We start from the raw sequence: 115,343 nt of genomic DNA on the forward strand, positions 1-115,343 counted from the left end.
GAATCCCCACCCCGACCGACGACTGACCATGACAACCAGCAAGGGGTCCACTTTCAACCGCCGCAAAGGGGTTCATTTTCACCCGTCGTTGACACGCAGCTGGCTGCGCGTTGTTGAGCGACGTTTCGCATCCTCTCGCACTGCTCTCGTTTCGCCCGTTCTCCGGCTCGCCCAGCCGTTGGGCTGCCACATGCAGCTGGACGGTGGAGGGCAGATATGAGCAGACCGCACCTTCTGATCGGAACGTTGGGCAACATCCGATCCCGTGGTGAGAGGAGAAGGTCGTCGGTCCGATTCCGAGAAGAGGATCCGCCAAACCTCCAGGTGAGGGCCCAGTTTCCTCGATGCCCGCGGTACCCCGTGCTTCCTCGCAGCATCCCAGATGTCTGGTCGGTCAAGTGCGCCTAGAAGACCATCGCCAACGCCGAGGCGGACCGGCGGCCCCCCGCGAGAGCAGAGGGTCGCCCGCCGTAGTCACAGGGCCTGGTAGTAGTCGTGGATGGTCGCCGCCATCAGCTTCCGACGCTCGACCAAGAACTCTTTGTAACTCCCGGCTGTGACCTGGGCCAGCTTGGCCGGGACGGCGTTCTCGGCGAGGTTCGCAGCCAAGTCATCAGGGTCTGTGATCTCTCCGAGGATTAGCTGGGCGGACTCGGTCTGGGTGGCGATCTCGGCCATGTACTGCATCGGCGGCTTGTTGCTGATGCTGATGTTGATCGCCGTCTCGGTGAGCGCGAAGTTCGCGACCTGGTTGTAGTCGCCGCGGTCCGGGTAGCCGTTCTTCTGCAGGTAGTCCTTGGGCACGATGTGGTGAATGTCGCCCGATTGTTGTTGCATGGCCGCGACGGTGATGCCCTTCGACAGAAATCCGCGAGAGTTGTTCGCCACCTGTGCGGCCAGGAACGTCTGGAAGAACGGGCTGACCGTGCTCGTCGTCTCGAGGGCAGCAGGGAGAGCGACTGCCCAGAAGGCATCTGACAGTTCGGATTCCTCGACCTGCTTGAGGTAGTTCGCGGGTCCTTGTTCGCCGATCCGGCGGATGTCTTGCTCCCAGGTCGACTCGAAGCTGCCGGAGTGGCGGCCGGTGAGCATCGACATCACGAACCAGCGCTTCACGATCCGCTTCCGCTCGCCTTCACTCATGCCCTTGTCCTCGCGCAGGCGCAGGTAGAGGGCGTAGGCGAAGTTGAGGGCATTCTTCGAGTTCACCATGCCCGGCGTGATGAAGCCCGCGGACTTGATGAGCATCAAGAAGTTGTCGAAGTGGTAGTTGTTCACGATCTGCAGCAGCGCGCGTTCGAGCTTGTCGTACGCGACAGGGATCCGCTCCTCGTCAACCCTCCGGGTCTCCGGATCGCGCCCTGACAGCTCGCTGACGATGCTTGACGCCTTGCCGCGGCTGAAGCCGACGAGGCCGGTGACTCGAATGATGTCGCTGTACTCGGGGTCATAGAGGTCCTCGGCCTCGTCCTTCAGCCAACTGATGGCCTTGAGGTATGGAGTGCCCGCGAATTCGTGGTCGTTCTCGTTGATGTCGGCGTAGGCGTGGGGTGCGACAGCGAGGTGGCAGAAGTAGTCGATGAGCTTGCGCAGGTTTCGGCCGCGATCGCCGTAGGTCGCGATCTTGCTCATGGCGAAGTCGGCGCTGCTGAGGGGGACGCCCTTGGAGTTGATCCGGATAAAGATCTCGGAGACGGTTTCGACGTCGAGGTCGTCGGCGAGCCCGATGATGCCGATCTGGGCGTTCTTGATGCCTTCGAGCCGGGCCAGATTCGTCTCGAACGTCTTGGCGTCGACGTCGGGGTTGCGCTCGAGGTACTCACGCGCGAAGGACAACGGCGAGTCGGCGTTAAAGTACTCGCTGATATCGGAGATCCACTGTGGGTTCTTGCCGATGACCGGGGTCAGGGTCGCGAACTCCTCGGTGATTGGGTTGAACGCGATGGTGATCCGAACGGCCTTGTACTTCTTGTTGATCACCTTGAGTCCGGCGACGGCGGCGCGGAGGGCGGTGATCCGCTGTTGCCCGTCGATGAGGATCTGCTGGTGGGCTGCGACCTGGCCGCCCTTGAGCTTGGCTCCGACCGACTGCCACGTGATGAGGTAGCCCACGGGGTAGCCCTTGTAGAGCGAGTCCATGAGGTCGCGGACTTTGATGCTGTCCCAGACGAACGGGCGCTGGAGCTCGGGGATGGCGATGTGGTCGCTCTTGACGTGAGCCAGCAGCTGCGTGACCGCTGACTGCGTTACCGAGTACTTCGCCATTCATCTCTCCTCTTCGTGCACAGGAAGGTTAGTGGGGACTTCCGACATCCGCACCGGCTAGGTGACCGACTTGGCGGTACTGACCAGGCAACTTGTAAAGCGGTGGCGAGGATTGGAGTTATCAGCCCCCTACTTGGCCGTTACCCGATGAGGCTGTAGGAGCCATCGGGATGACGAACGAAGTACTCCGTGTAGGCCCTCGGATTGCCCCGGCGGTGCTTGGGCAGGAAGACACCATATGTGCGATCGGCCCACTCCGGGCAAGTGCGACGCACGTCAGCCGGCCGAAAGCGCTCGGGTGAGTTGCTCGGCAAACGGTTGACGTCACCGCGCCCTGTGGGACGACCCGGAACTGCACTGCTCAGTGCAGGATCACCGGGACCGGTACGCGATGATGCTAGCGGGGTCGCGTCAGCTCTGGCGTTATACCTGCTCTGAAGTCCATCCCGTTGGCCAGTTCGCAGCCAGACGAGATCGGTCACGTCGTCAACATGATCGATGACCAGACGAACCGCCGTGGCCCCGGGTCTGCTCGTCGTCCTTGCTCGGCACGAATGCCACCTTCCCAACGAACGCGGTGTGTATTGAACCCGGAATGGCTGAGGATCCGGGCTACAGTCAGTCGCGTCTTGTAGACATTTGGCGCGTGCCAGTTAGCGGCAAAAGGGGGCCTCATTTTGAACCAAGAGTCGACAGATCGCACCGCGTCTACCACTGCAGGTGTCTTGGCGGTCATGCGGAAGCGGCAACAATGGTCCCAAGCCGTCGAGCGCCTTCGGAACCTCGCCGGTTCGCGCGGGGACGGGCCCCATAGGGCCGCTGAAGAGTACGGCGAGGTGTATCGCGGACGCCGCGGGGCGATGGTCTTCGATGTGGTGGTCTCCCGGCAGCGGAAGTATCACAGTGCGGTCTTGCCACGCGTCGAGAAGTGGGCCGCTGCAGGTGACCCCTCCTTGGCGAGGCTGGCGCAGAGCGAGGTGCAGGCCGAGCAGTTCGGGCTGCAGCGGACCGAGCCGGTAACGCTTCAGACGGTGGCGGCTAACCTCCTCGCCTTCTGTCGTGACCAAGCGGTTTCGGAGGATGAAGGCTGTCGAGCATGGGCCGACGGGGTTCAGGGTCTCGAGCACGCTCCGAAGTTGGACCCGATCGTTGGTGGGGTGTCGGGGATCGGCCCGGCACTGTTCGCATACATGCGTATGCGATGTGGATCCGACGCGTTGAAGCCGGATCTACGGGTCGCCGGTGCACTCCGCAAGCTAGGGTTCGACGTGCCGGGCGATGAACATTCCATCCTGGTTGTGGCACGGGCGGCGGCGGCCGAGCTTGGCGTCAGCCTGCTCGTCCTCGATCAGCTGCTGTGGGGCCGCGACGGTTGATTCTCAGTGCCCAGTCGCACATGTAACGAACCCTGGTGAGCTTGCGCGATTCCTCTGATGCACTGCAAGCCAGCATCTCCACTTTGCAGCTTCGGCGCAGGCAGTCCCACTCGTTGTTGAGCGACGTTTCGCATCCTCTCGCACTGCTCTCGTTTCGTCCGATCTCCGGCCCGCCCAGCCGTTGAGCTGCCACGTGCAGCTGGACTGTGGAGGGCTGAGATGAGCAGACCGCACCTTCCGATCGGAACGTGGGGCAACGTCCGATCCCGAGCCGAGAGGAAGGACGACAACGGCAAGGTGGTGGCCTGGCGCGCCGCCGCATACTTCCGTGACCACGACGGGCATACCCGTGAGGTCACCGCATCCGCCAGGACCAAGACCGCAGCCGTGCACCGCCTACTCACGAAGCTCCGAGACCGCGCAAAGCTCACACAGTCCGGCGAGCTGAGCCCAACGGACAAGATCAACCACCTCATCGACCTCTGGATCGAGAAGTTCGAGGAACGCATCGAAGACGGCCGTCGATCACCGACGACGCTGACGACGTACCGCACAGCCATCAAGAACCACGTGCGGCCCGCCCTTGGCGAACTCCTGATCGGCGAGGCAACCACACCACGCATCGACAGAGTCATCGGAACCATCAAGCGCAACGCCGGCCGGTCCACTGCGAAGACCTGCCGCGCGGTCATCTCCGGCATGATGCAACTCGCCGTCCGGTACGGCGCCCTGACCGTCAACCCGGTCCGCGAGGTCGAAGCGATCGAAGCCCGCCCGAAGGACCCGCCCCGAGCACTCACCAACGAAGAGATCGCTGGCCTACGCCAACTCCTGACCACCGACAAGACCGCCGTACGAGCCGACCTGCCGGACTTGGTCCTCTTCATGCTCGGCACAGGCGTCCGAATCGGCGAGTCACTCGCAGTCCTCTGGTCACAGGTCAACCTCGAGTCCGGCGCAGTCGAGATCACTCACACCATGGTGCGCGTCCCAGGCCAAGGCTTGATCCGCAAGGCCCCGAAGTCGAAGGCCGGCGAACGTGCCCTACCCCTCCCGGACTGGGCCGTCGCCATGCTCCGCAGACGCCACGCAGCCGGCATCTGCCTCGACGAACCCATCTTCGCCGACTCCCTCGGAAGCTTCCGAGACCCCTCCAACGTCCGCCGAGCCCTCCGCCGCGCGCTGTCCCCCGTAGCCAGCACCGCGCGCCGAGACCTCGGCCAAGTACTGCGATCCGCGCGACTTCAGGCTGGCCTGACTCGCAAACAGGTCGCCACGAAGCTCGGCTGGCCAAAGACCAGACTCGAGCTGATTGAGAGTGGCCGCATCAAGCTCGACCGCGAACTCGTAGCCACCCTCGTCAAGACCTACCGCATAAACCTCGACACATCCCCCACCCTCAGCGCCCAAGTCGACCAAGCAGCCCAACCCTCACCCTCAGACGCCCTCACCTGGATCCGCTCCCACACATTCCGCAAAACCACCGCCACCGCCCTGGACCGCCGAGGCCAATCCGCCCGCCAGATCGCCGACCACCTAGGCCAAGCGCAAGTCTCCATAACCCAAGACGTCTACATGGGCCGCCGAATCCACAACCCCTCCGCAGCAACCGCCCTGGACCAGGAGTTCGCGGATCTCGACCTCTGGTGAGCCCCGCTCGTGTTGATGTCCGGCAGGAGTGACGTGAGCCGTCTTAGACGGATGAAGTGGAGCGGGTCACACGAACCGGCCTAACATGGCGGGCTCAAGTCGGCATTCGTCGACCGATGTTCTGACTGATGCTTCACCGTATCGAGACGCAAGCGGCGCCCGTTCGAGCTGGCTGCCCGCTGAACCGCTGGGGGCTAGCAATGACCGAAACTCCAATTGACGTCGACGAATCCGAGGACGATGCTGCGCGGGCGGACGTCGAGCGAGACCGGGCCGAGCTGCGGGAGTTCATCAAGGGGCTGGACGCGGATGACGTCAAGTCGGGCGGCTGGTTCTCGAAGCTCGTCGCGCATGCGCTGAACTCGTACACCAGGAAGGTCGATTGGCAGTACTTCAAGGAGAAGTACGACGGCGTGCCGGCGGACGGCATCGTCGAGCAGCGGATCAGGATGGCATCGCGGTACGCCGCGCTCGAAGGCGGGCTCTCCGCGGGGGCGTACTCAGCGGCCGTTGTGACGACCATCGGCAGTCTGGGCAGTGCCTCACCGCTGACTGCCCCGGCTGCCGCGGTGACGTTCCTCGTCGACCTCGCCTACATCACACAGCTTCAGCTGCGCCTGGCCTACGACATCTCCGTGCTCTATCGGATCCCGCTGGATCTGGATGACCCGGACGACCTGTGGAAGCTCGTTCGCGTGGCGTTCACGATCAAGACTGGGGAACTGGCGCGGGAGGGCGTCACCAAGTCGGTACCGTTCATGGTACGCCCGTTGGTCAAGCAGTTCTACTCCAAGAACGTCCTGGCCACCGCAAAGACGCTCCCCGTCATCGGGAAGTATCTGTTGCAACGCAATGCCATCAAGGTTGGTATCCCCCTGGTCGGCATCCCCCTCGCCGTCGTGCTGAACCGCTACACGACGTTGGTCGCGGGCCGGCATGCGAGAGCCATCTTCCGTAACGAGGCGCGGGTGATCGAGTTGGCCGAGCGGCTGAGCAGCCCGTGCCAATACCCGCAGCTGATGCTGTGGGTTGCGTGGCTCGTCATCACGGCGGATAACAAGATCAGTGACGACGAGACGCTGCTGATGAAGCACCTGGTGAGGGTCGTCCGCGATCAGCATCAAGTAGTCGATGAGGAGCTTGCCAACCTCGTCAACATCGACCCCAACGATGTGTGGAAGCGTCTCGCCGCCGAGTCCGGGGACCTGACCGAACTCCTCGAGGTCGCCGACCGAGTGGCCACAGTGGACGGCGACATCACCGCGCGTGAGAAAGAGATCATCGCTGAGCTTCGTTCCCGCTGTCGCCGAATTTGAGGCAGCCACGAGCCGGCCGCGTTGTTGGTGGCCTGGCGCTTGAGCCGTCCGGGAGAGCCGATCCGGATCTTTACCCCCAGGTCCTGGCCCCGATGGGCGCGAAGCTGTCCAAGTCGCTGCCGCGAGCACGGCCGCGGTGCCCTTCCCGCCGGTGTCGAACGATGGACGTTCGACACCACTGCCTCACTGGAACGGTCGACAACAACGTCGACGCCTTGGTCTGGTTGGTGTCGCAGTTGCTTACGGACCCCAAGCATTTCTTCCGATCGCTCACCGTCAAGGAGCTACGCCGACTGATGACCGAACGCCCCACCGAACCACTGATCCGTGCCCACGAGATGGGCATCTACAAGCGCTACTTCGCCCTCATTGTCGCCGGCCGCAAAACTACCGAGATCCGGGTCAACGACTCCAGCCGCAAGAACATCAAACCCGGCTCCCTGATCCGGTTCCGCTGCCAAGGTGACGAAGTGCTGACCCGGGTAACGAGGGTCGCCCGTTACACCGACTTCGACGCAATGTTCGACTCCGAATCAGTCGCCGCCGTCAACCCCCTCGCCACGCGGGAGGAGCAGCTCGCCAACATCCGCCAGATCTACCCTCCCGAGCGCGAAGCTCTGGGTGTCGTCGCCATCGGCATCGAGTTGGTGAAGCCGTGATATGGGGGCGGTCCGTTACGGCCACCGGCCCAACGGACATGGGGAAGCCACGCTGGCGTTTGCGGACCGGACTGGCGAGCTGACCAGCGATGAGTAGCCCAGGCCAGCCAGACCAGCACCTCGCCGGGTACGACCGGCGAACCGACTCCGTGCTGTCAATGGCTGGCACCACGGCACGCGGAACCACGTCTGCTGCCAGACGGCAGGCCACCCCGTCCCGCACCAGTGCTCACACCGCGGAGCCACCATCGCCGCGGGCCGAGGCTGAGCTCAGGCTGAGCTCGGTCCGCTACTGTTGACAGGTGAGCCGTCCCACGTTCATCCGGCAGGTGACGTCGTCGACGACTTATCACCCGGACGGCAGCGTGGACACGACGAAGGACCCGGCCGTGTGGACGCTGGCTCATCGCGGCTACAGCGGATGCGGCAGGCTGGATGTGTGGGTCTATCCGACCAAGGCGATCGCGCTGCGCGAGGGAGCCGCTTTGGCGATGGCGTGCGGCCTCGACGAAGACGAGCAGGCCGTGAAGCTGTTTGAGGCAAAGCGCTACGACGAGGTCATGGAGCGGTATGAAGCCACGCACCCCGACACCCACCTGCTGCGTGTCCAGCCAGCCTTCCTCCAGTACCCCGACTGAGACTCCCGGAGGCTGGTCCCACAGTCCGACCGGTTGCGGCGGCCTGGTGGTGTCGCGCTGACAGCTACCTGACCGAGGAGATCAGCGGGGCGATCGAGGCCGCTGCGTTGATTGGGCTGTCACCTAGCTCGCGGTTGCCTTGGATCCTGTCGCGTAACGTCGGTAACAGGCTAAACCGGGCCAGCCGTGCGAATGACCAAGCCGGATCTGCGAAGGCCTGAACCACAGCCAACGCATTGTCCTCGCCCGTCAACTCATGAAGAGGCGCGCTGAGCCTGCGACGCGCAGTCTAGGAACCGCTCACCCACCTGCAAGAGGCACCCCAGCCATGCCGGAGCCACTCCAGTCCAGGCGCTCTTCACTCGGGCAACCCGCAATCTACGGGCCTCGTTCCTCGCACGTGTTCCCAGGTGTGCACGGCCTGACTTGTCGGTGGGATCACCGATAGTTGGCGCGTGAGTTCAATTCTCGTTGCGCTGGCATGGCAGCTGCTCGCGATTCCGCTGATGGCCTTGTTGTATTTCACGTCCATCGCATTTCACGCGACAGCCATCCTCAACGTTCGTTCACAGCTGCTCATGTCGGCCGGGCGCCAGCTGACTCCGCGCATCCTCGGGATGGCGTTCATCGCGAGCTCCGTGGCGGTCCAGGTGCTGGCGGTCGCGTCATTCGTCTCACCGGTCTCTCGGGCGACCCCAACCGGTGCGGCCATGCTCGTCATTGCCAGCGGCGTGGCACTGGGCCGGATCACGTGGCGGTCTTGGCGGGCGATTGCACCGGCGTATCGCGAATTGACCTGGCTGAAGCGGTATGGAGTCGGCGCCGAGGAGGTGATGTGTTTTGCGCGCCGGCAGGTGTACTCGGAGCTGGTGCTCGAGGCGTCGTTCCTGACGCCATTCCTGGGCGCCTTGGTGGGAATGGCATCTGCGGCGAACGTAGGACCGGAACACGCTGTTCCGGTATTCGTAGCGTCGGCAGGCGGCGGTATGTTCATCGCCTACCGCGCCTTCGACTTGCATGCAAGACACTACGCAAAGCTGATCTTCCTGCGCGGCGTTGCACGATTCTGGCCGTAGTACCAGGCCGTTCCGAACATCAGAAAGTGGTGGTGGGAGTGCTCCTGGCTTCCATCGGAGGGCACGCTCAGGGCGCGGAGGAGATCCAGTTCGACGGCGCAGGAGATCGTACGCTCTACCACTCACTCATTGCGGACAGCGTGTCTGCGGATCCGTGATGAAGTTCAGCCTGCCAATCGACAGGCGTACTTGGCGGCAATGGATCCCGTGATCTCCGCGTACAGCGCGCTTGAGGCGGCTGAGGGAGACATTAAGAAGGACCGAGCCGTGGAGCGGGCGATCCGCCTGATCGCGAAACAGGATCTGACTGTGCTCGAACCGTCGCGCGCCACCGTTGCAAGCATTTCCGACGACGATGCCTGGAGTAACACGCGCCCGAGGCGTTGGATACCAGCAGTGGCGGCCGTCTTGTCGCTCGCGACTGCGCTTTGGCCATTGGCCAAGGACATCGGACAGCTTGTAGGACACTGAGTAGCTTCGTCAGCTGGCTGACCAGCGGGCTCGCAGTACGCCGTCGGGATCGGGCAGGACTCCCTCAAGCAGCGGGTTGTACTCCTCCTCGATGAGGGAGATTGCGGCTGCTGCAACGGCCCCGTCCGGAAGGTCTTCGGCGTTGGGGTCGAAAAGGATCACGCTCTGAATGTCGCCGGCCTGGTCCTCCCAGACGTACTCGCAGACGCTGCCAGCTGTCGCCTGGACGGCTTCCACGTCCGGAGCGAGGTCCGGCCAGACGCTCAGCATGGCGCGCGGCGCGAGCTGGACGCCGTCAACTGTTCCTGGCGTGAGTCGATGCCATCGAGACATATTCCGAACCGGGGACTCGCGTAGCAGGATCGTGCCGTGTCGTCTCGTGAGGTCGGCGAGGTTCGCCCAGAACCCGGCATCGGCAGCGGGCCCAGGTGTTTCGTCGCTGTCCTCGTACGGCGACCGTTCCTGCCGGACCGGGAACAACCCGAGGTCGACGGCAGCGGCGAGTGCGCGTTCGCACGGGATATGACTTCCGATGTACATGTACTGGTCGAAGCCGACGTGAACGAGGAATTTCTCCTCGACCTCGAGCCGACACCATGCGCCGTTGTCCCGCAACATCGTCCGGACGAGCTCGATGGCGACGCTGACCGGCACGACGGCCCCGTCGTAGTAATCACTCAGATCCGGCGACAGGAGCCCGTCCAGTCCGTACCCGTCGATCGGTGCCTCTAGCCCGAAGTTCACCGGGCCGGCGAGTTCAGGCTCGCGGATGCTGACTTCGGCGACCTCGCTCTCTTCCGCGAACGCCAGCACCGCGGCGAGGTACGCGGCCTCCTTCGGGCCGTGATCGCTCGTTTCGACCTCAAGACCGACGTATCGGCCGTCTTCGTTCCAGTCGGTCGGGTCGTACTTCGTCACCTTGTACACGTACGGCAGCAGCACAGACTGATGATGGCAGCTTCGCCGCACGCACGTGTCGCGTCGAAGGAGGACCAGTCTGCAGACGGTCTGCGGTCAGCCCCAGAAGATGCTGCTGGGGTCGCGGTCGATCTCGGCCAGGAGGTCGTCGATGGTCCGCGACGGCGCCAGGTCAGCGTAGACGTGGAAGCGCTGGTGCCGGTCGCTCCAGTACAACCTCCAGCACTTGTCAGTGGCCGTGTAGCGCAGGCGGGCGATTGCAGAGCTGCTCCACACTGCGCCGAGATCCTCGTTCCATGGTGGGCGCCGTTCAACGATGGTTAGGTGTCGCGGAGCAGGTTCGCACTCGATGCGCAGTTGATCTCGAGCGTGCTCAGGAACCCGCCCGGCGCACCATCGCCGTACTCGTGCCACGTCCAGTTCGGGGAGAGCCATTCAGATCACCAGTCGTCGGAGTGGCGGCATCTTGATGGGTACGCGTGAGTGACCGCCATTCCTCAGACCATACCGACCGCGGTGGGTGGGTCTCGCAGATCACCTCGCTTGGCGAAACTCAGTCTGGCTGCGATGGTGCAACTGACAGTGTTGGCCCTTCGGAGAAGCCTGTTCTATCTGTCGATCGTTCGGCACCTCGTGGCGAGAAGTCGTTGAGCGTCTTCATGAGTTGGGAGTGTTCGCGGCGTCGTTCGACTGCGTTGGCCGGAGGGGCGTCGCCGAGGATGGAGTGGCCGTGGATCTGGTAACGCTCTCTGTAGGCGGCGACCTTGCGGGCGACTTCTTCGTGTTCCTGGTCTGATGCCGTGCGAGCGGTGCGACGCAGTTCCCGGTACCAGTCGGGCGGGCTGGTAAGTAGCTCGTTGGCGAGCCAGTTGGCTCGTTCGATGATCTGGGACTCGAGCTCGCGCAGTGGTGCTATCAGCGTGGGGTCGCTGACGTGGGTCGCTGGGGTGATGAGGCCGAGGATCTGTGCAGGGTGGTGGCCGGTCTTGTGTAGTGATCGGGCGGTCAGGCGGCGGACTCTGTGGTGGATGACGGCGGCCAGGTCGTTGGCAGTTGTGAGCTGTGATAGGCCGACGGCGCGGTGGAGTACGTCTGTGGCGTCGAGGCCGGCGTTTTCGGCGCGGCGGAGTTCGGCGATGAGTGGGCCGTAGGCGGGGGAGGCCTGGAGTGCTGCTTGGTCGGCTGGGTCGAGGCCGGAGGTGGTGATGGCGGGCCGGTAGCGGTTCTTGGCGTCGAGTTGGCAGAGGTGTTCGTGGATGGGGATCAGCCGGTCGAGGCGGGTGGCGTTGTCGAGTTCTTGGCGCATGACTTCGTGGGCGGATTGTTCGACGCCTGGGTCTTGGAGGACGGCTTCGAGAACGTCCTGCATGGTCTGTTCAGCGTGGGGTTCATGGAGATCCGTAGCGGTTTGGTGGGTGGCTACGTAGGCGTTGTTGGCGTCGCGGCCGCGGGTCATGCCGACGTACATCAGGGCCCGGGTGAGCCGCTCCGTCACGAGTAGATGGGCCGTGTCGACGGTGGCGCCCTGGGCCCGGTGGGCGGTCGTGGCGTAGGCGAGTTCGACGGATTCCTGGACGTAGGAGCTCGGGAGGGTGACGGTGTCGCGGTCGTGGTTTTGGACGGTGACGGAGCCGTCGGGCCAGCGGTGGATGACGGTCCAGTGGTCGCCGTTCTTCACGAACTGGCGGCTGCCGGTGCTGGTTCCGTAGGGGAGGCGGCGGTTGTTGAGGCGGGTGACGATGTGGTCGCCGAGGCCGACGTGGTTGCCGTTGTGGAGTTCGATGCCGTCGGGTTCGACTTCGCCGGTGGTGATGCGGTCGAGGCGGGCGCGGGCGTTGAGGCGGGCGACGGTGGTGTTGTCGGCGGCTATCAGCAGGCTGGTTTTGCCGTGGTGGGTGTCGGTGAGCCAGGCCTTGTAGGCGGCGTCTTCCATCGCCTCTGATGAGCCCGCGGTCAGCAGATGGTGGTTGTCGTATGCGTCGATGGCGTCGAGTCCGCCGCGGCGGAGGGCGAGGCTGGCGTCGCGTTCCCAGGGGTTGGTGAAGCGCCAGACGTCGGTGAGTTCGGCCGCCTCCGTGTCGCGCGCGATGAGCCGGAACGCGCCGCCGGTGTCGGCTGCGGAGAGTTGGGCGTCGTCGCCAACGAGGAGAAGTTTGGCGCCAGCGGTGTTGGCGGCGCGGGCGATTGTGGCGAGTTCCATGGTGCTGGCCATGGAGGCTTCGTCGACGATGACGAGCTGGTTCTTTTGGAAGCTCCATCGGTCCTGTTCGGCGTGTAGCGCGGCAAGCTGTGCAGCAAGCCGTTGCTGACGGCGGCGACGGCGCGACCGGTCTGCCAGGCGTACGGCGTACGACGTCTGCTGGATCTGCTCCCGGCGTTGTTCGGCGCCGAGGCCGGCGGACTCGTAGATCCACTTCGCGATGTTCTCGGTGGGGGTGCCGATCGCGTCGGACAAGATGGTGGAGGCGGCTGATGATGGCGCGAGGGCGATGATCGACCCGTCGCCGTACCTGGCTTCCCAGCTGGCGGTGAGTGCGGAGAGAAGGCTGGTTTTGCCGGTGCCGGCGGGTCCGATCAGGGCTTCGAGCTTCTGTCCGCTGGCCGCGATTCGGGCGAGCGCAGCGGCTTTGTCGGGGCTGAGGCCGGCGGTGCTGATGGTGGCTGGGGCGATGGTGGGCCCGGTGGTGTCGCGGGCGAGGTCGAGCAGAACTGCTTCGGCGCCGAGGATCACAGGTGAGGTGTAGATCTGGCCGTTGTGGATGGTGAACACGCCTTCGCCGCTGGCGCGGGTGACAGGGGTGGTGACTACGTCGGGTGCGGTGAGGGTGATCGAGTGCTGTTCGGCGCGTCCGACGATCGCCTGCAGCGCGGCGATCCGGTCGTTGGTGGTGACGAAACGGAGGAGCCGGGTTTGACGTGCGGCTTCGGCGAGGAGGTTCCAGCGGGTCCAGGTCGCGCGTTTGGTTTGCAGTGTCAGGACGGTCGCGGCGCCGTACGCGTCGAGTGTTTCCGGTTTCAGGTCTGCGGCTGCGAGGGGACGCTCGCCGGCCGCGTTGAGGGATCGTTGGATGGCGGCGACGGCGTCGTGTCCGATCGCTTGATCGGCGCGTTTTCGCCACTGCGCCATGAGCACGGCGAGGGGGTTGGGCGTGGTGCTTGGAGGGGCGGTTCATGAGGGTTGCTTGCTGCCGCAGGGCGTACATTTCGCGGCGGTCGGGTGGCCGGATCTGGTCGCCGTGGTCGTCGAGAAGTGCGCTGAGGTTGGCCTCGATCTGTGCCGTTCTGGCGGAGAACTCGCGGATCAGTTCGTCGGGAATCGCGTCGATTTCGAACGCCGGATTCCGCCGGGAACCGCGTTCGCGTAGCTCCCAACTCACCCCGAGACGGCGGGTGAGATGGTCGGCCAGAAGCACGTTGTGGATCTCCGACATTGCCACCGCGGCTCGGTACAGCACACGCCCGTCCAGGGTCCGCCAGGCGGCGTCCGGGCCCTGGACACGGTTGGCGACCACGACGTGAGTGTGCAGTTGCGGATCGCCGCTGCGGCTGTCCCAGTGATCGAACGCTGCCGCGATCACGCCGCGAGTATCCAGCTGCGCGATGCCGCCATCCCCGCTCCTGGTGAACGCCGCATGCTGCTCGATCAGTGACACCACGTCGGCGACAGCCGCGTGATGGGCCGCAACGATCTGCTCCTGGGTGCCCACATCGGCCGTCGCCCAGAGGGCCGAAACCGACTTCACCGGAGAGAACGTGAGGTCGAACCCAGCGACCGCCTGCCGCGACTTCTTCCGCATCTCTTCCCGCCGGATTTGCGCCACGGCGTGCTCACATTCGGGGTCCGGCAGCGCCGGGTCGAGTTCGCGGATCCGGTCACGGATGCGGTGCTCCGGACTCTTGAAAACGCGGTACGGCTCGCCGAGCGTCCGGCCGGTCAGCGGATCTTCTGCGCGTCCGAACAGCGCAGCCATCTGTGCCTCGGTCACCTCGCTGCCGGGCACCAACTCGCCGTCGCCCAAGCCGCTGAGGCCGTGGCCCATCCAGCGGCCAGGTGGGTATCCCGACGCGGTGTAGTACGCCGTCAACGGCGTCGCCATCCGCCGATCAACATCACCAGCCGCGACATGCCGAAGCAGATACAGATAACCTTCTCCGGCATTCATCCGGTGGATACTCAGCACAGTCGCCCGCCTGGAACTAGGCTGCTGCGTGGGTTCGTCAGATCGCTCATGCAAGCTCAACGGCTGAGCGCTCACAGGCTTGATCGTGACGGCTCTCGGAGGGTCGGGCCGAGCATGCAAGAGGTGTGCTCGGATCGAGGCTGTCGTTTCATGGCCAGCGACGCTCGTCGCCCACGGCAACGTTTGGCGCTTCGAGTCAGCGCCTTCACTCATTCCCTAAAGATCTGACGAATCATCGCGGCTCGGAGAGGACGAGCGGCGATGTCCGTGGGGCTGTTGGCGTCCTGGATGTCCTTGATCCGTGCCTGACGGTGGTGGTTGCTATGCGGGTCAGCATGTGTTGCTCGGTCAGCGTCGCCTCATTACGGCCAGCCGTATCTTGCATGGCGGATAACTTGATGGGGGCGGTGCAACTTCGTGGCGCCAGCCCGGCGGGCCGTCGGAGGGCAGGATTGGCTCATGCGACTTCTTATCCTTGGCGGCAGTTGGTTCCTGGGGCGAACGCTGATCGTGGACGCCTTGGCTCGGGGATGGGAAGTCACGGCTTTCTCCCGTGGCAAGAATGGTCTGCCGCCGGCTGGCGCGACACACGTTCTCGGCGATCGTCGGAACGAAGCGGACCTCCAGCGCTTGGCCGAGTCTGGCCCGTGGGACGCGCTCATCGACACCAGTGCCTATGAACCGTCGACGTCACTCGGGTGACGGCAGTGCTCGGACAGCACGTCGAGCAGTACGTGCTCATCTCGACCGTGAGTGCCTATCTCGATTGGCCGGCTGTTTCTGTCAGCGAGGATTCGGCGCTCTGGCCATCGTCGCCGACCTATACCGAAGATTCTCCCGAGCTGGCCGGTCTCACGATCGGCGGCCAGTACGGCACGCTGAAGGCGGGCTGCGAGGCAGCGGCGATGGAAGGGGGCATGCGCAGCTTGATTGTGCGCCCGGGAGTCATCCTGGGGCCGGGTGAGTACGTCGGCCGCGGACTCAAGCTGCTGGCACGAGCTTCGCGCGGTGGTCGATGGCTGCTCCCTGCGCCTCCTGAGCAGCCCATTCAGCCAGTCGACGTACGCGACGTGTCAACGTTCCTCCTCGACTCGGTCGAGGCGAAGCAGGACGGTGTCTTCAACCTCGTCGCCCCGATCGGCCACTCGACGTACGGCTCCATGATCGACGTCTGCCTGGCACTGACCGGACACCGTGCTCATCCGGTTTGGGTAGATCCCAGATGGCTGGATGAGCAGGCCGTCCGGCAGTGGACGGAGATCCCGCTATGGCGGGTACCTCGAGGCACCTGGCAAGTGGACGGCCGACGCGCCGCCGAGGAGGGATTCGTCTGCAGACCACTCCGCGACACGCTGCACGACTTCAAGGAGGCGCTGACCGCGACGGGCTCATCGACCACCCACGGCAAGGCCAGCTTGGGATGCGTCCCGAGCGGGAGGCCGAACTCCTCGACGCTTGGGATGACGCTCAGTCGCCAAGCGCTCGGTAGCACCTGCCGCGAGACCCGCCTCGGAGTTGAAGACCTCGATTTGATCGCGCAAGTCGCCGGCCTCTGCGGATTCGTGCCGATCGCGACTGGTGAGCCGACGAGATAGTTGTTCCAACCGTCCTCAGGCTCGCAGTCAGTTCGCGGTCAGCTGCCCATGAATGAGGACTGTCAGCGGTCGCGCCAGGCGAGTGGTGAGGTTTGAAGAGCTGCTTCGGCAAGGCGGCGACCGAAGTCGGTTTGGATTCGGGCGCGGGACGACTCGATCCAGCCGGTGACGCGCTTGTAGCCGGCTTCGCCGTACTCGACGGCCTGCATGAGGCATTCGAGACGATCGGCGTCTTTCGCGCAACGAGCCTCGATCGTCTCGACGGCCTCGTACTCGGTGACGGCTTCCCTGATGCTCTTGGCGGCCGCCTCCGGAAGGACGGCTACCTGGTCCTCGGTGATGCGTTCGTTGCTTGCGACATCCATGTACGGCTTGGCACTGTGCGGAATGTCGCCGATGCGGGTCTCCTGCGAGTCGTGCCACATGCCGAGGTACGCCGCCCGTGCCGGATCGCCGCCCTCCTCGCTGGCAATCAGCGCCGCAAGCTGCGCAACGCGCAGGCTGTGCTCTGCGACGGATTCGGGGTCGCGGACGCCGACATGCCACCATCCGGCCCGCCGGAGCCGCTTGAGTACGCCCATCTCGTAGGCGAAGGCAGCGACTCCTGCTGCGTCCCGGTCGGTAACGTCATCGGTCACGATTGCTCCGTTTCGATCGTCGGTCGGCCAGCAGCACAGCGCACCGGAGATTGTTCAACTCTACGGTGCGACTGCGAGCGGGCCTGTCGTCCGGCGCTGCTTCGAGCTGGTCGGCGGTGCGTTGTCGTAGCGCTCTGTCGTACTCGCACGCACTGGTTTGATCAAGCTCGTAGGTTCCGGTCTGGATCCAATGGATGAGGGGAGAGCTGCACCACGCTGTTGACGGTGGTGCGAGGCGTGGGCCGTCGATGGGCAGCCAAGGTGACTTGCCTGCGCCGTCGACATGGATCGAGATCCGCGAGAAGGCCGGAGTACAGGGCTGTCGACGCTTGGCTCTTGGTAGTCAGGGGGTGCAGGTCAGTTTCTGTCCGATGCCGCCGACTACGCAGCCCTGCACCCAGCTAGTCGCCTCTGTCTCGGTGTTGGGCCATTGGTGGCAAGGGACCACTCCAGGGTTCAGGAGGCGTTGCCCGGGAAACATGGTTCGGATCTCATCGAGGGTACGGAACCAGCCAGTTCCGAACGAGCTGTCAAGCAGATGCTTCTCGATGCGGCGCAACGTGCCGCTCGCGACATCCCCTGGGTCGAGGAAATGGGAGACCACCGTGCATGAGCCGGGTGCCGCGATGTCGACGTACGTCTGCATGATGCGAGCGACGTCGCTGGCTGAGCCCGAGCGATGGTGGAGGGTCGCGGTCTGGATGATCGCGACCGGCTCAGACCAGTCGATGAAGGTACTGACCTCTTTGGACTCCAGCAGGTCGTCGGGCGTAAAGATGTCGCCGTCCACAACGCGCACCTGCTTGTTTGCGGTAACGAATGAGTGGGCGTGCGCCAGCACCTCTGGGTCGTTGTCGACGTAAAGCACTTTCGTGGCGGGGTTGATCGCCTGAACGACTTCGTGGACGCGACGGCCTATCGGCAGTCCTGGACCACAGTCGATGAACTGGGCGATGCCGGTGGTGCCTGTGAGGTACTGGCAGGCGCGGAGCCGGAAACCCTCGCTGGCGACTGCTAGGTCGCCGAAGTTCGGGGCGATCTCCTTGACACCGTGCATGAGCATGCGATCGACCGCGAAGTGGTCCTTGCCGCCCTGCGCCAGGTTCCAGAACCTGGCGTCGCTCGCGTTGCTGAGGAGCTGCGCCACGAAGCTGTCGTGCGAGATCGGTTCGCAGTCCATCATCGTCGGCCCGGGCTCCTTTCGCTCCGAGGATGCTTGACAGGATTTGTGCCGGTGAGCGACGTGGCAGAACCAGTAGTCGCTCACCGGCCTTCTTGGAATCCCGGCTTCGGGCCGGTGTTGGATTCGATCTGCCCCACAGGGGAGAGCAGATCGCCCAAAGGACTCCAGATTGAAGACGGGCTCAACCGAGGCGTGCGGACGCGCCAGGATCGAACCGTGGGCGTTCAGCGCCCAACGCTGATCGCCTGTCGTACCGACAGCTAGAGGTCTTCGTCGCGCCAGCGGCGGAACCTGCTGTTGAGTCGCTCCAGGCACCGCTCAAGTCGGCGCTGCAGACCGCACCGCGAGGCCCGACGGTCGATGAGGCCGGCTCGTATCAACAGGTGCGCTGCCTGTCGAGCGTCGCCCGGATCAGCCGGTTGTGAGGGACGTATCAGTGCCGTCATTGGTTTCACCGCTCCATCACTCGTGGTGTCGAGTCACCAGTGAACCAGTGAACGTTCCATCATGCAACGTTTCACAACGGCGCGTTTCGTCGTACTCTGTCTTCAGGTCGGCGCGGATGGCGATCGGTCAACGGGGTCCGTTGTAGGGTTCTGGTCGCTGAGAAACGAGGTCAGATGACGCTGGAGTCAGCCACCGGTTCGGTGGTCCCGCGGTACCTGCTCGGTCGGCACCTGCGAGAGCTTCGTGAGGCGGCAGGTCTGTCTCTCCGTCAGGCCGGGTCAGAGCTGGAGATGTCGGCATCCACGGTCTCGCGACTGGAGAACGGCGAGTCTCCGGTGCGGAGCCTGGACGTCGAGCAGGCATGCAAGGTGTACGGCGTAGCCGACGCCGAATTGGTGCGCGCCTTGATGGATCTGGCGAAGGAGACCAGGGCGACCAAGGCGAAGAACTGGCTGAACTCGTACGCAGACCTGGTGTCGGACAACTTCGTCCTCTTCACCGGCTTGGAGGCATCCACGTCGTCCCTGGCCCTCTACGAGACAGACCTCATTCCCGGCCTGCTACAGACTCGTGACTACGCGAAAAGCATCATGGGCGATGAGCGCTTCACCCGCTCGGACATCGACCCCGATGTGCTCGAACGTCGGTTGGAGATCCGGCTCAACCGGCAACAGATCCTGGACCGGGAGTCGGGCGCGCCCACACTCGCCGTCGTACTGAGCGAAGCAGTGGTTAGCCGGCGTGTCGGTGGTGCCGAGACGATGGCCGGGCAATTGACCCACCTGCTGGATCTGGCTCAGCGCCCAGATGTAGCGATCAGGGTCATGCCGTTCGACGTTGAGGAACACGCCGGCATGACGACCGGGCCGTTCGCCCTGCTGGGCTTCCCGTCCCGCGGTCCGCTGGTCGAGTGGTCCGGTGCCTACGTGGACGGCTTCCTGGGCTTCTTCTGGTCGGACAAGCCCGACGAAGTCGGACTGCTTCAGAAGGCCTGGGCAAATCTGTGGCAAGCCGCCCTCGACGACGCGAAGTCGGCCGAATTCCTCAAGCACAGACTCAGCCAACTCCAACCGAACGCCTGACCCAAGCTGGGTCAGCGTTGGTCGGTGGGCGCGAAGTAGTTCGTGAGCATGTCCGTCGTCCAGGCCGGCTGGTGGGTCTCGCCCCGCGGGCCGAACTCGTCGAACCAGGGCTTGATGTCGATGACAGGTGTGCCGTCGACGGCGTCGAGATCCTCGACGTGCAGGTCGAGCCCATCGACCTTGACGAGTAGGCAGCGCGAGATGCCGAGCCAGTTGATCCTGCGCATGTTGCGGTGTCCGAACGCACCAACCTCGGGCCAGGCCGGATTGTCTCTGGGGCGGCGGGCGCCGAGGTTCAGATCGGTCTGGTCGGAGAGGTGGAAGAAGAACACGACCTCGAGATGAGAGAACGCGTCGAGGCCGGCGGTGGATCGTTCGTCGAACCGCTCGTTGTTGATGCGCAGGATTGAGCGCGTACCGCCCCAGTAGTCGTCGGTAGGTTCGCTACGGCCACCGATGACCTGGGCGACGGGTTCAACCGTGAGAGGACTCTGCGTCATAGGGAGGTCCTTGATCGGTGAGTGGTAAACAGGGCTGGTCACCTCGGCGCGGAGGCGAGGTAGCGCGCGGCACGATGATCGAGCGCCGCGGCGGCCGGGATGCCGCGGGCCCGGAAGGGGGACAGCGCCGATCGCATGTCGACGACAGTCTGACGCGTGCGACCGGAGTGGACGCCATCCATGGCGTCGAGAGCCGTCGACCAGGTTGAGCAGGCCTCGTCGATCGCACCCTGACGCGCCTGCACTGCGCCGAGATATCCCAGAGTCACGGCGTGCGTGCGGGCAAACGTTGCGGCCTTGCGCGTACGGACGCTGTGTCTGAACTGGGTGGTTGCCGCCGCCAGATCGCCGAGGTCGCGCAAGGTACACGCAGTTTCGTGGGCAAGGCTTGCCTCGCCGAAGAAGAAGACCCGGCCAGGCTCGTCGTCGCCAGCGCCAGCTGAGGTCAGGTTGTCTTCGGCGCGCAGGAGCGCCTTCGCAGCCGCACTGCCTCGGCCGTCGGCCGCGAGAGCCCTGGCATGGACGACCTCGAGCAGAGCGCGTTCCCTAGCACTGGCCAACTTCGATCGTGGCCCCGATAGCGACGCCTTGGCCAATTGCACTGCTTGTCGTGGGTGTCCGAGGTCCACGGCTTGGTGGGCCATCGCGCGCAGGACGTGGCCGGCCAGGGGTGGATCGTCGGCTTCGGCGGCGAGTTGGACGGCGACGATGAAGTACTTCTGCGCAGTCGCGTGCTCGGCGTTGTCGAACGCCATCCAGCCGCTGAGGTATGCGAGTTCGCCCGCGGTGGAGAACAGACCGCGGCGAATCTCGGCGCTCGAGTGGGCGGATCCCAGCGCACTGGCGACATCGGATGTCAGGTACTGAACGACGGCCGTACGTGCATGCCCGCCGCCGCGGCGCTGGTCGATGCGGCTGAACATCTGCGCCATCTCCCGGATCGCTTCCAGGTCACCGGCACCGATCAACCGGCCGCTGCGCGCAGAGCGCTCGGCCCCGCGGCGCGCCATGGTTTCCCACCAAGCCTGTGACGGAACCGCCAGTGCGGCCACGGAGTAGCCGGCGGCTCGCAGGACTGACCTGCGCTCGATGTCCACGTTGCCTCTTCCCAGATCGGCGAGCGTTGTCAGCGTATCGGCGGACCAATCCGGTGCCGCGGGTGCCCGCGGACCGGACAGGCCGATCTGGTCGAGGGTGACGACCCTGCCGAGGCGGCGCGAAAGTGCTTCCGCCAGGATCGCCGGCGCGTCACCTGACGGCGTCGACCCCGCGACCCAGTGGGAGACGTGGGACCTGCCCACCGAGACCAGGCGGTCGTTGCCGGATTCGGCAGCAACCCGGCCTATCGCCCGTGCGAGTTGGGCATGCGACCAGCCTGCCTCCGCGATCACCGCGGCGAGCTTGGAGTTGCGCCGCGGTCCGGCGCTCGACGTTCCCGTTCGCTCGTTCACCACTTTCACCACTCTCGGCCCCAGAACCGGTGTCCCACCCACGGTAGCTAGTGATTCGCTCATCGTATCCGCACAGAAGCAGCAGGAGGGCCCGAGAGTGCAGCTAGAGCACGTCGCGCGGCACGTCGTACGACCAGATCCGCAATGGTGGACCTCGGGCGTGCACGCGGGCCGGCTGCTCCGTGACTGCTTGGCCGAGCAGGACATTCGGACGCTGTTCTTGTTCCTGCGCGATCACGGCTACAGCAGGAGCGCGCTCGCTGCTGCGTCCGGTCTCGCGGAAACCCGGGTCCGGAGTATTTCCCAGGGCAAGCAGGTGGTGACGTCGTACGACGTACTGGTGCGTATCGCGGATGGGTTTGGTATCGATCGCGGTCTGCTGGGTGTGGGGTCTCATGTGCGGAGCGGTGAAGCCAAGAGCGATGACAGATTGCGCGACCCGGGCGCAGCACCAGGGTTCGTCGGATCCCTGGCGGCCTTGGCCGTTGGCCCAGTCCCGGCCGAGCTGAATGGGTACGTCGATTCCAGGCAATCCATCGCGACCAGCGTTCCATCGCGGGTGACTGCTGCCCACGTCGATCTGGTCCGCGTGGTTCGGGACGAGCACCGACAGATCGATGCCGCCCATGGCGGCGGGTCTTGCCGGGACTCCGCGGTCAGCTACCTCGCATGGGCGAACGGCATGCTGGCCAGCCGGTTCGACACGGAACGAACCGAGACAGACTTCAAGGCCGCACTGTCCGACATGTACCAGGTTGCCGGATGGGCAAGTCACGACCTTGGGGACCACGGAGCAGCCCGTCACTACCTAACTGCTGGGCTTGTCCTTGCGCGGGAGATCAACGAACTCGCTCTGATCGCTGGTGGTTTCTACCGCCTCGGTCGCGTCTCGATCCACCAAGGCCGGGCCCAGGAGGCGCTGCGGCTATGGCAGCTCGGGCAGATCGTGGCCCAAGACAGCGGAAATCTCACGGCAGTCGCTGTCCTGCACGCGAACGAAGCCTGGGCCTACGCCATGCTCGGCGCAGCGGACAGGGTTTCGGACTCACTTGCGCGTGCTCAAGACGAACTCGGGCGAATTGACGAAGACACGGTCCCGTCGTGGGCTCGATTCTTCCTTGCACCTGCAGACCTGGACGGCATCTCGGGGGTTATCTACGCCTGCCTGGCCTCCCACGCAGAGCATCGGACCCGGTTTGCGCCGCGCGCGATCGAACATGCAGAGCGCTCGTACGCGACCAGGGGCGCGGGGGAGGAGCGGAGCCGCACGTTTGACGCGATCAGCATCGCCACTGGCTACGTCCTCGATGCACAGCCAGACCGTGCGGCGGCTGCCGGGCATCGGGCGGTCGACATGACCATGGCCACTGACTCGGTTCGCGCCGCCGATCGGTTGCAGGCGATGGTGTCCTTGGCTCGTCCGTACACAACCCACGACGGGGTCAGCGGGGTCCTCGAGCGTGTTGGTGCATTGATCAGCAGCTAGCTTCTACGGCGTGACAACTCTCAGCAGCGGTGAACGGGACCGTCTGGACACTGCACTGCGCGACGTCGCCAGCGCGGCAGGGATCGACCCCGCAGGCGCCGTACTGCTCCGCTACACGATGAACGCCGTATACAAACTCCCCGCTGTCAATCTGGTGCTTCGCATCGCCCCGGTGGCCAATCGCCTCACCGTCCACCGCGTCACCAGGATCGCTCTTCGGCTGGCCGAGCTCGACCTGCCTACCGTCCGGCTGGCGCCCGGACTGCAAGAGCCGATCGAGACCTCAGGCTGGGCCGCCACCGCCTGGACATACCTCCCGGAGACCTCCGGGCAACGTCACCGGCAAGCCGAACTTGCCCGTCCGCTGCTGGCGTTCCATTCGCTCAACGATCTCGGATTCCCGCTCCCGCAGTGGGACCCCGTCGACCGCGCGCAGTCTCGCCTCGAGGCCGCCGTGGCAGTTCAGGACGGGGAACTCGACTACCTGAAGACATGGGCGGCCGACCAAGTCGGACTCGAGCTGAGCGACCTCGTCGGCTGGCTGAGAGATCGCGTCAGCTCGGTCCGGACCGCCGTGGCGTCCACCGAATGGCGGCTACCCACGTCCGTTATCCACGGTGATGCCCACGTCGGCAACCTGCTCACCGACGCTCGCGGCCAAGCTGTGCTTTGCGACCTGGACTCGGTGAGCATCGGCCCGCCTGAATGGGACCTCGTCCCGGCTGCCCACGGCGTGGAGCGGTTCGGGGATCCCTGTGAGCAGTACGACGAATTCCGTGCAGCGTACGGCTTCGATCTGCTCTCCTCGCCCACGTGGCCGACCCTGCGGTCGATCCGCGAGCTTCAGATTGTCACCAGCGTGATCGGCGGCCTGCCCGGCCGGCCCGACGTCGCTGAAGAGCTGGCTCATCGGCTACGCAGCCTGATCGCAGGCGATACCACTACTTGGCACCGCTACCAGTAGGGCGGCGGAGCGATGGGGGTACATCGTGGACCCCCACGCTGGGCTGAACAACTCCGCGTGTGCCAGTCGAAACTCGGTGATGCAGGCAACGACTCGCCTACATGGGCTGGGCTTCAGCCTCACTGCCCTCGCCAGAGACCCATTCGACTGAGAACGGGGATGTTCATGATCGGCTGTTGGCTCCTAACGCACGCGCACACGACGGCCCTGTACGGCATCATCGGCATCGCAGTGGCTGTGTACGCCGTAATGCTCCGCGACATCGCGCAGGAGGTCCGCGGGTGATGACAGTCACTGAGCCTTTGGCCGATCCCATGCCGCGACGTCGTGTGCGGGTTTGGTTCGGCGATCACGTGATCGCCGACTATCTGGTCGGGCCCGACTTGGCCGAGCGGTACGCCGCGGCATCCTCCAGGCGATTCGGTCTGCCGGTGACAGTCGACCTCGTGTCCGGGCCGATCCGGATCGAAGGCGGGCAGTGAGGTGACCGGCGCCGCCCGACCGGCCATGCTCGGCTATTTCGTCGAGACCTTCCTGATGACGCCGACCGAGCAGGACCGAGTTCGCAACCTGCTGCTCGGGTTCGCAGACCGCGCGGGGTCACAGATGACGGCGATTTACATAGAGACGCTCGACTCGCAGCCAGCGGCGATCGAGGCCTTGATCGAAGCAGCGCGCCGAGCAGAGGTCTCGGCGGTCGCAGTCACTGCCGCCGATTCAATCGCAGCCCAGTATCGCCGTGAACTCGAGGACGCCGGAGTCCGACTCCTCATCGCGCGCGACTCGCCTTGAGCAGGCGAGACCGAGGCTCCTCAATCCCTCCGCCCTGCGGCCGACCTCACGACCGCGGGTAGGCCTCGGCCTCGCCACTGTCCGGAGTTCCTCGGTCCCGGGATCCCAGCACGCCCCTGTGCCCAAGCGGGGACCGAGGCCTCCACGTTGAACCCGGCTGGCTCCCGTCGTGAATACGGCCTGCGGGAGCCAGCCGTTCCAATGCCTGCCGACCCCGAGCGAAAGGAAAGTAGATGACCGACCTCACCACTGCTGCCTGGCGGAAGGCCACCCGCAGCAACAACAGCAACAACTGCGTCGAGGTCGCGCTGATGCCGGATGGCGGAGCAGCCGTCCGCGACAGCAAGGAACGGGGCCGCGGCCAGATCCTGCGCTTCACCGCCGGCGAGTGGGCGGCATTCACAGAAGGCATGAAGGCGGGAGAGTTCGACGCTCGTGCCTGACCTCTCAACCGCTGGCTTGTCGATCCGCACCGGCGATCACAGACCCGTGTGGGCCTCGCGGCGGAAACTGTTCGTGATGGATCTGCTACTTCGGGTTTGCGTTGGTGTGGATAGGAGATGGCTGTGCCCGAGCTGAGAGGTCGTCGTGGCGGCGACGACCCGAGCACGGGCAACACGCCAGGCGATCATGCTGGCGAATTGGGCGTTCTGAGAACGAGGCGTCTCGGCAATCCGATGGCGGCGCACGTGATCAGCAGGCAAGCCATAGAGATGCTCCGACGCCGGAACGCCGCGACGCCACACATCATGAGAAGCCGCGTCCGTTGGCTGCTCCCGAGAAGTCCGAGCAGCGTGTTGATGAGGTCTCCTGGCCGGCCAACGCTCGCGGGGTATCGGTTGAGCAACGTGGTGACTCAACCGACCGGAACTCCGGCGCTGTTGTGCCCCGCGCGCCGGAAATCAGGCAGGAGGATTCGCGGGCGTCCGCGGGCCCTCGGCTGAGGGAAGTGCAGGCATCCGAGGCCGACTCAATTGACGATGACGAGACCGCGGACCGTCGATCCCCACAGCCACTGACTGCTCGCGAAAAGCTCGAGCAACGTCTCGATGAGATGTACTGGCCGGGGTACTCCAAGTGGTCGTCAGCCCAGCGGAGCGATGACGAGTCGACCGAGCGACGAACGGTCGATCCTCCCTCCGCCCCGGCGACGACGCCAGTCGATGATCGACCCAAACCGAAGGACCCGTTCGCCTCCTACTCACCAGAGCTTCGGGCCCACATGCGTCACGACGATACCTTGGCCCGCCTCCGGTACATCAGCCCGCCCGCTGAAGAAGCCGAGTCCACCTCCCACGCAGATCCTTCCAGTCTGGTTGAGTCGCCTGGTGCTGACGAGCGAACGTCAGAGGCAGAATTCCGTGACGACGTAGCGCGCGTCGGGTTGACGGCGGACGACAGCACCGCGTCGACGTCACGTCTAGCCAACGAAACCGGCGATGAGCCCGCTGCCAGCTCGCCTCGGCCTGACCAACTCCCCGTCGACCTCGAGGCCGCCGCAGCGAATCAGAAGCTCGCCGTCGATAGCGTTCCGGCTGGTCGCAGCGACTTGCTCGAAACCGATGACGTCGCTGCTGGCATCGATTCCGAACCAGGATTTGCTGCCGGCATCGACGAGGTCGCCGAGCTGGAGCACGAGTTCGTCGGCGATGCCTCCCCGGAGGAGATGGACCAGTACCGCCGAATCCGGGAAGCTGACGACGTCGACGCGCTCGCGGATCACAGCGGGATGCCGCGTGAGGTCATTGAGGAGGCAAAACAACACCTCTTCCAGCGCGAACACGACGTGGCAGTAGGCCCGGACGACGTCAGGCACGGCTACTTCACCCCGGACGCGTTGTACGGCGATCTTTGGGAGCGAGTTGCGTCCGGTGCGGAGTTGACTGACAAGAACCGAGTGGAGTTCTGGTCGCTGTTGGCGCACGAGTACGTCGAGTCAAGACTTATGGCTGCCGGACTGCCGTATCGGTCGCCAGATCCTGAAGCTTGGGACCAATCGGGGACGCCACTGGCCACCTCTGATTACCCGTCGGCGCACAACACGGCACCATTGAGTACGCGCTCATCGAGGATGGATCTACTGATTCTCTGGGACTCGTCGTTGGACATACCGAGGGGCGACCTTCGGGTCGCGGAGGACCTGTCGAATCTTGACGAGGTGGTACGCGTGGCGAAGGAAGGGCTGGGATTGTGATGGATATCGGAGCGTGCGAGCGGCTCTTGGCGCGTCTCGCGGCGGCGAGCTGGGACAACCATGAGGCCGAGGAGCGGCACTCCAGATCGCGAGGACTGCTTGCGCAGGAGTACTTGCGTCGGATGGCGATCTGGGCCGAGGCGCTTGGTGTGCCGAGGCGATGGCCGTTCTTCGAGTTGGCGGTGGTGTCCGATCCATCGGTCGAGACTGACGCAGGCTGGCTCCGGCGCCTGGAGGCCAAGGTTGGGCGCGAGCTCGGGACTCTGACGGAACAGGTGCTCACCGACATGTTCCGGTGGGCTTCTTTGGGCGATCGCCCGAAGGAACGGTTTCCTGATTTCGACGATCCGTACGAGCCGATGGTGCAGGTGTTCGAGCGCGGCGGCGAGATCTACCCCGGCCACGGATCGATCGAGCTCCTCGCAGCCTCGATTCCGTATCTCAGCATCACCGAACGGCTCGCTCAGCCGCCCTTCCCGATCGACGCCGCAACCTTGGACGAGGTGGACGAGAAGGAACGGGTCAGGGTCGAGGAGTCACGCGCACGCCGAGCGGCCAAACGTGCGGAGCAAGAGCCGATATAGCAAGCCGGCCAGGCCGAGCAACCGTGACTCGTGATCGACATGTGCGTGTGGTCCGGCCGCGCAGTCACCCGTGCGGAGGTCGGCGGGTGGTATCGGCGAAAGAGGAGGGATCGGCGCTTTGACCGACTTGGTCGCGTGTGAGCGACTTCTGGCGCGGCTGGCGGCGGCCAACTGGGACGCTGACGAGGCTGAGGATCGCCACGCATCGTCGCGGGGGTGGTTGGCGGTTGAGTACCTGCGGCGGATGGCGGTCTGGGCCGATGCGCTGGGTGTTCCCGGGCAATGGCCATTCTTCGATCTGGCTGTGGTGTTCGATCCCTCGGTCGAGAACGATCCGGTGTGGATGGAGCGTCTGGAGGCTGACAGCGGACACAAGCTGTGGACGAGGTCCAGGCAAGTCGTTGCTGATGCGTTCCGCTGGGCTGCTCTGGGCGATCGTCCAAAGGAACGGTTCCCGGAGTTCGACGACCCGTACGAGCCGATGATCCAGCTGTTTGAACGCGGTGGTGATATCTGGCCGGGCCACGGCTCGATCGAGTTCTACCTAGGCTCCGTGCCGTATCGCAACATTGCTGACCGGCTGTCCCAACCCCCTCTTCCGATCGATCCGGCCACCTTGGACGCCCTGGACGAGGACTATCGGATCAAGGCCGAGGAGTCCCTTGCGCAAGCAGCCGCACTACGCGCTCAGCGAGCGGCCCAGTCAGCAGAGCCACCGACACCAGAGACGCAATGACGAGGGCAGTCTGGCTGACCCCTTCCAACGCCTCAACTGGATGTTCTACGACTGGGCGATGCCGGACAGGAGGCAGGCTCCAGTGTGGCTGCCGCGGTCGCCGGCTACCGCCACGATCCCAGACTGTTGGGCTTGAGCGCGGACATCTCGACTCTGCCGTCCGTCGAGCGCTCGCCGCTGTAGGAACCTCCCGTCCTAAGGAGCAACGCTGTTGTCGAACGAACAGGGCCGCATCTTCCGCGAGGCGTGGATTGCAGGCGTGACGAAGCACTACCCCGGCGAACCAAAGCCCGGGTACGTCACACCGTGGGAAGAGACACCCGACTGGGAGCGGGAGAGCGCGGCAGCGGTCTACGAGCAGGTGCGGGCGTTCGTCGAGGTCTCTGAAGGAAACACGAGCAAGCTCAGCCGGGAGCAGAAGGGCCGGTTCGTGGCGCTGTGCTGGATCGCGCAGATCTACCGTCACATCCCCGACCCCAAACCCAGCTCCGTAGCCGACTGGGACGACCTGCCAGCCTGGCAGCGAGAAACTGACGCGGATATCTTTGAACGGATCGAACGCGATAGCTGACCCCGTTGCATCTGTCTGGCCCCTGCTGCCCACGAAGACGGTAGGCCTGCAACAAGGGGGTGCTGGCAACGACCCTGACGCACGAACGTGGGCTCGACGTCCTGTACACCTGGTTTGGACGTGGCGGACAAGGCCATGTCGGTGCAATCCGAGACGTGGAGCCACAAGCGGAAGATCCGCGGCTCGAATCTCGCGTGGTCCCGGGACTCAAGGGGTCGCTCGCTGTTCGAGAGATGACTGAGACCTGCCTCCAGCACGACTGGCGCCATGCTGACTGCGCGTCGCGGGGCCACTGCCGCCGATGCGGCATGGTCTACATCGGTGATGGGAGAGGACTCGCATGAACGACTTCTTGACGGCCTACTACGACGATGACGCGGCACAGCAGCGCATCGGCAGCCAGGCCGCGCTCGACGGGCTGCTTGACCGAGTCGCAAGTCTGCCCCGGCCGACCTGGATCGAACTGGTCAGTGCGGACGAGCTCGCCACGATGAACATTGGGCTCGGGGCGCCTTCAGTTCCTTGACGTTCTACGACGACGTCGATGGCTCCGCAAAGTACCGCTCAGCTGGCACTCTTAACGAGCCGCAGGAGGCTACCTTCGACTATGGCGGCGTGCCGACGACCATGGGCAAAGGCAGCGCGATCACAGTGAAGGAGGCGCGGGCGGTAGATGTCGCGTGGCCTGGGAGTTGGCAGTCGACTGAGCGCTCACATGGCGAGATGCCTGGCTACGAGCTCCGCCTGGCTTATCACTAGTCGCGTCGCCGACTCCTGGGCATCGGGTGGGTACCCATGCTTCGCGAGCAGGCGACGAACCGTACGTCTCATGTCGGCTCTGACCGTCTCGCGCTCTGTCCAGTCCAGAGAAGACTTAGCCCGTATGCGCTCAGTCAACTCGCGCGCTATCAGCCTAAGTGTGTCGTCTTCGATCACCTGCCGTGCAGACTCGTTATCGGCTAGAGCGTCATAGAAAGCCAACTCTTCTTCATTTAGTCCCGACTCTTTGCCGCTCTCTATAGTTTCTCGAACAAAGCGCGCTAAGGCAATCAGTTCTTCGATAATCTGCGCCGTTGATATCGCTCGATTGGTATATTGAGTGAGTACCGATTCCAACGACTCTCGGAAACCTTTGGCTTGGACGAGATTAACTCGTTCGCGGATGCGGATCTGGTCATTCAATAGCTTACGCAACGTTTCCAGCGCGAGATTTCTTTGAGGCATCATCGCAAGTTGATGCAAGAAGTCTTCCGACAGGACGGCAACATTTTGAGCGTCGAGTCCAGCGGCCTCAAATAGATCGATAACTCCTTCAGCGGCTATTGCGTCAGAGATGACTTGCCGCACGGCAGCTCTTGCATCTGGCACGCCACGGTCGACCGTGTCAGACAGCCGCTTGCGGATCGCGGCCCTCACTGATTGAAAGTACACCAGATCATCTCGGATGGCCTCGGCCTCCGGATGTGGAACGCACAAGGCGAAGGCTTTCGACAAGCTTGCTACGAGCTTCAAGAAGCGCCGTTGGCCTTCGGGTTGCGCGAAAACATGATCTGCTCCTGAAGCAACTGCGGTCAACTGTTCTTCGGAGGTCGCGCTCACAAAATCGGCATGATCGACGCCGTCAAAGAAATCTCGCAGGGATTCGAAATCTCGAAGCATCAAAGGAACTGCATCTTCCTGTATTCGTGCTACAGGGGTTCCCTGTCCACCGGCCTGGGTGTAAGTCTGCACGGCATCGCGCAACTCATCCGCCACGCCGAGGAAGTCGACAACCACTCCACCTGGTTTGTCGCCGAACACACGATTGACGCGCGCAATGGCCTGCATGAGGTTGTGACCGGCCAAGGGTTTGTCGAGATACATCGTGTGCAGAGGCGGGCAATCGAAACCTGTGAGCCACATGTCGCAGACGAGGACGAGACGTAGATCGTCTTCTGGATCCTTGAAGCGGGACGCCAACCTCTCGCGCCGGGCCTTTGTGCGCGCGTGCGCTGCAACCCGTTCACCTTCACTCGACGATCCAGTCATGACGACCTTGACAAAGCCCTCTGAATCCTCGTCAGAATGCCAATCAGGGCGAAGTTCAACTAGCTCATCGTACAGGTCCATTGCAATTTGACGACTCATGGTTACAGCTAAGGCTTTGCCTTCAATTGCTGTACGACGCTCCTCGAAGTGTTCGACAATCTCCGCAGCCACTGTTTTGAGCCGCATCTGCGAGCCGACCAACAACTCCAAGGGCACTGTGACGTCGGCAGGTGGCGACTTCCCTTCTCTGTTCGCTTCCGCGATCGCCGTGAGTTGCCTATCCGCCGCGGCCATTCCAGCTTCATTGGGCGCCAGCCGAATTAGCCGCATCTCGTAGTAGATCGGCACCGTTGCGTGGTCGTCGACCGCACGCCGAATGTCATATACGTCGACATCCGAGCCAAATACCGCCCTCGTACTGCGATCGTCTCGCTCGAGCGGTGTGCCTGTGAAGCCAACGTAGGTCGCATTCGGCAGCGCCTCACGCATCCAGCGAGCGCCGCCCTGTAGAAAGCCATACTGGCTTCGGTGAGCCTCGTCCGCCAGAACAACGATGTTCGTTCGCTCGCTCGCCGGAGTCGGGCGACTTTCAAACTTCTGGATGGTTGTGAAGACAACACCGCCGGAAGCTCTGTTCAGCTTCGCGGCCAGATCATCCCGGTCAATTGCCTGTTCCGGCGTCTGCCGCAATAGCGCTCGACCACTCGCAAAAGTGCCAAACAACTGGTCGTCGAGATCGTTGCGATCTGTAACGACGACGATGGTTGGGTTTTCGAGTGCCGGATCCGTAACAAGCGTGCCAGCCAACATGAGCATCGTCAGACTCTTGCCGGACCCCTGCGTGTGCCATACGACGCCACCCCGACCATCACCCGCCGGCCGCAGGGCCTCAGTGACCGATCTCCTTGCTTTCCGCACAGCTCTGAATTGATGATAACCAGCCACCTTCTTAGTGATGGAGCCACTTTGCTGGTCTTCCTCAAAAACGACACAATGCCTGAGATAATCGAGCAGCGCGGGCGGGTCGAAAAGTTCTGTGATCAATACCTCGAGGGCCGAGCCGCTTTCAGTGTTGGCCTCTAGCAATGAACGCCAAGGCGCATAACGGTCTCGACCAGATGTCACCGACCCCAGGCGGGTCAGAAGACCGTCGCTTATGACCATCAGTTCGTTGTAGAGAAATAGCTGCGGGATAGTGGCCTTGTAATCCTCCAGCTGGGCAAACGCCGTCCAAAGGTCGGCTCGCTCGTCGGTCGGGTCCTTCAGCTCAACACATGCGATTGGAAGCCCATTCAAGAAAGCGACCAGGTCGACTCGGCGCGACTGGTTCCCCGCCTTTACTGTAAACTGCTGAACTGTTACGAAATCATTGCGGGCGGGTTCGTCGAAGTCGACCAGCCAAGCCTTGTCGCCACGAACGTCTCCGTTCGGTGTTCGATACTCGACGTCAACTCCGTCCGCCAGGAGACGGTGGAACCACCGGTTGTTGCGTATTAAAGTCGGCTCAGGCGGGCGTGTCACGACTCGCATGGCGTCGTGTATCGCTTCATCTGGAAGATGGCTGTTAATGGCGACGAGAGCCGCTTCGAGCCGAGTCTCGAGCACAGTCTGCTCATAGCTTCCACGCAGGGGATCGTCGCCGCCAGGCGAAATCTCAGGTCCTCGAAACGTAGAAAAGCCTGCGCTCTCAAACCACCCGAGTGCAGCCTGCTCGACGGCAGCTTCACTCATCGCCCTCTCCTTCGGCTACCGGCTGCTCACCGTGCTCCGCTTCCTGCCTGAACTGAATCAATGCAGCGCGATAGGCCTCAAAATCCGTAGCGTATAGGGCCTCACTCGCAGACAGCCAAACGTCAAGGATCTCAAACGGCCCGTACCCAGCATCGATGAACTCGTCAAAGTCACCGTGCGTTCTGTATTCGAACCTGCTCAGTGGTTCAGCCTCGGCAAGTGCTAGGTGGCTCTTGAAAAGTAGACCGACTACGGCGTCGGTTGCGCGGGCGAGGATCTCCGCGTAACCCGAGTTCAATAGCGGGGAATAGGCGTCGGCCCCGTGCGCGGCAGATCCGTGAACGTTCCGGATCTGTACAATGCCTTGCACGATCTGGTTTAGGCCTCGCACCAGCGACTCCGTGCCTGTGCGCAATCGCGCGTCGTCTTGGCCGTCCTCGTTGCTGCCGAGCTTGAGATACTTCATACACTCGGAGACCAACTTCTGGCCTTCCCATGCTCCGTCGACCGCGGCGCCGCGGTCGGTCAGTATCGTCTTGCAGGTTGTCTCAATGATTGTCCTGCAGAAGGAGACAACGACGCCTGGACGAGCTGGCATCGCCTCTTCTAAAGCCTCGACTTGCTCGCGGATGCGCAGAGACTGTGGATGGCTTTCCAGAAGCTCCCGGCACGCCACGAGGCGAAAGACCTGAGGTTCGATTTCTGCGGTCACTTCGTTGCCCCATTTATGAAGCTGGGAATTTGAAGTTGGCCTGTTACGAGCTTAGGAAGCAGGGCATCCCGAACTGCCGCTAGAGATAAGCACGCCAGCTCATTGGATGCGATGAGTTGGAACATAGGAGCAACCATGTTCTCGAATGTCTTAAGCACCTGTGGGTCTGGACGTAGCGCAAGGATCGGATTGAAGTTGCGCCTGCTGATCTCAGCGAAGGTACTTCCGCCGGCCCTCGACTTGATCCGGTTCAAGTTGGCTTCAGTCCACAGCAGGATATATGTCGTCGGCAAGACGCGGGCCCTCATCGCGATGATACCTTGATTCACCGACACCGGCGTTTCGGCGATGGCTAAGTAGCCGATGGGTGCCCGCGACGACAGAAGTACTGTGCCGACGGGCAAGACCCCAGAGCTGATCTTATCGACCCCTGCCTGAGTCAACTTGCGTTCGGTCTCAATCAGCACCGGCGCGATCAGCCTTGACATGTCCTTCGGCGTGCAGAAGGAGAACTCTCCCGCTTCCCAATACAAGGGATTCTTCGTGCTCGGGGTGCCGCCCCCCACCACATGGACCAAGTCGCCGATTGGTTCATGGTTCCAGCCCTCAGGAGCGAGCCCTAGGTCTGTATCGACGAGACGCGACGGGAAGGACGCGAATAGCTCCGAAGGCATGCCGGGGCAGCCGGAGGCGCCGGCGGCCTTGGCTTTCACGGGATCGAAGTCCACGAACCAAGACTTATACAGTGCTCGAGCCGTAGCCTGCAGCGTCACGTTCATCGCGCGCCTCGATGCAATGCCAGCATCAAGACTGCCCAGCAGCTCTCCGATGGCGCGCTGCTCAGACACATCGGTCGGGAACCGGACGCGGGCGGTGTGTAGATGATTCCGATTAACTCCTGGAACACTGCTCTTATCTGAATAGGCGTGAAAATCGATCGTCTTGAGGAAATAGGACACAAAACGGGGATCATTGCCCTTAAAATCCTGAACATAGAGCGTTGTGTTCAGTGGCCAATAGTCCTCGTCGATGTAGTGCACCTCCCCCAACGTTCCATATCGCCCAGTTACCACGCCCGGCCCCTTCACCTTCGGCGCCGAGTGACGGCCAGTCAACCCTGACGAGGAGATCACGGGATATGTGCCATCCTGCCGCTCTCGTGCGGGAAGGTCATAACCACGCTTAAGTGTTAGGACGTCTCCGAGCGTCGTTTCGATCCAGTTAGGAGCCATAACCGAGATCCCGCAGGTTGTGGCTGATTATCTTGGATAGCCGATCTGTCTCATGCATGCGCTCCTGAAGCTCGCCGGCAAGGCTCTTCATCTTCTCCTGGAACGTGTCTTCATCATCTGGTGCAGCGAGCGCATCCACGTATCGGCTGGGCGTCAAGACAAACCCGTGAGCTTCGATCTCCGCGATGTCGACTGACTTGCAGAAGCCAGGAATATCGGCGTATGCCGGTGCTCCGGACTCGCCTCTCCAAGAGCGGTATGCCCCGACGATCCGGCCGATATCTGACTCAGGGCTGGCTGGATACCCATTGACGCCAGAAAACACGCGCAGGGTTCGCGTCTGCATGTGCCCGAGATGACGAGCGTCAACGAAAAGCGTTTCGCTGCGACGATCTCGGCCTCCTCCCCGAACATTCTTACCCTTCTTGTCTCGATTGAGGAACCAGAGGCAAACGGGGATCCCTGTTGTGAGAAAGAGTTGCGGCGGCATCGCAACGATGCAGTCCACCAGATCAGCCTCAATGATTTTCTGCCGAATTTCCCCTTCTCCGCCGGTATGTGACGAGAGCGAGCCGTTCGCCATGACGAACCCCGCGACCCCACCCCCGTGCGGTCCGGCTGGAGCCAGGTGGTGGATGAAATGCTGAATCCAGGCGTAGTTGGCATTACCTAATGGAGGCACGCCGAATTTCCACCGGACATCTCTGCGCAGCAAGTGTCCGGACCAGTCGGAAACATTGAAGGGCGGATTGGCCAGTATGTAATCAGCCTTGAGGTCTGGATGCAGGTCGTGAGCGAAACTGTCGGCAGGCTGTTCTCCCAGATTCGCTTCAATCCCCCGGATCGCCAGGTTCATGTGCGCAAGCCGCCAGGTCGTTGGATTCGACTCTTGACCAAAGATAGAGATGTTATTCCTGCTGCCCCCGTGGGCCTCCGCGAAGCTTTCTGACTGAACAAACATTCCGCCTGAGCCACAGCAAGGATCATAGACGCGGCCGTCGTAGGGTTCGATCATCTCCACTAGAAGTCGCACAACGGACCGCGGGGTAAAGAATTCGCCGCCAAGTTTCCCTTCTGCGGCGGCAAACTTGCCAAGGAAGTATTCGTATACGCGACCGAGAACGTCCTTCGCGCGCGCCTCATCACTGCCGATCGCAATTGAAGCGATCTGGTCGATTAGTGCCCCAAGTCTTTCCGCGGGAATTCCCCGGCGTGCGAAATCGCGCGACAACTTGCCCTTCAGCTTCGGGTTGTCGCGCTCAATCGCGAACATCGCATCATCGATGAGTTTCCCGATCTGTGGCTGCTTGCCTTGACCTTGGAGCTTGGCCCACCGTGCTTCAGGTGGCACCCAAAAAACATTTTCGGCGGTATACTCGTCTCGGCTCTCGAGGAGAGTGATTGCTCCCTGTCCCTCGATTCCATCGGCTTTGAGTTCTTCCCGCAACGCTTCGCGTCGGGCCTCGAAGGCGTCAGAGATGTATTTGAGGAAGATTAATCCTAAGACGACGTGTTTATACTCCGCAGCATCGAGCGAGCCTCGCAGCTTGTCCGCTGCTTGCCAGAGCTCTTCCGGGTCAACACCGAGCTCACTCGCGCTGAGGATGGGAGCCTCCACGGAGTTTGCGGTTGTCACCTGCAGCCATCTCCTCTAACTTGCTTGCCTTCCCAGCCGGGCGGAGGCATAGGCTCATAATCGTTGGCCGCAGGCTATCGCGACCTGTGGTGTCATCCCACAGGACACGGCATCGCCGCGCGGCACCCCGAGTATGCGTCGACCGCACAGACCATCTCTACCCCCACAGCTCTGCGGTTGGCGGGCCGCCAGCTCTGGCTAGGGTGCTGTTTGTGGGCCATGGCGTGGTTCGGGTGGTGCTTCGGCCTCGACATCGGGTATGGGGCCGAGATGGTGCAGTTGATCACGGAGGTCGTGTTCGCCGATGAGGTGCAGGCAGTTGTACAGGACCTTGAGCCCAGTGAGCCTGCTTTCGTCGGTGCCTGTGAGCCAGGCGACCAGGTCGCCGGCCGCCCGGTCCTGCGGTTTGTCGAGCTTGTGATTTGTAGCCATGCTGGCATCTTGGATGATCTGTTCGACCACTGCGCCTTGAGTCACGGTGATCAACTCTGGATACCGGATGAGCGCCCAGAGCCGCGCCGATGCAGCGTTCTGCAGACAGCCTTCTTGCAAGGAAGTGAGCAGTCCGGCTTCGGCCTCGTGCAGAAGTCGCCGCTCGCGATCGGCAGCGACGCGTTGGTCCTGCAGCTCTCGGCTACGCGCATCGACAGACAGTTGGAGGAATGCCGTTACCTCGACGAGGCGGCCCGACGAGGTCTTGCAGTTGGTGGTTGCAATCGTTAGCTGCACCTCGTCATTCGCCGCATCGCTGCGGTCAACGGAGTACCTGCGGGTGATCTCGGCAGCCTTGTCGCGAAGTGTGGTGCGGATCAGCGGTTCGATGCTGGTTCGTGTTCCTTCGCCGTGTTCCCAGCTGGTTTCGATGGTTGCCGTGAACAACGCGCCTGGAAGGTCGGAGGGCAACGAGGTGACGAAGCGGTGTCTGATGCGACGTCTTCCTCCCCAGAACCTGAACCTTCCGCTCATGAGCCAGCCGGAGGTCTGGAGTCAGAGAATCGATTCAAGACCAGTGCCATGACGAGGTCAGCATGCGTCCGTGAGCCTTCGCCATGGGTGATGAACTGCTTGAAGTCGTCCCCGGGCAAAGCCTGTCTAAGTATGGGAGCGAGCAGCTCGATGGCGAAGCCCGCGTCGAGTTTGTCCTCGTCCGCGCACGCCAGCCAGCGTCTCACGACGACCATCGCCGAGGCGCGTGTGTCGCTGTGCGCGATCATCGTGGACCAGGCCCGGTGCACCGTCGTTCGGAGTTCAGGCTCGGCGGCGAGCATGCCGAGCACTGGAACCGGAACAAGGTCATCGCCGGGATCGATGAGCGCGAGCAGGCCGAGCTGGCCCGCTGCCGGGTCCTGCCCGGTGAACCAATCCGCGACGGCGGCCATCACATGTGGCCTGACTTTGTCGTCGGTGGCCAGCGCTCGCAGAGCCTGAGACGCGGCATCGCGGACGACAGGCTGCTCATTGCTGAACAGCCATCTCAGCCTTGAAAGGGCGGCTGCGGGACTCTGCCGCCCGAGCTTGCCCGCGCAGACCTCCGCCACGCCGGTCAACAGTTGAACGTCGGCCTTTCCCCGTGCCCAGTCGTACAGTCGCCGTCGTACCACAGCACCGACTTCTGGACTCACAGCGAGTTGTTCCAGCACTGTGATCCCCAGTTGCCGGTGCCGAGATGATCCGATCATCCAGCGTTGCAGAATGTCGAGAACCTCGAGAGATCCAAGCTGCGTTGCGAGGTTTGCCAGTACGTCAGCGACCCGCCGCAGCTCGTTCGCAGCGGGGCCTTTTTCGGCGGTTATCCCTGCGAGCCATGTCCGAATCGGTGCACGCAGTCGCGGCCGCTCACGCCAGATCCTGCTCAGAACGGCCAGGTCCAGACCGGGATGGCGCCCGGTGATCGTAAGCGTGTCGCCTCTTCGCTCCGCCTCGATCCCCTGGATCAGGTCGCTCAGCTCGGGTCCGACCAGAATTTCACTGGGCTCGGGTGTGGCTCGAAGCAGCCTCAGGAGCTCCTCAGACGCATCCAGCACGGTCTCCGTCGGCGCGCCATCAAGTACGGCGACGGAGATGAGCAGCGCACGTGAACGGGCGGCGCCGACCTTCGCGGTCCTCGCCTGCACACCCTCGCCTGCCTTACTGGACTCGTGTTCGGACAGCTGCGCGGCCAGGTAGTCGCCCCAGTGGTGAAACTCGTCGCGAATCGCCTTCACGGCGGTCTCGTCGTGTGTGGTCTGTCGACGAACGATCGCCGCTAGTTCGGCCGCCCGTCCAGGCCGTGGATCGTTAGCCACGAGCTCGGCAACTGTCGCCTGCAACCTCTCATCCGCTGCGATCCAGGCGAGGTGATCTCGGGACGCAAGGAGATGTGCTGTCAGCACCTCGTCAGAAGCTGGCATGCCGAGGTCAACCGTGAGGCCCTGGGCGTGCGGTCTGCAAGCTCGCCAGAGCCGCTCGGTGACGAGGATGACCATCCTTGCTCCAAGGCGCGCCAAGTCAGCACCATGGCCCACCAGCGTGCGACCGAACTGCTCGGGAATGTCCGCAGGCTCGTCGGTGAGGTCGAGAAGGTAACGCCCGGCGGGTTCGCGGGGAAGCAGGTCGACCCGAGGGTTCGATTCCCAGTCCGTCAAGCATTCGCTGACCTGTTCGTCTGCGAGCAAGTTGAGGGCGCAGGTCCGTCGACCGGAGTTTCGTGGCCCGCACAGCGCCACGATGGGGAGGTCTGCACGAGTCAGACGCGCCAGGGCGTCGTCGTACTGGGGTGGAGGGGCGAAGCCGGCGCGCGCTCGCTCGACCTCCTCGTCGAGGGTGACCTGTGGGAGCCAACGCAGCTGCTGCGTAATCCAGTTGATGGTGTCGCCGGCCTGCAGAACTGTTCCGCCGTCAGTCGCATTCGCGTTCTGCTGGATCGGGAGTGGTGCCGCAGGCCAACGTGGCGCAGGCTCTCCATGCCGATTGTGGCCATCGCTCAGGTTCGGCGCGGAATACGTGTGACCTGGGACCGCAAGGCCGGTGGTGTCCTCGGGCAAGGGGCGGAAGATGTCGTCGTCCATGGCTCTCTCTCGGGACGGCTGGTGAGTTGCGTACGACTGAGGCGTTGTCGTCTAGGACCGTCGAGGCGAGACGCGGTTGACGTCGCGACCTGCTTGGATGACCGTGCCTCCGTGCGTGGCGAATCCCTGCTGCTGGACGGACGGCTGGTCCGGTTGTGGGAGCTGCTCCTGGATCTCCTCGAGCAGAACCTGGAATGCCGCGGCGAAGTCGGGATCGGTTCGCAGGCGATGGCGCAACTGTCCACGCAGCTCGGCCTCCGCAACGAGCGCACCACGCTCATCTGAACCTGGCCCGCGCACAAGGCTCAACGTTCGTTCGAGTTCCGCCGCCACGTCCTCTTGGTCCTGGTCCTTGCCACGACCGAATAGCCGTACGACGCGCTCCTTGATCTGCTCCCATGCCCCGGTCGTCATAGCAGTAACGAGTGTTGCCGCGCCGGTCTGAGCCAGCTCGCCGAAGTCCATCGCAGCCTCCCCCTGATCGAACGATGCGGCTTAGACCGTAAATGAATTCGCCAGGCCTGGCGACGCAACCCGGCGAGTCGTCCAGCAGGGGCAACTTCCGCTGTGCCCTTCGATTCGATAACTATCCGCGTATAGTTATTCTCATGCCGAGACCGGAACTGAGCCAAGAACAGAGGGACCTCGGCGCGGCGCTTGGACACGAGATTCAGGAACGCCGCGCTGACCGGAGCGCCGCGTCGCTCGCAGAAGCTGCTGGCGTACGTCTCGATACGTTGCGGAAGCTTGAGCAGGGCGGCACCCCAACCCCCGGGTTCTTCCTGGTGGTGGACATTGCTCGAGCACTTGAGGCGACATTGGACGAGTTGGCAGGTGCGGCCAGACAACGTGCGGGAGCGAGGACATGAGCGCAACGGTCACCGGGCTCAGCGCCACTATCTGTCCGTCGCCAGACCGGAAATTCCAAGCTGGACGAGCCGACCCGGGGACGGACGACGTCACTTTGGTCGGATCGGGATGGGCTCGGACCTTCGATTGGGGACAGCCGGCATGGCTCGGCTCGGCCGCGTTTTGGGTGGAGCAGACGCGGATCCGCCCGCGGCCCGACACCTATCAGGTCGGACGAACCTTGATCGAAGAGACCGCGCTCTGCCTCCTCGGTGGCTACGGAGTATCTGAGCCGATGGCCGCCGCAGCGTTCAACGCTGTGCGCGACGCTGGACTGTTGAGCGAGATTCAAACGCCAACAGTGGCAGCCATTGAGGCGGTACTTCAGATACCGCTTGATGTGCCGGGCAGACGAGCACCTGTGCGCTATCGCTTCCCGGCACAGCGCGCTCGGCGACTGGCCGGGGCCGTGGCCTGCATTGGGCAGAGCGAGCCTTCGGACTGTTGGTCGGCCCGAGAGCTGAGGTCGTGGCTAACGCAACTTCCCGGCGTCGGGCTGAAGACTGCGTCGTGGATTGTGCGGAACCTCAGACGCAGCGACGATGTAGCGGTCATCGATATCCACATCCGGCGGGCAGGCGTATTCGCAGGCGTGTTCGATCCGCATTGGAGGCTGCCGCGGGACTACGAGCTGTTTGAGGAAGCCTTCTGCGCGTGGGCTCGTCATGGAGACGTTCCGACTGCAGACATGGATGCGTGCATTTGGTCGTCCCTCGCCGGTCTCGGCAACGCTGCTCGAACGCTGTTCGGTGTCGAGCGACTCGCCGATCTGGACTGATCCAGGCGGCACGGTGGTGTAGCTTGCGGAGCCTAAAGGGCACGTGTCGAGGCAAGGGGGAGACGACATGGTCGGAAGTGGCGGGGGCGGTGGAGGCGGCACCGGCGCGAGCGGGGGCCACGGCGGAAGCGGTACACCGGAGACCGATTGCAGCCGGTTGATTTTCGAGGCATCGATCGCATCGCCCAACCCCGCAGTAGTGGCTACTCTGGCGGTCGGCGATATCTGCGACGTGGCGCTGTTGTCCACCCCCACTCGAATCGCGGTGCTCACCAGACCCGCCGGTGAGGTGCTCGGCGCGATCACCGAACAATGGCACGCTCTCGTGTCTTGTATAGGCCGGGGGGCCACCTTCGAAGCTGAGATACTTCAGGTGATGCCGTATGTCCGTGTTCAGGTTCGTCCGGCCCGATGAGTGGGGTTGCTGCTGTTCCACCGGTCACGGTGGTCGGTGGGACGTACCGTGAGCAATGCGCCGAACCAGTCGGCGACGCGCTCTATGGGTCCGGTGTGCGTGCAGCTGGAATCTTGACGAGCTTGGGGCATCAGGTCGAGTTTCATACCTGCGTCGATCGCGCATCACGTCGCGAGGCAGAGTCCGTGCTGGGTTGTCTGGGAGTCGCCGCTGTGGTGATCACGGGCCGACCGCAGCCCTTGTCGTTTCGCTACGCGACTCCAGTCTCCCCAGCCACGTGGAGCTCGTCTCTCGTCGCGGGGCCGGTTGAGGTTGCCGCGGATGTGGTTGTCGCCTTTGGCATGATTGAGACGGCGTGGTCTGTGACTGGCGAACGTGTGGTCATCGACCCTCAACATGGTGACCTGGAACCGATGCTGGACTCGACGAGCGCGACGTCGCTCGCTGTTGTCCTCAACGCAAACGAAGCGGAACGCCAAACCGGTCTCGGTTGTATAGAAGCTGGCCATCAGATCCGGGGTCGCGGCATTGATGTGGTGGTGATCAAGCGCGGCGCGCTCGGCGGTCTGGTCTTCTCTGATGCCGGTGTTGAGGCGTACGGCGCCATTCCGACCGACCGCGTTCGGCCGATCGGATCTGGCGACGCATTCACCGCGGGATTCACGCACGCCTGGGCGCTCGACCCATCGGCGCCGACCGAAGCAGCTCGGTTCGGTGCTCAGGTTGCCGCCGCGCACTCTCTCATCGGCATACCGCAGGTCAGTCCCGAGCTACTCGCCACGCTTGCAAGTCCGCTCACTCCAATTGGCGAGACTCCGCGAGTTTATGTTGCCGCGCCGTTCTTCACGCTGCCAGAGCGCCTGCTCCTCGAGGTCGTCCGCGGTGGCCTCAGCGACTCAGGCATCGCTGTCTTCTCGCCATTCCACGACGTCGGCCTAGGAGGCGACGAGGTCGCACTGGCTGACCTCGATGGCCTTCAAGCGTGTCACGCTGTCCTAGCGCTACTTGACGGAGCCGACCCTGGGACGGTCTTTGAGGTCGGTTGGGCCACGAAGGCATCGATCCCAGTCATCGGCTTCTGCGGACATCCGCCGGCGCATGAGTGGACGATGCTTCGTGGCACAGGCTCGACAGTCACCGATGATCTCCCGACTGCTGTTTACCAAGCAGGCTGGGCGGCGATCGGCGAGGTCTACCGTAGGGAGCAGTCATGAGCCGACTGCTGTTGCTCTCGGGCGGTCTCGATAGCGCCTGCATCGCTGCGTGGTTGAGGCCCGAGTTGTGCCTCAGCATCAACTACGGACAGCGTCCAGCAACCGCTGAACGTCGCGCGGCGGATGCGGTCGCGCGGCAACTGCGGATTCCGATCGCGCACGTCACGGTCGACGCCTCCGCTGTGGGCAGCGGGCTGTTGGTCAGCGATCAGGAAACAGCCGGCCGCCCCACGGAATGGTGGCCTTATCGAAACCAGCTGCTGATTACGCTTGCTGCAGCTTGGGGAATCGGTCGTGGGACGCATGAGGTGATGCTCGGGACTGTGGCGGGCGATGGTGAACGCCACGCCGACGGAACGCCCGCTTTTCTCGAGTCGATGGCCGCGCTGCTCAGGGTGCAGGAGGGGCGGCTGACTGTCAGTGCACCGGCACAAGACCTGCAGACCGAAGAACTGCTCCTGCGCTCCCAGATCGACGATGCGACGTTGGCATGGACTCACTCCTGCCACCGTGACAACATCCCTTGCGGAGATTGCCCGGGCTGCCGCAAAAGAGTCGCGACGCTTACTGCTGCCGAACGACTGCGCTGAGGCCGAGGCAAATGCCGCGCACGAAGGCCGCCGTGGGTATGACAGCCTTGCTCGCGGTGCTGTTCCTTACCTCAGCTGCTGCCTCTAACTGGGCGATCAACAACATTGGGCGTAACAACGGACTCGACTCGCCTCACACTGTCCCGATCGGCTGGGGGCTGCAGGCTCCCTCTGGCGTCGTACTGATCGGGCTCATGTTCGCGGTCCGTGACTCGCTGCACGAGCGAATCGGCCTCAGGGGGACACTTCTACTCATCGCAACAGCCAGCGCAGTCAGCGCCATCGTCGCCCCGCCCACACTCGTGGTCGCCTCCGGCTTCACGATGCTCGTCGCTGAGTCGTCAGATGCACTCGTCTATCAACGGCTACGGGCGGCCGGACGGTTCATGGCGGCGGCGATGAGCAATGTGGTCTCTTCACTTCTCGATTCGGTCCTCTTCCTGACCGTTGCCTTCGGTGCCGCGGCCGCGCTCGCTGGCTCGCTTGCACTCTTCATCGGAAAGCTCCAAGCATCACTCGTCGTGATGCTCGTCCTGAACGTGGCGCGCCGGCTCGCGTCCTCGCCGCGCTTACGCGACGACGGGTCACCATGAGCGGTGAGGCCGCGGAACGGCGCTAACACGATGTCGTTTGATGCGATCGGTGATGTGACGTAGTCGTCGGTGATGCTGACCCGGTCATCACTGGCCTTGTGGCTGCCGTGATCGCCTTCCTGCTGGTTCGGGGCCTACGGGTCCGAGATGCGTGCGGCCATGGACATGCACGGACGCTCGGGTTGGCAGGCGTGCCTTCTCGACGGCCTCCTCTGACTCCCGACGGACCATCGATTTGTGCAGTCGCGAGCGCTCCGCGTTTATTCAGCAGAATCGACGGAAGGTGATGGCTGTGCACGGTCACTGATGCGCAGCTTGGTGGTGTGAATCCGCAGGTCACGGGTAGATTTGGTAATTGATGACAAACGATGAGCGAATTCATATACGACTCCGCGGGTTGTGGGTTCGAGTTGGGCGGGGTTCTACGAATCTCCAGGTTGGGCGCCCGCCGGCTCCGCCGGCAGGGCGAAGGTCGGCTATTACTCAGCCAAATTGGCTGAGGCGGCTCCGGAGCGACTGGGTGATCAGCCGCCTGTTGGTCGTGTGCCGGATGACTACCGGCCCCGCGTACCGCTCGTCGGTGCGTGATCCAGTGCAGCGCTCTTGCTTTCGCTTGAACTTCGGCTCAGCCGGGCGTTGAGGTCCCGTTGACTGTCGACGGAGGAGGGCTCAGAGTGGACCGCTTGCTCGGGACGCGGATTCAGTGGTCTGGCTCAGGGGGTTGTTGCTCGAGTGTGAGTCGGCGGCGTTCGACCTCCTCGGCTGCCTTTTGCATGAACCAGCGCATGATCTCGTACGGGATGATGTGTTCGTCGTGGCTGCGGATGTGGACGGTGGGTTCCTGATCAGGGTCCTCGTCTGGTACGACGGCGACCAGGAACGCCGGTCCAGGGATGTGGGTCGGTGCATCGGGATTGTCGGCCCATGTATCGGGTGCCGGGGTGGCTTCGCTCAGTTCCACGCACCATGCGTCGTCCGGCAGGGCGTAGTGGAACTGGATGGCATAGTGACGGTCGTCGTGAACGCGGAACTCTGGCATTTCCGCATGTTGCCACACTGCGTGGAGCTTTCTGCAGGTATCAAGACAGGGGCTTGAGGGTGCGGAGGAGAGTCGTTGTCGTTGTGGCCGCGGTCTTCGTGGCCGTCGGCGTGGGTGTTGGATTGGTGGTGCGGGGTTCTGGCGATCCGGGCAGGATCCGTGAGGGGGATGCCTTCGGTGTCGACGAAGGCTCGTATGAGATTGGCATTCCGACTGCTCAGGTCAACGACGATGTTTGGTACTTCGCGCCGGGGATCACCAATCGGTCGTCGGAGAAGTTGACGTTGGAGGATGTTCGGCCTGGGACGTTGCCTGATGGCATCGTGTTTGTCGGCGCTCGGTTGTTCGACAAGGATGCGTTTGTCACTGGTGTACCGATGTCGTGGGACAGCAGTGGTGGGTCGGCTGGTGACGATCCGTCCAGGAAGCCGTCGACCGAAGTGCGTGGGTACGCGCTGCTGCCGGGGCAGACCTTGCCGGACGAGAAGATCGTCTACCTGCATGTTCGGATCTCCACGACGAGACGTCCGCTGATGTCCAAGGGGGTCGAGTTCATCTATGAACAAGGCGGCAGACGCTATTCGCAGACGTTGAGCGCGAACCTCACGGTCGCCGCCCCATCCCCGAAACGGTGATCGAGTTCGGTGCCTTAGCGAAGGCACTGAGGTCTACGGTGCGAGGGTTGCCGGCTGGTCGGAGGTCATTGTGCCGGTCGCGGTGACCTGGCCGGACTTGGCGACCTGGTCGCTGACATCGCCGCGAGGGCGTACGGCTGACCCTTCGGTTCCGGTTTCATGGGGTGGCGTGGGGTGGGGGTGGGTGGTTACCTTCTGTAGCGGGACGTGGGCGGTGGGTGTGGAACCGGGTTGTGGGTTGTTGCGTCGGAGGGGTTCGGTGTGAGTCCAGCGCAGGTGGAGGTGGTGCGGCGGTGTTGTTCCGGGTGCTGGGGCCGGTGGAGATCGATGGCACCGATGCGGTCAGCTATATCCGTGCCGACAAGCCCCGGGCGCTGCTGGCGCTGCTGTTGGTGAAGGCCAACACCTGGGTGGGTGTGGGCGAGATCATCGACACCGTCTGGGTCGGCAAGACGCCGCCGGTGTCGGCTGAGCGCAACATCGGGACGTACATCTGGCAGCTGCGGAGAGCGCTCCCGCCGGTCGGTGTGGAGGGTCAGCGGATCGAGAGCAGGTCCAAGGCGTACCGGATTCGCGTGGAGGCCGGTGAGCTGGACTCCGATCGGTTGCAGGCGTTGCTGGCCGCGGGGGACGAGGCCCTGGACGCCGGCAACGCGGCAGCGGCCGTGAAGCACCTGGAGTCCGCACAGTCGCTCTGGCGAGGTACGCCGTACGAAGGGCTGGTCACCGATGGGCATCAGCCTGAAGTAGCGCGGTTGACCGAGTTGCACTGGTCTGTCCGGGAGCGGCTCGCCGATGCGTTGATCGGTACGTCGCGGTTCGCCGACGCGGTCGCACTCTGCAGAGGCCTGACGACCGAGGACCCGTTGCGGGAGACGAACTGGGTGCGGCTGCTCGTTGCCTACCGGGACGCGGGACGGCGGGCTGACGCGCTCGCGGCGTACCAGAAAGCGCGGACTGCGCTGGTGGACGAGTTGGGCACCGAGCCGGGGCCGGAGCTGCGCGCGCTGCAGCAGCAACTGCTGACCGACGTACCGGAAGAGCCCAAGCCGGAGCCACCCGGACCTGATGCGTACGTGCGGACCGTGCTCGAGGCCGCAGATGCACTGAACGGACAGCACGCGGCCGCGGCACGCCACTGGTTCACCACCCGGCACGCCGAGTTCACCACTGCAATCAGCCAACTGCTGGCGGCCGACGACGTCTCGAACGCGTGGCTGCTGACCAGTGCGGTGCACCAGTTCATCGAGACCGGTGGAAACGTGCCGGGGTGGGCTCCGCTCGTCGCTCAGGTCGCAGCTGCGACCCGGTCAGGTAAGGACTGGTACGGCGAGCTCATCACCCGCAATATCCTCGGCATCGCGCTGACACGTGCCGGTCGGGTCCACGACGCACGCGTCGAGTTCACTGCGGCTCTCGGCGTCGCCTCTGTGCACGACGACCGGGACGCCGAGGGCACTGTGCTGGTCAACCTGGCTCTGGCCGAGGCGAGCACCGGTGCGCGGCAACAGGCCGCGGAGTACCTGCGTCGCGCGCTGCGGCTGCTGCCGGAGTCGCCGACCGCCGTCGAGGCTCGCGCGGCCCTCGCCGAGCTGGGCGAACCCGAGAACCCGGCGCGGTCCCCGGTGGCCTCGTGACGACCGCTTCCGGACGACTCATGGCCGGATGTATCGCCGCTGTACCGCAACTGGACCGATGAAAGGCACCGTAGCCGCATGACTCGTATTGCCCGTGCCATCCGTCGGCCGGTCGCCTGGTGGACGGTCGCGGCGTTGATCCTCGGGACGTTCGTCGGCCTGTCCGCGCTCGGTCGCGGCGCACCGGCGGTCGCCTTCCAGCAGGCCGGTCACTGGGTCTACAACGCGACCGTCGGCGCGGTCTTCCGGGTCGACGGCGGCGGCAAGAGTGTCGACGCCGAGGTCCGTGGTGTGCAGGCCGAGGCGGGCAGCCAGGTCGTCCAGGGCGCCACCAACGGGTACGTCGTCCGCGCGGACGGGGTGATCGTGTTCGGCAAGTCCGACTTGACCGTGAAGAGCACGGTCCGGATCGGGATCCCGGAGGAACCGATCGGTATCGAGGCGCAGAGCGGGCCGTACCTGGTGTACCGGCAGCACGGGCAGATCGTCCGGCTCGGCGACCAGCAGCAGACGGTCACCGTGGGCAGTGTGGTGTCCAGCGCGATCGCCACCGCCGACGGCGCGCTCTGGCTGCGGAACGCCGACCACTTCTGCCGGCTGGCGCCGGCGTCCACCACGCTGGCCTGTGAGCTGCCGGGGCAGACCGGCGATGCCGGTGCGCTGCTGAGCGTGGCCGGTAAGCCTGCGTTCGCCAACCTGTCGAAGCGGACGCTGACGCCGCTGACCGGTGACACGGCAGGGCGCGCCGTGCCGATGGACGTCAGCGGCTCACTTCCGGCCAACGCCGTAGTAGCCCAGTCCGACGTCAAGGGCCGCATCCCGATCCTGGCCGGGCAGCGGTTGTTGCTGGTCGACGCTGCCGGCACCAAGGCTGCTGAGAGCATCAGTCTGCCGCCAGGCCGGTACGACGCTGTCGCCGCGACCGGTGCCGCTGTGGCGGTTCTCGACGCCGAGAAGCGCGTCGTCCGGACGTTCGGACCCGACGGCAAGCCGCTGCACACGCATGAGCTCGCCAAGAAGAAGGGCGATCACAAGCACGGGCCGCGAGTGACTCCCGGGCAGGACGGCCGCATCTACATCGACGACGAGACCGGTGAGGTCGTGACCGTCGTCGACGGCGACGGGACCGTGAAGGAGGTCGACGTCGACGGCGGCAACAAACCGGTGTCGCCGTCCGCGACCGAGAAGCCGACGCCGAGCCCGAGCACCCCGACGCCCAGCAGTACGCCGACCTCGACGCCGCCGTCAACACCGCCGCCGACCCGGCGACCGATCCTGCCGCCGATCCACGTCACCGTCGGACCGGACAAACCCCGCCGGACCGAGACGGTCGAGCCCAGGACGACGGAGCGCAAGCCGACTCCGACCGAGACCACCGAGCCGACCACACCGCCGACGGTCAAGCCGACGGCGAAGCCGACCGCCAAGCCGACGAAGCCGACCGTGCCGCCGCCGGCCGCGCCGGGAGCGCCGGGATCGGTCTCCGCCAAGTCAGGCCAGGGAAAGGCGACGGTCAGCTGGACGGCTGCCCGTGCGAACGGCGCTGTGATCACCGGCTACAAGGTGAGCTTCCGGGTCGCGCCCGGCACGTTCGTGGTCGGCCTGCCGGCGTCAGGCTCGGTCACTGTCGGCGGCAGCACCCGCAGCCACAGCTTCAGCCAGTTGCTGAACGGCGGCGGCTACATCTTCACCGTGGCCGCGACCAACCGCGTCGGGACCGGCCCGGCTGTTGACACCAAGGTGACGTCGATCGGCGGGACCGCCGCGCCGCCGGACGCTCCGACGAAGGTCAGTGCGGCAACCAAGGCCGATGGCTCCGTCACTGTCTCCTGGACCTCGCCCAGTACTTCCGACTACACGCTGTCCGGGTACACAGTGCTCGGCTCGGACGGGTCGACGACGCAAGTGCCGACGTACATGACCTCGACGACGCTGAAGCCCGCGCTGGGCAAGGGCGTGAGCTACCGAGTGACCGCCAAGAACAGTGCGGGCACCTCACCGCGCTCCGCGGCCACGCGCACGGTCTACCCGTACGCCCCGGCTGCAGCCCCGAAGGTCACCGCCACTCCGGGCAGGGGCTCGGTGTCGCTCACTTGGACCGCGCCGAACCTCAATGGCGGTCAGTTGGTGCACTACGTCGTCTCGGCCACCGGCCAGGCGGACAGGACCGTGACAACGACCAGCACCCGCTACACCGGGCTCACTGCTCTGCAGTTGACGTTCACGGTCAAGGCGATCACGCGAGAGCGCAACAACAGCAGCAGTGCGACCGCTACGGGTGCAGCCGGTTCCACGACGGCGGCTCCGACCGCCGGAGCCCCGGCGTTGCCTCCGGCAAGTACGCCGACCGCACGGGTACGACGTACGTCGCGTCAACGGAAGCATGCACGGAAGCATGCGCGGAAGAATGCACGGAAGGATGCGCAGTGGTGATGCGGGACCCGGAGCGTGGCATGGAGCCGCAGCAGGCGTACGAGCTGATCGCCACGAACGTCCAGCGGGTGATCCGCGGCAAGCCGCAGGTCGTCCGGCTGGCGGTCGTGACGCTGTTCGCCGGCGGGCATCTGCTGATCGAGGACCTGCCGGGGCTGGGCAAGACCAGCTTGGCCCGCAGTCTGGCGCGCAGCATCGGCGGCCGCTGGAGCCGGATCCAGTTCACACCTGACCTGCTGCCCGGCGACATCACCGGTGTGGTCGTGTACGACCAGGGGCAGGGCCGGTTCGTGTTCCACCCCGGTGGTGTGTTCGCGAACGTCGTCCTCGCCGACGAGGTCAACCGCGGTACGCCGAAGACGCAGTCCGCGCTGCTCGAGGTGATGGCCGAGCGGCAGGTCACCGTCGACGCGGACACGCACCGCGTGCCGGACCCGTTCATGGTGCTGGCCACGCAGAACCCGATCGAGATGGAGGGCACGTACCGGTTGCCGGAGGCGCAGCTGGACCGTTTTCTGCTCCGGATCGAGATGGGCTACCCGGACCTGGACGCCGAGGTGGAGATCGTGGCGTTGGACGGCGCCGGACCGACACCGGACGACCTGGAGCCGGTGATCGACCCGGAGACGCTGAGCGCTGTCATCGCCGCGGTCCGGTCGGTGTACGTCGACGAGGCGGTGATGGCGTACGCCGTGCGTCTCGCCGCCGCGACCCGGCTGCACAGCGCGGTCCGGTACGGCGCAAGCCCGCGTGGCAGCATCGCTCTGATCCGCGCGGCCCGGGCGATTGCGGCGACGGACGGGCGGTCGTTCGTGACACCGGACGACGTGAAGGGCATCGCGCATCCGGTGCTCGCGCATCGCCTGGTCCTGACCGCGGAGGCCACGCTGGCTCGTCGTACGGCGGAGAGCGTCGTGGACGACGTACTCGAAGACACCCCGGCACCTGGCAACCCGGTACGGCGTGACCTCAAGCGGGCTCTTGGCGTCGTGCCATGAGAACCAGGCTCACGCTACGAGCCTGGGGAGTGCTGGCCGGCTCCGTCGCCTTGCTGGTGGCAGGTCAGCTGCTCGGCTACCCGATGCTGCGAGTGCTGGCCGGTGCTGGTCTGGCCGCGGTACTCGTCAGCGTGCTGACCGTCGTGCGTCGGCCGAAGGTCGCTGTGGAGCGTGTGCTGTACCCGGACCGCGTCGAGTGCGGTCAGCCGGCGTTGGCGCGGCTGGTGGTGCGTAACGAGTCCACACGTCGGCAGCCGGCCTTCGTCGCTGCGGACAACGCCGGCGCGCACCAGCCCGAGGTAGCGGTCGCAGCGCTGGCGCCGAACGGCGTCGCGACGTACCACTACGAGCTCCCGACCGCCCGTCGAGGACCGCTGCCTGTCGGGCCGTTGCTGCTGCGCCGGTCCGACCCGTTCGGGCTCGTCTCCTGCCAAGTGTCGATCGGCAGCGTGGCAACGCTTCTCGTACACCCGAAGCGGTACGCCGCTCGGACGGCGGCCGGTATCCGGCAACGCCATCACTTCGAAGGGCCTGTGTCGGCCGGACCGCTGCGTGGCTCGATCGATCTGCGCCGCTTGCGTGAGTACGTCCCCGGTGACGAGGTCCGCCACGTGCACTGGAAGGCGTCCGCGCGCGCAGGCCGGTTGATGGTGCGTGAGTACGTCGACCCGGATCAGCCGCGGCTGCAGCTCCTGCTGGACACGAGGACGGCCGCGCTCACCGCGGACCAGTTCGACACCGCTGTTTCGGTTGCGGCATCGATCCTGGTGGTCGCCGCACAGTCAGGTCAGCGCCTTCGACTCACCACGCCGTGCGGCATGGACCACGACGTACAGTCCGTGAGCGACCTGCTCGACGAACTCGCCAGAGTGGAGCAGGCGGCGTCCACGACCAACCTGCTCGAGTCCCTGCCTGTTGCCCATGACGGTGGCGCGCTGGTCGTGCTGACCGGCGACACTGCCGGGCTGGCCGCGATGCCGAGCGTCAGCTCGAGCTACCGCCCTGTCGTGTACATCGACCTGACACGCGACGAGCCGTCGTTGCACACCGGCGCAAGTGTCCACGTCATCCACGCCGGTGCAGCACAGACCGCCGTCGACGCCTGGAACGCAGTCCCAGCATGAGTCGACGTCTACCAGTCCTCGGAGTGCTTGCTGCCGGTGTGGTGGCGGGGCTGCTGTTCGCGCCGCTGTTCGGTACGTCGGCTGTGCTGTGGCCGATGTTGGCGGTCGCTTTTGTTGCGTTTCTGGTTGAGGAAGCGATTCTGCGTCGACCGCAACTTGCCCGTGCGCGAGTCCCGCTGACGCTGGTCGGTGGTGTCGTGGCGCTGCTGGTGGTCATACCTGGTGCCGCCGGCCGGCCGGTATCGCTTTGGGAGGCCGTGACGTCCGGCTGGCGTCGTACGCTCGAGTCGACGTGGCCGGCCAGCCCGTCGCCGGACTTGGTCGCGTTCGTCCCAGTGCTTGTTTTGCTGGCGTGCCTTGTCGGTGCGCGTGTTCTGCAACGCTCTCGGCTGTTGGCGCTGCTACCCGCGGTTGTGGTGGCTGGTCTGTCGCAGGCGTATGTGACAGTGACCGGACTGGATGCAGTACTGGTTGGACTGGCGCTTGCTGGTTGTTTCGCGTTGGTTCTGCTGCAGTGGCCGGGTGAGCGTGCTGCTTGGGTCCGCCTGGTCGCTGCGCTCGCTGCTATGGCGGTCGGTGCCACCACACTCGGACTTGCCTTGCCAGCGTCGACGTCGGTTCACCTCGCGAAGCCGAGCCCGCCTGACTCGCCGACTGTTCTCAGCAACCCACTGACCGAGGTGGCCGCGCGGCTGCGCGAGCCGGACACGGTGGTGTTCACCGCGCGCGCGGACGGCCCAGTGGACCGCTGGCCGGTCATTGCCCTGGACAACTTTGATGGTGTCACCTGGACGGCCGCGCCGAAGTTTCAGCGTCTGGGTCGCGAGCTGCCGCTCGACTCGCGGGTGAAGGTGCCGGTACGGCGCCAGTCCGCGGACGTCGCGCTCGCGGACTGGTCACTGCCTTGGCTGCCGAGCCAGACGCGCACGCTGTCCGTCGTGGACGACCAGCCGCTGCTGGTCGATCCGGCGTCCGGTGCGCTGCTGGCCGAGGAGAAGCGGCCGTCGCAGTACCGGGTCAGCTGGGCCGAGCCGACGGTCGATGCGGAGCAGCTCGCGTCGTCGGGCATCGACGCGGACGCGGGCAGCAGCGCCGATCTCGGTGAGGTGCCGGCAGGTATCGACGAGCTGGCACGCAGCATCGCCGGCGACGTACGCCCGTCGTTCCAGCTGGCGCTGGTGCTCGAGAAGTACCTGCGGACGAACTACAAGCTGGCCACCGGCGAGAACCTCCCCACCGGTCACGGGTATCCGCAGCTCAACCACTTCCTGCTGCGGAGCAAGCGCGGTACGTCGGAGCAGTTCGCCGCGGCGTACGTCGTGATGGCCCGGCTGCTCGGACTACCGGCAAGGCTGGTGGTGGGCTTCAAGCATCCCGACACACCGAGCCCGGACGGGACGTACGTGATCCGGAACCGTGACGTCCTGGCCTGGCCCGAGGTCGCGGTGACCGGTGTCGGCTGGGTCGCGCTCGACCCCACCGGGACGGCGGTGTCCAAGGCGGGCGGTGGACTGGCCGGCGCCGCGGAGTCGGTACGGAAGCAGTTGCCGTCGACGAAGGAGATCGAGCGCGAACACCAGTCCGAGCCGACGCTGCCCGTGCCGGACGCGAAGACGACGTACCACTGGCCGGGCTGGGGTGTGCTGAGCGTGGTTGCTGCCGCGGCCGGAGCGCTGCTGGTGTTGTGGATCGTCGGTGTTCCCGCGGCGAAGGCGGTACGGCGGAGACGGCGCCGGCGGCACGGGACGCTCGGAGCATGGGCAGAGGCCCGTGATCTGCTGCGGGACCACGGCATGCGCGTGACACCGGCCGCCACGGCACGCGATCTGGCGCGCGACTCGGACGGTCCGGTGTCGCAGGCGATGACGTTGCTGGCGGGGTGTCTGGACCGGGCGTTGTGGTCGGGGCAGGACTCCGACCCGGACCGGGAGTTCGCCTGGTCCGCCGTACGGAAGGCCCAGCGCGGGCTGGCCGCGGGAGGGTTGTCGGAGCGGGTCCGTACGACGTTCAGCGTGCGCAGCCTGATCGGCTGATCAGCGCTCGCACTGGGCGTCGCGGATCGGGCGCGGGTCGGTCTCGATCTGGTTGATGCCGTCGGTGGCCTGCACCGCGAAGCAGTACTGGATGCCGGGCACGACCGCCACGCGGTACTTGGTGTGCTTGTAGACGAGCTTGGTGTCGGCGCGCTTGCCGGCCTGAGCGACGACGACCACGTAGTTGACGTCGGGCGGTCCGCTCCAACTGAGCTCGACGTAGGTGCTGTGGTCGGCCGGCGGGTTGAGCTTGACCACGAGCGCCGGTGTGGAGGCAGTCGTCGGTGTCGGGGCGCTGAGCGGAGGGGGGTCGGTCTGGCCTTTGCGGTTGACCACGGCAAGGGTCGTGATGACGGCGGCTGCGACGACAACACTTGCCGCCACCAGCAGCCAGCTACGTCGCTTGCTGCTGACCGCCGCCGACGCTGCGGTCGGTTGTGGGGTCGGTTGTGGGGTCGGGGCGACCGGCTGTGGCGGTGCGCTCGGCGCTTGCGGAGGTGGGGCGACCGCCTGAGCTGGCGTAGCAGGAGGCGGTGCGGCTGGAGTTGCTGCCGCGGGAGGCGGCGCGGCCGGCGACGAGCGGAGGAGAGCTCGAGACATGACAGCAGGGCGGGGCAACGGTGTTGCCGGGCGCGGAGCGCGCGCTCTTGGTGCCGGGGGAGCCGGTGTGGCGGTGACCGGTCGTACTGGAGGCATCGGCGGGGTCGTCGGCGTCGCCAACGCTGCCAGGGCCGCGGCGACGACCTCCGCGGACACCAGGCGCTTCGCCGGGTCCTTCTCCAGCAGACGTGCGATCACCTCCGCGAACGCGTCCGGCAGTACGTCGAGACGCTCCGGCGGCTCGTTCAGCACGCGCAGGATGTGCTCCCCGGCCGTTTCACCCATCCGTGCGGCCAGCGGCGGCTTCCCGCTGATCGCTGCGTGCAGCACGGCACCCAACGCGTACAGGTCTGACGACGCAGTGAGCGTCCCGTCCCGCAGCGTCTCCGGGGCGACGTACAACTGGCTCGGTGAGTTCAGGGCGGCGTGACCGGTGTGCTGGCCGAGTCCAAGTGTGAGTGCGGACAGCAGCGGACGCCCATCCGGCTGCAGAACCACCGCGCCGGGCGTTAGACCCCCGTGGATCAGCCCGGCGCCGTGCAGCGTGGCCAGGCCCTCAGCGAGCTGCCGGCCGAGGACAGCGAGCTCAGCAGGCGAGCGCAGCTGGCTACGCACCTGCTCCGCGAGCGTCCCGGTGTCGGCGACGCTGATCAGGTACGGGAAGCCGTCGACGACGCCGGACTCGAGAACCGGCGCCACGTGCGGATGGTCCACGCCCTGCAACGCATTGGCCTGCTTGCTGAACGTCGCCGCGGTACTCGCATCGACGCGGACCGAGTAGACCAGCGCATTGATCGCTGTTCCTTGCCGCAGGCATCGGTACACGCTCGGGATCCCGGCGCGGACCAGGACCACGTCCGTGCACCCCGGGAGCGCCGGGACGGAGTCAGGTCCTGCCATGTTTGTCACGTGTCCCATCTTCCCGTGCGAACAGGTCGTCCATGCCTCTGCGGCGCCTGCGGCCACACACTGGCCACATGCTGCAAGCGGTGCGGCGGACCCCGGAGCGGCTGCGAGCGTGAGCAGTATGAGCACGCTGATGTTCCCGATCGGCCAGTGCCTCGGGACGTACTACGCGGACGCCGAGGACGTTCATGTCCAGCAGGTACGCCTCGGATGGGAGATCGTCGAGTTGGGCGACGAGGAATTCGCGGTCTGGGCACTGGCTCACGGTCTGGCCGAGAACCGCGACCCTTGGGACCGGGCGCGCATGACTGCGCTCCTGGCAGGCAGAAAGATCCAGGACGCCGCACTGCTGATCGAGAGCTTGCTGAGCAGGACCCTGCTCGCTGAGGTCGACCTGGACGCCCCGGCGGACTTCGCGGCGCGTCACAGGTTGCTCCCGCTGCACATCGGCCACGGGAACTCCCTTGAGGTCACCACGGTGTTCACGACGGGGACGACTGCCCAATCGCTCGTCGGGATGACCCGAACCCTCTACGACCTGTGGTTGTGGTGCCATCTGTCTCCCAGTCTCCTGATCGCGTGCCAAGAACGCCACGCCGACGTGGGCGCCGTACTGACCGCGCTGCACCCGCTGCTCGCGTCCGGTGCGGCGTGTCTCGACATCGCCGTACCGGAGGGCGGGTCGTGAGCGCGCCGGTGTTTCCGATCGGCCACGGCGCCGGGCCGTACTTCGCCGGGGACCCGATGCGGCACGCCGTTCGCATCGGCCGCACGGCGGAGCTCCTGAGTGAACCCGAGTTCCGTGTCTGGGAACTCGCGCACCGGTCGGCCGAGGTGACGAACCTGTTCGCCGAGTGCGAAGCCGCCCGTGTCGACAACGCGGAGCAGCACGCGGACGCCTTGCTGCGCCGCGGCGTGCTGGCTCCGGTCGACGATGCGGTCGCGTTCGCGCATCGTTACCGGTTGCGGCCCTTGTTTGTGGGCCTGGGCAACCGTCCAGACGATCCGGGGCACTTCGCGATCGGCGTACCGGGGCTGGAGCCGCTGGCGACGGTGGGCCCGATGACTTACGAGCTGTGGCAGTGGGGCTGGGTCGCACCGTCGCTGTGGGCGCACTGCGAAGTGCTGGCGACCATCGGCGAGCAGGTCGGGGAAGAGCCGGGCGAACCGGCCGCCCAGCTCTGCGCCGTACTCGACGGGGTGTCCGCACTGCTCTCGCGGTTCGTCGTCGTACTCGACACGGCCTCATGACACGGCTGCGGTCACGTCCTCGACCTGCAACGTGCGCAGGTCGCTGATGCTCGGCATCCCGCCCAGCCGGCGCAGACGCTGCGACTGCGCCTTCCGGACCCGGTCGAACAGCCGACGGGCGTCCCGGGCGTTGCCGAAGTTCGCGGCCTGTGAGGCGACGGCGAAATGCCGCTGCAGGATCGGTGTGGTGCCGTCGTCCAGGTCGTACTCGTGCGCGGCGACCATCCGCTGCACGATGAGCGTCAGGTCGTCGGCGGAGTAGTTCTCGAAGTCGATCGTCTTCGAGAACCTGGAGGCGAGTCCGGGGTTGGCATCCAGGAAGCGGAGCATCTCGGCGCTGTACCCGGCGACGATGACCGCGGCCTCGTCGCGGTGGTCCTCCATCAGCTTGACCAGGGTGTCGATCGCCTCCTGGCCGAAGCTGTCGTTCTCGGCGCCGGCGCGGGACAGCGCGTACGCCTCGTCGATGAACAGCACGCCGCCGTTCGCTTCCTGGAACACGACCGTGGTCTTCTCCGCGGTGTGCCCGAGGTACTGGCCGACAAGATCGCGCCGTGCGACTTCGTTGAACTGCCCCTTCGGCAGTACGCCGAGTGCCGCGAGCAGCTTGCCGTAGATGCGAGCCACTGTGGTCTTGCCGGTGCCAGGTGCGCCCGCGAACACCAGGTGATGACTCAAGCTCCCGACCGGCAGTCCGGCCTTCCGTCGCCATTCGTTGACCTGGATCTCGTCGATCAGACTCCGCACTTCGTCCTTCACACCGGCCAGACCGACCATGGCGTCCAGCTCCGCGAGCAGCGACTCCACATCGGCCGCGGCAGGCTCTTCGGTGGTTGCCCTTGCCTCTGTCTGGACAGCGGCGGTCACGGTGACCAGTTCAGGCTCAGCGACGTCGAGAGCCGGCTCGGCGGTGTTCTCCCAACGACAGGACAGCACTTCGCCCCGGCAGCGGCGTCCGAACACCACAGCCGGTCCGGCGGTGTCGCGGACCAGCGTGTGCCGCAGTACCGCCGTGGACTCGTAGGCGATCAGTACGCCGGCTTCTGCGGTGCCGGTGACCTCGCAGCTCTCGATGGTGGGCCGGCCGTGCTGGTACGCGTAAATGCCGCGCCGCCCGCAGTCGGTGATCTGGCAGTCGCGCAGTACGACGGCTGCGCCGAGACGGACGATGACACCGTCCGCGGAGGCACCGGACACCTTGGTGTGCTCGATCTGCGCTGTGCAGTCCTCAAGGACCAGGCCGTGCTCGCCGCCGTCGATCTGGCAGTGCGACAGCGACACCTCGGCCGGACCGGCGACGAGTGCGACAGCGCCGAAGGTGGTTGTCAGCGTGCACCGTTCGGCGCGCAGGGTCCCGCCGTTCAGGTCTACGGCAGGCGCATCGCCGCCGCGGATGGTCAGCTCACGCAGTACGAGCCGTCCGCCCGAGGAGCGCAGTACGGGGCTCTGTGCGGAGCTGGCGTCGATGACCACCTCGCCCGCGTCGGCGGTCAGGGTCACCGAACGGTCGGCGAGATCGATGGTTTCCCGGTAGACGCCGGGAGCGATCGAGACGACGGCGCCGTCCGGAGCGTCGAGTACAGCGGCACCGATACTCGGGTAGGCGCTTGGGCGGTCCGGTGCCACCAGGAGCGTGCGGCTCATCGCGTACCCACCCAGCCGCGGTCGGCCGCCTTGACTCCGGCCTGGAACCTGCTCTGGGCGCCGAGACGCGCCATCATCTCGGAGACCATCCGGCGGACCGTACGGACCGAGACACCCAACTGCGCGGCCGCTGACGCGTCGGTGCCGCCGTCACCGAGTAGTGAGAGCACTTCGCGTTCGCGGACCGTCAGGCCGGACGCGTCGCCCAAACCGGTCGGCTGACGCAACGGGGTGGCGGTGTGCCAGACACGCTCGAACAGTTCGGTCATGGCCCCGACAGCCGCGGCCAGCCGGAGGATGCTGACCGATCCGCGACCGGTCCGGTCGGCCGGTAGGGCTACGGTCGCCGCGTCGACGATCATGGCGCAGAGGGGGACCGTGGGCGCCGTACGGACCTGGGCTCCGTTGCGGCTCAACTGCTGCAGCCGTCTCGACAGCATGGGATCCGTGCGGGCGGCGTCCGGAACAAGAATGCGGTAACGGACGTGGGGCGCCAGCACAGCGGTACCCAGCTCGCGGAGACCGGCGATCGGGTCGGACAGCGCGGCGGTGGCCGGTGTACTGACCAGCACCTCACCCGCGGCCGACTTGAGCAGCCCCTCGAGCGTGCGCTGTGCGGCGGCCGGGCTGCCGGCCCAGTCCAGCGCACTGTTGCCGTCTCCGAGCGGTGCCGGGTGGCGGCGGGCGAACTCGCCGGCGATCTCGGCCGCAGCGACCCGGCTGCGTTCCAGGTCACGGGTGACGCGCGCCAGGTCGGCCTCGCGTTCGGCGAGCAGGGCGGTGAGGCTGAGCCGGGGGTTGAGTGGCCGTACGACGTCGCCCGCGCTGTCCCGGGCGAGCAGGCCGAGGCCGCTCAGGTGCTGGATCACTTCGCGCGTCGCGGCCTCGTCCAGCCCGAGCCGGTCGCCGAGCTCGGCCGGGGTCCACGAGGGCCGCTCGAGGATCACCAGATAGGTGCGCTCGGCGGTCGCGTCGACGCCCAGGTGGGCGAGTCGCAGGCCGGTGGTGCGGACGTGCGGTGCGGATTTCACGGCTCGCGGGTAACGAGCCGCACGGGGGTACGAAGCGCCTTCGGAGGGCTCTGACTGGTACACGGGACACCTCGCTCGATTCGGTGAGTCGCCAGGACTCGGTCGGAACACCAGAACCATCGCGGGGCCCCGTCCAGCGGGGATCTTGCGGATGTCCACGCCTGGTACACCCGATACAGCGGCTGTCCAGCGGGGCTCCAGCCACGCTCGATCAAGGGAGCGCAGCCAGGAACGCGGCCCGTTGCCGACCGGTCTGGTGGACCGCGTCCGGGCCTTGCGGGGCGTCGGCGTGGGCCACGACCAGGGCGTGGTCGAGGTCGCTCGACGTGGTGACGGTGACCGCGCCTGCCTGCTGGAGAGCGAGGTGCGGAGGTACGGCGTACATCCGGTAGCGGCCGGTGCCGAGGTCGAGTGCGTCCCACTCTTCGGAGATTTGCTTCGGGGTCAGCGAGGCGAGCAGGTTGGTGAGGTCGCTCGGGCCTAGCGGCTCGGCGCGGAGGCCCCGGCGGTGGAGGCGCTTGGTCAGCCGTCGGACTGTGTTGGACATGAGAAGATCCAGTTCGGTGTTTTCGCGGCGGTCGACGGAGCGGACTGCGGTGATCGCGATCCAGGCTCGGCCAGGGCGGCGGATCAGCTTGATGCGCAGGTCGGTGCGGTCCTCCACCAGATCGGCCGGCGCTGCGTCCGGCGGTACGTCGGTCTCCAGCAGCACCGTGACGCCGTCGGGCCGGATGACCGTGCCGGCGTCGACGTCGCCGAGTTCGAGCCGCCCGCGGTACGCCTCGACCGCCACGAAGCGCGGTCCCCGCAGCAGGTAGCCGAGAGCTAGCCGGATCCACTGGAAGCACCACAACCCACGCCACCCGGTAGCCGTCACACCGAAGACCCCGACCACGACCAGCCCCGCGACCACATCCGTCGCCGGGCCTCGCCCCGCCAAGCCTGCCGCCGCCCCGAGCGCGACCTCCCAGCAGACCAGCTGCACCAGCCCAACCCGCAGACGCGCACTTGAAGCAGGCGGCGCCTCCTGTGGCGCACTTGCCGGCAGAGCATGCGGTTGGGCCGTAGCGCCCGACACCGGCGCACCGGCCGATCCGGCGGCCGCCGGGGCCGGCCGGTGCAACTGGGCAGCCACACGCAACGAGACGGCTGCGCCAGGCAAGGCGGAGGTGCCGGGCGAGGTGGTGGCGGTACGCGGTGGGGCGACTGTGGCGAGGACAGGACCCCCAGCGGACTGCGGTGAAGCTGGGAGGCTGGGGATGCCGGCGGCCGGGATGGTTGGTGGTGGGGTCATGGGAGTGGGCTGAAGAGTTCGTTGTCGAGGTGTGGGCCTGTTGGTCGGCGGCGGGGGGTGGGGAGGGTGAACTGTGCGGGGGAGTCCTGGGCGGCGCGGCCTTGGAGGTCGGGCTGGACTCCGGTGCGACCTAGGTCCTGCCGGGAGCGTTTGCGTGCGCCGTTGCGGATCTCGTTCGAGCCGCCGCCCGAGGCGCCGGCCATCGGCGGTGCGATCGCCGGCGTCGACTTGGCCGCCGCCGCGGCACGGGCAGTGCTGCCGGCCAACGCAGGCTCGCTCCCGGCCGCGATCCGCGCACCCGCCACCGCGGAGGCGGCGGCCGGTGTGGTCCGTAGGGAGCCCGCACCGAATGTTCCGGCGAGGACCGCGGCCGGGATCCCGCCGGGCGACCCGCCCGGTGTCAGCGGGACACCGATCGACGGGTCGGGAACCGACGCCGGCACCGTTGCCGTCCCGCCGGCCAGCGTCGGCAGGTCCGGGTGGATCAGCGTGCCGGGCAAGTTCTCGTACCCGGGCAGCTTGTCCAGCGCATCCTGTCCGCTCCCAAGACTCCCCGACTGCGCCAGACCGGAGATCGTCTGGACCAGACTGGCGCCCTTCGTCATCACGTCGAACAACTTGTCCGTCGCATCCAGCACGTCCGTCACGGACGCAGCGGTCACCGGCGACGACGGCATCGGTGCGCCGCCCCCCGGTCCCTGCCAGCCCTGGGTCGGCTGCGGTACGGCGGTGGGCGCCTGCATGACGACACCGACCGCTTCCATCATCCCGGCGCCGACCTGCTGCAGGCCGACCGCGACCTGCGCCGCGAACGGCCCGATGATCGGTACGCCGCTCAGCGCGACGGCGGTGTCGTACCCGCTCTGCAGCGCCGGCATCACCGCCTGCGCGGCGTTCAGCGCCGTCCCGCCGAGCCGCAGCGCGGCGGACATCGCGCCGGTGTACGCGGCCCACTCGCCGAGCGACGCGAGACTGCCCACGACCTGCCCGTCGAACGCCACCTGCGACAGCGAGCCGATGCTCTGCGGCCAGGTGCCGATGACGCTGTTGGCGGCGCCGAGGTCGCCGTGGGTCGCGAGCAGCTGCCCGCAGGCCGAGCCCCACATGTCGGCGCCGGCGTGCCACGGTTCGGCGCGCTGCCCGTAGAGCATCGTCGCCATCGCGTTCAGTTCCATCCCGAAGTACGCGCCCATCGTCGGCTCCCGTCAGTCCGTTGCCGTCGGCAACTCGCCGGCGAGCGCTCCGTGCGCGGCCGCGCTCGCGAGGTCGGTCGACTCGAACAGCCCGGCGATCGACAGCGCGCTGTCGATCAGCGACGCGATCCCGCTCGTCGCCTGCAGCGTGACCTGGCCGGTGTTCTCGACGCAGAAACGCACGTGCGCCTCGACCGTCGCGCTCTCCGGCATCGGGCCGGCGAGCGGCGGTGTCGCCTGGACCGTTCCGGAGACCGGAGTGACGGTCGACAGGGGCGCGAGCGCCGCGAACTGGCGCAGCTCGTCAGGCATCACGGTCAGCGTGCCGATGTCCATACTTCCTCCTCGGGTTCGTCGTGTGCACCACATCAGGGATCCGGGGTCGGCCCGGCGGCCCGACCGCATCAGGTCACCGGACGTCAGCTAGGGGCCGATCGGGGAGGTCGCCGCCTCGGGATCCAGCGCGTGACCGGCAGGCAGCCGGCTGACCAGCTCCGCGGGCAGCCGGACCACCGGCGGCCCGTCGTAGCCGAGAATGCCCAGTACGTCGCGACTCGCGAGCTGGTAGCGCCGTCCGAGATCGCTGATGAACGACAGCGCCCCGGATCCGGCCGGCTGACCGGACGACGCCATGGACTCCACGACCGCGCCCTGCCCAGGTGGTACGACGACCACGTCGGCCAACGGCAGACCACCGGGCCCGCGCCCCGTGGTCACTCCAGCCTCGCCGGCCGCGGGCAGCGATCCAGCCAGCGTGAAGCGTGGGCGGAACTCACCACCTCCGAACACCGCACACACCGAGTCCCCAGAGGACGCCGGGCGCGCGAACGTCGGCCGCGTCGCCGGCAGCGCCGAGTCCGTCGTCGGCGTATCCATCCCACCCGCGACCTGTGCCACCACGGTCGGATCCAGCGCAACAGCCTCCGGCACGGACCCCGGGTAGGCCTTACGAGTCACCGGCGCAGCGCGCTGTACGTCGTACTGCAACGAGCTGATCGCCATCAACCGGTCCCGCTGCAGCAGGTAGTACTGTCCTTGCCCGGTAGAGGTCTGTACGACGTACAGCGTGCCGATCCGCCCTGGACGCAACAGCGCCGACGGCGTGCCCGCACCAGGGACGGAGATCGGTCCGAGCGGTGGACCGGACGGGACCAGGTCCAGCCAGACGGACGGGACTTGCAGCCATGCCTCGGTGTTCAGAGCAAGCGCTGCGGCGACTGTCGCCTGCTGCTGGATCAGGTGCCGGTAGCCGCGCCAGATCAGGTACCGCCGGCCATCCGGCCCGACGACCAGCAAGGACTCTGCCGCTGCGCCGGACTGCTCGGTGCCTACGAGCAGCACCGACCGTACGATCGGACTGCCCGACGAGTCGACCTCTGGCCGGCCACACAACGACCAGCCGCTCCCGAGCAGCCGGCTCTTGGACGGCAAGGAATCCGGTGCGTCCGGGATGCCCACCCGTTGGCCGCGCGGCACGCCGAGCAGCGACTTCGCGGAGACCATGAGCGGCGCGCTGTACTTGTTGGCCAGCAGCAACGCCGACACGTAGTTGGCTGCGGGGTAGAGCACGCCGTCGCGGTACACGTACCGGGTCCCGGTCTCCTTCTCGACGATGACTCGGTCACCGCTCTGCCACGAGGTCTTCCCACCGGGCGACAGTTGGCCGTAGACACCCACCCCCGCCAGTACGAGAACCGCCAGCCCGATACCGACCAGCATCGCGACGATCCCGCGACGGAACGGCGGGAACTCGGGATCGGTCTCCCGCAGCAGCAAGGCATGTGTCATGCGCTGCTGTACGAACTGGTGTGACTGCAGTTGATCCCGCTTAGACGCCATCGGTCACCCGCCCAGCCCGCGCACGTACGCGTACAGTCCGAGCACCCACAGCACGACCGGCACGATCAACAGCACCAGGACCAGCTCTGTCAGCTCGGCGTACCGGCCCAGGTAAGCCCCTGGTTTGTGCCGCGCGTACCAAAGCCCGAGGAACGCGGAGACTGCTGCGAAGACCAGCAACGAGTACGGCGTCAACACCAGCAACCAGCCGAGGCCGAAGAGACCGGCGCCGATGAGGCTGAGCCGATGCGCCACCACCGGCAGCAGCCGCGCCCGCAACAAGCAGACGCCGACGGCGAGCATCACCAGGATGCGTGCAGGCGTAGATGGCGAACGGGCGAGAATCGACAGGCATCCGGCCAGCCCGGCGGCCAGTCCGGCGAGCATGCCTGTGTAGATCGCCGCCGACCGCAGTACGGCGGCATACACCAGCCGACGTGGCGGTTGGGGAGCATCGGCGAGCAGATCCGCCGCGCTGGTGGGCAAAACGGGCTTGGGCAGCCGGCCGAGCCGCATCGCGAACGGAGAAGCCATCGGGATCACCGCGACCGCCACGGCGCCGACGACGGCAGCGGAGCGGGTCCCGTCCAGCCCGCCACCCAACCAGCCGGCTGCCACCGCCAGCACTCCGGCAGTCACCGAGGCGACGAAGACGGCGGTGTGCCGGGCGATCCCGACGTACCCGAGCAAGCCGAACAACAGCAGCACAGCACCGCCCGCGGTCAGCTGTGGTGCGCCGACCAAAGTTGCGCCAGGCAACAATGCTCCACCGGTGAACGCGAACACCAACGACATCGCGCCGGCCAACGCAGCGGCGGCCGCATCGCCAACAGCCCGTGACAGGACGACACCGACCGCCATCAACACTCCTGCGACAACCAGAGCGAAGAACGCGACGTCGTCCGACGATCGGCCGCCACGCAACTGGATGACGAGCGTGGTGAGTAGTGCGACCGCTCCGGCGATCAGCCCGCACCAGCGGGTCGCGCCCGCAGTCCATGCCCGGCCGCCGGCTCGTGCGTCGGTGGCGATCGCGTCCACCAGGTCGTCGTACTCCAGCTCCGGCCAGTGCTGGTGTGCGGGTGCGAGATGCAGGACCTCGCCGTCCCGGACCTCCTGCGCGGCGAGGTCCCGGTGTGTCTGCAGCGCCTCACCGTCCGGGCGACGCAGGATCCAGCCGCCCTGCAGTGCGCCGAGGTCGGCGAGGTCGTCACCCGCGTGCCGCAGGATGCCGGGCAGCACCTCGGCCACCGTCGACCGCTCGGGAAGTGCCAGGTCGATGCGGCGTTCGGGTGCGTCGATGGTGACCTTGACCAGTCCACGAATGCTCACGTCCGTCACCGTGACACGCGGCAACCGGCGCCGGCCGTGTGCTTGCAGCTTGCGGCCAGTCAGCTAGTGGCCGCAGCCGGCTGTACGGCGTTGCGGCGACCTAACGTCCTGGAGCATGTCGACAGTCATCGTCAGCAGGCCGCCGCGGCGCGACGGACCGGCGTTGCCGAGCGGCGACGTCACCTTGGACCCGCCGCCGGCGTTGCCGGTGCCCGCGGGCCGGCAGCTGTCGCAGTACGTGATGATGGTGCCGATGCTCGCGGGCGGTGCGGCGATGGCGTTGATGTACTCGACGCTCGGCGGTGGCGGCAAGATGAGCTACATCGTCGGCGGCCTGTTCGGACTGTCCGCACTGGGCATGGCAGCGGTCGCCTTCGCCGGACAGGGCGCACCGCGCCGCGAGATGGCCAGGGCGCGTCGTGGCTACCTGCGGCACCTGTCCCAGCAGCGCATCCGCGCCAGGCGGTCCGTCGCCCAGCAACGCACGGCGTTGTCGTACCTGCATCCCGATCCCACCCAGCTGTGGACGCTCGTCGAGAGCTACCGGCTCTGGGAGCGCCGCCGCAACGACGCCGACTTCGCGATAGTCCGTGTCGGCACCGGTGCGCAACCGCTCGCCACTCCGGTTTCCCCGCCCGACACAGCCCCACTGGAAGAGCTGGAGCCGTTGTCCGCCGGGGCCCTGCGCCGTTTCATCACGACGTACTCGTCGGTCCCGGCACTGCCCGTGGCAATGGCGTTGCGCGGCTTCGCACGTGTGTACGTCGAGGGTGAGCCGGGTCGTGTCCCTGGCCTGGCCCGGGCACTGCTGGCGCAGCTGGCGACCTTCCACTCGCCGGACGACCTACTGATCACAGCTGTGGTCGGTCCGGACACCAGAGCGGAGTGGGAGTGGCTGAAGTGGCTGCCGCACGCCCACCATCCCGAGAAAGCTGATGCGCTCGGGCCGATCCGGCTGATCAGCAAGAGCGTTCCGGATCTGGAGTCGGTGCTCGACGACCTGCTCGCACAGCGACCACGCTTCGACCCGGCAGCGACCGGCCGCGTCGACGGTCCGCATGTCGTCGTGCTGATCGATGGCGGCGACGTTGCCGGCTCCGACCACCTGATGACGGGCAGCGGTGTGGAAGGCGTCAGTGTCATCGACCTGACCACTCAGCCGCCCAGGCTGCTCGATCGCTCCAGTGTGCTGCTGGATGTCGCCGACGACGGCGTGTTGACGAGCGTCACCACGGACGGCGAGTCCGAGGTCGGTACGGCGGACCGCTTCACTGTCCAGGACGCGGAAGCCCTCGCCCGCCGTCTGGCACCGCTACGGCTGTCGGCGGGAACCGACGGCGACGAGAGCTTCGCGTCCGCCTTCGGCCTGACGGACCTGCTCGGACTGGGCGACCCTTACACCTTCGACCCGGCGCGGCACTGGGGACCCAGACCGAACCGAGACCGGCTCCGCGTGCGCTTCGGAGTCACCGCGGACGGCACACCGGTCGAGCTCGACCTCAAGGAGTCGGCCCAGGATGGCATGGGGCCGCACGGACTGCTGATCGGTGCGACCGGCTCCGGCAAGAGCGAACTGCTCCGGACGCTGGTGCTCGCGCTCGCCGCGACGCACCCGTCCGACAGCCTGAACTTCGCGCTCGTCGACTTCAAGGGCGGTGCCACCTTCACCAAGCTGGACCGGCTGCCGCACACCAGCGCCGTGATCACGAACCTGAGTGAGGAACTCGCGCTCGTCGACCGGATGTCCGACGCGATCGGCGGTGAGCTCATCCGCCGCCAGGAGCTGCTCCGGCGGGCCGGCAACTACGAGTCCGTCCGCGAGTACGAGCTCGCCAGGGCCGCCGGCGCCGACCTGCCCGAGGTACCGACGCTGCTGGTGATCTGCGACGAGTTCTCCGAGCTCCTGTCCGCCAAGCCCGACTTCATCGACATGTTCAACCAGATCGGTCGGCTCGGCCGGGCGCTCGGCGTCCATCTGCTGCTGGCCAGCCAGAAGCTCGAGGAGGGCCGGCTGCGTGGGCTGGACGCGCACCTGTCGTACCGGATCGGTCTGCGGACGTTTTCCGCGATGGACAGCCGGGTGGTGCTCGGCATCCCGGACGCGTACGAGCTGCCCAGGGCGCCAGGGCACGGGTTCTTGCAGATCGGCACCGAGACGCTGGTCCGGTTCCGCTCCGCGTACGTGTCCGGTGTGCACCGCGCTGCTGTGAGCTCGGCCGCCGGAAACGATGTGGCTGACGACGTGTCCGAGTACACCAGTGCGTACGTGTCGATTCCGGCCGCGACGATCGACCCGGACGAGCAGCCCGAAGAGGACGGTGTCGGCGACAAGCTGCTCGACATTCTCGTCGATCGCCTGCAGAACAAGGGCAAACCGGCCCACCAGATCTGGTTGCCACCACTGGACGACCCGCCGGCCCTGACCAGCCTGATGCCGGCGCTGACCGTCGACCCCGAGCGTGGCCTCACGGTCGCCGCCGCCAGAGCGCGCGGAGCCCTGCGCATACCGATCGGCCTGATCGACAAACCGCTCGAGCAGCGGCGCGATCCGTTCGTCGTCGACCTCTCGGCCGGCGCCGGGCACGCCGTGGTGGTCGGCGGTCCCCGGAGCGGCAAGAGCACCGCGATCCGCACGGTGGTCTCGGCGCTGGCGCTGACCCATACGCCTCGCGAGGTGCAGTTCTACTGCCTCGACTTCGGCGGCGGATCACTAGCCGCGCTGCGCGAGTTCCCGCACGTCGGCGGCGTGGCGGCCCGCCTGGACGCGGGCGCCGTACGCCGGACGGTCGCCGAGGTACACCAGGTGCTGGCGGCCCGGGAGCGCTACTTCGCGGACAACGGCGTGGAAAGCATGGCGTCGTACCGCGAACGGCGCGCGGCCGGTGAGTTCCCGGACGACCCCTGGGGCGATGTCTTCCTCGTCGTGGACGGCTGGCCGGTCCTACGGTCGGACTTCGAGGAACTGGAGACGACGATCGCGGAGATCGCCGGCCGCGGCCTCGCGTACGGCGTGCACGTGATCGCGAGCTGCTCGCGCTGGTTCGACCTGCGCGGCACGATCCGAGACCTGTTCGGCACCCGCGTCGAGCTCCGGCTCGGCGACCCGTCCGACTCGATCGTGGACCGACGGGCCGCGATGAGCGTACCGACCGACAGCCCCGGCCGCGGCCTCGCCGACAAGGCGCACCACTTCGTCGTGGCCACCCCGGACGCAGACCTGGGACCCCAACTCACCGCCGCTTGGCCGGTCTCGGGTGCACCCCGCGTCCGGCTGCTCCCGCTGCAGTTGTCCGCCGAGCAGCTGGGCGTCGTGGTCAGCCGACATCAGGGGCCGGCGACCGGATTGCCCATCGGGTTGTCCGAGCGCGACCTCGGACCGGCGTACGTCGACCTCGACGCCGACCCGCATTTCCTGTTGTTCGGGGACACCGAGACGGGGAAGACCGGGTTCCTGCGCTGGATCGCGCGATCGATCGTCGAGCGCCGTCGACCGGACGAGGCGCGGATCATCCTGGTCGACTACCGGCGCTCCCTGACCGTCGACGCCGAGCACGTGATGGGAACCTTCACGGATCCGCGCGGTGTCGAGGCGATGGTCGCGGACCTGGTCCCGGTCCTCGACCGCCGGTTGTCCGGCGAGTGGACCGGGCCGCAGATCCATGTCCTGGTGGACGACTACGACCTCGTCGCCGGCACCATCGCGAACCCGCTGTCCGGTCTCGTCGACTACCTCGCCCAGGGCCGCGACATCGGCCTGCACCTGGTCGTCGCCCGCCGCACCGGCGGCGCCGGCCGGGCGATCTTCGAGCCGCTGATCGCGCGGCTTCGCGACCTCGGGACGCCGGGCCTCCTGTTGAGCGGCGACAAGTCCGAGGGCCCGCTGCTCGGCGCCACGAAACCGCAGTCGCTCCCGCCCGGCCGCGGCGTGCACGTCGACCGCCGCGGCAATCCCGACCTCATCCACCTCGTGAACTGTCCGGCAACGGAGGAAAGCGTATGAGCCTGCTGTTCGACACCGACGAAGTCAGCAACTTCCGGGACAAGCTGCCGCCGGCGGACTTCACCGAGGTTGCCGGACTGATCAAGGACGGCGCGAACCTGGCCGGCCGGATGGAGGAGAGCCAGACCGTCCAGCGGATCCATCTGGCGTTGCTGCACGAGCTCGAGTCCTTCGGCACCGACGTCCCGCTGGGGATCGAGGCGCTGCGGCAGTTCGCCGACCACGTCATCGGCACCTACACGGGCGTGGACGGCGACAACGCGGCCCGCGAACGGGCTGTCAACGAGACCTTCCGCCATGTCGAGTCGTACCTCGCGCAAGACGTCTCGCCGTTGTTCCCGAAGCTCCCCGACCCCGCACCGAAGTAGCAGAGGCAGCCGACATGGACTACAGCAAGCTGAACGCCGCGGAGCTCAACGACATCGTCGCGGCCGAGCATCCCGACGCCTGGGGCGCCGCGGCGAAGGCCTGGGGAAAGACGGCGGTGCTCGCGAACAACGTCGAGGCCGGGATCTCGTCGGCGAGCGGCGAGATCACGGTCTGGCGGCAGAGCAACGACTCGGCCGCGCAGGCGGCGTTCGACCAGCGCATCAACCGCGACCTCGACGTCCTACGGCGCTGGAATCAGTTCGGCGTCATCGTGATGCTGCGGCTGCAGGCCGTCGCCAGCGTGCTGGGTGCGGCCCAGCCGGCGATCCGGGGTTTCGCCGACGCGCGCGCCGAGCAGATCAGGATCCGGGACGCCGCGGCGGACGACATCGATGCACGCAACCGCGCGACCCAGGAGATCGACCGTCTCGACGACCTCGCCCGCGGCCGGATGCAACTGGTCGCCCAGTTGATGAGGGAATCGCTGACCGACAAGGACCCGGAACGCCCCGGTCGCTGGGTCGGACCGCGAGCCGCTCCGGGAGGCCCAAGCAATCCCGGAGCGGACGACGGATCGCAAGCTCCAGGTGCCCAGGGGCCCGGCGCAGACTCCGGAGGGGGCGGGGCGGCGCCCGGGGATCCGGACGCGGGGACGCCGGAGCAGCCGTCATCGCCGCAGACCCCGGAGACGAAGGAACCGGAGGCGAAGGATCCGGTGGAGGAAGCCGGCAAGCTCATCGACGTCATCGGCAAGGGCATCGACCTGACCGGAAAGGTTCCGGAGAACCTCGACAAGTGGCTGACGCTCGCCCAGCATGCGAAGGACCTGCTCGGCGCGGACACGCCCTCCACCTCGACGCCGGACAGCCTCGTGCCGCAAGGCTTACCCACCGACGAGCCCGCCCTGGCCGGCGGCGCCGGCACCGAGCCGATCCTCAACCCCACCCACTACACGCCGTCCACTCCACACAGCGGTGGCCTGGGAAACAGCGGCCTGGGTTCGATCGGCCTGCCCCTCGGCGGCGGCGGTGGGGGCGGCCACACCGGCCTGCCCAGCGGTACGACGGATCGCGGAACGCAATCGTTGCGCTCGGCAACCACTGCTGGAGGTGCCGGCGCCGAGCCCACGCTGAGCGGCAAGACCGCGACGACCGGCGCCACCGGCGCGCAGTCGAGTAGCCCGCCGATGTACCCGCCGATGAACGGCGCGGGCGCCGGCGCCCCCGCAGCTCGCGGAGAGATCCGCCCGGGAGCGGCAGCGGCGAAGTCGGGGTTCACCGTGCCGACCGAGTCCACCGCGGCCGAGCGGCTGCGCCGCCAGGGAGTGCAGTCCGACCTGCAGGGCCGGACGAACGGCGAACAACGGACTCCGGCCGGAGCTCCTCCGCCACACCGGCGCAGGAGCTCCGCGCGCCCCCGTCGTACCGCCGTCGACGACGTGCTCGACGAGGAGCTGTGGAAGCTCTGACGGCACAAGAGGCCATTCCGTGGCCGCATCCGGAACGCGTCCGGAGGACGCGGGACCGGGACCTAGCGTGACATCGACCGGTGATCACGCGCCGGCAACCAGCGAGGAGGAAACACCATGGCCGGTGTGGAGACCGAACTCCAGCGAATGCAACGGACGGCCCACGAGGCCGCCACGATCGGCGACAACCTGAAGGCGGTGATGACAGCGCTCGACAACGCGATGGGCGGCCTCACCCCGATGGACGGACAGATCAAGAACGTCTTCTGGCAGGGACACAGCAACCATCTCGAGGCGGTCGGCAGACTCTGCACGAAGCTGCACCAGATGTCCGACGGCATCACCACCTCGAAGACCGGCTACGAGTCCGAGGACACCGGCAGTCAGGCCGCGTTCCACCAGTTGGGGGCGTCCGGCGGCTCCGTCCTCGACGTCACCAAGCTCTAGACAGGCTCCAGGAGGGATGCCGTCATGATGATCAACTACCCGGGCTCCGCGATGATGCAGGGCTCCGTCGACATGGGCACCGCGAACCGGAAGGTGACCGAGCTGCAGAGCCAGTTCCAGACCGCCATGCAGGCGCTGCTGTCGGCCTGGCGCAGTGAGGCCGGTTCGCCGCAGCTGCAGCAGGTGCAGCAGTTGTGGACGCAGGCCAACGAGGAGATCAACCTGATCCTCGGCCGCCGGGGCAGCGCCCTCGAGGACGCCTGGATCCGGATGGCGCGCGCCGACAGGTCGGCCGCGAACGCGCTCGACGTCTGACCCAACCACCGGAGCCCGGCCCCGATACTTCTCGGGGCCGGGCTCTTGTTGTCGTCTCAGTCGGCTCGCCATCCGCGGCGGCGGCCGAGAGGTACGACGATCGCCCCGACGACCAGCAGCAACGCGGCAACCCCTGCCAGCACAGCGATTCGGCGGCTTTGCTGACCCGCGGCGTGCCGCACGGCGGTACGCCGCTCCGCCACAGGATCCACCTTCACAGGTTTCACGGGCGGCAGCGCCGCGGGGCGCGTGGTGCCCAGGACGTCCTGGACGGCGCGGTACGGGTTCACCACGCCGGCGCCGTACTGATCGGCCGGGCCGGGCGCCGGTGTCGCGGTGGCGATCAACCGGCCCGCGACCTGGGCCGCGGACAGGTGCGGATCTGCTGCTCTGACCAGGGCCGCCGTACCGCTGACGAAGCCGGTCGCGAAGCTCGTGCCGTCGTAGTAACGGTGTCCGCGAACGCGGGTTGCCGCCAGGACGCCGCCGCCGGGCGCCGAGATGTCGACGTACGACCCGACCTGCGAACCGGGCAGCCGCGAGCCGTCGATCGTCGTCGCGCCGACGCCGAGCACCCCTGGGTACGCGGCCGGGTACGTGACGGGATCCGGTCCTTGCTGGTTGTGGGCGTTACCGGCCGCGGCCACGATCAGGGCGTCATGCCGTTGGGCGTACCGCACGGCGTCGCGGACCGGCTTCTGGTCGACGTACAGCGACAGCGAGATGTTGACGACGCTCGCGCCGGCGTCGACGGCGTACCGGATCGCGCCGGCGAACACGGTCGCGTCGACGGCCGCGCCCTGTTGTTCGCTCGCGTCGCGTTCGCTGACCCGGATCGGGAGGATCCGCGCACCGGGCGCGATGCCGCGGAAGCCGATCCCGGCCACCGGTCGCGCGGCGATGATGCTCGCGACCGCCGTGCCGTGCGAGACACAGTCGAAGTTCGCGCGCTTGTCACCCGGCGTCAGGACGTCCTTGCCCGGCAGCACTGCGCCCGGCTGGGCGAGCTGCGGGTGGTCCGCGTCCACGCCGGAGTCGATCACCGCGACCGTCACACCGTCGCCCGTGCTGATCGGCCAGGCACGTTCCGGCGCGAGCCAGGTAGTTGCCCACGGCATCTTGGCGATCGTCGGTCCGCCGGCCTCCGCGGATTGGCACTGCCCGGCCGGCGGCCCGGCCCACGCCGGTGTCGCGGTGGCGGCGAGCGTTCCCAGGACGGCGGTCGCCGCTGCTGCTCTGACAGTCATCACGCTCCGGACCGTACGGCGCGGCCCGATCGTGACACGGGTTCTGACCCCTTGTGGCCAACGACTGACCACGTTGCCGCCGACCGCTCACCCTGGTGCCTCGGAGGTGTCGATCATGGACGTGTCGAAGTTCAACCTGGACAAGGAGCTGGCCGCACTCGGCCTGGACAGCGGGCTGGAGCGGCTGACCGCGGCAGCGGCTGCGCTCGATCGTGCCTTCGACGAGACCGTCGCGACCGCCGTCTCGCCCGACCGGCTGGTCAAGGTGACCGTGACCGGGCGCGGCGACGTCCGGGAGCTGGAGTTCGACCGCGGCATCTATCGCACCGAGAATCCCCAGGCGCTGGCCGCGACCATCCTCGCGGCCCTCGGCCAGGCACACGCCGCGGCGGCCGCCAAGATGCAGGCCGCGTACGAATCCTTCCAGGAGGACCTCGATGACTGACCGGATCCAGGTCGACCTCAACGGCGTGGACAGCGCGGCGGAGGCGTGCCGCCAGGCCGGCGGCGACGCCCGCGCGAAGCTGACCGGTCTGATGCTCGGGCTGACGCAACAGGCGATCGAGAGTGCGGCGGGTCACGACGACTACGGCAAGCAGATCACAGACGGCTGGACCAACAGCGGAGCAGCGCAGTTCCCCGACGGAGCCAAGTCGATCGAGGCCGAGCTGCTCGGCCGTGGCTACCAGATGACCGCCTGCGCCGACCGGACCGAAGCGACCGACTCGGACGCGGCCCAGCAGGTGCGGGCCACGGATGTCGGGCTGGCGCGCGTCGGGGACCACTGGGAACCGGCCCCGCAGAGCGCGGAGTAGCCGCCGTGGGCTTCCATCTGCCGGGATGGCTGAAGGCGATCCTGGAGGGCGGGTACGAGCCACAGGCCGACGAGGACAAGCTCTACGCGCTGGCAGACCAGTACGACGCGTGCGCGGCGTACCTCACGGGTGAGCTGTCGGCGGCGATCCAGGCGGCCGGCAACGGCTTCGGTGCGGCGTACCAGGGCGAGGCCGGGAGCGCGCTGAGCGAGTACCTGCGTCGGTATGCGACCGACGCCGATGCTTGCGGTCCCGTCGCGATGGCGGACGACGTCAAGCACGTCGCGGAGTTCCTCCGGACGATGGGCGACACGATCCTGCGGACCAAGCGCGAGCTGCTGATCATCGGCATCGTCAGCTGGATCACGATCCTGGCCGGGCTCGGGCCGGTGATGGGGACGCTGATCCGCAAGCTCGGGCAGGAAGGCGTCAAACGGCTGCTGCTCCAGTTGCTGAAGAAGCTGGTGAACCGGGAAGCGAAGAAGCTGCAGGCGCGGATGGTCGGCGAGATGGTGGCGAACGCGGCGCAGCAGACCAGCAAGTTCGTGTTCAGCCGGCAGATGGTGCCGAAGGTGCTCGGGCTGGTCGGCGCGGAGGTGGCCGACGAGGTCATTCCGCACACGCTGGCCGGCTGGTGGGGCGAGGCGACCGGCCATGATCGGCGGTTGGTCGTCGACGGCAACGGCCGGCCCGTGAAAGATGCCGACGGCAACTTCGTTACCACGCACGACTGGGACTGGCGGGGTACGGCGATGACCACGGTCGGCGCGGTGGTCGGCGTACCGCTGTCGCACGGGGTCGGGGCCGGGCTCGCGAAGGTGCCGGGGCTCGGGAAGATCGGCCGTACGTTCGTCAACAACGCGATCACGTCGCCGCTGTCGAGCTCGCTGACCGCCCTGGGATTCGGCGAGGGCTGGCACAGCCCGACCCTGCAGGAGGCCTGGCTGGCCGGGGCCCACGGCGCGGTGCGCAACTCCACGCCGAGCGATGTACACGGCCCACTCGAGTCGATCGGCGAGAAGGCCGGTGAGTACATCGGCAACAAGATCATCTCCGCGGTCCCCGGCGGTCATCCACCCGGCGGCGGTGGCCCTGACGGCGGCGGCCAACTCCAGTCCCCGCCCGCCGGCCACACCACCCCGGCGAACGGCGCCCAGGACCTCGGCCAGGCTGCCAGTCAGAACACCGCCCAGAACGCAACGCAGAGCTCAACCCAGCAGACGCTGGCCCCGGTCGGCGCAGGCCTCGGTCAGACGACCACAAGCACCACCACGGCCGGTCGCCCTGCCCAGCCGGGTACGTCGTCCCCAGCCACCAGCCAGCAATCCCGCGCGGACCAAGAGACCGCCGTACGCCGGAACCCAGCCACCCAGCCCAGCGACAACGGCCCCAACGACACCACAGACGAACAACTCACCACCCCCGACCCAACAGCTCAAGCCCCCGACTCCAACGAGACCACCCCGGCCGACCACACCGCGCAGGCCGACCAGACTGACGCGACGGCGCAGGCCCAGGCCGGCCAGGCGGATGCGACGACGCAAGCGCAGGCGGGGCACGCTGACGCGACAGCGCAAGCGCAGGCGGGGCACGCTGACGCGACAGCGCAAGCGCAGGCGGGGCACGCTGACGCGACCTCGCAAGGTCAGACCACGCAAGGCGACGCGACCTCGCACGCCCAGACCACGCAAGGCGACGCGACCTCGCACGCCCAGACCCTGGACGGGCGAGTACTCGCAGGCTCACCCGCCGGGACGGTCTCCGCGACGCCTGTCATCCGCCGAGGCGCGCCGACGCTCGACCCGGCCGGACGGCCCCGCCGATCGCGCCCGGGCGAGGTCTTCGCGGGTACCCGCCGAGGCGGTACCCATCCGCACCTCCCCGGCGGATCGAGCCGAGTTTCCGTCGCTGACGGCACCCACCTCCTGTACGGCGATCGCCGCGTGACCCCGCACGAGCTCGCGTCCCTCGCTCGCACCGCCAACCACGAGATCGTCATCGACGCGCTGACTCCCGCCGCGACCGCCCTGGCGCAGAAGCTCGCCGACATCACCGGGCAGGACGTCGTCGTGCGCTCGTCCGACGGCACGCAGGTGCTCACCCCGGCCGACGATCCCGCCCTGCGCCCCGACGGTGTCGTCGTCCTCGAGGACGGCAAGCTCATCCGCAAACCCCGCGCGAACTCGGCGTACGGCATCGAGCTCGAGATCACCGAGGACAACCTCGGTACCCGCCTCGGCGCCGGCCGCTCGAAGACCGCGTTCGCGTTCTACGACAAGGTCGTCCTGGTCGCTCACCCAGGCGTGTCCCTCGCCGCCGAGGTGGCGCATACCAACCACCTCCGCAGTCTCCCCGGCGGCGAGCACGTCATCGCCCCGATCCACCAGGTCACCACACTCTTCGGCCGGGACGCGATTGTCGTCGACCGGTACGCGACCACCAGCCACGAAGTCCTCGACGAAGAAGCCCCGGACCCCGACTCCCGGATGCCCGGCCTGCCCACCCAGGCCACCCTCGAAAGTCTCCAGGCCCTCCACACCTTCGCCGTCGAGAACCACGTCCTCCCCGGCGACCTCCAGTTCGCGATCACCCACGACGGCCGGTTCCACGCGTACGACATAGCCGGCACCCGCCAGATCACCGGCCCCGACGACCCCGCCCTCACCACCCTCAACACCTGGCTAACCTGGGCCGCCTCCCAACTGACCACCCCCACCGCCCCCGCCACCCTGGCCCCCGGTATGCCGATCTCGGGTACGCCGGTCTCCGGCACGCCCGCCCCAGAGGCGTCGTCGGCGAAGAAGGTGCCGCCGCGGATCATCCGGCGGTCGAAGGCGGCGGAGGCGGAGGGCGAAGGTCGGGCACGACGCAGGCGACCGGACGAGGTGCGGCCTGAGGACGGGGCCCGCCCTGAGGACGAGGCCCGCCCTGAGGACGGGGCGCGGTCGGTGGGCGGGATGCGGGTTGGGGAGGTTCGGGAGGTTGTGGACGGCGTGCTGCGGCGGATGCGGTTGCCGCGTGGGCTGCCGGTGAAGGTCGTTGTCGGCGCGAACAACGGCGTACTGGCGGAGGAGTACGGCATCGAGCCCGCCGCCGGTACGCGGCCCGCGTACTTCCGGCTGGAGGACGGGACCGGCGTCGTCTACCTGTCCGCCTACGACCACCTGTCGGCGGACGACGTGGCGGCGTCGGTCTGGCATGAGGTGGTCGGTCACTTCGGCTGGCGGCTGTTCAGTCCGGAGACGCGCAGTGAAGTGCTCGCCGCGGTGCACGAGCTCCGCGGCCTCGACCCCGAGCTCTCGGCCGAGATCGACGAGTTGTACCCCGACCAGCCCGTGGAGGTCCGGGACGAGGAGTTCCTCGCGGCACTCGCGGAGGACGGCGTACCCGGTCGTCTGAGGCAGGCCTGGAACCACTTGCTGTCCACCCGTCTCGGCGACGCCTTCCTCCGCATCGGTGCCATCAGCAACGAAACCCTCGAGCGCGCCCGCCGCGACCACCACCTCGAACCGCTGCACACGATCCTTCGCTCCCTGGTCAGGGCCATCCGCCGGGGCCGCCCGGTCCACGATTCCCTGATCACACCGCGATCCCGCACGTCCCGCCCCGGGCCGAACATCTCGCGGATCCGCCCCGCCCAGCAGAACCGGTACGACGGCGGTGGGCTGCCCGCGTTCACCAGCGGTGTCGTCGAGTCGTCGTACGACGACCTGCTCGACGGCTCGCTCGACGAACGTGCGCTCGCCGCAGCGCTTCCGGGCGCGCCGGGCAACAAGGTCAAGCGATTCCTCGTCAGCGACGCGGACGAGCGGCATTTCGTGATCGAAGGTGCCCGGCTCACCCCGCACCACCTCGCGGTGATGACCGACCTCTACCGGAACGTGTCGATCGTCCTCGACACCCGGACGCCGCAGGCCGCGGACCTGGCACAGCAGCTCGCCGACATCATGGGCGTCGACATCGTCGTCCGTACGCCGGACGGCTGGCAGAGCCTGCGCCCGAGGACGATGCCGCACCAAGAGGGCACGGTCGAGTTCGGCCCTGACGACACGCTGATCCTGCGTACGCCGGACATCCCCGACGGCGTACCGATCGACGACCTCGAGCCGCATCTCGGCCGCCTGCTCGGCGTCGGTGGGTCCAAGGCGGCCTTCGCGTTCTACGACAAGGTTGTGCTGATCGCGCTCCCGACGATTGAGGTGTCATTCTTCAAGCAGCTTCGCCGGACGCTCGATCTGCTCACCAAACCCGGCGCGGCCGATGTCGTCGCGCCGCTCCGGTACACCACCGTCTTCGAACGCGACGCGTTCGTCGCCGACCGCTTCCCGACCATCAGTCGCGACATCTGGGCGAGCATCCCGGACTTCCACGGGCCGCAGGTGCTCCGTCCGACGCAGGCGACTCTCGACAGCCTGCTCGCGATCCGTGCGTTCTTCGTCGCGAACAACCTGGTCATCACCGACCTCCAGTTCGGGATTGACCCGGACGGTCGGTTCTGGGCGTACGACGTCGGCCGCGTCCGCCCGTTGCCGTCCGCGACTCCGCCGGCTGTTCCCGGCGGTGTGAACCTCGCCGTTTTCAGCCGCGCCGGGTCGAACCCGCTCGAGGTCGTCGACGCGTGGATCGCGTGGGCGGCCGACGGTCTCGGTGCCGAACGGATCTTCACCCCGCCGGCCGCGGTGCGCGGCGCCCCACCCCTCAACGAGAAACTCGAGCCCCCGTCGTACGACTGGACCACGGCGACGCGCCTCACACCGGATGAGCTCTCCGCGCCGCCGGACGGCGTCGGCATCCGCCGAACCGCAGACAAGCTGGTGAAGCTCTACCCCGACACCCCCGAAGCACGCGACCGTGCCGTCGCCGAGCTCGAGCGCGCCCACCTCGCGGCACGCACCGGCTACGGCCCGCCGCCCCGAGGCCTGGTCACAGCGGAGCTCGACGGCACCCAGTACGTCGGCCTCGCAACAGACGCCGTCGACGGAGGCCCCATCACCACGCCGGGTGGTGGACCGGGTGTTCGGGCGGAGGCTGATCGTTGGCGGCGGGTGGTGACGCTCGATACTGTGCTGCAGCTTCACGACTACGTTCGTCGGTTGGTTGCTCTTGGCCACCAACCGCCTGCTGATCTGCGTGGCTTCGTGGACGAGCGGGGCATCTTCCGTCCCGTCGAGTTCGCTGAGGCGGTCCCTGAGGGCCTGCTGCTCGGTGACGAGCTGTTGGCGGCTGCGATCGAGAATGTGAAGCGCGCGGCCGGCAATAACGACTCCGGTCGGGCCCGTCGCGTTGCCGAGCCTCACGGCGACGGCGCGGTCGCGGAGGTGTTCGGGCAGGTGCCGTCGTACCGGCGGTTGACGCTCGAGGTGCAGCGTCGGATGGTGACGGTCGTCGAAGCGGTCACCGGGAACGACGCGGTGCTGCTCGACGGGCTCAGGCCTGTGCTGACCAGTCCGGGGTTTCGGGCGCTCGGCCCTGACGCCTTGAGGGCGGAGGTCGAGAGTTGGGTCGGGCTCGAGTATGCGGACGTGTTCAGCAAGGGCGTCGAGTTCGATGCCGAGGTGACCGGGGCGCCGCAGGTGCCGGACGCACTAACAACCCGGCCGGTCGACTGGGCCGAAGCCACCGATCTCGGTGAGCTGCCGTCGTCGTTGCCGCGGATGAGCAGCGCCGGGGAGGCCGGGTCCGTGGCGCGGCTCGGCCCTCACTCCGGCGTCTATCTGATCGAGCGAGCTGACGGCAGCGAGTGGGTCGTGAAGCTCTGGCCCGACGGGAGCCGGTACCGGGCGCGGGCGATCGCGGAGTACGAAGGCCTGCGCGGCGCCGCCGCAACGGGTTACGGACCGACGCCGTACGGCATGGTCCGGGCGACGATCGCCGGGCAGGACTACGCCGGTGTCGCAATGGCTCAGGCCCCGGGCGGCTTCATCGGTACGAGTGCTGTCGACCCCGCGGAGACCGAGCAGTGGCGTGCCGCTGTCACCTTCGACACCGTTCGCCAGTACGACCAGTACCTCCAACGGCTGCTGGACGCCGGCTACTACGTCCGGACCGATCTGCAGGTCTTCGTCGACGGCGACGGGAACCTCCGGCCGATCGACTTCGAGTTCGTCGCCGCGCTCCCGGCGGACCCGACGGCTCGTCGTACGGCGATCGAGAGTCACGGGACCGGGTCGTTCATCGGCCGCGCCGTACGGCGTCAACTGCTCGACGCGGCGGTCGCCAACGCGAGACGGCAGCAGGGCGACAGGTCACTGCTGGCTGCGACAGACGCAGTCGTCGCGGACCTCCTGCCCCTCCAGGAGCGGGAAACGATCGCCAGAGAAGCGTTCGGCCGATTGAAGCTGCCGAAGCATGTTCTGGACAGGATCGAACTGGTCACGCCACCGACCCAGGACGCGTTCTACCAGCGATATCGCCAGGTCGAGCGCATCACGGAACTGCGCAGGGGCCATTTCCAGCCGAATCGGGACGGTAGCGCCGAGCTGGTGATCACCCTCGACGCAAACCCGTCGCGCGCCGCGATCCTGGAAACCGTTCTGCATGAAGCTGCGCATCTCGTCTTCGCCGCGTCGAGCCCGGCGGAACAACTCCAGCTGCAGAACGACATCGACCGGATCCCGGGCACACCGCTCGTCCGGCAGTGGCGGCAGGAGATCACCGAGCTGTACGCCGGGGCGTCCCGCCAGCTGATCAACGAGGAGTTGCTCGCGAGAGCGTACGCGCACATCGTCGAGGAGTTCGGCGACGTGCCGTCGGCGGTACGGACCTGGCTCGACGGCGTCGTCACCGGGACGTTCGGCCGGATCTGCGTCCGCCTCGGGCTGGTCAGTCCCGAGACACTGCGGGACGCCAGGACCCGCCGGGACCACGACCTGGCCCCGTTCTACCGCGTGCTGCGCACCGCTCTCCAAGGCAGACAGCGCGCGATTCATCCGGCCAACTATCACCAGAGCAGGGCGAGTCTCGGCAACGAGCAGTCCGACAGCTTCGCCCGGGCCGTTCGTCGCAGCGGCGGTGCGCTGCAGGTGGTCGTCGACGTTCGAGACGCGCCGACCAACGAGGTCGCGCATCCGACGCTGGAGGGTGCCCGGGTGCAGCGGCAGTTGGCGGCCGCCCAGCAGCGGCTCGATCAGGCGATCGCGGCCTGGAACCTGGCTCTGGAGCAGGGCGCCTTACCGGATGCCACGCTGGAGAAGGCACTCGACGAGGCCGCTGACGTGTTCGTGCTTCGCCGCGACGAGGCCGGTCGACAGCTTGGGCGAGACGCTGTGCTCGCGGCGATCCGTCAGCTCGAGACCACCGTGACTGAAGATGATCGGGCGTTCGTTGTGCTGACCCGCGAGGACGGGTCCAGCCGGCGGCTCGTGCTGCACAACGAGGACAACCGGCCGCGGTACGTCGACAGCGACCAGCAGGACGTCGAGCGCAGCGCCGTCCTCCGCGAGGCCCGGTCCGACGTCGTCAGCGTCGAGGCGCTGGTACTGAATCCCGCCGGTACGCCGGTGCCCTTCGCCGGCAGGCCGATCGGTACCCACAACGAGTACGGCGCCGAGACTCCTGTCTCGCCGGACGAACTGCTGCACCTGCCTGCCGACCAGCACGCGGCCGTCCTCGCCCGGATCGACCGCGGTTCTCCGATGCGTGCTCCCGCGGACGACAGCCTCCTACGGTTCTGGGGCGACGCCCCGGCGCTCCCCGACGCGATCGAGAACGTGACCGCGATCGAGCCGGTCGGCCCCGGCTGGCTGCGGATCACCACCCGGGGTGGCCTGACCCTGCTGGCCGGCGTGCGGCGTGGGCCGGTGACGCACGGCGAGGTGACGGTCGAACGCGTCGGCGACCATGAGTCGGCCGCGTTCGTGATTACTGTTGCTGAGGGCATCGATCGTGAGCTGGCCGACCTGACCTTCGGGCAGCAGATCGACGCCGAGCTGGACGCCGACTGGGTCGAGGCGGCCGCGGCCGGGCACATCGCGGCGCTCGCGGCGCAGCTCGAGATCGTGGAGCCGGTCAGGGCGAGTCTGCAGGCGGCGGACGAAGCGTTCGCGATGCCGCCGGCCGACGCCTCGCTCGTCGACTGGTCAACGGTGCGCGAAGCCCTGACCGACATCCGCGCGGGACTGGACGATCCGTACCGGCCGGCGACCCTGGCCCTCGCCGCCGACCGTTTGCGGACGGCTCACGCACAGGTACCGGCCCCCGGAGCGCTGCACGAGCTCGCAACCGCCGCGAGCCAGGCAGCCGCGCAGCTCGGGGGAAGCGCAGCGCTGCGCCGCGGGTACGACGTACCGGACCGGATGACGCCGGCCGACGTACTGACCGCAACGAAGCTCCAGGTCCGGCACCGACGGCTGAACGCCGGAACGCCGGACCAGCTCGGCCGGTACGACGCGCGGCGACTGAACCGCCGGCGCCGCGCCAGACTGCGCGAGGCAGTGTCCGCGGCCGGGCTCGACATCGGCGCTGTGAACCATTTCGACCGGTTCCGGCTGCTCGACCGCTCCGGCTACGGCGCACTCGTCGAGCTTGCTCTCGAGTACGGCGCGCGACCGGGCCTGGTCGCGGGACTGCCGGTGACCGTGGACATTGGTTGGCTGGACGAGACGCTGCGTCGACCGCGATTCCAGCAGGCGGTGGGTGCCACGTTGGCGCCGACGGAGCAGGCCGGTGTGGTCACGGTCAGCGTGAAGGGGCACCAACCCTTCACCCTCGCGGTTCGCCTGGACGGGCAGGGCCAGCTGTCGGCCGATCCGGTCGCGGATGTCGTGGTGCCGTTCGAGGCGGACCGCGAAGCTGATCCGAGTGTTCACGAGCTGGCCGGACGGGTGGCGAAGGCGATCGAGAGTCACCGGTCGGCGGCCGACCGGGTGTCCGCGGATCTGCTGACCTGGCAGGCGCTGGGCGGCCAGGCCGGTCACGAGCTCAGTCTCAACGACCAGGCCGCGGTCGGTTGGCTGCGCAGCTTCAGCCTGCACCATGCCGAGCCCACTTGGCGGGACGCGCGGGCCTTGCGGGAATTCCTTTATCAGAAGGGGTTGCTGCCCAGCAGCCCTGACTACGAGCGCAAGTTCGCCGCGCTGCGGAGCCTGGACCGGGAGCTCGCGGACTACGTGCTGAGGCACAACGGCGCGCGCCGGGTCACCCGCGTCCGCGGGCTGATCGAGACCCGCCCGCTCGGCGAGGCCGGTATCGAGCCGAGCCGGGCGGTCATCCCGGTGTTCGACGGCAGCGACCTGCTCCGGCTGGCCTCCTGGCTCAATCGTTTCGAGGAGGGCCCGCACGGCCGGGGCCTGTCCTTCACCCGCTCGGGCGAGAACACCGTGGCGATCACCGTCCCGCGCACCGACGGCTCGCCGGATGTCGTCACCGTCGTCGTAGAGCCGGGCGCCGGGCTCGCCGCCCGGCACGGCCAGGTGGTGCGCGGCGCCGAGGCATCGACGTACCACCTCCGGACTCCTCCGGGTGTCGACCGGTTGCGGGGCGAACGGCTCACGATCGAGGGTCTGTACGCCGTTGTCGCGGAGCACCTGGACAGCACGATGCCGCTGCCGCCCGGAATCGCGGCGGTGCTCGCGCGCTTCGAGCAGCAGTTGGTGTCCGCCGCCGGCTGGCGCACGTTCCGGATGCTGGTCAAGGACCTGACCGAACATCTGGCCGAGCTCGGCCTGGACGACCAGGCACTGACGGAGCTGAACGACCTCATCCCTTCGTCGCTGCGGCGAGTCCTGACCCGCCGCGGCCGGGCGCGATCGGCCCAGGCGATGGCCGAGCAGCTCGAGGAGCGCCTCGACCGCGGTGAAGTCGAGCCCTCCCGGGTGCCGCGGCGCGCGATCTTCCTGGGTGGGATGGCGCTGGACAAGTTGCTCATCGGCGTCGGCAACGCCGCACTCGGCCTGGCCATGTTCCACAACTCGTCGTGGCTGGGCGCCACCTTCGCGGTCGGCTACGGGCTGGCGGAGGGCTGCGGACAGGGTTATCTGATGTACCGGGGCCAGCTGGCCGGCGAGAAGCTCGAGCAGGCCGTCCGTGGCCGGGGCGCGGCGCTGCGAGCCGAGCGAGAGACGGCCCAGGCCGCGATGCTGCGCGACGACGTCCGGGACGTGATCCGGCCGCTGCTCGAGAGCGTGGTCAGGGTCCCGGCAGCAGAACCCGCACGACCGACGCCAACGGCACGCCGCTGGTCGACGTACGACAGCGAGCCCTGGGTTTTGCAGCGCTCACAGCGCTATCACCTGTGGTCCAACCTGCCGTACGGCGTGATGTCGACGATCGAGCCCATCGCTCTGGTCGGAGCCGGCGCGGGGCAATGGGCCTTGGCTGCCGTCTTCGGGGTCACGGCCGGTCTCGGGTACGTCGGCGCGTCTTTCGGTGAACGGCGCCGTACCCGCCATGACGTCGCGAATCGCTTGCGGCAAGGCCAGTTCGACGACGTACGCCGGATGCACGCCCGCCGACAGGAGGAAGCGCTGCGGGCGCGCAACCTGCAACTCGGTATCAGCGCGCTGATCCGGGAGGCCGGACAGACCCCGCCCGCCGCGGCGACCACTCTGCTCGCCCGCCGGGTCAGTGACGATCAGCTCGGTCGACCGGTGTTCGACCGGCGTCCGAACCGCGGCCTGGACATCGGCCAGGTCCTTGATGTCCGGTACCCGACGATCCTCGCGCCAGGCGCGGTCGGGACGGCGATCGGTCTGTTCGTCAGCCCTGTGGTGGCGGCGGTCCAGGCCGGCAACACGATCGTGAACACCTGGATCAACGCCATGGTCGAAAGCGGGTACGGCGACCTCGACACGCACTACACCGACCTCACGTCCGCCCAGCTCGCGCACGCGTCGCTGGTCCGCAGTCGCCAGAGCGACGACCGGTTGCTGGGCGGTGTCCACGACCTGGTCTGGTCCGCGCTGGCAGAGTCCGGCGGCACTCGGCCCGCCGTACCGGGTGAGGTCGTCGCGGACCTCGTCGTCGCCGAACCAAAGGCGCCGATCATGCCGCCGTTCTGGCGGAAGATCTTCCCGCTGACCGCCTTGCTGCCGGGGATCGGCGAGTTCGCCGCGGTCAGCACCTTGGGATCGTCAGTGGCCGCCGTGACGGGAGCCGGGGAGACCGCGAAGGACGAGGTGACGACCGGCTCGGTGAACGCCGTCCTGACCAGCATCACCGGCACCGCCGGCCACTACCCGCTGAACTGGTTCCGCGCGGGCAAGCAGGCGCTGCAGGGGTATCACCGGATGGCCGAGGGGGCGATCGCGGAAGGCAAGACCAAGCAGCGCGCGTTGCGGGCGGTGCTGGACGACGACCAGCACGGCAACGCGGCGGCTCTGGGACAGCTGTTCACCACGGAGGGCCAGACCGTCGACAACTCGGCCGAGGTCGCCCAGATGACGGCCGGCCTGTTCGCCGACGGGAGGACGAGGGCGCTGCTGGAGCTGCTGACGAAGCTCGACGGCGTCGAGGTCGATCCGGCCGATCCGCTGCGGGTCCGGGTGGAGCGGGACGGTCGCTCGCGGCAGTTGACGTTCGTGGTGGGCGACGTGGAGAACCATGCGCCGGCGAAATGGGAGGCCGACGAGGACAGCGTCACCGTGACCGTTTCGCGGTTGCTGAGAGATGCCGTCGAGGTGTTCCCGGCGGTCGGGCATGAACTGCGCGAGATCGGTGAGCTGCTGGTCGGGACCCCGGCCGACGGCGCGCACGAACGCGGACAGGAGACCCAGTTGGCCGTGCTGGGTTGGGTGGCCGACCAGGCGCCGGAGTCCGACCCGAAGACCGGTGTACGGGCCGATCTCGCTCTGCTCGACACCGTCACCAGCCTCGGCCTGATGCCTGGGACCGAGTCCGAGCGGTTCGCTCTTCTGGAGCCCGAACTGATCCCACTGATCGATCGCGTCGGGTCGCGCGTCGACATACTGGAACAGGACGTGGCCGCGGTGTCGTTGGCGCCCGACGCCGCGCGACCACTGAGAATCGCGCACAACTCCTGGGAGTCGGCACTGCAGGGCCTAGGCGCGCAGGTCGGCGGCCTGGGATCGGTGGTCAAGGCGCTGCTGCCCGCGCAGGTCGGCCTGGGGCACTACGCGCTCAACGTCACCAGGCAGTTGTTCGGCTTCGGCGCGGCCGGACTGACCGAGTTGATCAGCCAGGGCCGGGGCCTGCAGGTGATGTTGATCCCGCCGCCCGACGGCTACCGGACCGAGGACCACCTCAAGGCCGACGAGGTCGGCTGGTCCGATGCGATGAGCGACCGGACGCTGGCCGCCTGGCAGGAGTACTTGGCCGCGCACCCCGACCAGTTGCCCGACGTACTGCACGCTCACGACGGATGGATGACCCGGTCCGCGTTCGACCTCGCCGATGCGTACGGCGTACCGGTGGTGCTGACCGTGCACGCGACCGAGATCGGCCGGCGTGGTGGCCGGCTGGACACCGACACCAGCCGCAGCATCCATGCGCTGGAGTGGCGCACAGTACGCCGCGCCGACCACGTCATCGTCAACTCGCCCAAGATGAAGGAGGAGGCGGTCGCGGCCTTCCAGCTGTCACCGGACCGCGTCACGATCATTCCCAACGGCACCGACCCGAGCCGGTGGAAGATCGACCGCGCCACGGTGGATCGTGACTCGGCGCGCGCCCGGCTGCAAGCGGGGCCGCAGGACACGGTGATCTACTACCAGGGCCGGTTGGCGAAGGAGAAAGGCGTCCAGGACCTGATCGCCGCGTTGCCGGCGGTCCAACGGCGTTACCCCGACGCGAAACTGCGGGTGGTCGGGGACGACACGGGCGAGTTCGCCGCCGAGCTGAAGCAACAGGTGTCCGCGCTGGTGACCGAAGGGCGCCTGGCCGCCGGGGACGTCGTCTTCCTCGGCCGGATCGGCCACGCCGAGGGTCTGCCGGAGCTGGTGGCCAGTGCCGACGTCGGCGTGATTCCGAGCCGTTACGAGCCGTTCGGTGTGGTTGCGAACGAGCTGGCCACCGCCGGGCTGCCGCTGGTGGCCTCGGACCAGATCGGATTCGTTGACCAGAGCAACGGTCTGGCCTATCCGGCCGGTGCCGTCGACGAGCTCGTCACGGCGATCCTCGGCGTCCTGGACGATCCGGCCGGCGCCGGGCGGCGGGCCGAAGCCGCCCGGGAGAAGGCGCTGTCGCCGATGTACCACTGGGATGTGATCGCGCAGCAGACCGTCGACGTCTACCGCGGTATCGAAGCGCATCAGGTGCGCAGTCCCGAGGAGATCGGAGAGGTGGTCTACCCCGGGAGCGGCGACGGCGGGCACTGGTACCAGAGCGCCGTGTTCTACCAGGCGCTGGTCCGGGCCTACCGCGACGGCGACGGTGACGGCTACGGCGACCTCCGCGGCCTGATCGAGCAGCTCGACTACATCGAACTGCTCGGCGTCGACTGCCTGTGGCTGAACCCGATCTACCCGTCGCCGCTCAAGGACGGCGGGTACGACGTCAGCGACTACACCGACGTCCACCCGAGCGCGGGCACCCTCGACGACTTCAAGGAACTGCTCGCCGAGGCACACCGGCGGGGCATCCGGATCATCGTCGACTTCGTGCCGAATCACAGCTCCGACCAGCACCCGTGGTTCCAGGAGTCCCGCCGCGATCCCGACGGCCCGTACGGCGACTTCTACGTCTGGTCGGACACGCCCGAGCGGTTCTACACCCCGCTGCACACCGATCCGGACGGCGGCGAGTACATCGTCGATCCGGACACCGGCGAGCGGCGGGCCATCGACCCGGAGTCGACCTGGCTGCGCATCACGTCGGCGTCCGGCCAACCGTTGATCGGTCCGCGGATCATCTTCACCGACACCGAGACCTCGAACTGGACCTGGGACCCGGTGCGCGGGCAGTACTTCTGGCACCGGTTCTTCAGCCATCAGCCGGACCTGAACTTCGAGAATCCCGCGGTCCAGCAGGCGATCCTCGACGCGCAGGAGTTCTGGCTCGACCTCGGCGTCGACGGGTTCCGGGTGGACGCCGTGCCGTACCTGTACGTCCGGGAAGGCACGAACGGCGAGAACCTGCCGGAGACGCACGCCTTCGTCCGGCGGATGCGCGCGCTCGCCGACCGGTACGACGCGATGGTGCTGTGCGAGGCCAACCAGCCGCTCGACGACCTGATGGCGTACTTCGGCGACCCGGCCAAGGGTGGCGACGGGTTCCAGATGGCGTTCGACTTCGCGTTGATGCCCCGCCTGTACATGGCACTCGCGAGCGAGGTGGCCGAGCCGATCCGCGAGCTCGTCCGGCATCGCCCCGCCCTGCCGGCGAGCGCCGCGCTGATGACGTTCCTGGACAACCACGACGAGCGCACCACCGAGATGGTCAGCAACGCCGAACGCGAGTACCTGCACGCGACGTACGACCCGACGCACCAGCGCAAGTCCAACGACGGCTTCGTCGGACGGCTGGCGCCGCTGCTCGGCAACGACCCCGCGCGGATCAAGCTGGCCAACGGACTGCTGTTCGCGCTGAGCGGGTCGCCGATCATCTACTACGGCGACGAGCTCGGCATGGGCGACAACCCGGCGCTGCCGGACCGGGACGCCCAGCGCACCCCGATGCCGTGGCGCCCGGACCGCAACGCGGGCTTCTCGGTCGCCGCGCCGTACCGGCCGTCGAACGGCGATCCCGACCCGCGGCATCTCTACCTGCCGCCGGTCACCGGCTCGCCGGACGGCTTCCGTGAGGTCAACGTCGAACACCAGTTGTACGACGAGTCCTCGCTGCTGTACTGGACCCGCGACCTGATCGGGGCGTACAAGCAGCATCCTGCGCTTGCCGTGGGCACCTTCACCGACCTCGCCGGCAGCAACGGTCACGTGCTCGCGTTCGCCCGGCAGGACGGCGACGAGGTGGTGCTCGGGATCTTCAACCTCGCCGGCACGACTCAGGCGACCGACCTGGACTTGAGTGCCTGGGCCGGTCGGCGGCCGACCGACGTCCTCGGGCAGCAGCGGTTCCGGGTGATCGACGACCTGCCGTACGCCGTCACGCTCGACGGCAACGGCTTCTACTGGCTCACCCTGAACCGCCGCGCACCGGAGTGAGGTCAGTTGTCGCGGGACTCGTCGAGGTATGCGGCTCCGTTCGCCAGGAGCAGCTGCACCGCGGGCAGAACGCGGTCGAGCGTCGGCTCGGCGTTCACTTCGTCGGTCCCTGCTCCGGCGCCGGCGCGAGCGACGTACTCGCACGTCTGCCAGAGGCTGTCGCACGCATGGCCCCAGGTCCACAGCTCGTAGCTGAACCCGTCGACACGCGCCGTCGGGTTCGCGGGGACCGCGCCGAGGCCGTACCGCCCGGGAGCGCTCGGATGTTCACCCGAGCCGACCAGCAACGATCGGATCCGGCAGCTGCGCGCGAACTCCAGTGCATCCGCGGTTCCTGGCTCGATCTCGACGAGCAGGTCGCGGCTGAGCAGCGTGTCGATCACAGCCGCGGCGTCCGCAATCCCGCCGGCACGGGCGACGGCATCGGCCGATGACCGGGTCCAGGGAGCGTCGCCTGCTCCGGGTACGCCGTGAGCGAGCGCCCACACGGCCAGCTCATCGCCTGCGTTGAGCTCGTACTGCTGCCAGCCGATCCGGACGATGTGCTGCTCGCCGGGGTGGTTCGCGCCGAGGTAGTGGCCGACCGGGAAGATCAGTGCGCTGCTCATGCGTTCACTCCACTCAACCGGAAGCTGACATCGACGTACGCCGCGTTGACGAGCAGCAGCGGGTGCAAGGCGGTGAGGAATCGGGTGAGCAGCGTCTCGGCATCGACATCGCTCGTCCGGCCCTCGGCAGTTCGGCGCGCCACATCGGCTGCGCTTTCGCAGACCGCCCACAGCGAGTCGTCCATCGCCGACCACTGCCACAAGTCGTAGACGGCGAAGTCGACGCGTAGCACCGGCTGCCCGAGGAAGCCGATCGCGAACCCGCCGGGCTCGGTCGCGGTGTTCCCCAGGCCGAGCATCAACGGCGTCAGCTGATGGCCGCGCGCGAAGTCGCGGGCCTCCTCGCCGCCGGGCGCGAACTCTGCCAGTAACCCGATGTCGACAAGCTCCTCGACGATCTCCGCCGCGTTCGCGATACCTGTGTGCCTGGCGAGCTCGACGATCGAGTCGCGTTGCCACGGCACCTGTTCCTCCACCGCGTGCGGCGTGCCGTGGGCCAGTGCCCAGACGGCGTACTGCCGATTGTCCAGCTCGACCAAGCCGGTGCCGCGCCGTACCAGGCCGGCGCCGACGAGGTGCCCGATCGGGACCGTCAACCGTTCGTCATTCATGCGTACGACGCTCGGCCGCCGATGGCGCCGGCGGCCGGGGTTGGCCGGATCAGGAAAGGAACTGACCGCTAGTTGGGCCAGCGCGGGTCGCGGCCGAGGTGGGCGACGATGCGGTCCAGCAGGTCGTCTCCGGACCACGCGACGTCGGGTGCGAACGGCGTCCCGGGGGCGAGGCGGACCTCGCCGGTCGGGACGACCTGGGCGACGGCCTGGGCTGCCTCGAGCGTGGCGGGGGCGAAGGTGACCGTCGTACCGAGGGACTTCGCGACGTCCCAGCCGTGCACGACGTAGTCGATGAAGTGGAAGCTGATCGCCTGCCCGCCGGGGAAGTCGGCGCCGAACTCCACGAGCGGGAACGTGCGGTCCGCGACGCCGGGCTCCGCGAATGCGTCCAGGACGTGCTCGGCGGACTCGACGTACGCCTTCACCGGGTCGTCGCCGAGGTCGCGCAGCTTCCAGACCGCCGGATCGGACTCGCCGCGGGAAGCGGCCGCGAAGCCGTAGTGCTGGGTGGCCATGTGGGCGAGCAGACCGTACAGCGTCCAGGCCCGGCACGGCGTCGGCCGGGACAGATCGGCGGGGGTCGCGGTCGAGACGAGCTCGATGCCGGCTCGGACGGCCTCGGCATCGAGGGGAACGTAGTCAATAGTGTGCATGCGCTTATCGTATGCGCCAGCATATGATTGCGCCAGTGCTACCTTTCCCGGCATGGCAACCGAGCGTCCCGACCTGGCCGCGATGCTGTACCCGCTGGTGCGGGAGCTGATCGCGCTCGAGCTGCCGGTGCTCGCCGCGCACGAGGTATCGATGTGGGGCTACTCGGTGCTCACCGCGCTGGACGACACCCCGGTCCGGACCCAGGCCGCGCTCGCCGAGGCGATCGGTGCGGACAAGTCCCGCATCATCGGGACCCTCGACGAGCTCCAGCAGGCCGGGCTGATCGAGCGCACCCCGGACCCCGCCGACCGTCGCGTCCGGCTGCTCGCGATCACGCCGCAGGGCCGGCGCGTCCGCCGTACCGTCCGCAAGGAGATCCAGGCGCAGGAGGAGCAGGTCCTCACCGCGCTCACGCCGGCCGATCGCAAGGCCTTCCTCCGCATCTTGCAGGAGCTGCACTCACGCTGACGGTGGAGGCCGTTCCCTCGCGCGAGTGATCCGATCGCCTTCGGAGCTCAACAGACTGGCGGCATGAAGCGAGCGGTCGTGGTGTGGGCAGTGGCGTACGGCGGTCTGCGGGTCTGGTTCGCGACCGGCCACGCCTTCGAGTGGAAGTTGCCGGGCAGTGACCTGTTGATTCCGAACTGGGTCGCGGCGATCGGCTGTCTCGTCGCGGCCTTGGCCGTGATCCGTGTCCGGCCGCGCTTGCTCTGGGTGCTCGCCGCGGGCTGGCTCGCCGCGGCTGGATTCATCCTGCTCGACCTGGTCGCGATGGTCCTGCCGGGTCTCGGAATTCCCTTCGACCTGCTCGGGATGCTCAGCCGGCTCGTCGCGGTCGCGGGCGCCGTACTGCTCGGCCGTCTGGCGAAAGCCCATCAGGCCGCGGCCCAGCCGTGGCCGCACTGGGTCTCGGTCGCCGGCGCCTGCCTGGCTGTCGCCGGTTGCCTGACCAGGCTCGCGGCGCAGGCGGTCGTCGGCTTCGGGCAGATGCCGTACGACGGCAACCTGTCGGTCCTCCTGTTCGAAGGTGGCTTCGTGCTGGCGGGAACGCTCCTGCCGTTCCTGCTCGTGCACCGCATCGGCCGGTACTTCCCGCGATGGCTCCTCCTGCTCCCCGGCTTTACGCTCGGCGCGGGCATCACGGCGTACTTCACGGTCGGGCTGATCCAGATGATCGTCAACGCGGTCCGGGGTGAGCCCGTGTACGGCGATGTCGGTCTGCCGGACAGCTTCTTCTGGGTCGCGGTTCCGGCGTACGTCGTCTGGGGCGCCGGGCTGACCGTCGCCGCGCGCGGGTACCAATTCGCCACCCGGAAGGCAACCGATCCGGAGTGTGATCTAGAAATCACTCACCGTTGAACCATGGAGAGCGTTCAATCGTTCGAACCAGGTACACGACCCCAACCACACCGCGAGGAGCGGCGCTGCTGTGTTCCGGCTCGATGGCCTACGCGTACTTCACCGTGCACCAGGCGGGTGCTTTGCTGCCTGTGCAGAATGGTGGCGAGAAGGCGGCGCTCTTCTGTTTCGCCTTTCCTGCTGATCGCATTCCTCGGCAACGGCGCCTGGTGGGTGCGGCGGGCGGGGACAGCGGAGGCAGCCGCAGTGACCAAGTGACGTGTCCGACCCGATCTTCCCCCCGCGGTTCACAGAGCAGGAGCGCCGATGGCCGACGACCGGGCGATGCTGCTGCGTGAGCTGCACGACGTGCACGCGCCTGCGCTGTGGAGGTTCGTCGTCCGGCTGACCGGCGACGACCGGCTGGCCGAAGACGTCGTCCAGGAGACCCTGCTCCGCGCGTGGCGGCGGCCGAACATCCTGACCGAGGACGAGGCCGGGGCCCGGGCCTGGCTGTTCACGGTGGCGCGCAACCTCGTCATCGACGACCGGCGCAGCGCCCGGGTCAGCCGGGAGGTCGCCAGCGACGATCTCCCGGAGAACCCGAGCGCCGACCATGCGAACGCCGTACTCGACGCCTGGCTGGTGGCCGAGTCACTGGCGCAGCTGTCGGAGGAACACCGGCAGGTGATCGTTCGCGCGTACTACGGACGCCGTACGGTCACCGACATCGCCGAAGAGCTGGACATCCCGTCAGGCACCGTGAAGTCGCGGCTGCACTACGGGCTGCGGGCGTTGAAGCTCGCGCTGCAGGAGAAGGGGGTGACAAGCCAGTGAGTGACCAGTACCGGGACTGGGACGCGGCCTACTTGCTCGGCGCGCTGTCGGCGAAGGACCGGCGTGTGTACGAGGAGCATCTGCACACCTGTGCGGAATGCTCGGCCGGGGTCGCGTCGCTGGCCGGCGTACCCGGTGTGCTGGCCGCGTTGCCGGCTGAGCGGGCGATGGCCACCGTCGCGGCCGACCCGCCGAACCTGCTGCCCGGCCTGGTCCGCACCGTCCAGCGCGACCGGCGCCGGCAGCGGATCCGGCTCGGTGCGCTGACCGCCGGCATCGCGGTCGCCGCCGCCGTGATCGGCGCGCTCGTCGTGCTGCCACTGACCCGCGACGAGCCGAAGGGCGACTACGTCGTGCTCGCCCAGACGGTGTCCAGCAAGCTGTCCGCGGACGCCCGGCTGGTGCCCGAGCCGTGGGGGACGACGATCGAGATCAGCTGCCGGTACGACGAGCTCGCGACGCCGAGCGAACGCGCCCGCGGATACGAGCTGTACGTCACCGACACGTCCGGCAAGGTGCAGCTGATCGCGAGCTGGACGTCCGCGCCGGGGACGACGGTGAAACCGGCGGCGACTACCAAGCTGCAGCGCAACGAGATCCGGGCCCTGGACATCCGCAGCTCCGAGACCGGACGAGTGTTACTGGCAGTTCGTTTCTGAACACGAATGCACACGCGCTGTCGGGGCACCTAGAGGTGAAGGGACGACAGTCGCTCGAGAGGCCGTCGTTCCAGACCCCGGTGTTCAGGGACGTGCGCCGGGGTCGCCGTACGTCGTGACCGGGCCGCAAGAAAGTTCTGGGGAATCTGTAACACTCGCGCCGTCACCAGCGATACACCCTGTGTAACGCCACTGAGGACCCCGTCCCAGGTCAACCGCCCGAAGGGCCTGGGCCGGGGTGCTCGATGCTTCTGAGGCGCCCTGGCAGCGTTACGTGCAAAGGCCCCCGGTGATTCATCACCACCGGGGGCCTTCGCGTTGCGTACCCTCCCTAGGACGCTTGCTCAGTCGGGCCTTCCGACGCGGGCAGAGCGATCCGGTCGGCCGGCAGGCGTTCCGTCCGCTCGTTGCCGTCGTCGCCCTCGTACTGCACCAGAGCGGTCCATCCCGATTCCTCGTGATCGCGGCCGATCAGCCAGCCGCGACGCCAGGTGTCATCCACCAGTACGACGACATGGCTGGGCAGAGGGAGACGGGACACCAGATCGGTGCCGGGCTCGAACTCAGTCATGGCCGAAGGCTAGGTGCAAAACGGCCGCGGCGCCTCTTGAAAGCGTGTTCCCGCACCCGGTTCTCAGAATCCGAACGCCTGGACCGCGCCGTTCACCTTGAGAGCGCGGCCACCCGGGATGTGCGTCACCCAGCCTTGGCGCAACGCGTGCTCACACAATGCCGCGCCTACCGCACCTGCCAGATGCGGTCGTCGTTCGGTCACGTCCAGGCAGGACCTGACTGCCGGGCGTCCGCGGCGGGTGCTGAGCTCGATGCCGAGATCGTCCAGCCAGGCTTGGCCTTTCGGCGTCAGGCTGATCCCCTCGGACCAGTCGACCAGACCCCGCTCCGTCATCGCGTCGGCGAGAGCGACGCCGAGCTTGCCCGCCAGATGGTCGTAGCACGTCCGCGCCCGGGCGAACGCGTCCCGTTTGCTGACGGCCGCCAGACTGTTGACCACCTCGGCCCGCCGCGGCGCCAACGCGGCAAGCCCTTCGAGCAACTCGGCCGTGTCCGGTCCGGCAAGCTTCACGTACCGGTGCCGGCCCTGTCGTACCTCGGTCAGCAGCCCGCCGCCGACCAGCAGATTCAAGTGCTCGCTGATCGTCGGCCGGGACACCTTCGCCACCTTGGCCAACTCACTCGCCGTCCACGCCCGCCCATCCAGCAACGCCAGACAAACCGTCGCCCGAGTCCCATCAGCCAACATCCGCGCCCAGCCCGCCAACTCCTCACCTTCGGCACTCATAACCCCATCATCCCGCCCCCACACTTAGCCCCCCACCGAACCATCCACCTAACGGCAAACGCCGACCGCGAGCACGGGTCCATGGGGCGCGCTGTGGGTGTGCGGGTGCCTGGGGAGGGCATGCGGTGTGGCGTGGGGCGTGGGGTGGGCGTGGGGTGTGGGGTGGTTGGGGGTGCGGGGTGGGTTTGGGGTGCGGGGTGGGCGTGGGGTGCGGGGTGGGTTGGGGGTGCGGGGTGGGTTTGGCGTGTGACGTGGGGTGGGCGTGGGGTGCGGGGTGGGTTTGGCGTGTGACGTGGGGTGGGCGTGGGGTGCGGGGTGGGTTGGGGGTGCGGGGTGGGTTTGGCGTGTGACGTGGGGAGGGCGTGGGGAGTCGGGCGGGCTTGGGGTGCGGGGAGGGCTTGGGGTGCGGGGCGGGCTTGGGGTGCGGGGAGGGCTTGGGGTGCGGGGAGGGCTTGGGGTGCGGGGGAGGGTTTGGCGTGTGTGTTTGGGGTGTGAGGTGGGGCTTGGGGTGTGTGGGCTGGGCTTCGGGTGCGGGGAGGGGTGGGCTGCGGGTGTGAGGGTTGGGTGGGTGGGAAAGCCCCACGCGTGCTACGCAGCCGCCACCTCGTCGCTTCGCTCCTCGCCAGCGCCCGCTACGCGCGCTCCCGCCCACCCCCGGCTAACGCCGGAGCATCAACTTCCGGCTGGCGCCGGGGTGTTGCTCGCTGGGCTCGCGGTTTCGGCTGGCGCCGGGGTGTTGCTCGCTGGGCTCGCGGTTTCGGCTGGCGCCGGGGTGTTGCTCGCTGGGCTCGCGGTGCCGGCTGGTGCCGGGGTGTGGCTTGCGGGGCCTGTGGTTTCGGGTGGTGCCGGGGTGTTGCTCGCTGGGCTCGCTTTCGGGCCTCGTCGGATGGGCTGCTGTCGGGCCGACCGGACTTGGGCTGATGCCGGCGCAACGGTTAGGTGTCTGCCGAACAAAACCGCGCCTAGCGTCGAGCTTCGTGACGCACCTGACGATCGAACCATCCATCCTGTACGTCGGGACGCCGGTCGCCCTGCTCAGCACCGAGAACGAGGACGGCACCGTCAACCTCGCCCCGATGTCGTCCGCCTGGGCGCTCGGTGACGTGGTGGTCCTGGGTGTCGGTGTCTCCGGGCAGACGGCGATCAACCTGCGTGAGCGCCGGGACGTCGTGATCAACTACCCGTCGCCCGACCAGTGGACAGCCGTCGAACGCCTCGCCCCCTTGACTGCCGCGCACCCGGTCCCCGAGCACAAACGCGCCCGCTTCCACCACGAACGCGAGAAGTTCAAAGCAGCCGGCCTCACCCCGACCCCCTCCGAACTCGTCACCCCACCCCGTGTCGCCGAATGCCCGCTCCAGTTCGAGGCGACTGTCGTCCACGCGCAACTCGATGCCAGCAGCAACTTCCTGATCGCCCAGGCCGAAGTCCGGCGGGTCCACGCCGCCGAGCACATCGTCGTACCAGGAACCTCGCACGTCGACCCCGCCGCCTGGTCACCCCTCGTCTACAACTTCCGCCACTACTACGGTCTGGGCCCCGAGCTGGGCGAATCCTTCCGCACCGAAACCCCAAGACACGCGTGACGCGAGCCGAGTCGTGGCGATTGGCTCCGGGCCCCTCCGCCGAGTCGTGGCGATTGGTTCCGGGCCCCTCCGCCGAGTCGTGGATTGTGGTCGTCCGGCGCAGCCAGTTCCCACGACTCGGGGATGGCGGCCGCCTACATGAGGCGTAGGCGGTCGATTTCTTCGTCGGTGAGGACTACGTCGAGGGACGCCAGTACGTCGGGGAGGTCTGCGGCGGGCACAGCGCGGGAGGTGTTGCGGCCGTCGGCGTGTTCGACGGTCAGCGTGTCGCCGACCAGGCGGCGTACGACGCCTTCGGCGACGCGCATGACGACGGGGCGGCCGGTGAAGGGGGAGTTGGGGTGGGTGGAGACGTAGTGGTGGTAGACCTCGTAGTCGATCGGCCGCACCGGTTCGTCGTTGGAGGCGTGCTGGGGGATCCAGCCGTCGGCGGTCTTCTTGGACAGAGTCCAGACGTCGCCGTCCAACTCCAGACGGTGGTCCCAGCCGGCCTGGTCGACGACGGCGCCGTCCTTGAGCGGCGTGGGGTACAGCTGCCCGGCCCCGAACCCCACGTCGGCCAGGAATTCCTGCCCGTTGACCCCGACCTTGAGCAGCGCGTGCGTCCGCGGCCCGGCCTTGTGCGGTTGCACGCGGGCGACCCGCCGTACGACGTCGTACCCGAGCTGCTCGAGCGCGGCGCCGAACAGGAGCGCGTGCTCGTAGCAGTACCCGCCGCGCTGCCGGCCGACGAGCTTGGACTGGATCGCGTCGAGGCCGATGCCGGGGTGGGTGCCGAGGATCACATCGATGTTCTCGAACGGGATCGCCAGCACGTGCGCCTGGTGCAGGCTGCGCAGTGCGTCGGCCGACGGCGGCACACGGTCGTGCCCGATCCGGGCGAGGTAGGCGTCCAGGTCGAGGGTCTCGATGTTCCACATGCCCGCTACCTCAACACTTCCAGCTCACTTGAGGTCAAGCTCCGTGAACAACGTGAGCTGGATGCCGCCGGGGGTTTCGAGGCGGGCGTTCAGCGAGTTCCACGGCGTCCGGGTGGGTTCGGCGACCACCTCGGCGCCGGCCTCGGCCAGCCGGGCCGTCGTTCCGGCCGAGTCGTCGACCTCGAGCGCGACCCGGAACTTGCCGGCCACCCGCCGCCCGACCTCGACCTCGTCGATGTAGTCGGCCTGCGCGCGATTCGCGATCTCGAGCGTCGCGCGTCCGGCCTCGAGGATCATCACCTCGGCATCGCCCGTCGTGTAGGACTCGCGCTCGGGCAGCCCGAGCGCGTCCCGGTAGAACGCCACCGCGGCGTCGTAGTCGTCAACCGTCACAACAAGCCGAAGCTCTTTGGCACTCATGCGGCCAGTATCTACAACCGCGAGACCTGATAGTGCGCGATCAGCCAGCCTTCGTCGGTCCGGCGCAGCAGTACGCCGAGGTTGACGGTCAGCGTCGGCCGGTCGGTGAACGTGAAGTCGACCCTCAAGTAGCCGAGGATCAGATCGTCGGCGAGCTCCCGGGTCTCCAGGATCCGGTACCGCGGCGACAGGCCGAGCGGCTGCGAGTCGTAGTACTCGGCGACCGCGTCGCGCCCGACGCCGTACGGGTGTAAGCCCTGGAAAACGGCGTCCTTCGTGAAGAGCGCCGCGACGCGGGACGGATCGTGGTCGTCGATACCCGACTTCCACTGGTCCAGGACGGTGGTGAGGACGTTGTTCATGCGAGTCTCCTAAGAGGTTGGGCGACGACCGCCGCCAAAGCGACGACGCCGGCGCTGATGAGGAGCGCCTGGTGGTATCCGTTGTGCAGTAGCGGACCGACCGCCAGCGGGCCGACGATCTGGCCGAGGCTGTAGCCGGTGGTGAGGATCGCGACGGCGTGCGGCACGCGGAGTTCGGTGCCGAGCGCGATCGCGAGGTTGGCGACGCCGAGGAACGTAGCGCCGAAGAGTGCAGCCGAGACGAGCGCCGCGGCAACGCTGGGAAGGACGGCCGGCAACGCGATACCGACTGCCTGGACGAGCAACGCGACCATCAGCAGTGCCGACCGTGACCAGCGCCGGCCGAGCCGCGCCCAGAGCGCGGTCGACGGTACGGCGGCCAGCCCGACGACGATCCAGGCGCTGGTGCCGGCCGGGCCGGAGGCGGTTTCGTTGATCGCGGCAACGAGGAACGTGCCGGCGATGATGTAGCCGATCCCTTCCAGGGTGTAGCTGGTGAGCAGCGCGGTGAAGTGACGGGACCTGGTCCCGCCGGCGACTGTGGCAGGTGCCGACGAGCCGGACAGGTGCCACGCCGGGATCGCGCAGGCGACCGTCAGCACGGCGGTGATCCACCACGCCGTACGCCAACTGCCGCCGACCAGGACCATGCCCGACACGGCGATGCCCGCGCCGACGCCGCCGAACGTCCAGCCCACGTGATGGCTCTGCAGCCGGGGGAGTACGGCGTTGACGGCGATCACGAACACCAACGCGCTCGCGATTCCGGCGACCAGGCGCAGAACGAGCCAGAGCGAAGGGCTCAGCGGCATCAGTGCGAGGGTCGCGGCCAGGATCAGCAGCGACAGCCGGAGCGCCCAGCGGGAGTGCAGCAGCCGCGGTACGACGACCGCAGCCAACGCACCAGCCAGGTAGCCGGTGTAGTTGGCCGTCGCGAGCGCTGCTCCGAGACGCGGCGAAAGGCCGGCCTGCGAGTGCATCAAGGGCAGGATCGGCGTGTACGCGAACCGGCCGATGCCCATACCGCCGGCCAGTGCCGCCGCGCCTTGTCCCGCCAGGCGCCACTGCTTCATGTCACTGACCTGCCTGCTGGCCGCCGTCGACGTGCAGGATCTCGCCGGTGACGAACTTCGCGGTCTCCAGGTACGTGACAGCGTCGACGATCTCCTCGATCTCGCCGAGCCGGCCGACCGGGTGCAGCGCCGCGAGGAACTCGTGCGTCTCCTCCGGGTGCATCGGCGTCCGGATGACGCCCGGAGCGACCGCGTTCACCCGGATGTTGCGCGCGGCGTACTCGGTGGCCAGCGACTTCGTGGCGGAGTTCATACCGCCCTTGGTCAGCGCGGCCAGGACTGCCGGGACACTGCTGAAGCCGCGGTCGGCGAACGTCGTGGTGATGCTCACCACGTGGCCGCCGTCGGGGTTCTCGAGCATCGCGGCGATCGCTCGCCGGGTGACGTCGAAGAAGCCGCGCAGGTTCAGGCCGGTGACGACGTCGTAGTCCTCGTCGGTGTACTCGGTGAACGGCTTCGCGACGAAGATGCCCGCGTTGTTGACCAGGGTGTCGATCCGGCCGAACGCCTCCAAACCCTGCTCGATCACCCGAGCACCGGTGCCGGGCTCGGCGAGGTCGCCGGGAACGGTCAGTACGTCGGGGTCGTCGGAGGGCGTGATCGTGCGCGAGTTCGCGACCACGGCGTAGCCGAGCTTGCGGTAGGCCGTGACGAGCCCGGCGCCGATGCCCTGCGAGGCTCCGGTGATCACGGCGACTTTCTGGTGGTTCATGGTGCTCCTGTTCGGGAAATGGTGCTGCCTGTAGTTCGATAGTTGTCGAACCATCGAGGCTTTTCCACGACCGGTTTGCTCTCAGCTGGGAGGCTCGGCCTACGAGGGCATGTCTGACAATCCAGCGCCTACTGCGGGGCACTCGGCACGGCATCTCGCCGCACGTGAGCAAAGGCCACGATGCGCCGCATCGAGACCTTCGCTCCCGCACGCCGAGCTACCGCACCGAGCACCTCCTCGCGACGGCGCTGGATTATCAGACATGCCCTAGGCTGCGGGGCGTGGAGCTGCGCCAGTTGCGGTACTTCGTGGCGGTCGCCGAGGAGCTGAACTTCGGCCGGGCCGCGGCGCGGCTGCACATCGCGGGGCCGTCGCTGTCGCAGCAGATCAAGTCGCTCGAGCGGGACCTCGGCGTACCGCTGTTCGAACGCGATCGCCGGACTGTGCGGCTGACCGCGTTCGGGGAGACGCTGCTGCCGCAGACGCGGGCGCTGCTTGAGCAGGCCGACGCGCTCCGGCGTACGGCCCGGGGGTTCGCGGCCAGCGAGCCGGTGCGGCTGGGGTACGTCAGCTGGCGGCCGCCCGATCTGGCCGAGCGGGTGTCCGGGGTCGCGCAACTGCTCGTCGACACCTGGGTGATGCCGTCGCACACGCAGGCAGGCCGGGTCGCGGAGGGGAGCATCGACCTGGCGATCTGTTGGGTGCGCGCGACCGACCTCGCGGAACAGGAGTTGTCCGGCTCGTTGCTGGGGGCGGACCGGCTGATCGCGGTCTCGGTCGGCGACGACTCGCCGGTGCGAGCGCGCGACACCGTCGTGCTGGTGGACGCGGACACCGAGGCCTGGGCCTCCTGGAACATCTACGCGATCGAGTTCGCCCGCGCCACCGGTGCGTCAGTGGAGCGGATCGACGACCACGGCATCACCGGACCGGGGTTCTACGAGCACGTACGCCGTCTGCGCCGTCCGGTCGTCAGCTCACCCAAACGGGACGCGACGCCACTGCCGCGCGACTTCGCCCGACGGCAGGTCGTCGACCCGGTCCCGGTCTGGACCTGGGCTCTGGTGGCACGCCGCGACGAGGAGCGCCCCGCCGTACTCGCGGCGGTCGAGGCGCTGACGCGGGACGTGAAGGTGGAGTTCGACCCGGACGCCTGGCTGCCGGCCGACGACCCGTTCCGCTGATCACCAAGCCTGGGTCAGGGCGGTGGTGGTGGACGGGGTCAGGCGGTAGCCGGTGTGGGCCGAGAACTCGGCGGACAGGCCGAACCGGTCGCCGCGGACAAGGGTGTGGCGCCACTCGACGGGGCGGTTCTGTGACGTGCCCTGACGGATGATCGAGAACGCCGCGGCCTCGGGCGGGCAGTGCAGGAGCGCGCGTTCGGCCGTCGTGGGGACGACGGCGCGGATGTCCTCGCGGCCGTGGTCGAGAGTGATGCCGGCCCGTTCGGCCAGCTCGTTGTAGAGGCTGGTGTGCGTGAAGTCCGCGTCCAGGAGCGGCTCCGCGAGAGTGGCGGGCAGCCAGACGCGGTCGAGCGCGAGCGGCTCGTCACCGGCGTACCGGAGGCGCTCGAGGTAGAGCAGCGGGATCGACGCCTCGAGGTCGAGACGGGCCGCGATCACCCCGTCGGCGCGGACGTCGAGCGCCCGGACGACGCTGTGCTGCGGCAGGCCGGACTCCTCGACCGAGGAGAACAGGCTGTAGAGCGCGCCCATCGGCTGCCGGATCTCGGGCGCTGTCGCGACCCGCGGCTGCCGGCCGCGCTCGGCGAGGATCAGGCCGTCGGTGCGCAGCTGCGCGAGCGCCTGGCGGACGGTGTGCCGGCTGACCGCGTACTCCTCGACCAGCGCGAGCTCACCCGGGAACGCGTCGTCGAACTCTCCGGACCGCAGCCGCCGGACCAGATCCGCCTGCAACTGCTTCCAGAGCGGCTCGCCGCCGCCTCGTTCGAGCTTGCGCACGCGGTTCCCTCCAGAGTTGCAAAATGTCCGGTCATCTCCTACCTTCAATGTACGTACATTTCTCGCAGGAGGGGACCGGCTGGTGGTGCAGTTCGAGGTTAGGACACCTGGCAGCCACCCCGCCGTCGCTACCGCCCACCGCCGCCTGGATCCGGTCGTACGGCGCCTGCGCGGCCTCGGGATCGTGCTGCTGGTGACCGCCGTGGCGGTGCCGCTCGGGCGACTCGTTCCGCTCGTCGGCGGGCCGGTCTTCGGGATCCTGCTCGGCGTGATCGCGGGCAGTGTGATCCCGGCGTTGCGCTCCGACGTCTGGCGTCCCGGGTACGATTTCGCCTCGAAGACACTGCTCCAGTTGTCGATCGTGGTCCTCGGGACCGGGCTGTCGCTGCAGCAGGTCGCCCGGGTGGGCGTCTCGTCGCTGCCAGTCATGCTCGGAACGTTGGCCCTCGCCCTCGGCGGTGCGTGGGTGTTCGGTCGGCTGCTCGGCGTCCGCGGTGACACCCAGACGCTGATCGGCGTCGGTACGGCGATCTGCGGCGGCTCCGCGATCGCGGCCGCGACCGCCGCGATCGGCGCCAAGCGCTCGTCGGTCGCCTACGCGCTGGCGACGATCTTCACCTTCAACATCGTCGCCGTGCTGACGTTCCCGCCGCTCGGGCACCTGCTCGGCCTGAGCTCCGAGGCCTTCGGCCTGTGGGCCGGTACGGCGGTCAACGACACGTCGTCCGTCGTCGCGGCCGGGTACGCGTACAGCCAGGCGGCCGGCGACCAGGCGATCGTCGTCAAGCTCACCCGATCGCTGACCCTGATTCCGATCGTGCTGACGCTGGCCGCGCTGAAGATCCGCCGCGAGAACCGCGCGGCGCGGGCCCTCGACGCCGTCGGCGAAGGGTCGTACAAGGGCGCCACGGCCTCGATCCGTCAGCCGTTGCCGTGGCGCAAGCTCGTGCCGCTGTTCCTGATCGGCTTCGTCGCCGCCGCGGGCCTGCGCTCCGCGGGCGCCGTACCGGAGTCCTGGCTGCCGACGCTGACCGTGATCGGGACCTGTCTGATCACCGCCGCGCTGGCTGCGATCGGCCTGTCCCTGCGCCCGCGTGAGCTACGCGACGCAGGGCCCAGGCCGCTCCTGCTCGGAGCGATTCTCTGGGCCCTGGTCGCTGTCGGATCCCTTGGATTTCAATGGATCTAACATCATCTGTGACGTGGGCCGTAGGCGAGCGCCGCCGACTGCGGTAACAGAGGGTATTGGTACGATCGCTGGCGTGAGGATCGTCGTCCAGGTGAAACTGATGCCGGATGCCGCGCAGGCACAGGCTCTTGCCGCAACTCTGCGGACGGTCAACGAATCGGCGAATTGGGTGTCGTCTGTCGCGTTCGAGCGGGGCGTTCCGCGCGAATATGAGCTTCGCAAGCACAGCTACACCAAGCTCAAAGCTGGTGGACTCGGGGCCCAGGCGGCACAGCACACCATCAAGAAGGTCAGCCACGCCTACGCGGCTCTGAAGGCAAACATCCGCGCGGGGAATCTCGGCAAACCAGGCTCGAGGCGCAGGTCGAACGCGGAATCCAAGCCGATCGTCTTCCGGCACGATGCCGCGCACCCGTTCGACGATCGGTGCCTGTCATGGCAGTACGACGCGCAGACCATCAGCATCTGGACCACAGGGGGCCGACTGAAGGCGGTCCGCTTCATCTGCTCGGCTGGTGCGCTCAAGATGCTGCGCAAGCATCGCAAGGGCGAGTCCGATCTGATCGAACGCGACGGCATCTTCTACCTGATCGCTGTCTGTGAGATCACCGAAGCCACGCAGTACGAACCCGACGGGTTCATCGGCGTGGACCTGGGCATCGCCAACATCGCGACAACATCCACAGGCTTCCGGGCTGCCGGCCGCAGCCTGAACAGGTACCGGAAGCGTCAGGTTGAGCTCCGCCGCAAATTGCAGGTCAAGAACACCAAATCTGCGAAGCGTCGCTTGAGGAATCGGCGCAGCAAGGAACGCCGGCACACCGCGAACGTCAACCACATCATTGCGAAGAAGATCGTGACCGAGGCTGAACGCACCTCACATGGGATCGCCCTGGGGTCGGGTCGACCAGGTCCGATTCATCTGCCGGTCGTGCGGGGTCGCTGCCCACGCTGACTGGAACGCTTCACGCAACATCGCCGCACGCGGCGAGGCTGCGTGGATCGCGGGGCGTGAGTCACGCGTCCCAGCCACCGTGTAGGTGGTCCGGACGGAGGGACCAACCCAGCAGCCAGCTGGGCGCTACCTCCAGGCTCGGCCTTTCAACGGCCGGGTCAAGCTGACTCCTTCTCGTAGGCCGCCTGGCGGTCCTGGACCGCCTTGATGCGCGGCACGTCGAGCTTGTTGCTGCGGTCGAAGTTGTAGATGCCGTTCTCCTCCTGGAAGACGTCGGTCAGCTGCGTGTAGCAGTAGCCGAACATCAACTCGTTGTCGAGGAGCGCGTCGACCAGGCCGGCGAAGCGGACATAGAAGTCCTCCTCGTTCGCGACCCGCTGGCCGTAGCCCCACGAGTCCGCCGAGTTCCCGCTCTTCCCGGCGGCAGCCTTCTCGGCGTTCCACCAGATGCCGCCGAACTCGCTGCAGAAGTACGGCTGCCCGTCGTAGGCCAGCGAGATCGGCTTGCCTTCGGGGCCGCCGGTGTTGCCGTACGGCTTGTCGTTCACCAGGTCTGCCATCTGCTTCGCGAACTCGGCCGGGTCCTGCTCGTAGTTGTGCGAGTCCCAGACGTCGGTCTCCGGCACGCGGTGGCTGTAGCCGGACGCGTCCAGCACCGGGCGGCTGGTGTCGGCGGCCTTCGTGGCCAGGAACATCGCCCGGGTGACGTCGTCGAGCTGCGTGATCCGGTCGTGCAGCAGCTGGTGCGTCTCGTTCAGCGGGCACCAGCCGACGATGCTCGGGTGGCTGTAGTCGCGCTCGACCGCCTCGAGCCACTGCCCGACGTACGACGCCGTCGGCTGCTGGTTGTCGGTGTCGGTGTGGCCGACGCCCGAACCCCAGTCGCCGAACTCGCCCCAGACCAGATAGCCGAGCCGGTCGGCGTGGTACAGGAACCGCTCCTCGAACACCTTCTGGTGCAGCCGCGCGCCGTTGAACCCGGCCGCCAGGCTGAGCTCGATGTCGCGGACGATGGCTTCCTCCGACGGGGCCGTCATCAGGCTCTCCGGCCAGTACCCCTGGTCGAGCACGAGCCGCTGGAACACGTGCTTGCCGTTGATCAGGATCGCCTTGCCGTTGATGCTCACCGACCGCAGGCCGGCGTACGAGTCGGCGCCGTCGACGACGTTGCCGTCGGCATCGATCAGCTCGAGGCGGACGTCGTACAGGTGCGGGTCCGTGGTGTCCCAGAGGCGGACGCGGTCGGCCGGGACCTGGAGGGTGAGGCGCGGGGCGAGGTCGAGGTCGGCGCGGACCTCGGCAGTGGTGATCTCGCCGTCGGCGTCCTTCAGGGTGGCCTTGATCTGGTACCCGGTCTTGTTCGCCGAAACCGGGACTTCGAGGTGGAAGCTGGAGCCGGCGACGTCAGGGGTGATCCGCGGCCGCTTCAGGTGCGCCGTCGGGACCGCTTCGAGCCAGACGGTCTGCCAGATGCCGGTGGTGCGGGTGTAGAGGCAGCTGTGGTTGAAGTACAGCTGGCTCTGCTTGCCGCGGGCTTGCGGGCCGCGGTGGCTGTCGCGGGCGCGGACCACGATCGTCGCCTGCTCGCCGGGCCGGGCGACGTGGCGCAGGTTCGCGCTGAACGGGGTGAACCCGCCGCGGTGCCGGACCACCTCCTCGCCGTTCACCCAGACGGTGGCGTCGTGGTCGACGGCCTGGAAGTGCAGGACGGCGTCCTTGCCGGCCCAGTCCGCCGGGATCGTCACGGTCGTGCGGTACCAGACCGCCTCCATGAAGTCGACGTCCTCGATCCCGGACAGCTCGGTCTCCGGCGCGAACGGCACGACGATCCGCTGCGGGAGTTCGCGTTCGCGCAGGCCGCGCTCCAGTCCGGAGTCCGACCGGTCGATCTCGAACTGCCACTCGCCGTTCAGATTCACCCACTCGGGCCGGACGAACTGCGGACGCGGGTACTCCGCACGAGGCTGAGACATGTGCTCTCCCGTGATGCTGGTCGATGGCGGGACGGCAGCACTTTACAACGTTGGAATGGACCGGGCAACGGCCAGTTCCATGACCCGGATCAACGGTCCGGGAGCTGCATCCGCTTCGCATAGCAGTGGGTTCCGGGCTGGTTGATGTACTTTCCCCAGGCCTCGGTGCGGGTGTATCCGCTCGACTCGTAGAGCGCGATCGCCTCCGGCTGGAGGTGTCCGGTGGTGAGCCGGAGCCTCGGGTGCCCGGCCGCCCGAGCCGCATCCTCCAGCCCGGCCAGCAGCGCGCGAGCGTACCCCCGCCCACGAGCCGCCGGGACGACGTACATCCGCTTCACCTCACCGTCGCCCGGATACTCGGTCCCCGGCCCGAAGACCTGCACAGCCCCACACCCAACCGCACGCCGCGCGTCATCAAGCACCACGAAGTACCGAGCCCCACCCTTCACCTGCGACCGCCCCTCGGCCCCGTACCGCCCGACAAGCTCCGCGAAGGCCGCCGCCAGAAGGGCTTCCAGCTCGACGTCATCCGCCGACCGCTCCTCGATCTCCATCTACAGACCGAGGAGGCGGGCGCCGTTGTCGCGGCAGACTGCGCGGAGCCAGGGGTCGCCGAGGTCGAGGGCTTCGAGGGAGGTGAGTTGGACGGCGTACTCGTAGGGGATGTTGGGGAAGTCGGAGCCGAGGACGATGCGGTCCTGGAGGTCGGCCAGGCGGGGGATCAGGTCGCGGGGGAAGGGCATCATCGCTTCGGTGAAGGGGGTCAGGGCCATCGTCGTGTCCAGGTGGACGTTCGGGTACGACGTGAGCGCCAAGTGCTCGGCGTACTCCGGCATGCCGAGGTGGGCGATGACCGCGGTCAGCCGGGGGTGTCGCCGCAGGACCTCGCCCATCGGCCCCGGACCGGTGTGCCGGCCCGGGATCGGACCGGAGCCGCAGTGGACGACGACGGGTACTCCGGCCTCGGCCAGCTGGCCCCACACGTCGTCGAGTTCGCCGGAGCGCGGGTCGTAGTCGCCGACCTGGACGTGGACCTTGAAGATCCGCGTCCCCAACTCCAGAGCCGTGCGCACATAGTCGGCCGCGGAGGGCTCAGGGAAGAACGTCCCGCTCGGCACACAGCCAGGTGTCACGGCCGCGAAGTCCCGCGCCCACGCGTTCAACGAGGCCGCCATCCCGGGCTTGTGCGGATAGACCAGCGCCGGAAACGCCCGCACCCCCAGCGAATCCAGCGTTTTCAGCCGCTCCTCCACCGAGGTCCGGTAGGTGATCGGCCACTCCGTCCCGTAGTGCGACGACGCCTGGTCGAAGTACGCCCAGACCGCGTTCAGCACCCGGTCCGGCAGGAAGTGCACATGCACGTCCACCAGCCCGTCCAGCCCGAGCCGCCGCCACCACGCCGGTACCTCAACATCTCGCACGCCCCCTAGCCTGCCTGATCAGCCAGCCAGAGGTTGGTGAGGCCCTTGAAGTGGGCGAAGAACTTCTCGTGTTCGTGGGTCGGGTAGGTCGCGGTGACGGTCTCGCGGAGCAGGCGGTCGAAGTCGGGGCCGGCCACCCAGTCCCGGACCCGCAGGTCGAAGTCGCCCAGGTGCGAGGCGCACCATTCGTGGTACTTCGCGGTCTCGAAGTGCTCGTCGGCGAGTGCGAGGTACCCGTTCAGCTTGGCCTCGTAGTCGAGCGACTCGTCGTCCGCGATCTCGAAGTACCGCTCGGTGTGCAGGTCCACGGACGAGCGGCGGCCGGTCGCCAGGCAGAAGACCGACCACTTCACCAGCGCGCTCAGCGCCCACGGGAAGTAGTAGTGCAGGGACGTGACCGCGACGTCGGGGCAGGCGTTGGCGTAGTCGATCGGGTGCACGGCGTCGCCCTTGACCAGCATCTCGCAGGAGTTGAACTCCCAGCCGAAGAACGCGTTCACGATCCGGCTGATCGCGACCGCCTCGTGGCCGGCGGACGGGCTGAGGAAGTCGTGCGAGACGGCGTACCGGTTGTGCATCGGCTCGTCCGGCCGGAAGTCCATCACCATCGTCTCGGCGCCGATCGACAGCGCCCGCGCGAACTTGTCGTACTCGATGGTGGCCTGCAGGTGCATCAGCATCTCGCCGGACTGGTCGTAGGCCTGGTGCAGGTCGACCTTGTTGTTGATCCGGGACACGCCGCGCCAGCCGCCGCCGTCGAACGGCTTCATGTACAGCGGGTACCCGAGGTCCTCGGCGATCGCGTCCAGGTCGAAGGGCCGGTTGTACGTCGCCGACGTGTACGCCCAGCGCACGTTGTCGACCGGGTTCTTGTACGGCACCAGCACGGTCCGCGGGATCTTCAGGCCGAGCCGCAGCATCGCGCAGTACGCCGAGTGCTTCTCCATCGACTGGAACGTGAACGGCGAGTTCAGCAGGTAGGTGCCGTTCATCAGCGCGGCCTTCTTCAGCCACTCGCGCGGGTGGTAGTACCAGTACGCGAGCCGGTCGATCACCAGCCCGACCCGGACCGGGTCGTTCAGGTCGAATGGCTCGATGGTCAGCCGGCGGGACCCGAACTCGTGCTCGCGCCCGTCGATCGTCACCGGCCCGACCCGCTGCAACAGCGCCTCGAACGCCTGCGGCCAGTCCTCCTCGGCCCCGAGCAACAACCCGATCAGATGACGCGAACGATCACTCACGTGAGTCTCCTCAGCAGAATCGGGGCAGATGGTGGGCGATCTGCTGCCGCCACCAGGGCCAGTCGTGTGCTACGTCGTACCCCCACAGGTCCAGCTCATGCGGGATGCCTTTGTCCTTCAGTACGGCGGCCGTGGCGCGCGCCGACGGCAGGGAGCCGGTCGGGTGCGTCTCCCAGTCGCCCTGGCCGACGGTGAGCAGGATGAACAGCCGGCTCCGCAGCCAGTCCAGGTGGTCGCCGGACAGGTTGGGCAGGTAGTCGGCCGGGTTGTTGAAGTACGTCGCGTCGCCGCGCTCGCCCCACGCGTGCCAACTGGCCGCGTTGTAGTTGCCCGACTGGCAGATCGCGATCGGGAACAGGTCGGCGCGCTTGAACGCGAAGTTCAGGGCGTGGAACGCGCCCAGGCTGCAGCCGGTCGTGATGATGTCGCTGACGCCCGGTGAGTCCGATCCGATCGTCGGCACCACCTGGTCGACGATCCAGGACTCGTACAGCTCGTGCCGGCGGGCCCGGTCCTCGAGCTGGATGCTGCGGTCCGACCAGCTCACGTGGTCGTAGGAGTCGACGCAGTACAGCTTCACCCGGCCCGCCTCGATCAGCGGGGCGACCGCGTCGACCATGCCGTTGTTCTCGTAGTCCCAGGCGCGTCCCTGCTCGCTCGGGAAGACCAGGACCGGCCGGCCGTAGTGGCCGTACCGGATCAGGGTGCCGCGGCGGTCAAGCCCCGGCGCCTCCAGCTCGACCTGTTCCCGTTCCATCAGCCCCACCCCAGGTCTGTCGCAGTAGCTCCGTCAGATCAGGATCCAGCACATCCCGCCACGCTGTGAAGTTGTGCATGTCGGGAGTTTCGTCGAGCGTCGCGTCCAGCCCGAGTCCGGCCAGCCGGGCGGCCATCACCCGGTTGTTGTGCACGTTCTCCTCGGTGGTCCCCGCGGTCATCGCGATCCTGGGGGTGCTCGGCGCCGTGGTTGCCGTCAGCACCTGCTCGACGAACCCGGTCACCTCGGCGTAGAACTCGAACCCGGATTCCTGCGGGTCGGTCTGCGGCGTGAAGAACGACCCCGACTGCAGGAACAACGCGGAAAACGTGTTCGGAAACTGCCATTCCGCGTGCAGCGCCGCGAGCGCCCCGAGGCTCGCGCCCATCATCACGGGCCGCCGGCTCTCGTACTGCTCCCGCACGGCCGGTACGACGTACTGCGTCAGCGCCTCGGCGTATTGCGGGTTCGCGGCGTACCAGAGGTTGCGGGACGTCGGCCGGAGCAACGCCAGGCGGAACGGCGGCAGCGCACCGGAGGCGACCATCGCGCCGGCGTAGTGCGTCAGGCCGGCGTACGACGCGAACTCGGGCCCGTCGTGGGACAGCAGCAGCGGCAGCTCGAACGCCGGCGCGATCCCGTCCGGCGCCCACACCCGGACATCGACCGGGCCGACTGGCGAGTCGACGGCGAGCGGCGTCAGCGTCGACGGAAGCGGCGGTACAGCGATCCAGGCCGGCTCGACGTACCCGGGCAGCGGCAGCCACGAGTGGTCGCCGAACGCGCCGCCGACCACCCGCGGGTTGGTCGGGTCCGTCCGCATGCCGAGGTCGGCGATGTCGAACAGGTACTCCATCCGGTGCACCGACGGGCGCGGCAGCCGCAACTCCCAGCCGTAGTCGACGGGTTTGAACTCGAGCAACTCCGCCGCGAGCCCCAGCTCCTGCCAGAGGCGGACGCCAGTGAACGCCTGCGCGGTGTCGCCGAGGCGGAAAACCACCTCGGCACCTTCGACTGCGCTCACGACCATCCGACCACGGTACTCACGGAAACACTGACAACAGCTGTCAGCGATGAGGTTCTATCGTAGGAAGGTGGTCGATCTCACCGATATCCGCGACATCACCGCGGACCTCCCGCGCAGCTACGAGGTGCTGGTCCGCGACCAGATCAAGTTCCGCGTCGGCCAGATCGTCTATCTCGCGGTCTCCCGCGACGAGGAGACGATCGGCATCGGCTTCCCCCGCGAGGAGCGGGCCGCCGCACTCGCCGCCGAGCCCGACAAGTTCTTCCCGCCGCGCCCCTCCGACGAGCGCTACCAGTGGATCCAGGTCCGCCTCGCGGCGCTCGACCGCGAGGAGCTCCGCGAGCTGATCATCGACGCCTGGGCGCTGTGCGTGCCCAAGAAGGTCCGCGCCGAGTTCTTCGGCAGCTAAGACGTCACCACCACCGGCGTGTCCTTGCTGCCGATCAGACCGAGCAGCGCGACCGCCTCGGCCTCGATCGCGTGTCGTACGGCGGCCGTGACCGGCGCGTGCGTGGTGACCCGCAGGCTCGCGTCGGCGCCGCGGTGGTGACGCCAGTCGGCCGCGTAGTCGCCGTCGATCAGGACCGTGCCCATCGCGGCGCCGTTGCCGGGCGGCAGCGGCACCGCCCGCTTGAACGGGTTGACCCGCCGGCGGTCCGCGTGCGACAGCAGCAGGTTGTCGAACTCCGGCAGGAACCGGATCGGCGCGGGCGTGTCCGCCGCCGGCAGCGGCCCGTCCGGTACGTCGAACAGTTCCCGCCCGTCCTCATCGGCGTACACCTTCAACCCGGGCCGGAGCCGGTCCACGACCTCACGCAACTTCGTCAGCCCCGACCACATCTGGACGTCGGCGACACTCGCCGGACCGAACGCCGCCAGGTACCGCAGCACCAGATCGTCGATCGACGGATTCGTGACCGGTGCCCGGCCGAGCCAGCTCTCGATCGTCTGCAGCGCCGCCGGACCGGTCTCACCCCAGACACCGCGGGGCGTCACCTGGACGGTGCCGGCCAGATAGCTGACGGCGTACGCCATCGCGTTCGCGTCCCAATCCGGCCAGCGCTCGCCGAGCACCTCCCGGAGCTGGCTGCGGCTGTACGGTTCCCGGCTCATCAGATCCGTGCCGAACGCAACGACCGCGTCGATGTCGGCGCCGGCCAGCTGCTTGCCGAACGCGCCACGCAGGCCGCGGTCCGCGACCGGATGCACGAGGCGCCACATCATCAGGCAGTCCTCGGCGGTGACGAGGTGGATCGTGGACCGCAACAGCGAGGCACGAACGGCCTGCCGTGAGGTCATCAGCGTGGACAGCTCGGCCGGGTCGAAGCCCTCGAGCCTCGACCACAGCGCGACGTACGCGGCCAGCGGGGCCTGCGCCTGCATCCCGACCAGCCGCTCGATCAGTTCGGCGACCGGTCCACTCTCGCGGCGCAGCAGCTGCTGACGCTCGAGGGTCGCGCGGTTGAGTTCCCGCCGGCTCAGCACGCGGATCGATGCGTTCATCGGGCAAGCGTACGGAAGAAGGCGCGCACGTCCTCGACGAGCAAGTCGCCGCACTCCATCGCCGGGAAATGCCCGCCGACGGCGAAGTCCGACCAGTGCGCGACGCGACGCTCCGGATCGGCGATCCGGCGGACCACCGGGCTGCTGTTGAAGACCGCCCAGCCGGACGGCACCGTCGACTGCGCACCCCAGCCGAGATCGGAGTGCGCCGCCTCGTAGAGGAACCGGGCAGCGCTCGCACCCGCACGGCAGAACCAGTAGATGCTCACCAGCGTCAGCAGCTGGTCCCGATCCACCGACTCCTCGGGCGACTTCGCCGGATCCGTCCACAGCTGGAACTTCTCCGCGATCCACGCCAGTTGCGCGACGGGTGAATCGGTCAGCCCGGCCGCGATCGTGTCCGGCGTGTGGTTCTGCAGATCCAGGTAGCCACGTCCCGCCTGCCAGACCGCCTTGGCCTCCTGGACGACCGCCAGGTCCTGCTCGTCGAGGTCGTCCGGCAGCGGTACGAACTCGCCGGCCAGGCTGAGCGTCCCCCGGTCGCTGTTCACGTGCGTGCCGATCACCCGGTCGGGCACGGTGGCGCCCAGATGCCCGGTGATGCCGGCGCCGATGTCACCTCCCTGCGCGCCGAACCGCTCGTACCCGAGCCGGGTCATCAGCTCGGCGAACGCCGCCGTGGTCCGCCCCAGCTCCCACCCGCCGCCGGACAACGGGGTCGAGAACCCGAACCCCGGCAGCGACGGCACGACCACGTGGAAGGCGTCGGCAGCGTCGCCGCCGTACGCGACCGGATCCGACAGCGGCCCGAGCAGCCGCAGGAACTCGACCGCCGACCCCGGGTAGCCGTGGGTGATCAGCAACGGTGTCGCATCCGGCTCGGGGGAGCGGACGTGGAAGAAGTGGATCACCTGACCGTCGATCTCGGTCGTGTACTGCGGATAGCTGTTGAGCTCCTGCTCCGCCTTCCGCCAGTCGTACGACGTCCGCCAGTACTCGGCCAGGTCGTACAGGTAGCCGCCGGGGATACCGCGGCTCCAGTCGTCGCTGTCGCCCGGGACGGGCCGCGGCCGGCGGGCGTGCTCGAGCCGGAACTTCAGGTCGGCCAGCTCGGCGTCGTCGATGTCGATCAGGAACGGGTGGATCTCCGGTGTGTTCGTCATGATTCGACCGTAGAAGCCACTGCGGAAGACTTCCTTCCGCAATGTGCGTCATTCTGGAGAAATGCTGAACACGTCCGCTCGTCTGCTCCGGTTGCTGTCCCTGCTCCAGACCCGCGCGCTGTGGACCGGTCCCGAGCTGGCCGAGCGGCTGGACGTCAGCACCAGGACGATCCGCACCGACATCGACCGGCTGCGGCAGCTCGGCTATCCGGTGGAGGCCGCGCCCGGTCTCACCGGTGGCTACCGGCTGGGCGCCGGCGGCGCGCTGCCACCGCTGCTGCTGGACGACGACGAAGCGGTGGCGGTCGCGATCGGGCTGCGGACGGCCGCCAACGGAGGCGTGGAGGGCATCGGCGAGAGCTCGATCCGCGCCTTGGCCAAACTGGAGCAGGTGCTGCCGCCACGTCTGCGCCATCGGGTGAGTGCGATGCAGTCGGCGACGCTCGCCGTACCGGCGACCGGGCCGAAGGTGGACGCCGACGTGATGATCGCGATCGCGGCCGCGATCCGCTCCGAGCACCGGCTGCGCTTCGACTACGCCAGCCACGACGGGAGCGCGAGCAGTCGCGAGGTCGAGCCGCACCGGCTGGTCGTCATGGGACGCCGTTGGTACCTGATCGCCTGGGACCCAGACCGCGACGACTGGCGGACGTTCCGCGCCGACCGGATCACGCCGAAGATCCCCGGCGGTCCGCGGTTCACGCCCCGGGAGCTGCCGGAGGCCGAGGTCACCGCGAGGTTGCAGCGCGGCGTCGGCACCGCGACCTGGCGGTACGTCGCCCGCGTACTGCTGCACGGGCCGGCCGCCGAGATCCGCGCCAAGCTGCCGTTGCCCGTGGAGATCGAGGAGCTCGGCCCGGACCGTTGCCTGATCCGGCTCGGCTCCGACACTCCCCAGATGCTGACGCTCTATCTGGGGCTGCTGGACGTCGACTTCGAGGTCCTCGACGCGCCGGAGCTGTCGGCCGCGCTCCTCGCCTTGTCCGATCGTCTCCGCCGGGCTGCTCTTTCGGGTGCCCCCGGCAACGACCGGTCATCCTCTGGTAGTAGTCCGGAACCATCCTGACGGCCGATGGGTACGGCGTCTTCGCGACGCACCCTGGAATCATGACTGCATTGATGCCACGCCTCCGGCGCGGCGGGTCACGGGGCTGTGACTCCCGTCCTTCCCTCGTCGCTCCGGTCGCTGCGCTCCCTCCGCTCCTCAGTCCAGGACGGGAGGCCCCGTGACCGGGGACTTCCTGCCGCAACGCCGCAAGGCGTCGGTGCTCAGCCAAGCCGTGACCGTCGTGATCCTGCTCGCCGCCGCCGCGGTAGGCCTCTGGTTGTTCGCCTAGGTGTCCCAGCGCACGTCGGCCTCGCCGGGCCGGACCACGCCCGCCTCGTAGGCGACGACGACGGCCTGGACCCGGCTGGACAGGCCGAGCTTCGACAGCACCGAGCTCACGTGGGTCTTGACCGTGGTCTCGCTGACGAACAACTTGGTCGCGAGGTCGCGGTTCGACAGACCGCGGGCCATCCACACCAGGATCTCGCGTTCCCGTTCGCTCAGCTGGGACAACAGGCCGGCCCAGCGGGCGTCCGGTCGCGATGGCGCGCTGACCGCCGTACCGCCGTCGACCTGGCGCTCCAGCTCCATGCAGCGCTCCAGCAGCACCCGGGTCGAGGCCGGATCGACGAGCGAGTCGCCGCGGTGCACCGCCCGGACGGCAGACACCAGCAGATCCGGGTCGGTGTCCTTCAGCAGGAACCCGGACGCTCCCGCGCGGACGGCGGCCAGCACGTACGCCTCGTCGTCGAACGTCGTCAGCACCAGTACGGCGGGCCGCGCGCGCCCGGTCTCCCGGTTGGCGCTGGTGATCCGCTCGGTGGCGACCAGGCCGTCCATCACCGGCATCCGGATGTCCATCAGGACGACGTCCGGGTCGTGCTGCTCGATCAGCCGGAGCGCCTCCTCGCCGTTCTCGGCCTGCGCGACCGTGGTCAGGTCCGGCTCGTGGTCCAGGATCATCGCCAGACCCATCCGGATCACGCCCTGGTCGTCGGCCACCAGGATCCGGATCGGCTCGCTCACTTCTGCGGCGGCAGCCATGCCTGCACTCTCCATCCACCCAGGGGGCCGGCCGCGACGGCGAGCGTGCCGCCGACCGCTGTGGCCCGTTCCCGCATCCCGATCAGTCCGTTGCCGCGGCCGCTCTCCTTGCGGCGCGCGGTCTCCAGCACGTTCACCGGCGGCGGCCCGCCGTTCCCGTTGTCGTCGATGGTCAGCAGCTCGCCCTGCGGACCACTCTGCCAGGTCACCCGCGCCGCGGTCGCCTTGGCGTGCACCATCACGTTGGTCAGTGCTTCCTGGATGATCCGCACCGCGGTCAGGTCGGTGGCCGACGTCAGCTGCCGCTGCCGCGGCGGAAGGTCCATCGTGACGTCGATGCCGACCGCCTTCAGCCGTTCACCCATCCGCGCCACATCGGCCAGGTCCGGAACCGGCGCGGTCCCGCCGCCCGATCCGGTGTCGCCGGCGATCTGCGGCGAGGCCGTGTTCAGCACCCGGACGGTCTCACGCATCGCGGTCAGCGCCTCCTTGCCGCTGGCAATGATCCAGCGGATCGCCTCCCGCAGTACCTCGGGTCGCTCGTCGGCCACCCGGTCCGCGGCCTGCGCCCGGATCACGACCGCGCTCACGTGGTGCGAGATCACGTCGTGCAG

The 115,343-nt window shown here is 67.4% G+C and carries 98 protein-coding genes and 1 pseudogene (1 of these 99 running past the window's edge); 53 read left to right on the forward strand and 46 right to left on the reverse strand.

Going from position 1 to position 115,343, the window contains the following annotated elements; all coding sequences use genetic code 11:
* Window positions 1-474 precede the first annotated feature (474 nt).
* The gene (locus tag AB0L64_RS10255; protein WP_363709827.1) at window positions 475-2,265 is read right to left on the reverse strand and encodes a DUF262 domain-containing protein; all 1,791 of its coding nucleotides are present in this window, start codon (window positions 2,263-2,265) and stop codon (window positions 475-477) included.
* A gap of 860 nt (window positions 2,266-3,125) precedes the next feature.
* Here AB0L64_RS10255 and AB0L64_RS10260 point away from each other — a divergent pair.
* The 7 genes from AB0L64_RS10260 to AB0L64_RS10290 all read left to right on the forward strand — a co-directional run bounded on the left by AB0L64_RS10260 (window position 3,126) and on the right by AB0L64_RS10290 (window position 9,451).
* Complete coding sequence (locus AB0L64_RS10260) at window positions 3,126-3,641, forward strand: hypothetical protein (RefSeq protein WP_363709829.1); 516 nt, start codon at window positions 3,126-3,128, stop codon at window positions 3,639-3,641.
* A gap of 219 nt (window positions 3,642-3,860) precedes the next feature.
* Complete coding sequence (locus AB0L64_RS10265) at window positions 3,861-5,291, forward strand: helix-turn-helix domain-containing protein (RefSeq protein ID WP_363709831.1); 1,431 nt, start codon at window positions 3,861-3,863, stop codon at window positions 5,289-5,291.
* Between the two features lie 128 nt (window positions 5,292-5,419).
* A complete protein-coding gene (locus AB0L64_RS10270; protein WP_363709833.1) occupies window positions 5,420-6,607 on the forward strand; it encodes a hypothetical protein in 1,188 nt (395 codons plus the stop codon).
* A gap of 161 nt (window positions 6,608-6,768) precedes the next feature.
* On the forward strand, window positions 6,769-7,266 hold the full coding sequence (locus tag AB0L64_RS10275; protein ID WP_363709835.1) for an ASCH domain-containing protein: 498 nt from the start codon (window positions 6,769-6,771) through the stop codon (window positions 7,264-7,266).
* 302 nt (window positions 7,267-7,568) lie between these two features.
* Window positions 7,569-7,904, forward strand: a complete 336-nt coding sequence (locus AB0L64_RS10280; protein ID WP_363709837.1) for a hypothetical protein — start codon at window positions 7,569-7,571, stop codon at window positions 7,902-7,904.
* Window positions 7,905-8,359: 455 nt separating this feature from the next.
* A complete protein-coding gene (locus AB0L64_RS10285; protein WP_363709839.1) occupies window positions 8,360-8,980 on the forward strand; it encodes a hypothetical protein in 621 nt (206 codons plus the stop codon).
* 198 nt (window positions 8,981-9,178) lie between these two features.
* Window positions 9,179-9,451, forward strand: coding sequence for a hypothetical protein (locus tag AB0L64_RS10290; RefSeq protein ID WP_363709841.1), 273 nt, complete (start codon window positions 9,179-9,181; stop codon window positions 9,449-9,451).
* A gap of 9 nt (window positions 9,452-9,460) precedes the next feature.
* On the opposite strand, the gene AB0L64_RS10295 is transcribed toward AB0L64_RS10290, so the two are convergent.
* The 4 genes and pseudogenes from AB0L64_RS10295 to mobF all read right to left on the reverse strand — a co-directional run.
* The gene (locus AB0L64_RS10295) at window positions 9,461-10,393 is read right to left on the reverse strand and encodes a hypothetical protein (protein WP_363709843.1); all 933 of its coding nucleotides are present in this window, start codon (window positions 10,391-10,393) and stop codon (window positions 9,461-9,463) included.
* 72 nt (window positions 10,394-10,465) lie between these two features.
* Entirely contained in the window at window positions 10,466-10,645 is a 180-nt protein-coding gene (locus AB0L64_RS10300) for a DUF3024 domain-containing protein (RefSeq protein WP_363709845.1), read from the reverse strand.
* A 277-nt stretch (window positions 10,646-10,922) separates the two neighbouring features.
* The gene (locus tag AB0L64_RS10305) at window positions 10,923-13,496 is read right to left on the reverse strand and encodes an AAA family ATPase (RefSeq protein ID WP_363710521.1); all 2,574 of its coding nucleotides are present in this window, start codon (window positions 13,494-13,496) and stop codon (window positions 10,923-10,925) included.
* Window positions 13,497-13,557: 61 nt separating this feature from the next.
* Window positions 13,558-14,763 (reverse strand): annotated as a pseudogene (gene mobF / locus AB0L64_RS10310) (MobF family relaxase); the annotation flags it as partial.
* Window positions 14,764-15,009: 246 nt separating this feature from the next.
* On the opposite strand from mobF, the gene AB0L64_RS10315 reads away from it, so the two are divergent.
* Both AB0L64_RS10315 and AB0L64_RS10320 read left to right on the forward strand, forming a co-directional pair.
* Window positions 15,010-15,252 (forward strand): NAD-dependent epimerase/dehydratase family protein, encoded by a 243-nt coding sequence (locus tag AB0L64_RS10315; RefSeq protein WP_363709847.1) that lies wholly within the window; start codon window positions 15,010-15,012, stop codon window positions 15,250-15,252.
* The gene (locus AB0L64_RS10320) at window positions 15,249-16,145 is read left to right on the forward strand and encodes a hypothetical protein (RefSeq protein WP_363709849.1); all 897 of its coding nucleotides are present in this window, start codon (window positions 15,249-15,251) and stop codon (window positions 16,143-16,145) included. Before AB0L64_RS10315 ends, AB0L64_RS10320 begins: the two co-directional genes overlap by 4 nt.
* Window positions 16,146-16,207: 62 nt before the next feature.
* Here the strand turns inward: AB0L64_RS10320 and AB0L64_RS10325 are convergent, their stop codons facing one another.
* Complete coding sequence (locus AB0L64_RS10325) at window positions 16,208-16,783, reverse strand: HD domain-containing protein (RefSeq protein WP_363709851.1); 576 nt, start codon at window positions 16,781-16,783, stop codon at window positions 16,208-16,210.
* 343 nt (window positions 16,784-17,126) lie between these two features.
* Entirely contained in the window at window positions 17,127-18,050 is a 924-nt protein-coding gene (locus tag AB0L64_RS10330; RefSeq protein WP_363709853.1) for an SAM-dependent methyltransferase, read from the reverse strand.
* Window positions 18,051-18,586: 536 nt separating this feature from the next.
* On the opposite strand from AB0L64_RS10330, the gene AB0L64_RS10335 reads away from it, so the two are divergent.
* A complete protein-coding gene (locus tag AB0L64_RS10335) occupies window positions 18,587-19,495 on the forward strand; it encodes a helix-turn-helix transcriptional regulator (protein ID WP_363709855.1) in 909 nt (302 codons plus the stop codon).
* An 11-nt stretch (window positions 19,496-19,506) separates the two neighbouring features.
* Here the strand turns inward: AB0L64_RS10335 and AB0L64_RS10340 are convergent, their stop codons facing one another.
* Both AB0L64_RS10340 and AB0L64_RS10345 read right to left on the reverse strand, forming a co-directional pair.
* Window positions 19,507-19,995 (reverse strand): SAM-dependent methyltransferase, encoded by a 489-nt coding sequence (locus AB0L64_RS10340; RefSeq protein WP_363709857.1) that lies wholly within the window; start codon window positions 19,993-19,995, stop codon window positions 19,507-19,509.
* Between the two features lie 38 nt (window positions 19,996-20,033).
* The gene (locus tag AB0L64_RS10345) at window positions 20,034-21,446 is read right to left on the reverse strand and encodes a hypothetical protein (protein ID WP_363709859.1); all 1,413 of its coding nucleotides are present in this window, start codon (window positions 21,444-21,446) and stop codon (window positions 20,034-20,036) included.
* 190 nt (window positions 21,447-21,636) lie between these two features.
* Between AB0L64_RS10345 and AB0L64_RS10350 the strand changes: the two genes are divergently transcribed.
* The 10 genes from AB0L64_RS10350 to AB0L64_RS10395 all read left to right on the forward strand — a co-directional run bounded on the left by AB0L64_RS10350 (window position 21,637) and on the right by AB0L64_RS10395 (window position 29,299).
* A complete protein-coding gene (locus tag AB0L64_RS10350) occupies window positions 21,637-22,932 on the forward strand; it encodes a hypothetical protein (RefSeq protein WP_363709861.1) in 1,296 nt (431 codons plus the stop codon).
* 154 nt (window positions 22,933-23,086) lie between these two features.
* The gene (locus tag AB0L64_RS10355; RefSeq protein WP_363709863.1) at window positions 23,087-23,896 is read left to right on the forward strand and encodes an aminoglycoside phosphotransferase family protein; all 810 of its coding nucleotides are present in this window, start codon (window positions 23,087-23,089) and stop codon (window positions 23,894-23,896) included.
* 314 nt (window positions 23,897-24,210) lie between these two features.
* Complete coding sequence (locus AB0L64_RS10360) at window positions 24,211-24,378, forward strand: hypothetical protein (RefSeq protein ID WP_363709865.1); 168 nt, start codon at window positions 24,211-24,213, stop codon at window positions 24,376-24,378.
* Between the two features lies 1 nt (window position 24,379).
* Window positions 24,380-24,688 carry a hypothetical protein gene (locus AB0L64_RS10365; protein ID WP_363709867.1) on the forward strand — a complete coding sequence of 103 codons (309 nt, stop codon included), beginning with the start codon at window positions 24,380-24,382 and terminating at the stop codon, window positions 24,686-24,688.
* A gap of 233 nt (window positions 24,689-24,921) precedes the next feature.
* Window positions 24,922-25,131, forward strand: a complete 210-nt coding sequence (locus tag AB0L64_RS10370) for a DUF397 domain-containing protein (RefSeq protein ID WP_363709869.1) — start codon at window positions 24,922-24,924, stop codon at window positions 25,129-25,131.
* A 323-nt stretch (window positions 25,132-25,454) separates the two neighbouring features.
* A complete protein-coding gene (locus AB0L64_RS10375) occupies window positions 25,455-26,882 on the forward strand; it encodes a hypothetical protein (protein WP_363709871.1) in 1,428 nt (475 codons plus the stop codon).
* On the forward strand, window positions 26,882-27,466 hold the full coding sequence (locus AB0L64_RS10380; RefSeq protein ID WP_363709873.1) for a hypothetical protein: 585 nt from the start codon (window positions 26,882-26,884) through the stop codon (window positions 27,464-27,466). The genes AB0L64_RS10375 and AB0L64_RS10380 overlap by 1 nt, the downstream gene beginning before the upstream one ends.
* A 118-nt stretch (window positions 27,467-27,584) precedes the next feature.
* On the forward strand, window positions 27,585-28,202 hold the full coding sequence (locus tag AB0L64_RS10385; protein ID WP_363709875.1) for a hypothetical protein: 618 nt from the start codon (window positions 27,585-27,587) through the stop codon (window positions 28,200-28,202).
* Window positions 28,203-28,413: 211 nt separating this feature from the next.
* A complete protein-coding gene (locus tag AB0L64_RS10390) occupies window positions 28,414-28,773 on the forward strand; it encodes a hypothetical protein (RefSeq protein WP_363709877.1) in 360 nt (119 codons plus the stop codon).
* Window positions 28,774-29,113: 340 nt separating this feature from the next.
* Window positions 29,114-29,299, forward strand: a complete 186-nt coding sequence (locus AB0L64_RS10395) for a hypothetical protein (RefSeq protein WP_363709879.1) — start codon at window positions 29,114-29,116, stop codon at window positions 29,297-29,299.
* 185 nt (window positions 29,300-29,484) lie between these two features.
* Here AB0L64_RS10395 and AB0L64_RS10400 read toward each other — a convergent pair whose 3' ends face one another.
* The 6 genes from AB0L64_RS10400 to AB0L64_RS10425 form a co-directional block, all read right to left on the reverse strand.
* Entirely contained in the window at window positions 29,485-32,532 is a 3,048-nt protein-coding gene (locus AB0L64_RS10400; RefSeq protein ID WP_363709881.1) for a type I restriction endonuclease subunit R, read from the reverse strand.
* Window positions 32,525-33,244, reverse strand: a complete 720-nt coding sequence (locus AB0L64_RS10405) for an abortive infection family protein (protein WP_363709883.1) — start codon at window positions 33,242-33,244, stop codon at window positions 32,525-32,527. The genes AB0L64_RS10400 and AB0L64_RS10405 overlap by 8 nt, the downstream gene beginning before the upstream one ends.
* Window positions 33,241-34,476 (reverse strand): restriction endonuclease subunit S, encoded by a 1,236-nt coding sequence (locus AB0L64_RS10410; RefSeq protein ID WP_363709885.1) that lies wholly within the window; start codon window positions 34,474-34,476, stop codon window positions 33,241-33,243. Before AB0L64_RS10410 ends, AB0L64_RS10405 begins: the two co-directional genes overlap by 4 nt.
* A complete protein-coding gene (locus AB0L64_RS10415; RefSeq protein WP_363709887.1) occupies window positions 34,466-36,112 on the reverse strand; it encodes a class I SAM-dependent DNA methyltransferase in 1,647 nt (548 codons plus the stop codon). Before AB0L64_RS10415 ends, AB0L64_RS10410 begins: the two co-directional genes overlap by 11 nt.
* A 198-nt stretch (window positions 36,113-36,310) precedes the next feature.
* Window positions 36,311-36,991 (reverse strand): hypothetical protein, encoded by a 681-nt coding sequence (locus tag AB0L64_RS10420; protein WP_363709889.1) that lies wholly within the window; start codon window positions 36,989-36,991, stop codon window positions 36,311-36,313.
* 83 nt (window positions 36,992-37,074) lie between these two features.
* The gene (locus AB0L64_RS10425; RefSeq protein WP_363709891.1) at window positions 37,075-39,159 is read right to left on the reverse strand and encodes a hypothetical protein; all 2,085 of its coding nucleotides are present in this window, start codon (window positions 39,157-39,159) and stop codon (window positions 37,075-37,077) included.
* 111 nt (window positions 39,160-39,270) lie between these two features.
* Here AB0L64_RS10425 and AB0L64_RS10430 point away from each other — a divergent pair, with 111 nt between their 5' ends.
* The 6 genes from AB0L64_RS10430 (at window position 39,271) to AB0L64_RS10455 (ending at window position 43,658) form a co-directional block, all read left to right on the forward strand.
* Window positions 39,271-39,444: a hypothetical protein gene (locus tag AB0L64_RS10430; RefSeq protein WP_363709893.1), complete on the forward strand. Its 174-nt coding sequence runs from the start codon at window positions 39,271-39,273 to the stop codon at window positions 39,442-39,444.
* 323 nt (window positions 39,445-39,767) lie between these two features.
* Entirely contained in the window at window positions 39,768-40,028 is a 261-nt protein-coding gene (locus AB0L64_RS10435) for a helix-turn-helix transcriptional regulator (protein ID WP_363709895.1), read from the forward strand.
* Window positions 40,025-40,846, forward strand: coding sequence for a hypothetical protein (locus tag AB0L64_RS10440; protein WP_363709897.1), 822 nt, complete (start codon window positions 40,025-40,027; stop codon window positions 40,844-40,846). The genes AB0L64_RS10435 and AB0L64_RS10440 overlap by 4 nt, the downstream gene beginning before the upstream one ends.
* A 756-nt stretch (window positions 40,847-41,602) precedes the next feature.
* Window positions 41,603-42,475: a PfkB family carbohydrate kinase gene (locus tag AB0L64_RS10445; RefSeq protein ID WP_363709898.1), complete on the forward strand. Its 873-nt coding sequence runs from the start codon at window positions 41,603-41,605 to the stop codon at window positions 42,473-42,475.
* Window positions 42,472-43,065 (forward strand): 7-cyano-7-deazaguanine synthase, encoded by a 594-nt coding sequence (locus tag AB0L64_RS10450; protein ID WP_363709899.1) that lies wholly within the window; start codon window positions 42,472-42,474, stop codon window positions 43,063-43,065. The genes AB0L64_RS10445 and AB0L64_RS10450 overlap by 4 nt, the downstream gene beginning before the upstream one ends.
* An 11-nt stretch (window positions 43,066-43,076) precedes the next feature.
* Complete coding sequence (locus AB0L64_RS10455) at window positions 43,077-43,658, forward strand: VUT family protein (RefSeq protein ID WP_363709900.1); 582 nt, start codon at window positions 43,077-43,079, stop codon at window positions 43,656-43,658.
* A 700-nt stretch (window positions 43,659-44,358) separates the two neighbouring features.
* Here the strand turns inward: AB0L64_RS10455 and AB0L64_RS10460 are convergent.
* Window positions 44,359-44,697, reverse strand: a complete 339-nt coding sequence (locus AB0L64_RS10460) for a hypothetical protein (protein ID WP_363709901.1) — start codon at window positions 44,695-44,697, stop codon at window positions 44,359-44,361.
* A gap of 83 nt (window positions 44,698-44,780) precedes the next feature.
* Between AB0L64_RS10460 and AB0L64_RS10465 the strand changes: the two genes are divergently transcribed.
* The 6 genes from AB0L64_RS10465 (at window position 44,781) to AB0L64_RS10490 (ending at window position 53,557) form a co-directional block, all read left to right on the forward strand.
* Window positions 44,781-45,332, forward strand: a complete 552-nt coding sequence (locus AB0L64_RS10465; protein ID WP_363709902.1) for a hypothetical protein — start codon at window positions 44,781-44,783, stop codon at window positions 45,330-45,332.
* A gap of 293 nt (window positions 45,333-45,625) precedes the next feature.
* Window positions 45,626-46,969, forward strand: coding sequence for a BTAD domain-containing putative transcriptional regulator (locus AB0L64_RS10470; RefSeq protein WP_363709903.1), 1,344 nt, complete (start codon window positions 45,626-45,628; stop codon window positions 46,967-46,969).
* A 78-nt stretch (window positions 46,970-47,047) separates the two neighbouring features.
* The gene (locus AB0L64_RS10475; protein ID WP_363709904.1) at window positions 47,048-49,402 is read left to right on the forward strand and encodes a fibronectin type III domain-containing protein; all 2,355 of its coding nucleotides are present in this window, start codon (window positions 47,048-47,050) and stop codon (window positions 49,400-49,402) included.
* Window positions 49,402-50,400 carry a MoxR family ATPase gene (locus tag AB0L64_RS10480; protein WP_363710522.1) on the forward strand — a complete coding sequence of 333 codons (999 nt, stop codon included), beginning with the start codon at window positions 49,402-49,404 and terminating at the stop codon, window positions 50,398-50,400. The genes AB0L64_RS10475 and AB0L64_RS10480 overlap by 1 nt, the downstream gene beginning before the upstream one ends.
* Window positions 50,397-51,524: a DUF58 domain-containing protein gene (locus AB0L64_RS10485; RefSeq protein ID WP_363709905.1), complete on the forward strand. Its 1,128-nt coding sequence runs from the start codon at window positions 50,397-50,399 to the stop codon at window positions 51,522-51,524. Before AB0L64_RS10480 ends, AB0L64_RS10485 begins: the two co-directional genes overlap by 4 nt.
* Complete coding sequence (locus tag AB0L64_RS10490) at window positions 51,521-53,557, forward strand: transglutaminaseTgpA domain-containing protein (RefSeq protein ID WP_363709906.1); 2,037 nt, start codon at window positions 51,521-51,523, stop codon at window positions 53,555-53,557. Before AB0L64_RS10485 ends, AB0L64_RS10490 begins: the two co-directional genes overlap by 4 nt.
* On the opposite strand, the gene AB0L64_RS10495 is transcribed toward AB0L64_RS10490, so the two are convergent.
* Complete coding sequence (locus AB0L64_RS10495) at window positions 53,558-55,057, reverse strand: protein kinase (protein WP_363709907.1); 1,500 nt, start codon at window positions 55,055-55,057, stop codon at window positions 53,558-53,560. It abuts the gene before it with no gap.
* A 127-nt stretch (window positions 55,058-55,184) separates the two neighbouring features.
* Here AB0L64_RS10495 and AB0L64_RS10500 point away from each other — a divergent pair, with 127 nt between their 5' ends.
* Together AB0L64_RS10500 and AB0L64_RS10505 are read left to right on the forward strand one after the other, a co-directional pair.
* A complete protein-coding gene (locus tag AB0L64_RS10500; protein WP_363709908.1) occupies window positions 55,185-55,751 on the forward strand; it encodes a hypothetical protein in 567 nt (188 codons plus the stop codon).
* Complete coding sequence (locus AB0L64_RS10505; RefSeq protein ID WP_363709909.1) at window positions 55,748-56,314, forward strand: hypothetical protein; 567 nt, start codon at window positions 55,748-55,750, stop codon at window positions 56,312-56,314. The genes AB0L64_RS10500 and AB0L64_RS10505 overlap by 4 nt, the downstream gene beginning before the upstream one ends.
* On the opposite strand, the gene AB0L64_RS10510 is transcribed toward AB0L64_RS10505, so the two are convergent.
* The 7 genes from AB0L64_RS10510 to eccD all read right to left on the reverse strand — a co-directional run bounded on the left by AB0L64_RS10510 (window position 56,309) and on the right by eccD (window position 64,647).
* Window positions 56,309-57,958, reverse strand: a complete 1,650-nt coding sequence (locus tag AB0L64_RS10510) for a right-handed parallel beta-helix repeat-containing protein (protein ID WP_363709910.1) — start codon at window positions 57,956-57,958, stop codon at window positions 56,309-56,311. The genes AB0L64_RS10505 and AB0L64_RS10510 overlap by 6 nt on opposite strands.
* Window positions 57,955-58,989: a helix-turn-helix transcriptional regulator gene (locus AB0L64_RS10515; protein ID WP_363709911.1), complete on the reverse strand. Its 1,035-nt coding sequence runs from the start codon at window positions 58,987-58,989 to the stop codon at window positions 57,955-57,957. Before AB0L64_RS10515 ends, AB0L64_RS10510 begins: the two co-directional genes overlap by 4 nt.
* A gap of 211 nt (window positions 58,990-59,200) precedes the next feature.
* Entirely contained in the window at window positions 59,201-59,974 is a 774-nt protein-coding gene (locus AB0L64_RS10520; RefSeq protein WP_363709912.1) for a type VII secretion protein EccE, read from the reverse strand.
* A gap of 305 nt (window positions 59,975-60,279) precedes the next feature.
* Window positions 60,280-61,476, reverse strand: a complete 1,197-nt coding sequence (locus AB0L64_RS10525) for a hypothetical protein (protein ID WP_363709913.1) — start codon at window positions 61,474-61,476, stop codon at window positions 60,280-60,282.
* Window positions 61,477-61,488: 12 nt separating this feature from the next.
* Window positions 61,489-61,812 (reverse strand): hypothetical protein, encoded by a 324-nt coding sequence (locus AB0L64_RS10530; RefSeq protein ID WP_363709914.1) that lies wholly within the window; start codon window positions 61,810-61,812, stop codon window positions 61,489-61,491.
* Between the two features lie 87 nt (window positions 61,813-61,899).
* Window positions 61,900-63,315, reverse strand: coding sequence for a type VII secretion protein EccB (eccB, locus tag AB0L64_RS10535; RefSeq protein WP_363709915.1), 1,416 nt, complete (start codon window positions 63,313-63,315; stop codon window positions 61,900-61,902).
* A 3-nt stretch (window positions 63,316-63,318) separates the two neighbouring features.
* Complete coding sequence (eccD, locus tag AB0L64_RS10540; RefSeq protein WP_363709916.1) at window positions 63,319-64,647, reverse strand: type VII secretion integral membrane protein EccD; 1,329 nt, start codon at window positions 64,645-64,647, stop codon at window positions 63,319-63,321.
* 115 nt (window positions 64,648-64,762) lie between these two features.
* On the opposite strand from eccD, the gene eccCa reads away from it, so the two are divergent.
* The 5 genes from eccCa to AB0L64_RS10565 all read left to right on the forward strand — a co-directional run bounded on the left by eccCa (window position 64,763) and on the right by AB0L64_RS10565 (window position 71,246).
* Complete coding sequence (gene eccCa / locus AB0L64_RS10545) at window positions 64,763-68,647, forward strand: type VII secretion protein EccCa (RefSeq protein WP_363709917.1); 3,885 nt, start codon at window positions 64,763-64,765, stop codon at window positions 68,645-68,647.
* On the forward strand, window positions 68,644-69,015 hold the full coding sequence (locus tag AB0L64_RS10550) for a hypothetical protein (RefSeq protein WP_363709918.1): 372 nt from the start codon (window positions 68,644-68,646) through the stop codon (window positions 69,013-69,015). The genes eccCa and AB0L64_RS10550 overlap by 4 nt, the downstream gene beginning before the upstream one ends.
* A gap of 14 nt (window positions 69,016-69,029) precedes the next feature.
* On the forward strand, window positions 69,030-70,484 hold the full coding sequence (locus AB0L64_RS10555) for a hypothetical protein (protein WP_363709919.1): 1,455 nt from the start codon (window positions 69,030-69,032) through the stop codon (window positions 70,482-70,484).
* Between the two features lie 117 nt (window positions 70,485-70,601).
* Window positions 70,602-70,931, forward strand: coding sequence for a hypothetical protein (locus AB0L64_RS10560; protein WP_359940587.1), 330 nt, complete (start codon window positions 70,602-70,604; stop codon window positions 70,929-70,931).
* A 24-nt stretch (window positions 70,932-70,955) separates the two neighbouring features.
* Window positions 70,956-71,246, forward strand: coding sequence for a hypothetical protein (locus AB0L64_RS10565; RefSeq protein WP_363709920.1), 291 nt, complete (start codon window positions 70,956-70,958; stop codon window positions 71,244-71,246).
* A gap of 56 nt (window positions 71,247-71,302) precedes the next feature.
* Here AB0L64_RS10565 and mycP read toward each other — a convergent pair whose 3' ends face one another.
* Window positions 71,303-72,493, reverse strand: a complete 1,191-nt coding sequence (mycP, locus tag AB0L64_RS10570; protein ID WP_363710523.1) for a type VII secretion-associated serine protease mycosin — start codon at window positions 72,491-72,493, stop codon at window positions 71,303-71,305.
* Between the two features lie 115 nt (window positions 72,494-72,608).
* Here mycP and AB0L64_RS10575 point away from each other — a divergent pair, with 115 nt between their 5' ends.
* From AB0L64_RS10575 to AB0L64_RS10585, 3 genes are read left to right on the forward strand one after another with little or no spacing between them, the layout of a single operon-like run.
* A complete protein-coding gene (locus AB0L64_RS10575) occupies window positions 72,609-72,938 on the forward strand; it encodes a YbaB/EbfC family nucleoid-associated protein (protein ID WP_363709921.1) in 330 nt (109 codons plus the stop codon).
* The gene (locus AB0L64_RS10580; protein ID WP_359940578.1) at window positions 72,931-73,308 is read left to right on the forward strand and encodes a hypothetical protein; all 378 of its coding nucleotides are present in this window, start codon (window positions 72,931-72,933) and stop codon (window positions 73,306-73,308) included. The genes AB0L64_RS10575 and AB0L64_RS10580 overlap by 8 nt, the downstream gene beginning before the upstream one ends.
* Window positions 73,309-73,313: 5 nt before the next feature.
* On the forward strand, window positions 73,314-88,364 hold the full coding sequence (locus AB0L64_RS10585) for an alpha-amylase family glycosyl hydrolase (protein ID WP_363710532.1): 15,051 nt from the start codon (window positions 73,314-73,316) through the stop codon (window positions 88,362-88,364).
* Window positions 88,365-88,366: 2 nt separating this feature from the next.
* Here AB0L64_RS10585 and AB0L64_RS10590 read toward each other — a convergent pair whose 3' ends face one another.
* The 3 genes from AB0L64_RS10590 to AB0L64_RS10600 form a co-directional block, all read right to left on the reverse strand.
* The gene (locus AB0L64_RS10590) at window positions 88,367-88,972 is read right to left on the reverse strand and encodes a hypothetical protein (RefSeq protein WP_363709922.1); all 606 of its coding nucleotides are present in this window, start codon (window positions 88,970-88,972) and stop codon (window positions 88,367-88,369) included.
* A complete protein-coding gene (locus AB0L64_RS10595) occupies window positions 88,969-89,583 on the reverse strand; it encodes a hypothetical protein (protein WP_363709923.1) in 615 nt (204 codons plus the stop codon). The genes AB0L64_RS10590 and AB0L64_RS10595 overlap by 4 nt, the downstream gene beginning before the upstream one ends.
* A 68-nt stretch (window positions 89,584-89,651) precedes the next feature.
* Window positions 89,652-90,239: a TIGR03086 family metal-binding protein gene (locus AB0L64_RS10600; protein ID WP_363709924.1), complete on the reverse strand. Its 588-nt coding sequence runs from the start codon at window positions 90,237-90,239 to the stop codon at window positions 89,652-89,654.
* A gap of 52 nt (window positions 90,240-90,291) precedes the next feature.
* Between AB0L64_RS10600 and AB0L64_RS10605 the strand changes: the two genes are divergently transcribed.
* From AB0L64_RS10605 to AB0L64_RS10620, 4 genes are all read left to right on the forward strand, one after another.
* A complete protein-coding gene (locus AB0L64_RS10605) occupies window positions 90,292-90,708 on the forward strand; it encodes a MarR family winged helix-turn-helix transcriptional regulator (RefSeq protein ID WP_363709925.1) in 417 nt (138 codons plus the stop codon).
* A gap of 63 nt (window positions 90,709-90,771) precedes the next feature.
* On the forward strand, window positions 90,772-91,599 hold the full coding sequence (locus tag AB0L64_RS10610) for a hypothetical protein (protein WP_363709926.1): 828 nt from the start codon (window positions 90,772-90,774) through the stop codon (window positions 91,597-91,599).
* Between the two features lie 306 nt (window positions 91,600-91,905).
* The gene (locus AB0L64_RS10615; protein WP_359940557.1) at window positions 91,906-92,415 is read left to right on the forward strand and encodes a sigma-70 family RNA polymerase sigma factor; all 510 of its coding nucleotides are present in this window, start codon (window positions 91,906-91,908) and stop codon (window positions 92,413-92,415) included.
* Window positions 92,412-93,074 (forward strand): zf-HC2 domain-containing protein, encoded by a 663-nt coding sequence (locus AB0L64_RS10620; protein WP_363709927.1) that lies wholly within the window; start codon window positions 92,412-92,414, stop codon window positions 93,072-93,074. The genes AB0L64_RS10615 and AB0L64_RS10620 overlap by 4 nt, the downstream gene beginning before the upstream one ends.
* A 331-nt stretch (window positions 93,075-93,405) precedes the next feature.
* On the opposite strand, the gene AB0L64_RS10625 is transcribed toward AB0L64_RS10620, so the two are convergent.
* Window positions 93,406-93,645 carry a hypothetical protein gene (locus AB0L64_RS10625; protein WP_359940554.1) on the reverse strand — a complete coding sequence of 80 codons (240 nt, stop codon included), beginning with the start codon at window positions 93,643-93,645 and terminating at the stop codon, window positions 93,406-93,408.
* 63 nt (window positions 93,646-93,708) lie between these two features.
* Window positions 93,709-94,374: a helix-turn-helix domain-containing protein gene (locus tag AB0L64_RS10630; protein ID WP_363709928.1), complete on the reverse strand. Its 666-nt coding sequence runs from the start codon at window positions 94,372-94,374 to the stop codon at window positions 93,709-93,711.
* A 977-nt stretch (window positions 94,375-95,351) separates the two neighbouring features.
* Between AB0L64_RS10630 and AB0L64_RS10635 the strand changes: the two genes are divergently transcribed.
* Window positions 95,352-95,960, forward strand: coding sequence for a flavin reductase (locus AB0L64_RS10635; RefSeq protein ID WP_363709929.1), 609 nt, complete (start codon window positions 95,352-95,354; stop codon window positions 95,958-95,960).
* A 134-nt stretch (window positions 95,961-96,094) separates the two neighbouring features.
* On the opposite strand, the gene AB0L64_RS10640 is transcribed toward AB0L64_RS10635, so the two are convergent.
* From AB0L64_RS10640 to AB0L64_RS10660, 5 genes are read right to left on the reverse strand one after another with little or no spacing between them, the layout of a single operon-like run.
* Window positions 96,095-96,880, reverse strand: a complete 786-nt coding sequence (locus tag AB0L64_RS10640) for an arylamine N-acetyltransferase (protein ID WP_363709930.1) — start codon at window positions 96,878-96,880, stop codon at window positions 96,095-96,097.
* 24 nt (window positions 96,881-96,904) lie between these two features.
* Complete coding sequence (locus tag AB0L64_RS10645) at window positions 96,905-97,300, reverse strand: VOC family protein (protein WP_363709931.1); 396 nt, start codon at window positions 97,298-97,300, stop codon at window positions 96,905-96,907.
* 11 nt (window positions 97,301-97,311) lie between these two features.
* Window positions 97,312-97,662 carry an SgcJ/EcaC family oxidoreductase gene (locus tag AB0L64_RS10650; RefSeq protein WP_363709932.1) on the reverse strand — a complete coding sequence of 117 codons (351 nt, stop codon included), beginning with the start codon at window positions 97,660-97,662 and terminating at the stop codon, window positions 97,312-97,314.
* Complete coding sequence (locus AB0L64_RS10655; RefSeq protein ID WP_363709933.1) at window positions 97,659-98,735, reverse strand: YbfB/YjiJ family MFS transporter; 1,077 nt, start codon at window positions 98,733-98,735, stop codon at window positions 97,659-97,661. Before AB0L64_RS10655 ends, AB0L64_RS10650 begins: the two co-directional genes overlap by 4 nt.
* Window position 98,736: 1 nt before the next feature.
* Entirely contained in the window at window positions 98,737-99,447 is a 711-nt protein-coding gene (locus tag AB0L64_RS10660; protein ID WP_363709934.1) for an SDR family oxidoreductase, read from the reverse strand.
* Between the two features lie 281 nt (window positions 99,448-99,728).
* Here AB0L64_RS10660 and AB0L64_RS10665 point away from each other — a divergent pair, with 281 nt between their 5' ends.
* The gene (locus tag AB0L64_RS10665; protein WP_363709935.1) at window positions 99,729-100,631 is read left to right on the forward strand and encodes a LysR family transcriptional regulator; all 903 of its coding nucleotides are present in this window, start codon (window positions 99,729-99,731) and stop codon (window positions 100,629-100,631) included.
* On the opposite strand, the gene AB0L64_RS10670 is transcribed toward AB0L64_RS10665, so the two are convergent.
* Window positions 100,632-101,408: a GntR family transcriptional regulator gene (locus AB0L64_RS10670; RefSeq protein ID WP_363709936.1), complete on the reverse strand. Its 777-nt coding sequence runs from the start codon at window positions 101,406-101,408 to the stop codon at window positions 100,632-100,634.
* An 82-nt stretch (window positions 101,409-101,490) separates the two neighbouring features.
* On the opposite strand from AB0L64_RS10670, the gene AB0L64_RS10675 reads away from it, so the two are divergent.
* The 3 genes from AB0L64_RS10675 to AB0L64_RS10685 all read left to right on the forward strand — a co-directional run bounded on the left by AB0L64_RS10675 (window position 101,491) and on the right by AB0L64_RS10685 (window position 103,637).
* Window positions 101,491-102,597, forward strand: a complete 1,107-nt coding sequence (locus AB0L64_RS10675; RefSeq protein WP_363709937.1) for a putative sulfate exporter family transporter — start codon at window positions 101,491-101,493, stop codon at window positions 102,595-102,597.
* 73 nt (window positions 102,598-102,670) lie between these two features.
* Window positions 102,671-103,552: a transposase gene (locus AB0L64_RS10680; RefSeq protein WP_363709938.1), complete on the forward strand. Its 882-nt coding sequence runs from the start codon at window positions 102,671-102,673 to the stop codon at window positions 103,550-103,552.
* Window positions 103,479-103,637 carry a zinc ribbon domain-containing protein gene (locus tag AB0L64_RS10685; RefSeq protein WP_363709939.1) on the forward strand — a complete coding sequence of 53 codons (159 nt, stop codon included), beginning with the start codon at window positions 103,479-103,481 and terminating at the stop codon, window positions 103,635-103,637. The genes AB0L64_RS10680 and AB0L64_RS10685 overlap by 74 nt, the downstream gene beginning before the upstream one ends.
* A 73-nt stretch (window positions 103,638-103,710) precedes the next feature.
* Here the strand turns inward: AB0L64_RS10685 and AB0L64_RS10690 are convergent, their stop codons facing one another.
* The 6 genes from AB0L64_RS10690 to AB0L64_RS10715 all read right to left on the reverse strand — a co-directional run bounded on the left by AB0L64_RS10690 (window position 103,711) and on the right by AB0L64_RS10715 (window position 109,974).
* Window positions 103,711-105,525, reverse strand: coding sequence for a sugar-binding domain-containing protein (locus AB0L64_RS10690; protein WP_363709940.1), 1,815 nt, complete (start codon window positions 105,523-105,525; stop codon window positions 103,711-103,713).
* 89 nt (window positions 105,526-105,614) lie between these two features.
* Entirely contained in the window at window positions 105,615-106,079 is a 465-nt protein-coding gene (locus AB0L64_RS10695) for a GNAT family N-acetyltransferase (RefSeq protein WP_363709941.1), read from the reverse strand.
* Window positions 106,080-106,946, reverse strand: coding sequence for an amidohydrolase family protein (locus tag AB0L64_RS10700; RefSeq protein WP_363709942.1), 867 nt, complete (start codon window positions 106,944-106,946; stop codon window positions 106,080-106,082).
* A 5-nt stretch (window positions 106,947-106,951) separates the two neighbouring features.
* Window positions 106,952-108,187, reverse strand: coding sequence for a hypothetical protein (locus tag AB0L64_RS10705; RefSeq protein WP_359940515.1), 1,236 nt, complete (start codon window positions 108,185-108,187; stop codon window positions 106,952-106,954).
* A gap of 10 nt (window positions 108,188-108,197) precedes the next feature.
* Window positions 108,198-108,944 (reverse strand): alpha/beta hydrolase-fold protein, encoded by a 747-nt coding sequence (locus AB0L64_RS10710; protein ID WP_363709943.1) that lies wholly within the window; start codon window positions 108,942-108,944, stop codon window positions 108,198-108,200.
* Window positions 108,904-109,974 (reverse strand): alpha/beta hydrolase-fold protein, encoded by a 1,071-nt coding sequence (locus tag AB0L64_RS10715; RefSeq protein ID WP_363709944.1) that lies wholly within the window; start codon window positions 109,972-109,974, stop codon window positions 108,904-108,906. Before AB0L64_RS10715 ends, AB0L64_RS10710 begins: the two co-directional genes overlap by 41 nt.
* Window positions 109,975-110,038: 64 nt before the next feature.
* Here AB0L64_RS10715 and AB0L64_RS10720 point away from each other — a divergent pair, with 64 nt between their 5' ends.
* Window positions 110,039-110,380, forward strand: a complete 342-nt coding sequence (locus AB0L64_RS10720; protein WP_363709945.1) for an MmcQ/YjbR family DNA-binding protein — start codon at window positions 110,039-110,041, stop codon at window positions 110,378-110,380.
* Here AB0L64_RS10720 and AB0L64_RS10725 read toward each other — a convergent pair.
* The gene (locus tag AB0L64_RS10725) at window positions 110,377-111,474 is read right to left on the reverse strand and encodes a winged helix DNA-binding domain-containing protein (protein WP_363709946.1); all 1,098 of its coding nucleotides are present in this window, start codon (window positions 111,472-111,474) and stop codon (window positions 110,377-110,379) included. The genes AB0L64_RS10720 and AB0L64_RS10725 overlap by 4 nt on opposite strands.
* The gene (locus AB0L64_RS10730) at window positions 111,471-112,637 is read right to left on the reverse strand and encodes an epoxide hydrolase family protein (protein ID WP_363709947.1); all 1,167 of its coding nucleotides are present in this window, start codon (window positions 112,635-112,637) and stop codon (window positions 111,471-111,473) included. The genes AB0L64_RS10725 and AB0L64_RS10730 overlap by 4 nt, the downstream gene beginning before the upstream one ends.
* Window positions 112,638-112,698: 61 nt before the next feature.
* On the opposite strand from AB0L64_RS10730, the gene AB0L64_RS10735 reads away from it, so the two are divergent.
* On the forward strand, window positions 112,699-113,703 hold the full coding sequence (locus AB0L64_RS10735; protein WP_363709948.1) for a transcriptional regulator: 1,005 nt from the start codon (window positions 112,699-112,701) through the stop codon (window positions 113,701-113,703).
* 267 nt (window positions 113,704-113,970) lie between these two features.
* Here the strand turns inward: AB0L64_RS10735 and AB0L64_RS10740 are convergent, their stop codons facing one another.
* The gene (locus AB0L64_RS10740; RefSeq protein ID WP_359940679.1) at window positions 113,971-114,711 is read right to left on the reverse strand and encodes a response regulator transcription factor; all 741 of its coding nucleotides are present in this window, start codon (window positions 114,709-114,711) and stop codon (window positions 113,971-113,973) included.
* Window positions 114,708-115,343: the final stretch of a histidine kinase gene (locus AB0L64_RS10745; protein ID WP_363709949.1), read on the reverse strand. 723 nt of this gene lie beyond the right edge of the window; only the last 636 of its 1,359 coding nucleotides appear in the window; the start codon falls outside the window, past its right edge — the gene reads right to left on this strand; its stop codon occupies window positions 114,708-114,710. Before AB0L64_RS10745 ends, AB0L64_RS10740 begins: the two co-directional genes overlap by 4 nt.

It is taken from the genome of Kribbella sp. NPDC051936 (genome assembly GCF_040680955.1).
GTDB lineage: Bacteria > Actinomycetota > Actinomycetes > Propionibacteriales > Kribbellaceae > Kribbella.

What these genes read in the sequence shown, in the direction of transcription:
- AB0L64_RS10255 (WP_363709827.1), bottom strand. Translation starts at nt 2,265, where the DNA reads ATGGCGAAGTACTCGGTAACGCAGTCAGCGGTCACGCAGCTGCTGGCT.
- AB0L64_RS10260 (WP_363709829.1), top strand. Translation starts at nt 3,126, where the DNA reads ATGGTCTTCGATGTGGTGGTCTCCCGGCAGCGGAAGTATCACAGTGCG.
- AB0L64_RS10265 (WP_363709831.1), top strand. Translation starts at nt 3,861, where the DNA reads ATGAGCAGACCGCACCTTCCGATCGGAACGTGGGGCAACGTCCGATCC.
- AB0L64_RS10270 (WP_363709833.1), top strand. Translation starts at nt 5,420, where the DNA reads ATGCTTCACCGTATCGAGACGCAAGCGGCGCCCGTTCGAGCTGGCTGC.
- AB0L64_RS10275 (WP_363709835.1), top strand. Translation starts at nt 6,769, where the DNA reads ATGGACGTTCGACACCACTGCCTCACTGGAACGGTCGACAACAACGTC.
- AB0L64_RS10290 (WP_363709841.1), top strand. Translation starts at nt 9,179, where the DNA reads ATGGATCCCGTGATCTCCGCGTACAGCGCGCTTGAGGCGGCTGAGGGA.
- AB0L64_RS10305 (WP_363710521.1), bottom strand. Translation starts at nt 13,496, where the DNA reads ATGGCGCAGTGGCGAAAACGCGCCGATCAAGCGATCGGACACGACGCC.
- AB0L64_RS10315 (WP_363709847.1), top strand. Translation starts at nt 15,010, where the DNA reads ATGCGACTTCTTATCCTTGGCGGCAGTTGGTTCCTGGGGCGAACGCTG.
- AB0L64_RS10335 (WP_363709855.1), top strand. Translation starts at nt 18,587, where the DNA reads ATGACGCTGGAGTCAGCCACCGGTTCGGTGGTCCCGCGGTACCTGCTC.
- AB0L64_RS10340 (WP_363709857.1), bottom strand. Translation starts at nt 19,995, where the DNA reads ATGACGCAGAGTCCTCTCACGGTTGAACCCGTCGCCCAGGTCATCGGT.
- AB0L64_RS10360 (WP_363709865.1), top strand. Translation starts at nt 24,211, where the DNA reads ATGCCGCGACGTCGTGTGCGGGTTTGGTTCGGCGATCACGTGATCGCC.
- AB0L64_RS10370 (WP_363709869.1), top strand. Translation starts at nt 24,922, where the DNA reads ATGACCGACCTCACCACTGCTGCCTGGCGGAAGGCCACCCGCAGCAAC.
- AB0L64_RS10380 (WP_363709873.1), top strand. Translation starts at nt 26,882, where the DNA reads ATGGATATCGGAGCGTGCGAGCGGCTCTTGGCGCGTCTCGCGGCGGCG.
- AB0L64_RS10395 (WP_363709879.1), top strand. Translation starts at nt 29,114, where the DNA reads ATGAACGACTTCTTGACGGCCTACTACGACGATGACGCGGCACAGCAG.
- AB0L64_RS10400 (WP_363709881.1), bottom strand. Translation starts at nt 32,532, where the DNA reads ATGAGTGAAGCTGCCGTCGAGCAGGCTGCACTCGGGTGGTTTGAGAGC.
- AB0L64_RS10410 (WP_363709885.1), bottom strand. Translation starts at nt 34,476, where the DNA reads ATGGCTCCTAACTGGATCGAAACGACGCTCGGAGACGTCCTAACACTT.
- AB0L64_RS10425 (WP_363709891.1), bottom strand. Translation starts at nt 39,159, where the DNA reads ATGGACGACGACATCTTCCGCCCCTTGCCCGAGGACACCACCGGCCTT.
- AB0L64_RS10435 (WP_363709895.1), top strand. Translation starts at nt 39,768, where the DNA reads ATGCCGAGACCGGAACTGAGCCAAGAACAGAGGGACCTCGGCGCGGCG.
- AB0L64_RS10440 (WP_363709897.1), top strand. Translation starts at nt 40,025, where the DNA reads ATGAGCGCAACGGTCACCGGGCTCAGCGCCACTATCTGTCCGTCGCCA.
- AB0L64_RS10445 (WP_363709898.1), top strand. Translation starts at nt 41,603, where the DNA reads ATGATTGAGACGGCGTGGTCTGTGACTGGCGAACGTGTGGTCATCGAC.
- AB0L64_RS10450 (WP_363709899.1), top strand. Translation starts at nt 42,472, where the DNA reads ATGAGCCGACTGCTGTTGCTCTCGGGCGGTCTCGATAGCGCCTGCATC.
- AB0L64_RS10455 (WP_363709900.1), top strand. Translation starts at nt 43,077, where the DNA reads ATGCCGCGCACGAAGGCCGCCGTGGGTATGACAGCCTTGCTCGCGGTG.
- AB0L64_RS10460 (WP_363709901.1), bottom strand. Translation starts at nt 44,697, where the DNA reads ATGCCAGAGTTCCGCGTTCACGACGACCGTCACTATGCCATCCAGTTC.
- AB0L64_RS10475 (WP_363709904.1), top strand. Translation starts at nt 47,048, where the DNA reads ATGACTCGTATTGCCCGTGCCATCCGTCGGCCGGTCGCCTGGTGGACG.
- AB0L64_RS10480 (WP_363710522.1), top strand. Translation starts at nt 49,402, where the DNA reads ATGCGGGACCCGGAGCGTGGCATGGAGCCGCAGCAGGCGTACGAGCTG.
- AB0L64_RS10485 (WP_363709905.1), top strand. Translation starts at nt 50,397, where the DNA reads ATGAGAACCAGGCTCACGCTACGAGCCTGGGGAGTGCTGGCCGGCTCC.
- AB0L64_RS10490 (WP_363709906.1), top strand. Translation starts at nt 51,521, where the DNA reads ATGAGTCGACGTCTACCAGTCCTCGGAGTGCTTGCTGCCGGTGTGGTG.
- AB0L64_RS10495 (WP_363709907.1), bottom strand. Translation starts at nt 55,057, where the DNA reads ATGGCAGGACCTGACTCCGTCCCGGCGCTCCCGGGGTGCACGGACGTG.
- AB0L64_RS10500 (WP_363709908.1), top strand. Translation starts at nt 55,185, where the DNA reads ATGAGCACGCTGATGTTCCCGATCGGCCAGTGCCTCGGGACGTACTAC.
- AB0L64_RS10510 (WP_363709910.1), bottom strand. Translation starts at nt 57,958, where the DNA reads ATGAGCCGCACGCTCCTGGTGGCACCGGACCGCCCAAGCGCCTACCCG.
- AB0L64_RS10525 (WP_363709913.1), bottom strand. Translation starts at nt 61,476, where the DNA reads ATGGGCGCGTACTTCGGGATGGAACTGAACGCGATGGCGACGATGCTC.
- AB0L64_RS10530 (WP_363709914.1), bottom strand. Translation starts at nt 61,812, where the DNA reads ATGGACATCGGCACGCTGACCGTGATGCCTGACGAGCTGCGCCAGTTC.
- eccB (WP_363709915.1), bottom strand. Translation starts at nt 63,315, where the DNA reads ATGGCGTCTAAGCGGGATCAACTGCAGTCACACCAGTTCGTACAGCAG.
- eccCa (WP_363709917.1), top strand. Translation starts at nt 64,763, where the DNA reads ATGTCGACAGTCATCGTCAGCAGGCCGCCGCGGCGCGACGGACCGGCG.
- AB0L64_RS10550 (WP_363709918.1), top strand. Translation starts at nt 68,644, where the DNA reads ATGAGCCTGCTGTTCGACACCGACGAAGTCAGCAACTTCCGGGACAAG.
- AB0L64_RS10555 (WP_363709919.1), top strand. Translation starts at nt 69,030, where the DNA reads ATGGACTACAGCAAGCTGAACGCCGCGGAGCTCAACGACATCGTCGCG.
- AB0L64_RS10560 (WP_359940587.1), top strand. Translation starts at nt 70,602, where the DNA reads ATGGCCGGTGTGGAGACCGAACTCCAGCGAATGCAACGGACGGCCCAC.
- AB0L64_RS10565 (WP_363709920.1), top strand. Translation starts at nt 70,956, where the DNA reads ATGATGATCAACTACCCGGGCTCCGCGATGATGCAGGGCTCCGTCGAC.
- mycP (WP_363710523.1), bottom strand. Translation starts at nt 72,493, where the DNA reads ATGACTGTCAGAGCAGCAGCGGCGACCGCCGTCCTGGGAACGCTCGCC.
- AB0L64_RS10575 (WP_363709921.1), top strand. Translation starts at nt 72,609, where the DNA reads ATGGACGTGTCGAAGTTCAACCTGGACAAGGAGCTGGCCGCACTCGGC.
- AB0L64_RS10580 (WP_359940578.1), top strand. Translation starts at nt 72,931, where the DNA reads ATGACTGACCGGATCCAGGTCGACCTCAACGGCGTGGACAGCGCGGCG.
- AB0L64_RS10590 (WP_363709922.1), bottom strand. Translation starts at nt 88,972, where the DNA reads ATGAGCAGCGCACTGATCTTCCCGGTCGGCCACTACCTCGGCGCGAAC.
- AB0L64_RS10595 (WP_363709923.1), bottom strand. Translation starts at nt 89,583, where the DNA reads ATGAATGACGAACGGTTGACGGTCCCGATCGGGCACCTCGTCGGCGCC.
- AB0L64_RS10600 (WP_363709924.1), bottom strand. Translation starts at nt 90,239, where the DNA reads ATGCACACTATTGACTACGTTCCCCTCGATGCCGAGGCCGTCCGAGCC.
- AB0L64_RS10605 (WP_363709925.1), top strand. Translation starts at nt 90,292, where the DNA reads ATGGCAACCGAGCGTCCCGACCTGGCCGCGATGCTGTACCCGCTGGTG.
- AB0L64_RS10610 (WP_363709926.1), top strand. Translation starts at nt 90,772, where the DNA reads ATGAAGCGAGCGGTCGTGGTGTGGGCAGTGGCGTACGGCGGTCTGCGG.
- AB0L64_RS10615 (WP_359940557.1), top strand. Translation starts at nt 91,906, where the DNA reads ATGGCCGACGACCGGGCGATGCTGCTGCGTGAGCTGCACGACGTGCAC.
- AB0L64_RS10625 (WP_359940554.1), bottom strand. Translation starts at nt 93,645, where the DNA reads ATGACTGAGTTCGAGCCCGGCACCGATCTGGTGTCCCGTCTCCCTCTG.
- AB0L64_RS10630 (WP_363709928.1), bottom strand. Translation starts at nt 94,374, where the DNA reads ATGAGTGCCGAAGGTGAGGAGTTGGCGGGCTGGGCGCGGATGTTGGCT.
- AB0L64_RS10640 (WP_363709930.1), bottom strand. Translation starts at nt 96,880, where the DNA reads ATGTGGAACATCGAGACCCTCGACCTGGACGCCTACCTCGCCCGGATC.
- AB0L64_RS10645 (WP_363709931.1), bottom strand. Translation starts at nt 97,300, where the DNA reads ATGAGTGCCAAAGAGCTTCGGCTTGTTGTGACGGTTGACGACTACGAC.
- AB0L64_RS10650 (WP_363709932.1), bottom strand. Translation starts at nt 97,662, where the DNA reads ATGAACAACGTCCTCACCACCGTCCTGGACCAGTGGAAGTCGGGTATC.
- AB0L64_RS10655 (WP_363709933.1), bottom strand. Translation starts at nt 98,735, where the DNA reads ATGAAGCAGTGGCGCCTGGCGGGACAAGGCGCGGCGGCACTGGCCGGC.
- AB0L64_RS10660 (WP_363709934.1), bottom strand. Translation starts at nt 99,447, where the DNA reads ATGAACCACCAGAAAGTCGCCGTGATCACCGGAGCCTCGCAGGGCATC.
- AB0L64_RS10685 (WP_363709939.1), top strand. Translation starts at nt 103,479, where the DNA reads ATGGGATCGCCCTGGGGTCGGGTCGACCAGGTCCGATTCATCTGCCGG.
- AB0L64_RS10690 (WP_363709940.1), bottom strand. Translation starts at nt 105,525, where the DNA reads ATGTCTCAGCCTCGTGCGGAGTACCCGCGTCCGCAGTTCGTCCGGCCC.
- AB0L64_RS10695 (WP_363709941.1), bottom strand. Translation starts at nt 106,079, where the DNA reads ATGGAGATCGAGGAGCGGTCGGCGGATGACGTCGAGCTGGAAGCCCTT.
- AB0L64_RS10710 (WP_363709943.1), bottom strand. Translation starts at nt 108,944, where the DNA reads ATGGAACGGGAACAGGTCGAGCTGGAGGCGCCGGGGCTTGACCGCCGC.
- AB0L64_RS10715 (WP_363709944.1), bottom strand. Translation starts at nt 109,974, where the DNA reads ATGGTCGTGAGCGCAGTCGAAGGTGCCGAGGTGGTTTTCCGCCTCGGC.
- AB0L64_RS10725 (WP_363709946.1), bottom strand. Translation starts at nt 111,474, where the DNA reads ATGAACGCATCGATCCGCGTGCTGAGCCGGCGGGAACTCAACCGCGCG.
- AB0L64_RS10730 (WP_363709947.1), bottom strand. Translation starts at nt 112,637, where the DNA reads ATGACGAACACACCGGAGATCCACCCGTTCCTGATCGACATCGACGAC.
- AB0L64_RS10735 (WP_363709948.1), top strand. Translation starts at nt 112,699, where the DNA reads ATGCTGAACACGTCCGCTCGTCTGCTCCGGTTGCTGTCCCTGCTCCAG.